Origin of the sequence: Dyella sp. SG562, assembly GCF_011759495.1 — a bacterium.
Classification (GTDB): Bacteria; Pseudomonadota; Gammaproteobacteria; order Xanthomonadales; family Rhodanobacteraceae; genus Dyella_D; species Dyella_D marensis.
Window position 1 is genome coordinate 1 of record NZ_JAAOYS010000006.1, and the last position, 115,343, is coordinate 115,343.

The 115,343-nt window shown below is 66.2% G+C and carries 54 protein-coding genes; 33 read left to right on the forward strand and 21 right to left on the reverse strand.

Features of this window, described 5'->3' with window-relative positions:
• Positions 1-305 precede the first annotated feature (305 nt).
• A complete protein-coding gene (locus FHW84_RS12700; RefSeq protein ID WP_243868092.1) occupies positions 306-1,781 on the forward strand; it encodes a recombinase family protein in 1,476 nt (491 codons plus the stop codon).
• Between the two features lie 293 nt (positions 1,782-2,074).
• Positions 2,075-3,631, forward strand: coding sequence for an SIR2 family protein (locus tag FHW84_RS12705; RefSeq protein WP_167256038.1), 1,557 nt, complete (start codon positions 2,075-2,077; stop codon positions 3,629-3,631).
• Positions 3,632-5,141: 1,510 nt separating this feature from the next.
• Here FHW84_RS12705 and FHW84_RS12715 read toward each other — a convergent pair.
• Positions 5,142-6,443, reverse strand: a complete 1,302-nt coding sequence (locus tag FHW84_RS12715) for a hypothetical protein (protein ID WP_167256042.1) — start codon at positions 6,441-6,443, stop codon at positions 5,142-5,144.
• Between the two features lie 373 nt (positions 6,444-6,816).
• Here FHW84_RS12715 and FHW84_RS12720 point away from each other — a divergent pair, with 373 nt between their 5' ends.
• The 4 genes from FHW84_RS12720 to FHW84_RS12735 are packed head-to-tail and all read left to right on the forward strand — an operon-like array spanning position 6,817 to position 10,502.
• A complete protein-coding gene (locus FHW84_RS12720) occupies positions 6,817-7,422 on the forward strand; it encodes a hypothetical protein (RefSeq protein WP_167256044.1) in 606 nt (201 codons plus the stop codon).
• On the forward strand, positions 7,412-8,740 hold the full coding sequence (locus tag FHW84_RS12725) for a 7-cyano-7-deazaguanine synthase (protein WP_167256045.1): 1,329 nt from the start codon (positions 7,412-7,414) through the stop codon (positions 8,738-8,740). The genes FHW84_RS12720 and FHW84_RS12725 overlap by 11 nt, the downstream gene beginning before the upstream one ends.
• A 29-nt stretch (positions 8,741-8,769) precedes the next feature.
• A complete protein-coding gene (locus FHW84_RS12730) occupies positions 8,770-9,960 on the forward strand; it encodes an XRE family transcriptional regulator (RefSeq protein ID WP_167256047.1) in 1,191 nt (396 codons plus the stop codon).
• Positions 9,957-10,502, forward strand: coding sequence for a hypothetical protein (locus tag FHW84_RS12735; protein WP_167256049.1), 546 nt, complete (start codon positions 9,957-9,959; stop codon positions 10,500-10,502). The genes FHW84_RS12730 and FHW84_RS12735 overlap by 4 nt, the downstream gene beginning before the upstream one ends.
• A 455-nt stretch (positions 10,503-10,957) precedes the next feature.
• Here the strand turns inward: FHW84_RS12735 and FHW84_RS12740 are convergent, their stop codons facing one another.
• Entirely contained in the window at positions 10,958-11,563 is a 606-nt protein-coding gene (locus FHW84_RS12740) for a hypothetical protein (RefSeq protein ID WP_167256051.1), read from the reverse strand.
• A 456-nt stretch (positions 11,564-12,019) separates the two neighbouring features.
• Here FHW84_RS12740 and FHW84_RS12745 point away from each other — a divergent pair, with 456 nt between their 5' ends.
• The 3 genes from FHW84_RS12745 (at position 12,020) to FHW84_RS12755 (ending at position 13,681) form a co-directional block, all read left to right on the forward strand.
• Positions 12,020-12,226 (forward strand): hypothetical protein, encoded by a 207-nt coding sequence (locus FHW84_RS12745; RefSeq protein ID WP_167256053.1) that lies wholly within the window; start codon positions 12,020-12,022, stop codon positions 12,224-12,226.
• A gap of 10 nt (positions 12,227-12,236) precedes the next feature.
• Complete coding sequence (locus FHW84_RS12750; RefSeq protein ID WP_167256055.1) at positions 12,237-12,836, forward strand: hypothetical protein; 600 nt, start codon at positions 12,237-12,239, stop codon at positions 12,834-12,836.
• A gap of 509 nt (positions 12,837-13,345) precedes the next feature.
• Complete coding sequence (locus tag FHW84_RS12755) at positions 13,346-13,681, forward strand: hypothetical protein (protein ID WP_243868093.1); 336 nt, start codon at positions 13,346-13,348, stop codon at positions 13,679-13,681.
• Between the two features lie 19 nt (positions 13,682-13,700).
• Here FHW84_RS12755 and FHW84_RS12760 read toward each other — a convergent pair whose 3' ends face one another.
• Positions 13,701-15,296, reverse strand: coding sequence for an MASE1 domain-containing protein (locus FHW84_RS12760; protein WP_279589737.1), 1,596 nt, complete (start codon positions 15,294-15,296; stop codon positions 13,701-13,703).
• A gap of 195 nt (positions 15,297-15,491) precedes the next feature.
• On the opposite strand from FHW84_RS12760, the gene FHW84_RS12765 reads away from it, so the two are divergent.
• From FHW84_RS12765 to FHW84_RS12785, 5 genes are all read left to right on the forward strand, one after another.
• Positions 15,492-15,965: a hypothetical protein gene (locus FHW84_RS12765; protein ID WP_167256059.1), complete on the forward strand. Its 474-nt coding sequence runs from the start codon at positions 15,492-15,494 to the stop codon at positions 15,963-15,965.
• A gap of 216 nt (positions 15,966-16,181) precedes the next feature.
• Entirely contained in the window at positions 16,182-17,960 is a 1,779-nt protein-coding gene (locus tag FHW84_RS12770; protein WP_167256061.1) for a DUF6531 domain-containing protein, read from the forward strand.
• On the forward strand, positions 17,927-20,572 hold the full coding sequence (locus tag FHW84_RS12775) for an RHS repeat protein (protein ID WP_167256063.1): 2,646 nt from the start codon (positions 17,927-17,929) through the stop codon (positions 20,570-20,572). Before FHW84_RS12770 ends, FHW84_RS12775 begins: the two co-directional genes overlap by 34 nt.
• Positions 20,573-20,585: 13 nt before the next feature.
• Positions 20,586-20,939 carry a hypothetical protein gene (locus tag FHW84_RS12780; protein ID WP_167256065.1) on the forward strand — a complete coding sequence of 118 codons (354 nt, stop codon included), beginning with the start codon at positions 20,586-20,588 and terminating at the stop codon, positions 20,937-20,939.
• A gap of 13 nt (positions 20,940-20,952) precedes the next feature.
• Positions 20,953-21,309, forward strand: a complete 357-nt coding sequence (locus tag FHW84_RS12785; RefSeq protein ID WP_167256067.1) for a hypothetical protein — start codon at positions 20,953-20,955, stop codon at positions 21,307-21,309.
• A 661-nt stretch (positions 21,310-21,970) separates the two neighbouring features.
• On the opposite strand, the gene FHW84_RS12790 is transcribed toward FHW84_RS12785, so the two are convergent.
• From FHW84_RS12790 to FHW84_RS12810, 5 genes are all read right to left on the reverse strand, one after another.
• Positions 21,971-23,776 carry a bifunctional sulfate adenylyltransferase/adenylylsulfate kinase gene (locus tag FHW84_RS12790; protein WP_167256069.1) on the reverse strand — a complete coding sequence of 602 codons (1,806 nt, stop codon included), beginning with the start codon at positions 23,774-23,776 and terminating at the stop codon, positions 21,971-21,973.
• Between the two features lie 66 nt (positions 23,777-23,842).
• Positions 23,843-36,268, reverse strand: coding sequence for an autotransporter-associated beta strand repeat-containing protein (locus tag FHW84_RS12795; protein WP_167256071.1), 12,426 nt, complete (start codon positions 36,266-36,268; stop codon positions 23,843-23,845).
• A 39-nt stretch (positions 36,269-36,307) separates the two neighbouring features.
• Positions 36,308-36,688 carry a hypothetical protein gene (locus tag FHW84_RS12800; RefSeq protein WP_167256073.1) on the reverse strand — a complete coding sequence of 127 codons (381 nt, stop codon included), beginning with the start codon at positions 36,686-36,688 and terminating at the stop codon, positions 36,308-36,310.
• A gap of 146 nt (positions 36,689-36,834) precedes the next feature.
• Complete coding sequence (locus FHW84_RS12805; protein WP_243868094.1) at positions 36,835-37,722, reverse strand: sulfotransferase; 888 nt, start codon at positions 37,720-37,722, stop codon at positions 36,835-36,837.
• The gene (locus tag FHW84_RS12810; protein WP_167256075.1) at positions 37,719-38,345 is read right to left on the reverse strand and encodes a response regulator transcription factor; all 627 of its coding nucleotides are present in this window, start codon (positions 38,343-38,345) and stop codon (positions 37,719-37,721) included. The genes FHW84_RS12805 and FHW84_RS12810 overlap by 4 nt, the downstream gene beginning before the upstream one ends.
• Positions 38,346-38,865: 520 nt before the next feature.
• Here FHW84_RS12810 and FHW84_RS12815 point away from each other — a divergent pair.
• Together FHW84_RS12815 and FHW84_RS12820 are read left to right on the forward strand one after the other, a co-directional pair.
• Positions 38,866-41,532 (forward strand): LuxR C-terminal-related transcriptional regulator, encoded by a 2,667-nt coding sequence (locus tag FHW84_RS12815; RefSeq protein WP_167256077.1) that lies wholly within the window; start codon positions 38,866-38,868, stop codon positions 41,530-41,532.
• 1,143 nt (positions 41,533-42,675) lie between these two features.
• Positions 42,676-42,930, forward strand: a complete 255-nt coding sequence (locus FHW84_RS12820) for a hypothetical protein (RefSeq protein ID WP_167256079.1) — start codon at positions 42,676-42,678, stop codon at positions 42,928-42,930.
• A gap of 326 nt (positions 42,931-43,256) precedes the next feature.
• Here the strand turns inward: FHW84_RS12820 and FHW84_RS12825 are convergent, their stop codons facing one another.
• The 9 genes from FHW84_RS12825 to FHW84_RS12865 all read right to left on the reverse strand — a co-directional run bounded on the left by FHW84_RS12825 (position 43,257) and on the right by FHW84_RS12865 (position 54,733).
• Positions 43,257-43,715 carry a hypothetical protein gene (locus tag FHW84_RS12825; RefSeq protein WP_167256081.1) on the reverse strand — a complete coding sequence of 153 codons (459 nt, stop codon included), beginning with the start codon at positions 43,713-43,715 and terminating at the stop codon, positions 43,257-43,259.
• A gap of 165 nt (positions 43,716-43,880) precedes the next feature.
• Positions 43,881-44,702: a uroporphyrinogen-III synthase gene (locus FHW84_RS12830; protein WP_167256083.1), complete on the reverse strand. Its 822-nt coding sequence runs from the start codon at positions 44,700-44,702 to the stop codon at positions 43,881-43,883.
• Positions 44,702-46,132 carry a siroheme synthase CysG gene (cysG, locus tag FHW84_RS12835; protein ID WP_167256085.1) on the reverse strand — a complete coding sequence of 477 codons (1,431 nt, stop codon included), beginning with the start codon at positions 46,130-46,132 and terminating at the stop codon, positions 44,702-44,704. Before cysG ends, FHW84_RS12830 begins: the two co-directional genes overlap by 1 nt.
• Before the next feature lie 31 nt (positions 46,133-46,163).
• Complete coding sequence (locus tag FHW84_RS12840) at positions 46,164-48,875, reverse strand: nitrate reductase (protein ID WP_167256087.1); 2,712 nt, start codon at positions 48,873-48,875, stop codon at positions 46,164-46,166.
• Complete coding sequence (gene nirD, locus FHW84_RS12845) at positions 48,872-49,213, reverse strand: nitrite reductase small subunit NirD (RefSeq protein WP_167256089.1); 342 nt, start codon at positions 49,211-49,213, stop codon at positions 48,872-48,874. Before nirD ends, FHW84_RS12840 begins: the two co-directional genes overlap by 4 nt.
• Before the next feature lie 4 nt (positions 49,214-49,217).
• Complete coding sequence (gene nirB, locus FHW84_RS12850) at positions 49,218-51,785, reverse strand: nitrite reductase large subunit NirB (RefSeq protein ID WP_167256091.1); 2,568 nt, start codon at positions 51,783-51,785, stop codon at positions 49,218-49,220.
• A 10-nt stretch (positions 51,786-51,795) separates the two neighbouring features.
• Positions 51,796-53,130 carry an MFS transporter gene (locus tag FHW84_RS12855; protein ID WP_167256093.1) on the reverse strand — a complete coding sequence of 445 codons (1,335 nt, stop codon included), beginning with the start codon at positions 53,128-53,130 and terminating at the stop codon, positions 51,796-51,798.
• A 285-nt stretch (positions 53,131-53,415) separates the two neighbouring features.
• Positions 53,416-54,327, reverse strand: a complete 912-nt coding sequence (locus tag FHW84_RS12860; protein WP_167256095.1) for a hypothetical protein — start codon at positions 54,325-54,327, stop codon at positions 53,416-53,418.
• A 1-nt stretch (position 54,328) separates the two neighbouring features.
• Positions 54,329-54,733 (reverse strand): hypothetical protein, encoded by a 405-nt coding sequence (locus tag FHW84_RS12865; RefSeq protein ID WP_167256097.1) that lies wholly within the window; start codon positions 54,731-54,733, stop codon positions 54,329-54,331.
• 376 nt (positions 54,734-55,109) lie between these two features.
• On the opposite strand from FHW84_RS12865, the gene FHW84_RS12870 reads away from it, so the two are divergent.
• From FHW84_RS12870 to FHW84_RS12885, 4 genes are all read left to right on the forward strand, one after another.
• Positions 55,110-55,955 carry an efflux RND transporter periplasmic adaptor subunit gene (locus FHW84_RS12870; RefSeq protein WP_167256099.1) on the forward strand — a complete coding sequence of 282 codons (846 nt, stop codon included), beginning with the start codon at positions 55,110-55,112 and terminating at the stop codon, positions 55,953-55,955.
• A gap of 123 nt (positions 55,956-56,078) precedes the next feature.
• Positions 56,079-94,490, forward strand: a complete 38,412-nt coding sequence (locus FHW84_RS12875; protein WP_167256101.1) for an Ig-like domain-containing protein — start codon at positions 56,079-56,081, stop codon at positions 94,488-94,490.
• A 125-nt stretch (positions 94,491-94,615) separates the two neighbouring features.
• The gene (locus FHW84_RS12880) at positions 94,616-95,140 is read left to right on the forward strand and encodes a hypothetical protein (protein WP_167256103.1); all 525 of its coding nucleotides are present in this window, start codon (positions 94,616-94,618) and stop codon (positions 95,138-95,140) included.
• Positions 95,141-95,157: 17 nt separating this feature from the next.
• Entirely contained in the window at positions 95,158-95,793 is a 636-nt protein-coding gene (locus FHW84_RS12885) for a hypothetical protein (protein WP_167256105.1), read from the forward strand.
• 39 nt (positions 95,794-95,832) lie between these two features.
• Here the strand turns inward: FHW84_RS12885 and bamE are convergent, their stop codons facing one another.
• Positions 95,833-96,150, reverse strand: a complete 318-nt coding sequence (gene bamE, locus FHW84_RS12890; RefSeq protein WP_167256107.1) for an outer membrane protein assembly factor BamE — start codon at positions 96,148-96,150, stop codon at positions 95,833-95,835.
• Between the two features lie 567 nt (positions 96,151-96,717).
• Here bamE and FHW84_RS12895 point away from each other — a divergent pair.
• Genes FHW84_RS12895 through FHW84_RS12910 form a run of 4 tightly spaced genes read left to right on the forward strand, consistent with a single transcriptional unit; the run spans position 96,718 to position 104,091 of the window.
• Positions 96,718-98,118 (forward strand): TolC family protein, encoded by a 1,401-nt coding sequence (locus tag FHW84_RS12895; protein ID WP_167256109.1) that lies wholly within the window; start codon positions 96,718-96,720, stop codon positions 98,116-98,118.
• A complete protein-coding gene (locus tag FHW84_RS12900; RefSeq protein WP_167256111.1) occupies positions 98,115-99,962 on the forward strand; it encodes an HlyD family efflux transporter periplasmic adaptor subunit in 1,848 nt (615 codons plus the stop codon). The genes FHW84_RS12895 and FHW84_RS12900 overlap by 4 nt, the downstream gene beginning before the upstream one ends.
• Positions 99,963-99,965: 3 nt before the next feature.
• On the forward strand, positions 99,966-102,110 hold the full coding sequence (locus tag FHW84_RS12905; protein ID WP_167256113.1) for a peptidase M50: 2,145 nt from the start codon (positions 99,966-99,968) through the stop codon (positions 102,108-102,110).
• Positions 102,103-104,091, forward strand: a complete 1,989-nt coding sequence (locus FHW84_RS12910) for a DEAD/DEAH box helicase (RefSeq protein ID WP_167256115.1) — start codon at positions 102,103-102,105, stop codon at positions 104,089-104,091. Before FHW84_RS12905 ends, FHW84_RS12910 begins: the two co-directional genes overlap by 8 nt.
• Positions 104,092-104,165: 74 nt before the next feature.
• Here the strand turns inward: FHW84_RS12910 and FHW84_RS12915 are convergent, their stop codons facing one another.
• Entirely contained in the window at positions 104,166-105,080 is a 915-nt protein-coding gene (locus tag FHW84_RS12915; protein WP_167256117.1) for a LysR substrate-binding domain-containing protein, read from the reverse strand.
• A 120-nt stretch (positions 105,081-105,200) separates the two neighbouring features.
• Here FHW84_RS12915 and mdcA point away from each other — a divergent pair, with 120 nt between their 5' ends.
• From mdcA to mdcH, 9 genes are read left to right on the forward strand one after another with little or no spacing between them, the layout of a single operon-like run.
• Positions 105,201-106,853, forward strand: a complete 1,653-nt coding sequence (mdcA, locus tag FHW84_RS12920) for a malonate decarboxylase subunit alpha (protein ID WP_167256119.1) — start codon at positions 105,201-105,203, stop codon at positions 106,851-106,853.
• Complete coding sequence (locus FHW84_RS12925; protein ID WP_167256121.1) at positions 106,853-107,713, forward strand: triphosphoribosyl-dephospho-CoA synthase; 861 nt, start codon at positions 106,853-106,855, stop codon at positions 107,711-107,713. Before mdcA ends, FHW84_RS12925 begins: the two co-directional genes overlap by 1 nt.
• A gap of 11 nt (positions 107,714-107,724) precedes the next feature.
• The gene (locus FHW84_RS12930) at positions 107,725-108,027 is read left to right on the forward strand and encodes a malonate decarboxylase subunit delta (RefSeq protein ID WP_167256123.1); all 303 of its coding nucleotides are present in this window, start codon (positions 107,725-107,727) and stop codon (positions 108,025-108,027) included.
• Between the two features lie 3 nt (positions 108,028-108,030).
• On the forward strand, positions 108,031-108,882 hold the full coding sequence (locus FHW84_RS12935; protein ID WP_167256125.1) for a biotin-independent malonate decarboxylase subunit beta: 852 nt from the start codon (positions 108,031-108,033) through the stop codon (positions 108,880-108,882).
• Positions 108,879-109,688: a biotin-independent malonate decarboxylase subunit gamma gene (mdcE, locus tag FHW84_RS12940; RefSeq protein WP_167256126.1), complete on the forward strand. Its 810-nt coding sequence runs from the start codon at positions 108,879-108,881 to the stop codon at positions 109,686-109,688. The genes FHW84_RS12935 and mdcE overlap by 4 nt, the downstream gene beginning before the upstream one ends.
• Before the next feature lie 46 nt (positions 109,689-109,734).
• Positions 109,735-110,133, forward strand: a complete 399-nt coding sequence (gene madL, locus FHW84_RS12945; protein ID WP_167256128.1) for a malonate transporter subunit MadL — start codon at positions 109,735-109,737, stop codon at positions 110,131-110,133.
• 10 nt (positions 110,134-110,143) lie between these two features.
• Positions 110,144-110,908 (forward strand): malonate transporter subunit MadM, encoded by a 765-nt coding sequence (madM, locus tag FHW84_RS12950; RefSeq protein ID WP_167256130.1) that lies wholly within the window; start codon positions 110,144-110,146, stop codon positions 110,906-110,908.
• A gap of 4 nt (positions 110,909-110,912) precedes the next feature.
• On the forward strand, positions 110,913-111,587 hold the full coding sequence (locus tag FHW84_RS12955) for a malonate decarboxylase holo-ACP synthase (RefSeq protein ID WP_208399775.1): 675 nt from the start codon (positions 110,913-110,915) through the stop codon (positions 111,585-111,587).
• Positions 111,584-112,507 carry a malonate decarboxylase subunit epsilon gene (mdcH, locus tag FHW84_RS12960; RefSeq protein WP_167256132.1) on the forward strand — a complete coding sequence of 308 codons (924 nt, stop codon included), beginning with the start codon at positions 111,584-111,586 and terminating at the stop codon, positions 112,505-112,507. Before FHW84_RS12955 ends, mdcH begins: the two co-directional genes overlap by 4 nt.
• A 90-nt stretch (positions 112,508-112,597) precedes the next feature.
• Here the strand turns inward: mdcH and FHW84_RS12965 are convergent, their stop codons facing one another.
• Both FHW84_RS12965 and FHW84_RS12970 read right to left on the reverse strand, forming a co-directional pair.
• Positions 112,598-114,346 carry a M4 family metallopeptidase gene (locus FHW84_RS12965; protein WP_243868095.1) on the reverse strand — a complete coding sequence of 583 codons (1,749 nt, stop codon included), beginning with the start codon at positions 114,344-114,346 and terminating at the stop codon, positions 112,598-112,600.
• A gap of 547 nt (positions 114,347-114,893) precedes the next feature.
• On the reverse strand, positions 114,894-115,295 hold the full coding sequence (locus FHW84_RS12970; RefSeq protein ID WP_167256136.1) for a hypothetical protein: 402 nt from the start codon (positions 115,293-115,295) through the stop codon (positions 114,894-114,896).
• Between the last annotated feature and the right edge of the window lie 48 nt (positions 115,296-115,343).

Sequence of the window (115,343 nt, forward strand, 5' to 3'; positions counted from 1 at the left end):
AAAAGCCCGGCCAGCCCTCACGGACCCTCAGCAGCTTTGCTGCTGAGGGCGCCAAGCAGGGTGCCCTTTCTTCTTGGTTACTTCTTCTTTGGGCAACCAAATGAGATCACATATAGACTTCGCAGCTTGCTCAGGGATCGATGCTTCACGTGGATACAAACATCAAGGTCTATAGCTACTTACGCTTCAGTGACGCTCGCCAGTCCACCGGCAGCAGTGCCGACCGCCAGACCGAGTATGCGGCCACTTGGGCCTAGACGCGGCAGCTGCAGCTCGATGCATCGCTCTCCCTCCGTGATGAAGGATTGAGCGCCTACCACCAGCGCCATGTGAAACAGGGGGCCTTGGGCACCTTCCTTAGCGCGGTGGACGAGGGCCGCATTGGCGCCGGGTCCGTGCTGGTCGTGGAGGGCCTGGACCGCTTGAGTCGCGCCGAACCGCTCCAGGCCCAGGCACAACTGGCTCAAATCATCAATGCCGGCATCACCGTGGTGACCGCCAGCGATGGCCGGGAATACAACCGGGAGGGACTCAAAGCCAACCCCATGGATCTGGTCCATAGCCTGCTGGTGATGATCCGAGCTCATGAGGAAAGCGATACCAAGAGCAAGCGGGTCAAAGCGGCCATTCGACGTCAATGCGAGCAATGGCTCGACGGCACTTACCGCGGCCGTATCCGCAATGGCCGGGATCCCCAGTGGCTGGCTTGGCAGGCGGGTGGCTGGCAGCTGATCCCGGAACGGGTCGAAGCCGTCCGTATGGCCACCGACCTGTTCCGGGCCGGGCATGGGGCGGTGGCCATCGTGGATCGTCTCAATGCGACCGGGCTGTCGGTCTCGACTAAGGGGAGCCGGGCAACCCATCTCTATAAGCTGTTTCGCCTGCCCGCCCTGCGGGGCACGAAAACCCTGACGGTCGATGGGGTCGATTACGCCCTGCCCGACTACTACCCGGCTCTGCTGAGTCCCGAGGCATTCGACGAACTGCAGGGCCAAATCCGACAGCCAGGCCGGCGCAAGGGTAAAGGCGAACTGCCCGGCATCATTACTGGCCTACGCCGCACCCATTGCGGGTACTGCGGGTCGGCCATGGTGGCCCAGAACCTCATGAGTCGAAAAAAAGACGATGACGGCCGGCTCCATGACACCTACCGTCGCCTCTCCTGCGGGTCCGGGCAGGCGTACCGCCGTTGCCCGGTGGGTGGCAGCACGAGCATTGCCCCGATCGAGCGGGCGCTGTTGGACTTCTGTTCGGACCAGATTAACTTGGATGCCCTACTGGATCGCGGCGCCATAGACCCACCCGCCCGCCAGAAGCTCGCCACCGCCAAGGCACGCGTCGCCGACGTAGAGGCGCAACTCAAGCGCTTGACCGACGCCTTGCTGCAGGACGACGGTGCAGCGCCTGCAATCATCCTGCGTAAGGTCCGCGAACTGGAGGATGAAGGGGAGCGGCTGCGGCGAGAGGTGGCTGACGCCGACGCGGAATGGGCGGCCATATCTCGGAAGGTGCCCACGACCGCCGACGCTTGGCGTGAGCTGGTGATCGGGGTGAAAAGCCAAGATTACGATGCACGTCTCAAAGCTCGGCAATTGGTCGCCGACACCTTTGCCCGCATTGTGGTGTATCGCGTGGGTGTCGAGCCTGGCGAAAATGCCGGCTCTGCGTTGGATCTGGTTCTGGTACCGCACGGCGGTCACCCGCGGGCACTGCGCGTTCACCGCAAGACAGGGCAATGGCTTGGCGCAGAAGAGGTAAGTACCCAAGCCTTAGGTGTCTGACCCATATAGTTTCTGCGTCGCGAAATGAATCCGGTTCGAGATCTGTTAACCGTCTACGAAAGCGGGGGCGTACCACTGGCTCAATAAGAAAGCCAGACAAGGGGTCAGACGGCGCGATACCCGAAACGGGACTTTTGTAAGGCTATTATGCGCTAAGTGCCACTGGACCAGACTCGAATGCACCCCGGACCAGGGGCGCTTCACCAAGGGAGGATAACCACGACACCGGAAGATGCCGCCAAGGAAAAAGCTTTGCGTAAATCGCTGTTGCTATCCACCGAAGGAGAGCTTCATTGAGCATCGAAAAAGGACTTACCGAGATACTACGGACCGGGCAGGCCGGGCCCTTTTTATTCGTGGGCTCAGGGTTCTCTAGGCGATATGTCGGTCTAGAGGACTGGAAGGGTCTCTTGTCACGCTTTTGTGTGGCCGGCAGGCCCTTTGAGTACTACCTCTCATCAGCTGATGGGGACTATCCCAAGGCGGCCTCGCTGCTGGCCGAAGCATTTAACGAACACTGGTGGTCCGCCCCTGAGTATGCAGACGCTGTGTCTCGTGATAAGGGAAAGATGTCCGGCATTACATCGGCGCTTCGTCTCGAAATCTCTCGCTACCTGTCGACCCTCGACCAAAAAAAAGCGAAGGCCTCCGAATATGCCGAGGAAATCGAACTGCTGGCAGGCCTTAACGTCGACGGTGTCATCACAACAAACTGGGACCTTTTGCTCGAACAAATTTTCCCCGACTATCGAGTGTTCATAGGACAAGAAGAGCTGCTCTTCTCCAATCCACAGCAAATTGGTGAGATTTACAAAATCCATGGATGCTCGACAGCCCCCTCTTCCCTGGTGTTGACAAGCGATGACTACAAAACGTTCCAAGAACGCAACGCCTATCTCGCAGCAAAGCTCATCACAATTTTTGTCGAGCACCCAATAGTTTTTCTAGGCTACTCGATATCGGACGAAAACATTCTCGGTCTTCTTCGCGCCATCTCTTTGTGCATTGGCAAGGAGAATGTGGAGAAACTTCGCCGGAACCTCATCTTTGTCCAGCGCTTGGAATCGGGAGATTCTGCCGGCATTTCGGATACCTACCTGACAATTGACGGAGTACAGATTCCGCTGGTGCTCGTGAGATCCGATGATTTCAAGCCGGTCTACTCTGCGCTCGGGGCCGTCAGGAGGAAAATCCCAGCCCGCGTCCTTCGATATTGCAAAGAGCAACTGTACTCTTTGGTGAAGTCTGCCGAACCTGAGAAGAAGCTTTGCGTAATCGACTATGAGGAGGTCGAGAAAAATGCAGAGGTCGAGTTTCTCGTCGGCGTTGGCGTCACGGAACTGGCAGGGAAAGGCATTGGAGAGGTTGGTTACGGCCGTATCGAAGCCATCGACCTGTTCAGCGACCTGCTCCATGACGGCAAGAAATTCGACCCCAAGCAAATCCTGGAAAACGTCATCCAGCCGGTCGGCAAGAGCACTAAAAACATTCCCGTATTTAAATATTTGGCTGAAACTGGAATCGTTGACCTCAAGGCCTATCGCAAGTCAGGCCTTCCGCTCGACAAGTGGGTCCTTAGACCCCTCGAAGATTTCAGAGTCAAAAGTTACGCCGCTGGTTTTTTTAAGCGACGTCACATGTCACTCCAAGAGCTCATCGACTCCTGCACCGCCGAAAGTGCATCCCTCTATATTCCATGGATGTCAGTGGACAAGATAGACCTCGATGTCCTGCTGGACTTCCTGCGGAAGAATGAAGCAAAGATGGACTACAAGACTTCGCCCTACGCGAGCAATTTTCGAAAAGTCGCAACCCTGTATGACCGACTCAAATGGGGATGGAAGGCCTGACTGACTTTTCTCCAGACATTTCGCCGGCGTCTAGAGCGCTCTGTCGGACCCAAAATCCTTTCGAATGGCCGGTCGAACAATCGATCTGCTTGGCGACGCCCCGCCTGTGGACCGGGCTCACCTGACGATGCACAACCACCGCAGCTAGCCAAGACCTCCGGTTGTTTTGGGGTCATATTTAGAACGGCCAACTCACCTCCGCCAGTTCACGCCTACGACTTTCGCCATAGACAGCGTCTACGGAAGATGCGTATTCGACAAGCCCCTCCACATGGTGTCGGAGACCAATGACGGAGCTGAACCCTCGGCGCTCAGCATGGCGAGCCGGACCGACGTCTGCTTTCCTTAGATAATGCAGGTGCTGTCGGAGCCGTGCCTTGAACTCCCGCGTGAGATGGGGGGTGTTCCGGTCGACCAGTAGACCTAGCACGACCTTTCTTGCGCCTGGGGGAGACACCGTTGTCTTCATTGTTTGAGGTCGCAGCCCAAACTTTCGAAGGCCGGCGTACACCTCTGATATAACCCCCGCACAATCTTTGCGAGAGAAATCCCCCGACGTGGAAAAACAAAGGTCATCTGCATAGCGGCTGTATGTGAGTCTGTATTTTCTTGCCACTTCGGCCAGACACTCGTCGAGCGCAATGGATGCGAGGTTGGCCAACATCGGGCTGGTCGGTGCGCCTTGAGGGAGACCTCCCTTGCGCCAGCACTGATAGCTCTCGATTTTTGGCCACCTGTGGGCCTGCGTGTGCCAGTAAGGCGAAGGAAGCTGCCTCAGAGCACTCCGAACCCTTGTTGATAGGCGTGCCATTTCGAAACTGAGTAGGGGCTGATAGCCCAACCGTCGAAATGCCCGATATGCCGAAACCTCCGTAATCGATTCAAAGAAGTTCATCACGTCAATCTTGATGAGCCATCTTGCATCGCAGTGCAAAGCAGCAGCCTTGAGGGGCGACGACCTCTTTGCATACGCGGTGCTCGTTTCGTGAGGGTAACCATTGCTCAATATTTCTTGAGCAATCCACCGCTGCACCCTCATAAGGAAGGGAACCGGCGCGGAGATTAAGCGGAACCGCACCCGGCCCTTGAGTGGCCGCTTTCTTATACGGAAACTCCGGTAGAACTGGAAGTCATGCCGCTCGACTACTGCGCGCAGAAAACTGTACGGAACACCGCATCGCACGGCAAGATGATTGAGCGAAAAGAGGATTGGCACATGGCGATTTACTGCCCTGATGCTCTTCGCCGTGAGGTTTGCATTCGCAAGGACCCGGGGGGCGATGCCCGCCTCAGTGCCTTGCTTTTGATAGAGCTGAGGGAGCCAGTCTTCCATCTACTTTGACACCCGTAGGGTGAGACAGGTCACGCGATGGAGGAAGGCTTTCGCTCCGGTCGCTCGCGACCATTGCGTGACCTGCCTGAGCATCATGCGAGAGCTATTACAGGAGGCAACAGAGTCTGCGCCCCACCAGCATGGAAGACATGCGCTGGCGCCACCGAAGTGGCTGAACTAAACAGAAGGAACTGGCCCCCTCAGCGCACTTGGATAGTACGCCGTTTCCGGCGTTTTTTGCACGGGCTCTTCAGAAGAAACTTTCTTAGAGCGAAGACTGTCGAGTTGTCTTCGGCCGGCATCGGTGAGCCTGCCACGTCCGTCCAGCCACCCGTGAGAGACGGCCTTGTCTGTCGAGGTCACCACCTCCGAAATGGTAAGCCCCGTCATTTCGGCAATGGCCGTAGCGTTGCCTGGATTTCGCCCCGACGCCGCGAGCGTCAAAATCAGCGCTCCAGCGGGTCCGGCAAGCCGAAAAAAGAGCATGCTTCGGGAAAGACGCTCCTGACGCATCGACTGTAAACGGTCTTGAACACCTCCGACATCGAGCTGGGAGACAAAGGCCTCCCGTGTTCCCGAAGTCACCCTCCCCTTGAACAAGGGTATCCATGTCCCGCTTTCCCGCCAAAACATTGTGGGGACATTGTTCGGAGCACCATGCGCGAACGCAATCAGAGCGCCTGTCCCCCCGAAACCCAGGGCAGCACGAGCGGCACCTCGCTGGTCGAATTTTGATGAGCGACTAGCCGGCGCATATCGTGCGCAAAGGTCCATCGCCAAGTGGAAGCGGCTTCGACTGAAACTTCCCTCAATCGTCGGGCAGCGGACAGCAAGCTCAATGGATGGAAGTGCCGGGTGTTCCTCGACCAATTTGCGCCCCCGTTCCGTCGCGGCATAGGCAATGACGGAAAAGGATATGCCGAATTTGCGTCTATTCGACCACCAACTGCGCACCGAAGCGACCTTCCACGCTGCGGTAAGGTTTTCGCAGATTCTTTTTCCGCTCCCTATACAGTCGGTGACAAAAACGATTCTTCGTATTTTGTGACGACGAATGGAATCAGGGCCAGGGTGATTGAACGCCAAGGTTGGGTTGCTACGACACACCTCTGTGACAAGCTGGCCCACAACGCCCTCGCTCCCAGTCTCCAAGCTGTCGGGCCGGGCTGACATTGCCGGATACTTTCCTGTAGCGCGCCTCGGACTTCCCTCCGGTTGCGAGAATAAGGGAAGCACTTCACCGCGCTGCGAGCCGAACGGTTCCTCCCTCGGCACTTCGCGCTCGACGTAAAGAGCCACCGGCTTTCCGTCTTCAATCAACTTAGTCATCATCCTTTGAAGCTCTTCCGCAAATGCGTCGCGCGATACGAGCCGCATTTTCCTGAGCATTTCCGTGGCCAGAGGCTGGTCTTTGGCTTCGAACTGTGACAACCAAGCCTTGGTGGGCTCAGACGAGATGAACTTGGCGTTACCAGCCATGCCGTTCCCCTTCGACAGCGACAGCTTGAGTGTAGGAGATGGCCAAGCGCAAAGCAGGTGTGCGACGCATCATGCCATTGCATACCTGCTCTCAACTTTTCGGCGCCTCGGCAGTCGCGGAGCGTTGCACATTCAACGCTGCCCCATCGTCACTCCATGACGGCAGGACCCTCAATTGCACCAACTTGATGCAAATTACTCCCGCGCGCCTATCTATAGCGAATCTAGCTTGGCACTCGCAGCCACCAACGGGGCAGTGGCTCCCGGTGAAGCATCAGCACCAGCCCATTCTTTACATTTTTACCAATTACTCGATGAACAATTTGACATTTCCCTGGGTCGGCCTGTAGCCTATTTCCCATAGGAGGCAGTCATGGCCGAGAACGAGTCCCTGGACTTCGGGCATCGAAATCGCTGGTTCCGTAGCCGAAAGATCCTTCAGGATCCCCTAAGCACGTTAGATCAATTCATCCATAACGCGGCGGAAGACTGCCGGGAAGCTGTGCGTCGGCTGCCGCTGGCACTGCGCAAAGGGCCCGCACTCCTTGCACTTGTGAAGGCGCTGGAAACTGGCTCGATCGTGGCTTTACAAGAGGTCGTGGCCACCTTTACCGAAAAGCGCATTGCTAGCATCACCCTATCGGCCCTGCGATCCAGTCCTTCGGCCGATGCCAAAGACCTGGCAGGGGCGGCAGCAGAGAGCATCATCTCCACGCTAATTGATCAGATCACGGCCAGAGCGAAACGAGAACAGCGGTTTTGCTCCGTTTCGGAACAGGCCGAGTTACGGAAGAGCCTAAGGCAAGAGTTCTCCGTCAACATACCGGCGCTGAGCGACACCCTTGAAACGTCTCTGCGCGGTGATCCAGTTCGTCGGATCAGAAAGCCCTTTCCATCTGTCCGCATGGCGCCAAAGGATGTAGCACGCATGTCCTTGATCATTTCCCCACCGCAAGCGGATCAGCCCCATGCGCGCTGACCCTTCCTCCATCCAGGTGCAGTACGACGCAGGTCGCGTTTCACTGACGGGTGCCATCGAACAGGACGTCGTGATTACCACGCAGAGAATGCTTCACCAGCTCATGGAGACGGCTACCCCACGTGCGGTCGACTTGATCTCCATTGCAACAGGCACCTACGCCATCGATCGCGTGATTCTGCGAACTGACAACGATCATCAGAACGAGTGTGGACTACGCACGCTGCGGATAAAATTCGAGGTTTGGGATCATGCATTCTGGTCTCAAGCTGCTGTCAAGGAACTCCTGACTGATGTCCTCTGGCATCTAACTGGAGATACGTGGCTACTGTCGTTCTCTCAGCGGCCCCATCCCTACCAGACGACGACTCATCAGGGATTGCTGCAATTAGGAGAGCCTCACCCGACCCGAGTAGCTCTTTACAGCGGCGGACTGGATTCAGCAGCTGGCTTGGCCAATCGATTGATCGATGACAATGATACTTTTATGTTGCTGACAGTAGGGCATCAATCTTCCATTCGCTCCAACAGCATCGAACAAGTGGGTTTGCTGTCGAGGATACTCAATACCACTGCGCCCCACCACGCTTCCTTCATGGTCAAGCTCATCGGAGGTGTGGCAGGAAACATGAAGTACCAGGAGAAGTCGCAGCGCGCGCGAGGATTTCTGTTCTATGCGACGGCCGCGACCCTCGCGGACGCCTGCGGCGTAGACAATATTGAAGTCTTCGAGAACGGTGTGGGTGCGATTAACCTTCCACTATGTGAAGGCGGACTGGTCGACGGACTGTCTACTCGAGGTGCCCAGCCCGGCATTCTGAAAAAGATCAGCCAACTGGTTGGCCTGGCGCTCGATCGGGCGGTCTGCCTATCCCTCCCTTTTCTGCATTCAACAAAGGCGGAGATGCTGGCCCCACTGAAGGGAAAGCGCCTCATGATCGATTGGCTGACGCGATCTCGGTCGTGCATTCACTCTTCGCTTCGCATATCCGGGAAGCGGCATTGCGGGCACTGTGCCGCCTGCATCGAACGTCGGCAGGCCTTCCATGCTGCTGGGATCGTCGATGACCCACGAGATTATGTCGTTGATTTGTTCAACAGCGGCATGCCGAAGGAACTCGACTACCTCTTGACGTATCTGGAGAATGCCCGCGCCTGGGCAGCGCACCACCCCTCCGTCAGGAGCCGACTGGAGCGTCATCGCATCCTGTCAAACATGACGCACCTGCCGCTGAGCTCCATGGAGGACCTCATGATGAGGCATGCCCTCGAAACCCTAAACACATACGGGCACTTTGAAGTTCGTGAAGCCGCATAGCGGCTCACAACTCGCCACTTGGATCTTCTATGAAATCCCTAGTTGAACGCCTCATTTCGGCCCGAAAGGCCGCAGGCATCTCCCAAGCCATTGCTGCCGAACACCTGAACATCAGCCGCCCCACTTTTATTGCCATCGAGAAAGGAACGCGAGAGGTCAAACCCAATGAGCTAAAAGCGCTGGCCCTGCTGTACAACATCTCCCTCAATCGATTGATGCGCCAGCATGCACCTCCCACCCAAGTCGCCCCCCACCTGCGTGCTGTCGTTGAACGCGAAGGCGAGGATGCCGGGCTTGAAGCTGCTGTGGCTAAGTTGGTGGAGTTCGTAGACGACTACATGTTTCTCCTGGACAAGGTTCAAGGGCACGCGATGCCCACCCCTCCTCCTCAGCCCGCACGTACTCCACTACCTGTAGAACGTTTTGCCGAAGATCAAGCTAGCGAACAACGTCGCCGTCTTGGCTTCGGCGATCGAGAACCTATCGGTTCGTTACGCAAGACGCTGGACGAAATCGGCGTACACGTATTCATCGATGGATTGGATTCAAAGTTGGCCGGCTTGTATGCCTATGTGGAGAACTTCGGCTATTGCATTCTTGTCAACCGTAAGCATCCACAAGCCCGCAGGCGATGGACCATTGCCCATGAGTTTGGGCATTTTCTCTTCGACCGAGATCGCCGAGGCGTTGACTATGTCGAGCCCATGCAACGGAAGCCTGAGAACGAGCGTTTCGCCGATGCATTTGCAATGCACTTTCTTATGCCGGGCGAAGGCATCAAGCGGCGTTTCCATGACACGTACCAACAAAAGGGTGATGTCAACGTCGGCGATGTCCTGCGGATCGCCGATTACTATGGCGTGTCGCTTATGGCCATGATCCTACGCTTAGAGTCCCTGGGACTAGTCCGGCGGAACAGTTGGAATGATATCCAAGCCTCAGGCGCCAATATCCGAGACATTCGCACCGAGGCTGGTATCGAAATTCAAGAGGACAAAGAGTCCGTCGAAATCTTTCCGGAGCGATACCTCATGCTTGCAATTGAGGCATGGTCATCGCAGAAGACTACGACAAGCCAGTTCGCCAAGTTGATTCGGAAATCCATCATAGAGGCAAGGGATTTTGCTTTCGCAAGGTTGCAGCAGACCGAGGACAACCAATCTGTGATCAAGTTGAGTCTGGGTGAATCCCTGCTTTATCGGGGACAGCCAAACGCATGACGCATTACTGCTTGGACGCCTGTTCCATTATCAACCTATTTTGCGGATGGGAAGGTATACAGGAACTCCATACCTTCGGTGCATCGTGGTCAACGACCACGACTGCGTTGCGGGAATTTAAAGAGGTCAGGGTCCGGCAGGCCGATGGCACCATCATTCGCAGCCCGATTGAGCATCCTCTTCTTCTTCAACAGTATCCGCTGGCCATTCTCTCCGACCTCAGTGATAACGAGCTTGATACGGCTACAAATCTGAGTATTGAAATTGACGACGGCGAAGCCGAGTGCCTAGCTGTTGCATTACACCGCAATCTGGTCTTCGTCTCAGATGACGCCCTGGCCATCGCAGCGGCCGAAAGTCGAGGTGCTCAAACGGTTTCATCGTTGGACTTGATCAGTCAATGGGCCGACCTTGAGCCTCGCCGACCGGCATTGCTGTTTGGAATTCTGGAGCGCATTGAACTCCTCGCACGCTATGTACCGCCCCGAAGCCACCCGAGGCGTGGCTGGTGGGAAAAAGTTCGACACGCGCGCCCAGGATAGCTCCGGTATGCCTTGGTTATTGCATCGCGGGGGGCGCCCAATGACGTTGCCCGTTCCGTCACTGCAGGTGTACTGATCGCAGTAATGCCCCCTTAGCCGACATCCGCCGGCTTCGCCCGGAAACGTCTCTGTGGCGATATCTACGGCGGACCCCATGGCCTATGTCGATGCCGGCGCCAATGGCGTCTTCGTTACCGGCTTACGGCTTCCACTCCATGGAGGCACCAGGTCGACCCTGACCTATTTCCAGACGCACTCCTGCCCATTCGATAGAAAGTGACGGCACCGTCAGCTGCGACGAAGACACCTGGCGGGAGGTGAATGCGGTCATCCATGCCATCCGCAGAAGCTGTTTTCGCTGGTACCTTCGATGGTCAGATGACCTCGACCGGTCCGTCGCCTTCCAGGCAGCACTGAAACGGTCTGGCACAGCTTTTCAGATCGAGTACCACATCCTACTGACCGACAATGCGTATATGTACTGATTGACCACTCCCTAAGCGTCGCCGTAAGTACTGCGTCCCTGGCTTTTGCTCGACGACGTTTTGAATGGTGGTACTTGTAACGCTCAATTTTGCCGAGTCGATCGATTTCCAATCCCACATGATCGAAACGAAGAATGAGTAGTCCTGGCCCCGAGTACTGAATATTTGCGGGTCCGCTTCAGATACCCGCACATGAAGATCAAAACCCCTACGTAGACGCGGCTGCTCTCGGAGATACCCTGCAAGTTCCGCCATATCTAACGGCTGACCATCTGTAGGTGCGTCCTCTTTGGGATAAATCTCTTCGATAGCCTTCCCGGCATACGAACTCGCGGCGATGTCCTGAAACTGGATCTCCACCTCGTCCGATGCGGAGAGTTCGCGATTATGCACCCAAATCAAGTGCTTAGTTTCTCCGGGGTCGCCGTAGTAGCCACCAGTCACGTCAAGAATGGCGATTTCCGGCGAAATCACATCGCCTTGAATCCGCACCGAAAGAATATTGAAATTCTCCGAGGACACGGCAGCGGCGACCACATTGTTGATCCGTATGACAAGGCCTGGGTGCAGTTTCATTGACCCTACTTCCGTATTTTAAACGACTATAGCTTGCGGTTGAGACCATGTCCTAAGAAGCGTCGCGCAGCTTGTCGGATGCCCTAGCTCCGTCGCGCTCCGACGGCCGGATAGTGACCCGAGGTGGGCGCAAAGTCCTAAGGCACGTAAGACGCAGGAAGCCCTTCATGCTGGTCACGTATGTCCATTGTGGTGCTCGGCTCGAGTTCGTTGGCATGAGCGAGATCCGCGGATAGGACCATGGCAAGTGCGAAAGTGATGCGGGTTATTTCCATCGACGCGTCCTTGCTCGTCAGTAGTGGGAACTCCCTCGACAAGCACAGCGGCGTCCGCTGACCGAGGACTTTCGTTTTTTTCGCGTCCACGACGACCTTCGCGGACTTCCACCCGGGTGCGGGATGCCCCGCTCCCTGCCCCGATACGGGTGGGAGAAACGCTGACGGCAGGAGTAACACCATGAAAGACGACTGCATCACCACCCCTCTATACCGCGCCATCGATCAGGTGGACGCCATCGACACCTTGGGCGCTAGCCTGGCGGTAGGCCTTCATGCTGGCGTGGTCACTCACGAACACGTCCAGACGCTTATAACCGTGATGGCTAGACAAATACGAGGGCATTTGGAGGAGCTGAGGGTCGCGATCGATGGTCTTTCCTTATAACGAGGTCCGTGTGGACATCACTCAACTGGCTTTTACCTACAAGCAGCATCCCTTGCGTGCTCGGCTGATAGACGCGGTCGCCTGGTATGACCTAACCGATCTATGCACCTTACTCGGCCGAGCGTCACTCGAGGACGCGACCGCCTTCGTGGCCTCCGCCCATCCCCAGCGCTTGTGCTGGCTGGCCGGAGACGCAGATAGCTCCCCATGGGTCGACGACGACGGGCTGTGGTCAATCGTGAGTTTGGCGGGCTACCGCTTCACCGACGATCTGGCCCAATGGCTGCACCTGGTAGTAGCGCCAGAGATTCGCCACGCCATGTACGAGCAGGCCCCGAATGGAAATACTCCCGAAGTGCGCGAGTTGTGGCATGTGATTGATCAGCTTCTTGACATCGGCTTAGTTAGGGACCATGGCTGCGGCACGGAGAGACTAGCCATCAATCTTGCCGAAACAATGCTTGCGGCACTCCGTCGCGGTCTTCCATTACCTAGCAAGGCAAGGCTGAATCGCCTTCTTGCGCAGTCCAACACGCCGGCATACCTCGGACGCATGCGCATAACCCATAGCCAGCGCCAGACTCTTTGCCTGATCTTTGAACGAGTTTGACTGGAGTTCGGTCCAGGCCCAGGGGACTCTTTCCAACCCTGCATCAATCCGCATCAATACTCGCCCTAGAGGAATCCCCCTCCACGCCAAGTAGATCCTAGCTCGGCGCCGTTACATCTACTGCGTCAAAAGAGAAGGGAGAAGTGCGCAGGCGAGGAGGGGGGACGACCGCGCGCGCCAGGGTCGAACCAACCCGGTTGGTCAATTACTGACCAGGCCTGCGTCCCTGGTAGACGGACTCCTACGGGCCGCGCGCCCGCACTCCCTCCGACAAGGCTCGCGCCCTTCCGGTGCGTCTATGGAGGGCTGCTCATGCCACTTTCACACCCGGGTGCTAGATTTCCGCATCGATAGAACGGTCGATTTCATCAACGCAAAAAGGGTCGCGTTATATGCACCTGCTGTCACGCGCAGTTTTCGGAGTCGGGCTCGCTGTCGGCCTTTGTGGCACAGCTGTGGCCGCATCACCCAGCACTGGGCTTGGCCAGTCTTGGCCCAATGCGCCCGATGTGAGCACGAACCCTAATTTCCACGTCTATGTCTTCGACTTCGGTGGGATTCGATACATCCAGGTCAACGACATCAATGGGAACGTTCTCGGCAGCGTCGGCAGCGCCGGCGGTACCTTCCTTACCCTTCCCATTGGGCGGTACGCGAACCTAGTCGATACCCCCTCGCAACCTGCAACCCTTCCTGCAGCCACGCAGCCGGCCGCCGCGCCCAAACCGATTTACGATGACGGCACCACGGCTATCACCGTTACACCGCTTTCTAACGGCGCCATGCAGCTCCGCGCCGCCGACACCTGTGGTGACCCTGTCACTTGCAATATCAAGGTGCAATGAATGGATGCGCCAACCCCGCTCAGGGGTGGGGTTGGCCAGGATGCTGTAGGGAAATGAGCAGCCGTCGCCCGAGGGGCAACGGCCGATCTCGCGTAACGCCTCGATACGTGGCCGCGCGATCTTCGATAGCCCGCCGCCCCAGACCGCTGGAAAGCAGCCGAAGCCATGGCAGCAGCCGATCCCAGCCAATGTGCGCCGCGCGCTCGGGATCACCGATGGTCTGCACCAGTACCGTCATGCGTTGCGGATCGCGCGCACTGCAACGCACTTTGACCAATACCTCACAGACGTTCCTCAGGGCACAGGCATCGCTAACGGCATCGCAGATGAGCCGATAAGCCACAAGGTGCATTGCCGGGTGAAACATGCTGGCTGGTCCTCGCACATCACACGAGAAGGCCATCCCCGCTGCTTCGAGATATCTGGCCAAAGCACCCTGCGACAGCATCCCTGGTAGCCCTCTATCGCGGTACATCAGCGGATGCATAGCATCGCTTAGAAGCAAGAGCTCCCCCTTCGCTGACTCCGCAAGCCGCCGATAGTAGCGATCTTCGTTCACCGGCAGGTAGTTGCAGACGCGAGCGAAAAGATGGTTGAACATGGCATCAAACGCTTCGCGCGTGCGCTCAAGAGAGGCCGCGGCGCCACGTAGCTGCGATTCACCCAACTCCATATTTCGCTGCGCAAGCGCCATTGCGATGCGCGAGTCCACGCGCTCTTTCTCCGCCCGTCGATGGAGCCCTGCCACGTGCTCGCCAACAAGCAGCATGGTGGCGATAGCCAAGGCCACCAGCGTCTCGGCCTGCAGTGTGGTCGCATCGACCTTTGCCGGCATCAACAACATAGTCCCAACGCTAGCAAGCGTGCCAGCAAATGCAGCCCCCTTCCAGCCATGCCGAAGGGCCAAGAATACGACCGGGAGAAACATGGCCATCTGCGCGACAGGTCGATTCTGTGCGTCACGGAAGCCAGCCCACCCAACGAACAGCATCACAGGAATGGCCAAGAACGCCGTCTCGAACAGGAGTCGACTGTCTACCACCTTGTGTAGCCAAGAGCGCCACTTCCCCTGCGCCTCACTCACAAGCTGGGCGATAACCATCACGGAGGGGGCTACGGTCAGCACACCCAGCAAATTGCCAAGCACAAGCCGCGGCACAACCAGACCGTAGTCAAGAACATAGTTCGGTGGCAGAGGCGTTAGAAGCAACTGGCCAAGCGTGATTCCCGTCGCCATCGTGGCCACCACGAAAGCGCATAGAACCAGACCTATAACCTGGAATGTTCCCTGACGCGGGAAGAGAAGCCCTCGCTCACGGAAGATCCAAACGATAGGCATGTAATACGCGATGGTTGGCACCAGGTTTACCGTCGCCCACAAGGCTCCGTATTGCGGATAGCAATCGATGCTCACGTACGCCATGCGAACCAGGCCACCGAGAGCAAGCGCCGGCCAATACCGATATCGCGCCAGGAGAAGCACACTCAGATGAAAACCGGTAACGATGATCCAGTGGGTAAAGGTCACCTTGCTGATCAGAAATAGCATGGCGCAATACAAAGCGCCCGCCGTAACGTGCCGAATCAGGGCATCAGCCCTTGGTCCAACCCGCATCGTTCTTCCCCTTGCCAAATCCTTGTGGTGTACCACTCGAAGGCTGGGATCACACCGAGCCCAGCGTGAAACGCCTGTGAATCCTACGCGACTCTCCGAGCCGGCACAGCAGGTTTCATCGGCCTCTCCGGCGTCGCCGCTGGGAGACCTATTCGATATGCTCACGCACACGTAGACGGAACTCACAGGGAATCTATGAGCGGCATTTGGGAGAAGGTTGGTTTTGGAGTGGTATGGACGATTGTAGGGGCAGGTGCAACAGCCCTTGGGTCAAGCACCTATTTCACGGAAAGGCATAAAGGCGATACGGACGAAATCACATATCTACGTGGCCGGGTGCATGACCTAGAAAATAAGAATGATGAACTTCGCAAAGAAGTGGGGGACTCCAAGGCATCGAATGAAGTCGCAGGCGAACTGGTTACGTGTCACGCGCAACTGGAGGACATGAGACGTGTGCAGAACACAGCAGCGATCCAAGAAATCCGCAGGCTCGAAGAGGCCGTCACCCAGGATGAGCATCGCCTAACAAGCGGCGTTCTTTATAACTGGACCAATGGCCAGCGCAGCGATGATGAATCACCAAGTGACCGCGTATTGAAGGAACGACTGACAGCGGAACGCTCAGATCTTTCGGCGATGCGCCAAAAATTAGTGTGCGCACCGTAATTTCTTTCGAATCACTCCGCTAATTTGGCCATCTAAACCCAAGCCAAAGCGCCGCCGGTCGATTTTCACATTTCATTGACATCGCCTCCTGAGATGCTGATGCGCCGGTTCGCGGTTTGCCCGACCGGCAGCATAGGGCTTTACGGATGACGCCGCGCCGCTGACGGACCGCAGCGCGAACTTAGGATCGAGACAACAACGGCGAAGGAGACAGGGATGGCCGCTATACAGAGGTGTCATAGCCGCACGCGTCGCGTGTGGCTTTCGGTGTGGGCGCTAGCCCTCTGTTTGGGATGGGTGGGCGCGACTAGCGCCACGACCTACTACGCCATCCCGTTCTACATAAAAGACTTCGATACGAACAACAACCCCGTGCAGTATTCGTGGGGGGAAATCAGCCTAGCGCTCGATGGGACCAAGCAGTTCCTTGCAGCCCGCTACCCCGCAGGAGCAAATTGCCAGGTCGCCTCAGCCTATGAGAACGCGACACAGCAGGCGCAAGGCAACGTCGCGAAGGTCTACTACGTCTCGACGGACCCGAGCAGCTTCGTCTGCCCAAGCAACGTCATCGAAATTCAGTTCACCGCGTACGACAACAACCCGGAGAAAAACACGGGCGATTCGGGCAACTGCAACGGCGGTGATGGTGTGCAAGGCGGCGATGGCATCGTCACCTGCCCTGGCACCCCTTTGGTCTTGGACCCGATCAATCTGGCGACGGGTAATAAGTACGACCAAGAATCCGATTTCGATGCTCTGCCTTGGCTGACTTTCCGGCGCTTCTACAACAGCCAGGCCAGTGTGCGACCGGCGAGCATGGGGCCACAGTGGCGCCACTCCTTTGACCGCTCTCTGCTGTTCCAGAACACGCTCGTAGGCGGTGGCGGCACGTCCTACATCCAGCTTCTCCGGGCCGACGGTCGCAGCGAGCGCTTCATGCCTACGGCCAATGGCGGTTGGGCAGCTGACCCCAATATTCCGGACACGCTGACGGCCGACAGTACGGGCTTCACCGTCTACGTGGCCGGCCCGAATCAGTTCGAGCGCTACTCGACCTCGGGGCAATTGCAATACATCGCCGATGCCACCGGCCAGACAACGACGCTCACCTATAGCGGCGGCAAGTTGCAGACGGTGACCGATCCGTTCGGCCGAACCCTGCAGTTCGCCTATGACGGTAGCGGCTTGCTGCATACGGTGACACTTCCGGACGGCGGTGTACTGACGTACGGCTACACCAATGGAACGCTGACCTCCGTCCAGTATCCCGATAGCAAGACCAAGCAATACGTCTACAACGAATCGACCTATACCGGCGGGGCCAACTTCCCCTATGCCCTGACCGGCGTCATCGATGAAGCGGGCGTTCGCTACGACACCACGGGCTACAGCGCTACCAATGGTCGCGCGGTATCGTCGTCGCATGCCGGGGGCGCCAATGCGGGAAGCGTGACGGGCGGCAGCAGCTCATTCGCTACGATGACGTTTCCGCTCGGCGCCTCGGGCAATGTCTCTATGAAGGACGATGGCTATGGCGCCATCAAGCTGACGGGTATGTTTGCGGCCTGCAACACCGATTGGTGCAAGCAACGCTATCAGTCGATTCAGTACGACACGAACGGCTATCCCAGCCAGTACACCGACTTTACTTTCAACGTCACCAAGCTCACCTACAACACGGCGGGCCTGGAAACGCAGCGGATCGAAGGCTACAACCTGGCGTCGCTCGGACAGCAACGCACGATCAATACCACCTGGGACACGACGCTTCGCCACCCCTTGACGCGGGTCACGCTCGACAGCAACAACAATCCCATCACGCAAAGCGCCTGGGTGTACAACAACACCGGCCAAGTCACCGCTCGTTGCGAAGTTGACCCGGCTGTGACCGGCGCTGCTGCTTACACCTGCGGCAGTAACGCGCAGGCGCCTGCCGGCGTGCGTCAGTGGACCTATCGAGCGTGGACACCACCCAGTGCCCCGTCGTCGGCCTGAAGCTGACAGAGGACGGGCCGCGTACGGATGTCTCCGACATCACGCATTACAGCTACTACATGACCACGGATACGTCCGGCTGCGCTGCAGCGGGCGGTGCGTGTCATCGGGCGGGTGACCTCTACCAGGTCACCGACGCGCTCGGCCACGTGGCCACGACCTCCGCCTACGACCTGGCAGGTCGACCAACCCGCCAGGTCGATGCCAATGGCGTGATCACGGACCTGACCTATACCCCACGCGGCTGGCTCAAGACGCGCACGGTCGCCGGGGCAACGACGACGTATACCTACAAGCCGTATGGAGCCGTGGAGTCCGTCACCGATGCCGATGGCGTGACGGTCACCTACACCTATGACAGTGCCCACCGGCTAACTGATGTCACGGACGCCCAGGGCAACCACGTTCACTACACGCTGGACGCGGCGGGCAACCGTACGGACGAGGCGACCTACGCCGTTGGCAGCTCCACCCCGAGCCGCCACGTGTCCCGCACGTTCAATAACCTCGGCCAGCTCACCAAGATCATTGATGGCTTGAACAACACCATCTTTGATGCCAGTGCCAGTGGCGCCTACGATTCGAACGGCAACTTGGTGACGTCGGTCGATGCGCTGGGCGTGACCCAGACGCGGAGCTACGACGGCCTGAATCGCTACTCGGGCCTCCAAAGTAGCGCGACCGTCAATGGATCGACGGTCGTTTCATCCACTAGCTACACCTACGACGTGCTGGATAACCTTACCCAGACCCTCACGCCGGACTACAAGTACACGACCAGCGCTTACGATGGCTTGAGCAACCGGAAGACGTTAACCAGCCCCGATACCGGCACGACGTCCTCCACGTTCGATGTGGCTGGCAACGTGCTGACCCGGACGGACGCCAAGAACATCGTTGCCACATCGAGCTACGACGCGCTCAACCGCGTTCTAACGACCACGTACGTCGATACCAGCCTCAATGTCGCGTACCACTACGACGAGGCCGACAGCGTCACCGGCTGCGTAGGCTCGTATCCGGTGGGTCGTCTGACCCGGATGGTCGAAGCCAGCGTCACCACCGTGTATTGCTACGACGCCCGTGGCAACATCACGCAGAAGAGCCAGAGCCAGGGTTCAGCGACGGACGTTACGGGCTACTCGTACACCTCGGCCGATCGGCTCGCCAGCGTCGCCACGCCGAGTGGTACATCCGTCCAGTATCAGCACGACACCGTAGGTCGCATCAGCTCCATTACGGCCTTACCGCCCGGCACGACGGGCGCCGGCACCGGCAATATCGCGACCAGCATCACCTATCTGCCCTTCGGGCCCGTGGCGAGCTACACCCTAGGGAACGGCCAGACGGTGACGCGCACCTACGACCTGAACTATCAGGTGACGGACGCCACCAGTCCGGCGCTCAACCTGCACTTCGCCCGAGATGCCATGGGGCGCATCACGGCCCTGGGCAATGCGCCTGGCGCCAACCCTGCCACGGAGACCTACGGCTACGATTGGTTGTCGCGGCTTACCGGCGTGAACAACGCAGCCGGCACAAGCGTGGAGTCCTACACGTACGATGCCATCGGCAATCGCACGGGCAAGACCGGTAGCGGTCTTGCGACGGGCACGTATAGCTATTACCAGTATCCCCACAACTGGCTGAGCTATATCGGCAGTGCCGCCCGCGCGTATGACAACAACGGCAACACGACTGCCAGCTCGGTGGGTGGCGAATCGTTCGGGTTCGGCTACAACGGCCGGAATCGGATGACCATTGCGCAGCGCAATGGCAGCACCGTCGGCACCTATACCTATAACGTCCTTGGCGAGCGTATCGCTAAGGTGGCTACGCTGCCAGCGTCGCTAAGCCAGCGCTTCGCGTATGACGAGAACAGCCAACTCATCGGCGAGTACGGCGGGACCACCCGCGACTACATTTGGCTGGAAGATTTGCCGCTAGCGGTCATCGATACGCAAGCCGCAGTGAGCACCACTGATTACGTGCACGCCGATGGCCTCAACACCCCGCGAGCAGTCACCGACAACACCGGCGTGACGGTATGGCAGTGGCCATACCAATCCAATCCGTTCGGCGAGACTCAGCCCAGCTCGACCGGCGGTTACACGCTCAATCTTCGCTTCGCAGGGCAGTATTACGATACTGAGTCGCGTATCGCGTACAACGTCAATCGCCACTATGAAGCCGCGACAGGACGCTACCTGCAAAGCGACCCAGCCGGATTGACTGCCGGCCCGAGCACCTATGGCTATGCTTACCTTAGCCCGCTGACCTTCACAGACCAGCTAGGCCTCCTCCCGAAACCGCTACCTCCGGAACGTCAACGACTCCGCAATTGCAAAACTCCGGAACTGGAGCAATGCGAGGCACAATGCGCGGCAAACGGAACCACGGTGCAGAGTTGTAAAGTGAATCAAATTTGGACGACGAGAATTATCAAAGGGCCGCTATCGGGCCAGGGTTGGCATGACAGTGAAATGAGCTGCTCGTGCAACGAGCCGCCAGAGCCGTCACCCTTTGCGATACCCGACGAGGCCCCCTCGCGAAGCCGATCAGCTTCACCGGCCTGCAATTGCACAGACCCTATCGAATGCGCCACACACTAGGGAAGAGACTTTGATGCCTACTTTCGACAAACGTGAAATTGCCCGTGCCGCTGAGCCTGTTAGCAGTGATGAACTAGCTATCGGCGACACCTACTTCTCCGTCACATATGCCGATGAAGACATGAAAATCCCACTAATGGAATCCATGACGTTTATCGGAAAAAACTTAGGTGATCATGACGAGACTGAAACCCTATACTTTCAAGATGCGGAGTCATACAGAGAAGGAATTCGCCTTTCTGATGACCCCGAACCTGGAAGTTGCAACTTCTTTTTCTGCGGTCCGGACCAACTCGATGCCATATTCGACTTTGAGCGAGCCTTAGAAGAGCTAATGAGGTGCTCTCTCCGAAGAGCAGCAACCTGACTGGGTGCGATTGATGATCACTTTCGATAAGCGCGAACTTCCGTTGGCAGCGGACCCAGTCAGAATCAATGAACTGAAAATTGGCGATACATATTTCAAGATCGCCTATATCGATGAAGATATGACCATTCCGTTGATCGAATCGATCGTCTTTATCGGACTTAATTTGGATAATGATGACGAGGAGGACATCCTTTACTTCCAAGACATGGAATCCTATCGATCTGGGATTCGCCTCTCCGACACCGACCTGGATCCTGATGCCGCGATGTTTTACGCGACCCAAGCAGATGCGCTCCAGGCAACGTTCCACTTTGAAGGGGCACTCGAAGAGCTAATGAGATGCTCCATTCGCCGAAAGAATAGGTGAGTGTGAGTGGCCTAGCCGAGAGGGCGGCCATGGCCACATTCTTCGTTCATAATGCCGCGCATGCAACCGCCAACGACTAGAACGATTGGCGCACGCAAGCCGCCTTGCACCGTCAAACCTAATGACGATCACTTTTGAACAGCGCGCGTTACCCATGTATGCGCAGTACGTCAACAATGACAAGTTGGTCATTGGCGAGACCTACTTTCATGTCTCGTACGTCGATCAAGACATGCTAATACCCACGGTAAGCTCACTGGTCTTCCTCGGAAGGAATTTGGACAATGACGAAGTAAATACCCTCTACTTCCAGGACGCGGACTCCTACTTTGCGGGGTTGCGAATCACCGACAAGGAGCCCTATCCCCATAGCATGCAGCTCGAAAGTTTTCCCGAAGATAGCCCTTCGGTCTTTGAGTTCGAGTACGCACTCGAATGCCTTATGCTCTGCTCCCTTCGTCGAAAGCAGTAATGCCTTATGCTCGCCGCTCGTACCACGGCTATTGGCCGACGCGGGTAGCAAGCCTTCATGGCATCGGCGCTGACTAACCAAAGGAAAGGCGCTCTATGGATGATATAAGGCGAACTCAATTGCTCCTGCAATGAACCCTCGCGGAGACCTTGGATCGAACCCGAGAATCCAACCGCTCACCCGAGCGAATCATCCCGGCCTGACCCGACTATTTCCATCCTTCAAGTCTCGATAACAAAAAGTCATCAACCACCCCTTCTCCACGAGCGCCGCAAAAACATCTCCAGCTAGCTGCTGCGCCGGAGCCGCGCCGGCATCGACTTTCAGTGCTGGCTTCTCCGGCACTTCGTAAGGCGAGCTTACTCCCGTGAAATGAGGCAGCCGGCCCGACCTCGCTAATGCATAAAGCCCTTTGGCATCACGCGATTCGCAGACCTCGATATTCGTCGACACATGGACCTCCAGATGATTTCCATGCGCCTCGATCATTTTTCTGGCCTGCTCCCGTGCGTCCGCATAAGGCGAGACCAGTGCGCAAATGGCGATGCCGCCATGCTTTGCGATCTCGCCGGCCACATAGGCGACTCGCAATACGTTGGCCAGCCTGTCTTCGCGAGAGAAGCCAAGGCCGGCTGAAAGGTGTCTGCGCACATCGTCCCCGTCGAGGATGCTGACGGTGCGGTCCGTGTGCTCCATCAGCAAGGCGGCGAGCGCCTTGGCTATGGTGGACTTGCCTGCACCGGGCAGGCCGGTGAGCCAAACGACGATTCCTTGCCGCGCGCGCGGACGGATGGAGTCGCGCAGAATGGCGACGACCTCTGGGAAACTGAACCAGCCGGGCACCTCTTCCCCGCCGGCCAGACGCTGGCGGAATTCGGTTCCGCTGATCGCCTGAGCGACATCTCCCTCGCCTATTTCATCGGCGGTGACGTGGATACCTCGATTGGCGGCATAGACCATCTCCTGGTACGGAAGGATGTGCATCCCGAGTTCATCGGCATACGTCAGCACCAGGGCTTGGGCCTCATAGGGCCCGTAGTATGGCTTGCCGTTCGCGTCCCGGCCTGGGCCGGCATGGTCGCGTCCGACGATGAAGTGCGTGGCGCCGTAGTTCTTGCGAATGATGGCGTGCAACAGCGCTTCGCGCGGTCCGCCCATGCGCATCGCCAGCGGGAGCAGCGACAACCTGATGTTGGCGTCGCCGTAGTACGGCAGCACGGCCTGGTAGCAACGCACGCGGGTGACATGGTCCACATCGCCTGCACGAGTGCGGCCAATCGCGGGTTGCAGCAACAGCCTTGCGCCGGTCTCGGACATGGCGCGCATGGTCAGTTCGAAATGAGCGCGGTGCAGCGGATTGCGAGTCTGAAAGGCGACCACGCTGTGCCATCCGTTGGCATCGAACCATGCACGCAGACTGCGCGGCGTATCGCGCAAGGTGGCGAAATCGGCATGCGCCGGCAGCTGAATGCCGCGAATCCGGCCGCCAAGACAGACCTTCCCTGCCCTGTTGAGCACTTCCGCCGCGCCGGGATGGCCGGTGTCGAGCGTGCCGAACACGCGCAAGGCCTCGTGCCTGTTATCCGGGCGAAACACATCTTCCACCGCCATGACCGCCAGCGGCGTGCCATCGCTGTCGCGCAGGACGACTTCATGGCCCGGGTGCATGCCATCCGCCACGCCCGCGTCGACATCGAGGGTGATCGGCATCGGCCACAAGCTGCCGTCGGCCAGGCGCATGGTTTCGACCACGCTCCGGTAGTCGTCGCCGTTCATGAAACCTTGCAATGGCGAGAAGCCGCCATTGAGAAGAAGCTCGAGGTCGCAAAGCTGACGATCATCGAGCGTTATCGCGGGCAGCGCCGCGCTGCGTTTACGCAGCGCGGCGGCTTCGTCCTGCGCAAGCAGCGGTTCGACGAGTAGACCCCCATGTGGCGGATTCGGATGGGGGCGGGATAGCGCCCTATGGTCTGCCACTGTGTCCAGCTCGTTCACCCGTCCCCCTGCGCAGCACTTCTCTTCCCGATCTCCCTGCCGAGCCTCTGACCGCGGCAGCGTGCCTCACCAACGCACCCGTACACCCACGTTGGCCGACTCTTCCCGATACTTGCTGCCGCCAAGCTCGCGGCTGGCCGACAATACGCCAAACAGACTCACGCTGGTATTGAGCCTGGCTTCCACGCCTGCGTCCAGGCGCGCCGTGGTGCCAAGATCCTGGTTGGGCAACAGCATGGAGTTTCCACCCACCCCAGGCTCGACGACCTGCAGGCTGTCGGTCGCCTGATTGAGTGTCCTGAGTACGGTAAGCGTCATCCATGGCCGGATCATCGCACCGCGATCGGTGGTGAATACGCGCTCCATGCGCAAACCGGTGCTGGCCGTGCCCATCCAATGGTTCGCGAAAATCAGCTCCCGCTGGTTATTGTCGACCATGCTGTTCCAGTGCACCTGGGTGGCCGCCAGTTTGGCGAACGGCTCGAGGGTCCAGCCGCTGTCCAGACGGTAACGGTGCCCGGCTTTCGCGCTGACGGTCACGCTGCCGCCACTGAGCGATTGGGTAAAGCCATCGGGGGTGCGAATGCGCGCGCGGGCGCGCTGGCCGCTCACCACGGTGTCCAGATAGCTGCCGTCGTTCCAATAGAGGCTGCCGTACCAGCCGGCCACCGGCGTATCCAGGCGGATGCCGGCCTTGCCGATACCCGGCAGGCCGGTCGAGTTGCTTCCGGTGGTCCAGTAGTTGCCGTGCAGGTAGCCCACGAAGGCACCGATGCGGCCCGTTCCGCTGCTGTCCGAGCCCACGTAGTCGTAACCGACATACATGCCCACGTCGCTGCCGGACGTGGCGACGCCGGGATCGGCGCCCAGGTCCGTGCTGCTGGCGGTGGCCGCGACCCAGAAGCCATGGCAGTCGTCGATGAAGCGCGTATCGGCCTGCTCGGTGTCGCGCTGCTCCGGCTTGTTGCCGCACAGCGGGCGCTCGGTGCTGCGCATGCCAGCCAGGCGCTGATGCACCAGGTCGTCGTTCTGCCGCGCCATCAGCGCGCCCAACGTCGGCAGCACGGCATAGGCGGGCAGTTCGGGCAGCAGGCCGGACTGGGCCTGCAGATACCAGTTCTGGTCGCTCTGCTGGCCGAAGCTCCACGGAAACGCGCTGCCGCCCAGCCGTACCGCGCCATCAACCGTGTTCGCCGGCACGAAGCTTCCCGGCGTAGCCGGATTGTCGTGCGGGCTGGAGATCACCAGGATCGACACCTTGCCCGCACCGGAAAGCTTGCTGCCGTCGCTGCCGAAGGCGATGCGGGTCACGCCGCTGACGTCGCCGCCGACGTCCAGGCCGCCGGACTTCAGGGTTTCCGCCGATACGTCCAACTGCAAGGTGCCGTTCTTGGCGACGTAGTCACCGCTGATTGGCAGGCGGCTGCTGCCCACGTCGATCAGGCCGGCGTTCTCGATGCTACCGCCGAAGGACGCGCCGGTGCGGGCGAGCAGCTTGGAGCTGCCGTCGATCGCCAGTGTGCCGCCGCCCAGGTTCAGTGGCGCGCTCAGGCTCAGGCTGCTGGCATCGAGCAGCTCCATGCGCTCCCAGCCGCTCAGCGCGGGCAGCTTGGCGCTATCCAGCGTCAAGCCGCTGAAGCTGAGGCGATCCGTGCCGCCGCCGCCATGGAGTGCGGTGACGCCGCTGATGTCGCCGCCGACGAAGGACACGCTATCGTTGCCGGCGCCGAAGTCGAAGGCGCCGCGCACCGTGCCCATCGAAGTGAAGCTGTCGTCGCCGCTGGTGCCGCCGTACTTGCCTTCGACCTGCAGCGTCGCGCCGGCAGCCACCGTGGTGGCTTGCGCGGTGATGCTGCCGCCGGCCGTCACATCGAGCACGCCTGCGCGCACATTCACCGCGGTGAGGTCCGAGCTGGCCGGGCCATTGACGTTGAGCACGCCGGCGCCGGTCTTGCTCAGCGTCTCGAAGCCCTGCACCGCACCCAGGTCGGCGACAGTGGCGATGTCGGCGTTGAAGGTGTCGTTGCCGGCGCCCGCGGCCACCGTGCCGATGATGCGGGTGTGGTCATGGATGGTCAGCGTGTCGTCGCCGTCGCCGAGCGCCAAGCTGCCGCCGGCGGTATCGAGCGTGCCGGCCACGTCGAGCACGTCGTTGCCTGCACCAAGGTCGCCGGTGGCGCGCAGGGTGGCGCCCTCGCCCACCGTCACCGTATTGGTGCCGGCGCTGCCGCTCAGCACGGTGGCGGTAGCGCCCGCGTTCTGCACGGTGCCGTTGACGTTGAGCGTGGTGCCGTCGGCCAGGGCCACGGTGGGCGTTTCCAGTTGGCCGGCGACGGTCAGCGTGCCGCCGTTGATGGCGCTGCCGCCGGTGAAGCTCTGGCTGCCGGTAAGCGTGGCTTCGCCGGCGCTGTCCTTGCGCAGGAATTCAAAGTTGATCGTGCGCGAGGCATCGAAGCTCAGCGCGCCGGTGTTGTCGAGCACCACCGTATCGCCGAGGTTGTGGCCGCCGCCGCTGATGGTGTTGTCGAGCACCGCGCCATCTTTCAGCGTAAGCACGTCGTCGCCGCCGCACAGGTCGATGCTGCCGGAGCCTGCGACCGTGCCGGCCACGGTCATGTGGTCCGCGCTGTCGCCGCAGCCGAAGTGGCCATCCACCTTCAAGGTGGCGCTGGCCGCCACCACGGTGTCGAGCGGCCCCCCGGCGATGGCGGCCACGGTGGCACCCGTGGCGATGTTCAAGATGCCGCCGAGCACGTTGACCTGCTGCAGGTTGGTAGTGGCCGGGCCGTTGATATTGAGCACGCCCGTGCCCGTCTTGGTCACGCCCTCGAAGTTGACCAGGGCGCCGAGGTCGGCCGCCAGGTTGATGTCGTAGACGCGCGTGTCGAAGCCCGCGCCGCCGTCCACCGTGCCCTGCACCATCGTGCCGTCGTGCACTACGAAGCTGTCGTCGCCATCGCCCAGCGCGAAGACGCCGCCCGCCGTATCGAGCGTGCCGCGCACGTCGAGCACGTCATTGCCCGCGCCGAGATCACCCGTGGCAAGCGCGGTGCCGGTGATCGCGACCGTATTGACGCCGGCGCTGCCGGTAATGGCGCTCGCCGTGCCGCTGCCCGCATCGAGCGTGCCGGTGATGCTCAGCGTGGTGTCGTCGCTCATCGCGACGCCCGGCGTGTGCAGGCTGCCATTTACCAGCAGCTGGCCGCCGCCGAGCGTGGTGCCGCCGCTGAAGTTCTGGTTGCCCACCAGGGTGGCGGTGCCGCTGTTGGTCTTGTCGAGGAACTGGAAGTTGGTGACGGTGCCGTTGCCGAAGCTCAGCGCCTGCGCGTTGTCGAGCATCACCGTGTTGCCGGTGCCGTACGCACCGCCGTCGAGGGTGCCGGTAAAGCCGCTCATGTCGGCGCCGTCGCGCAGGGTCAGCACGTCGTCACCGGCGCCGAAGGCGATGCTGCCGCTGCCGCTGAGCGCGCCGGCGAGGGTCATGCTGTCGTTGCCGGCCGAACCGCTGAAGCTGCCGTCGACCTGCAGGGTCGCGCCGTTGGCCACGGTGGTCGTGACTACGCCACTGAGGTTGCCGGCCGCGCCGACGTCCAGCGTGCCGCCATCGACGTGGACCGTGGTGAAGGCCGAAGGGGCCGGGCCGGCGACGGTCAAGGTGCCCGTATTGGTCTTGCTCAGCGTCTCGAAGTCGATGGCGCCACCGAGCACGGCCTGCCCGGCCAGGTCGGCGACGAAGGTGTCGTTGCCTGCCCCGCCGCTGACCGGCGTGGCCAGGCCCGACAGGTCGGCGCCGTCCTTGATGGTGAACGTGTCGTCGCCGTCGCCGAGGTTGATCGTGCCGCTGCCGAGCACGGTGCCGGCGACGGTGAAGCTGTCCGCGCCGCTGGTCCCCAGGTAGCTGCCGCCATTGGCCAGCTCCAACGTCGCGCCGGCAAGGATGTCCGTATTGACGGCGCTGACGCTGCCTGCACCGCTCACGCGCAGCACGCCTTGGTTGACGTTGACGTCGATGAAGTTCGACGTCCCCTGGATCTCCAAGGTGCCCTGCCCGGACTTGCCCAGCGATTCAAAGCCCAGCAGGCTGCCCAGCGGCGCGGTGTGGCCGCCGCTGATGTTGACGTCCAGCGTGTCGTTGCCGGCGCCGCCGTCGATCGTGGCGCCGGCGGTATTGGTGGTGTCGAACACCTTGAAGGTGTCGTCGCCCGCGCCCAGCGAGAACACGCCGCCCTGGGTCTGCAGCGTACCGGCCACGCTGAGCACGTCGTTGCCGTCACCCAGGTCGCCGGTGGCGACCAGCAGCGCGCCGGCGGCCACGTTGACGGTGTTGACGCCGCTGCTGCCGGTGATCGCCGCGGCCGTGCCCGCGCCGCCGTCGAGCTGGCCGTCCACATTGAGCACGGTGCCATCGGCCATGGCGACCGTCGGTGTGTCGAGCTGTCCCGCCACGGTCAGCGTGCCGTTGTTGAGCAGCGTGCCGCCGGTGTAGGACTGGGTACCGGTGAGGGTCGCCTCGCCGGTGTTGTCCTTCTGCAGGATCTCGAAGTTGGCGACGCGGCCCGCATCCAGTGTCATGGCGCCGGCGTTGTTGAGCACGACCTTGTCGCCCGTGCCGGCGTCGCCGTCGATCGGCTGCGCCAGGCCGGCCAGGTTCGCGCCGTCGTTGAGGACCAGCGTGTCGTCGCCGCCGCACAGATTGATGGTGCCGCTGCCGGAGACGGTGCCCGACACGTTCATGGTGTCGTTGCCGGCGCCGCAGCCGTAGCTGCCATCCACGTTCAAAGTGGCGCCGCCGGCGACGGTGGTGGTCAGTGGGCTGCCCGCAGCGGCTTCGATGCTGGCGCCCGCGGCCACGTTCAGCGTGCCACCGAGCACCTGCACCTCCTGCAGCGCGGTGGCGCCCGGCCCGGCGACGTTGAGCGTGCCGGCGCCGGTCTTGGTCACGCCCTCGAAGTTGAGCAGCGCGCCAAGGGTCGCGACGCCGTTGATGTCGTAGGTGCGCGTATCCAGGCCGGCACCGCCATCGACGGTGCCCACCACCGTGGTGCCGTCGTGCACCACGAAGTTGTCGTTGCCGTCGCCCAGCGAGAACACGCCGCCGCCGGTATTGAGCGTGCCGGTGACGTCCAGCGTGTCGACGCCGGCGCCCAGGTCGCCGGTCGCCAGCAGAAGGCCGCCGCTGCCCACGGAGACGGTGTTGCTGCCGGCATCGCCGCTGATCAGCGTGGGCGTGCCGGTACCCGCATCGACGCTCCCGTCGACCTGGAGCGTAGTGCCGCCCGCCACGCTCACGGTGGGCGTGTGCAATGTCCCCGCCACGTTCAGCGTGCCGCCGCTGAGCGTGGCACCGCCCGTGAAGGTATGGGTTCCGGTCAGCGTGGCGGTGCCACTGTTGATCTTCTGCAGCAGCTCGAAGTTGCTCGTGCGGCTGGCGTCGAAGGTCGATGTGCCGGCCGCGTCCAGCACCAGCGTGTCGCCGGTGCCGGTGCCGCCGCTGATCGTGTTGTTGAGCACGGCGCCATCCTGCAAGGTCAGCGTGTCGTTGCCGCCGCACAGGTCGATGGTGCCGCTGCCCGAGACGGTGCCGGCCACGGTCATGCTGTCGTCGCCGGCGCTGCAGCCGTAGCTGCCGTCCACGTTGAGGGTGGCGCCCGCAGCCACGGTGGTGGTCAGCGGAATGCCGGGGCTGCCCACCACGCTGCCGGCCGCGGTCACGTTCAAGGTGCCGGTCTGCACGTTGACGGCGTTGAAGTCCGAGCTCAGCGGGCCATTGATGTTCAGTACGCCCGTGCCCGTCTTGGCCAGCGTCTCAAAGCCTTGCACCGCACCGAGGTTGGCCACCGTGTCGATATGCGTGTCGAAGGTGTCGTTGCCCGCCCCTGCGGACACGGTGCCGATGATGTTGGTGTTGTCGTGGATGGTCAGGGTGTCGTTGCCCGCGCCGAGCGCCAACGTGCCGCCGCCGGTGTTGAGCGTGCCGGCGACGTCCAGCACGTCGCTGCCGTCGCCCAGGTCGCCGCTGGCCAGCAGCGTGCCACCCGCGCCGACACTCACCGTGTTGCTGCCGGCACTGCCGGTCAGCACCGACGGGTTGCCGCCCGCCGCCTGCACGGTGCCGTCCACGTTCAAGGTCGTGCCGTCGGCCAGGCTGATGGACGGCGTGGTCAGATTGCCTTCGACATCCAGCGTGCCCTGGTTGATCGCGGTGCCGAGGGTGAAGGTCTGCGTGCCGGTCATGGTGGCCGTGCCGGTGTTCTGCTTGACCAGGTTGCCGAAGCCGGACGTCTGGTTGCCGTTGAAGCTCAGCGCGCCGGCGTTGTCCAGCACCAGCTGGTTCACGCCGGTGCCGCCATCGACGCCTACGCCGGCGAGCGTCGCGCCGTCGCGCAGGGTCAGCACATCGTTGCCGTCGCCCAAGCTGAGCGCGCTGGCGCCGGTGTCCAACGTGCCCGCCACGGTCACGGCGTCGCTGCCGTCGCCGAGGCTGCCATTGGCGCGCAGTACGCCGCCGCTGTTGATCAGGACGGTGTTGCTGCCACCGCTGCCGCTGAGCGTGGCAGGCGCCGCGCCCGCTGCCTGGACCGTGCCGTCGACATTGAGCAGCGTGTTGTCGGCCATCGTCAGGGTCGGCGTGGTCAGCGTGCCGTCCACGTCCAGCGTGCCGCCCTGCACCGCGGTGCCGGCGCTGTAGGCCTGCGCGCCGGTCAGGGTGAGCACGCCGCCGTTCTGCTTGGTCAGTTGCTCGAAGCCGCTGACGCCCGCACCGCTGAAGACGTACGGGTTGGCGTTGTCGATCACCAGCTGGTCGGTGCCGGCGCCGGCGTCCACGCCCGTGCCGGCGATCGAGGCGCCATCGTGCAAGGTCATCACGTCATTGCCGTTGCCGAGGCTCAGCGTGCCCGTGCCGGTGTTGAGCTGGCCGGTGAGATTGAGCGCATCGCTGCCGTCGCCCAGGTCGCCGCTGGCCAGCAGCGTGCCGCCGCCGTTGACGGTGATGCTCTGGTTGCCGGCGTCGCCGCTGATCGCGGCGGGCGCGGGACCGGCGGCCTGCACCGTGCCGTTGACGGTCAATGCCGAGGTGCCGGTCATGCCGATGGTCGGCGTGGTCAACCCGCCATTCACCTGCAGCGTACCGGCGCTGATCGTCGTCGCGCCGATCTGGTTGGCCGCCGAGGTCAGCACGCTGGTGCCAGAACCCACCTGAGCTAACGTGCCGGGACCGCTCAGCGTGCCGCTGAAGGTAAAGGTGTCGCTGCGATTGAGCGACAGCGTGGAGGTGGGCGAATCCACGATCACGTTGCCCGCGCCCGCGTTGCCGGTGGTGCCGCCATTACCGATCATCAGATTGCCGTTGTTGATGACGGTATTGCCGGTGTAGGTGTTGTTGCCGGTAAGGACCCAGGTGCCGCTGTCGTTCTTGGCCAGCGTGGTCTTGCCGGTGCCGTTGTCGCCGATGGCGCCACCCATCGTGTTGGCGCCGGTGTTGGTGCCGCCCAGGGCGATGGTGCGGGTCGCATTGGTGCCGAGCAGCGCGACCGCGCCGGTGTTGGTGAACTGCAGCGCGCCGGTGCCGGAGGACTCGATGTAGGTAACGCCCGTGTCCAGCGTGAACTGGCGGTCGCTGGTGTCGCCCGCGCCGGTATAGCGCAGCGTCGAGCCGTTGCCGATCACCAAGTTGGCCGCGGCGCTGGACGAGGCGCCGATGCTGCTGGCCTGCCCACCGTTGGCCATCTGGTCGACGCTGAGCACGCCGCCGTTGATGCGGGTGATGCCGGTGTAGGTGCTGTTGGCATTGGTCAGGCGCCAGGTGCCGGTGCCGGTCTTGGTTAGCGAGGTGACGCCCGCGCCGTTGTTGTCCAGTTGCGCGGCCAGCAGGTTGTAGCCGGTATTGCTGCCGGTCAGGGTCAGCGTGCGCGCGGTGTTCGCGCCGGCCAGCGTCACCGGCGCGGCGCTGGTGAATTCGACGATGCCGGTGCCCGAGGCATCCAGCGTGCCGCCGCTGGTGCCCAGGGTGAACTGGCGATCGGTGCTGCTGCCGGTGCCGACATAGCGCAGCGTGCCATTGATCGAAAGATTGGCCGGCGCGGCGCTGGAGGCGCCGATCGAGCTGTTCACGCCGCCGTTGTTCAGGCAGTTCACCGTCAGCACGCCGGCATTGATGGCGGTGCTGCCGGTATAGCTGTTGTTGCAGCCGGACAGTATCTGCGTGCCGGCACCGTTCTTGATCAGGCTGCCGGTGCCGCTGATCGCGCCGGCGTAGGTCTGGCCCAGGCCGTCCCTGATCGTCAGCGTGCCCGTGCCCATCGCGATGTTGCCGCCGGCGGCGCCGCCGCCGATCAGCGCGCCCGCGTTGGCATTGAAATTGTTCATGTCCAGCAGGGCGCCGGCGGTATTGTCCAGCCAGAAGGAATTGGTGCTGCCGAAAGCCGTGGCCGAACCCGCGCGCAGCGTGCCGCCTCTGACGCGGGTGTTGTTGGTGTAGGTGTTGTTGCCGGACAACACCAGCGTGCCGGCGTTGTCCTTGTACAACTCGCCGCCGCCGACGACCTGGCCGCTGAAACCGAGCGTGGTGCCGCTGACCACGTCGATGACGCCATAGCCGGCCAGATTGAAGCCGCGATCGATGCTGACGGTGCCGCCGGTGTAGTTCAGATTGCCGTTGGTGAAGGTCAGATTGGCCGACGCGCTGCTGGACGCACCGATGCCGCTGGCCGCGCCGCCGTTGGCCAGGCAGTTCACGGTCAGGGTCGCGCCCTGCAAGTTGGTGGCGCCGGTATAGGTGTTGTTGCAGCCGTTGAAGGTCTGGTTGCCGCCGTCGGTGCGCCAGACGCCACCGGTACCGCTGATCACGCCCGAGTAATTGCCGTTGCCGGAGACGATGCGCAGCGTGCCTGAACCGAGCGTCACGTTGCCGCCGTTGGCGCCGCCGCCGTTGAGCGGACCGATCATGTTGTTGAAGTTGTTGAGGTCCAGCAACACGCCAGCGGTATTGGCCAGGTTGGTAGGCGAACCGGTAAAGCCACCGAGCGCGTTGGCCGCGCCGGCACGCAGGATGCCGTTGTTGACGGTGTTGCCGCCGGTGTAGGTGTTGGCGCCGCTGAGCACTAGGGTGCCGGCGCCGTTCTTGGTCAGTGAGCCGGCGCCCACGATGACGCCGCTGTCGGTCAGCGTCGTGCCCGCCGCAGTCACGTCGACGATGCCGCCGCTGCTGCCCAGGGTGAAGCCGCGGTTGGTGCTGGCGGTGGCGCCGGTGTACTGCAGGCCACCGCCATTCAAGACGAGGTTGGCCGAGGCGCTGCCGCCTGCACCGATGCTGCTCGCCTGCCCGCCGTCGGCCAGGGTCGTAGCGCCGAGCAGGCCGCCGCTGACGGTGACGATGCCGGTGAAGGCATTGGCGGGATTGGCCAGGGTCAGCGTGCCGGGGCCGCTCTTGAGGAAGTTCGCACCGTCCGGGCTGCTCACCAGTCCGCTGAAGGTCAGGTTGGCGGCCGCGTTGGTCACCTGCACCCCGCTTTCGATGATGGCGCCGGACTTGGCGAAGGTGAAGCCGCGGTCGCTTGTGTCCCCGGTGCCGGTGTAGCTGAGCGTGGCGCCTTCCAGTGCCAGGTTCGACGGCGCGGCGGACGAGGCGCCAATGCCGCTGGCCACGCCGCCGTTCTTAATGCTGCTCACCGCCAGCGTGCCCTGCGCTACGCGTGTGGCGCCGGTATAGGTATTGCCGGTATTGCTCAGCGTTACCAGGCCGGTGCCGGCCTTGACGAAGCCCGTGCCCGTGCCGTTGTCGACGATCTGCGAGGCGATGGTGAAATTGCCGGTGCTGTTCTGCTGCACGGCCAGGTCACCGCCGCTGGCGCCGGTCATCATGCCGCCGGTGATCAGCTGATTGGTGTTCGCCACCGTCGGCGCCACGATGATGGTGCCGTCCACGCCCAAGGTCTGGCCGGGGCTCACCGTGACCGTGGTGGACTTGGGCACCGTGTAGCGCAGGCCCGCCAGTTGCTTGGTGCCCGTCACGGTGCCGAAGAAACCGGTGGCATCGGTGATGTACTCGTTGTTCAACCAGTTGGCGGCGTTGTCCTTGTTGGTGTAGTCCAGCGGCGCGAACGCCGTGATCTTGCCGCCCACCACCTTGGCGTAGTCGGTGCCGTTGACGGTGGCCCAGCCGCCCAGCGTCGTGTTGGTGGTGGTGATGCTGCCGCTGGTCGGCAGGTTGAAGTTGATCAGTCCGCCGGTGCGATTGATCGCCCCCAGGTTCACGGTCAGGCTGCCGCCGGTGCCGGATTTGGCGTCGATGGTGTTGTTGCTGGCGGTGACGTTGAGGCCGTTGAAGGTCTGCGTATCGCTTTCGCCCGCCGCGCCGACGATGTTGAGCCGGCCGCCGACCATATTGAGCGTGGAACTGCTGCTGACGATGTTGCTGGTCGGGCCGCCGGCGGGGCTGAAGTCCAGCGCAAGCACGCCGCCGCCGATGGTGGTGGCGCCGGTGTAGGTATTGGCGCCGGTCAGCGTCTGCGTGCTGGCACCCAGCTTGGTGAGCCCGCCGGTGCCGGTGATGTTACCGGCGTAGCTTGCCGTGGTGCCTGCGGCGGCCTGCAGAGTGAGCGTGGCGGTGCCCAGGTCCACGACGCCGCCCGTACCGGCGAGTGTGTTGAAGCTGCGGTCGAAATCGTTGAAGTCCAGCGTGCCGCCATTGACCTGCGCGGCGGTGGAGGCGCCGAAGGCGGTGGCCGTGCCGGCGCGCAGCACGCCTGAGTCGACGATGGTCGTGCCGGTATAGGTGTTGGCGCCGGTCAGCGTCCAGCTGGCGCTGCCCGCGCTGCGCAGGTTGCCGGTGCCGGAGATCACGCCCGAAATGAGATTGTCGGCGCCGGTGAAGCTGCCGCCCAGGGTGGCCGTATTGGAGATGCCGACGGTACCGCTCAGGGACAGGGCGCCGGCGCCGTTGCTGTTGAGCGAGCCGTTGGAAATGCCCCAGTTCTTGTTGGTCGATTCGCCGGCGCCGACGTAGGACAGATTGCCGCCGCTGATGGAAACCGACCCGGCGCCTAGCGACCCGGCGACGCCGGCATTGGCGATCAGCGATGCCTCGACCTTGCCGGCGCCACCGATCGACGCCGGGCCGGTGAAGGTGTTGGCGATGCCCAGCCGGACCGTACGCCCCGCGCTGGCGCTGAAGGCGATGCCGCGGGCGTCGTTGGCGCTGATGACGCCCAGCAGCTCCATGTCGGCTGACTGTGCGGCGAAACCGACGGCATGGCCTGCTGCGCCGCCGGCGGCAATGTTGCCGGTCAGCCGCAGCGTGCCGCTGCCTGCGTTGAACAAAGTCGCGGAACCCGCATACGCGCCCGGATTGATCTGCCAGTTGCGGTTGGAGCTGTTGCCGGTACCGGTGTAATAGACCTGGTTCGGTCCGAGGGACTGGCCACCGCCCGGTCCGATGACGATGGTTCCGTTGGCGACCGTGGTCGGGGCGCCGAGCGCGCTCGCCACGCCCAGGTCGGCGATCGAAGTGAAGGCGTTGTAGCTGCCGGACCAGCCCGTCTGCGTAGTGAACCGGGTCTGCCCCTGGTAGTCGTTGGCGTTGTTGGTCAGCGATACGCCGTCGGCGACGCTCAGTCCGCCGGCGCCCGTGTAGCGCACGCCGCCCACGCCGGTGCCGCCAATGCTGGCGATGCCGCCCGTGAGGTTGGCGGTGCGGCTCGACGAAATCATGCCCGTGGACGAGAACGACCGCCCGTTGGCCAGGTAGATCTGGTTGGCCGCATTGCCCAGCGCCGCGTCGCCAATCGCGCCAATGCTGAGGCTGCCACCGATGGCGTTGATGTCGCCGGTGAAGCTGTTCGCGGCATTCAGAACCAGGGCGCCGCCATTGATGGTGATGCCGCCGCCAAAGGTATTGCTTCCATTGAGCGTCAGCGTGCCGGCGCCGCCGGTGATCAATCCGCTGGTGCTGGTGATCGGCGAGGCGATGGTGGTGCTGCCGGTCGTCACCGTGATGGTGGGATTGGTGCCGCCAAGCGTCAGGCTGCCGCCGGTGAGCGAATAGCCCGTGGTCTGGAACGTGAGGTTGTGTACCGTCATCGCCCCGCCCAGCGTCACCGTGCCGGCCGTGCCGCCGAAGTACGCGTCATAGAGCGCGGCGTTGTTCCAGGCGCTGTAGGGCCCGCTGACGCCGTCGTTGTTCGGGCTCCAGAACGCGTTGGTGGTGTTCCAGGTGCCGGTGCCGCCGTAGCCGAGGCTGGTGCCATTGACATCCCAGTAGCGATCCACCGCATGCGCGGGCGCGTGCAGCGCCAGCAGGGCGGCCACGATGCTCAGGCGCAGTGGCCAGAGCGAGTGCTGGCCCGCGGACGCGAGGCGATCGGCCGTGCTGCCGGCAGCTCCAGCGCGCCGGTCAACTTGGGTGCCGGCTTTGCCGTGGCGTGTCGCCAGTTCGGATGCCACCACCCAGGTGTGCAAGGCGCGCGACCAGACGATGCGAAAAACACGATTCATGAGCCCGTTCTCCCCTATTGGCTCCCACGGATGCGCAGGTCAGTCCCGGCGCGTCTTGGCGCGTACGTCCGCGTACGCTGCAGCTCGATCGAGTACGGCAACGAGCGCCCCATGGGCGCTCCAGAATGTTTGTGCGAGCGCATCACCAGCCGGTACGTCGCCCGGCGTGCGCTCGACCGCGGCCAGTGCATCGGCGGCGCAGTCTTCGCCGATGAAGCGACAGCCCCACGCGGTGCGATGGGCCAACTCGCGCACCCGCGCCCATTCGCCGGCGATGGCCGCGTGTTCCATGCGTTGCAGATCGCTGCTGACTGCGTGATGGAACACGCACAGCACCACGCCGACCCGGCAGGCGTCGTGGCCAAGCAAGGCCGCCAACGCCGGATACGCCGGCTTCCCCTCGTGATAGATCGATTCCATCGCCCGCTCCTTGCGCTGTGGGAATCCGCCGGCCGCCGCCCTGCCTCGGATCGCCAGCTTCATGCGCAGGCTAGATTCGGCGCCCGGGTCAAGCTAGTGGGAAAACTCTTAGGGTGGTCGGTCGCCGCCAGCCTGCCCGGCGCCGGTTACACCACGCGCACGCTACGGAGGTTCGACGGCGCATGGCGCCAGAACGCATCGTTCTCGAAGCGCCGGAACAGGTCCGGGGGGAGTACCGTGGCGCGCTCCTGCGCCACCACTTGCCGGCCTACCGCATGCAAACCCGGCATGCCGGTACGCTCGTCGAATTCGCTGGCGTCGAAGTGCACGTTGTCGAAGTCGTGCCGGAACGGCGGCTCGCCGATGAAGTCGTACACCGCCGCCAGGGCCATGGCCGGATCGCGCACCAGGGTTTCGTATTGAAGCAACATCAGGTGCGACGCGTGTTCGCCGAAGAACGCATCCTTCAATGCATTGTAGGCATGGCCCACGATGCCCTCGCCCATGGCGAAGCCTTCGACGCGGTGGTAGACGGTGCCGCCGGTCTGGAAATTGGCCATGAAGGAGGGACGCAGGGCGTTCCTCTGGATCGCTCGTTCCAGGCTGTCGACGATCCAGGAGACGTGACGGACGCAGGCGATCACCTTGAACTCCGGGAAGAGCCGGTTCAATACCGGCAGCTTCGCGCACCAGGTGCGGTTCGTATCGAAAATGACCTGCGCCGTGAACTCGGTGCCGTAGTAGCTGGCGAAGAGGCCGCGCAGCACGCGCTGGCGTTGCTCGTCCGAGATGAAGGCAGCGTATTCGTTGCGATCGCTCATTTCCCCCAGCATGGCGTCGACCATGCCAGCGAGCGGGCTGCTCATATGCGCGTGAAAGCGGGGGTTCTGGCGCAGCAGGGCCGCGAGCAGCGTGGAGCCGGACCTGGGCAGGCCGGAGATGAAGTGAATCGGTTGCATCCCTGTTCCCCTTTCCTTAGCGATGGCTTGGAAGAAGCCCGGCGCGAGCGTATGACACGACGCCACGCCTGTCATTCGACCAGGAAGTCCAGCCCGTGGTGATTGAGGAATGCGCCGATCTCGGCCTTGGAACGCAGGCCGAGTTTCTTGAAGGCGTTGTACTTATGCGTCGAGACGGTCTTGTAGCTGCGCTGGCTGTCGATGGCCAGCGCCTGCATGTTCTCACCCTTGGCCAGCGCGATGATCACGTTGCGTTCGGTCTGGCTGAGACGATGCCAGGGATGATGGCGGGCTGCTTCCACGTCGATCGAAGGATCGACGAAGGTCTGGCCCGCAACCACGGCGTGGATGGCATCGATGGCCACCTGCGGCCCGCTGCATTTGGAGATGTAGGCCGTGGCCCCCTGGTCCAGCGCCGCCAGCGCTACGCAGGGGCTGGTATTGCCGGTGTAGACGATGAGCTTCGGCGAGGCGCTCGTATCGCGCACGGCCTTGAGGAGCGGAATGCCTTTGGGCGATGCCGCCATGTCCGGCTCCAGGATGAGGTAGTCGTAACAGGCTTCCTTCAGGCGCCGCAGCAGTCCGCAAGCACCCCCGGCGGTATCGATGCGGGAAATCCGCTCGCGAAATGCCGCCTGCAGCATTTCGGAAAGCGCCACAAGAATGATGGGATGAGCGTCGGCAATCAGGAACCTCATTGTTCCTCTCCCCCGAAAGACGTGCCTGCAAGGATGTGGTTCGGCGTCACCCCCATGCCCATCCGGAGCACGTGCGTCCCAGCCTGGATCGACCGCACCGATACTTGCTGCGGCGAAATCTTACGGCTGGAACATCGGGTGTCATTCTGCCCTCGGCCATGTCGGAGGTGGATCGTTTCACCCCACCCACAATGGGGGGGCTTCCCCGGAATCGGCCGCCTCAGCTGGATGTCACGCAAGGGTCGAATGTGTGCTTTTTGTGAAAGGGCGCGGCTTTGCGCGAATGCGCCATGGGGTTGGCTTCGGCATACCGTCTCGTAAATTCTTGTCGGCGCGACTTATTATCCGCTCCGGGTCGGCGAGTCCTATTGAAGCTGCCGGATAGCCCGAGAGCGGAACTATGGCCGGAGGCCATACCAAGGGGGTGATACATGGCGATTCCCGGCCAGGCGATGGGCGTGGCTCTACGGCGCTCCGCCGAAAAAAACAGACGAGGCGCGCGCCGGGTTGCTTCCGGCCAATGAGCGAGCCTGAGTTGATTCTCAAGACGACGCCGCCGCGCCTACTGCGCGGCGTAGCGAAACGTGAGCGGCTTCATGCTTTCTGGCTCTCGGCGCGCGAGCGTGCGGCTATCCTGGCGACCGCCCCCGCCGGCTTCGGCAAGACCACCGTCTTGCTGCAATGGCGCCGTCAATGGCTGGAGCAAGGCGCGCTAGTGGCGTGGCTCAGCGCCGATGTCCGGGACGAACCGTTGCGTTTTGTCCTCGCCCTGCTGCACGCCCTCGCCGGAGCTAGCGGCAAGGCGGTGTTCGGGACCCTCGCTGCCCGGTGCGAGAACAAGGCCGACCAGGACTTGGCCATGCTCACCGCGCTGCTGGGCGAGATCGCGCTGCTCGGCACCGAGACGGTGCTAATGCTCGATGATGCGGAGCGCTTTCCCGAGACGACCGTGCGCTCCTCGCTGCCCTATCTGCTGCTCAATGCGCCCGCGAACCTGCACGTGGTCATCGGGTCGAGGGCGCCGTTATCGCTTCCCCTCGCCGAGCTGGCGGCGAAGGGCGGCTTGGCGCAGCTCAAGGCTGACGACCTGCGGTTCCGCCTCGAGGAATCCATCGAGCTGCTGGATCGGCGCCTGGAACGACGGCTTAGCGTGCATCAGGCCGCCAAGCTTCACGATGCCGTGCAAGGGTGGCCGATCGGCCTGCAGTTCGCCATTTCCAGGGTCGAGTACGAAGAGGATCCGGCCGCGTCGGTGAGCAGTTTCTCGCCACGCCAGGGCGACCTGCAGCATTACTTTGTCGATGCCCTGCTCGGCGATCTGTCCGCTGACGAGTCGGACTTCCTGATACGCATCGCCATCCTCGACTATCTCCAGGCCGGATTGTGCGCGGCCGTGACCGGTCATGCGGGAGCGGAAGGTCTGCTCGACCGGCTGGCGAGGGGAACCCCGCTGATCATGAGCGGACACGAGGACTGGATACGGCTGCATCCGCTGGCCAGGGATTTTCTGCTGGAGCGTTTCGAGCGCCTGCCATGCGACGAGCAGATCGAACTGCACGTGCGCGCTTCCCGCTGGTTCGCCGAACGCGAGCGCTTCCATGAAGCGGCGCGCCACGCCATGGCGGCTGGCGATGAAACGCAGGCGCACGCCTATGCGATGCGGTCACTGGCGATGCTCGGCGCACAGGGGCGGCTGACCGAGGCGCGCGAATGGCTGGCTTGTATTCCTGGGCGTATCCTGGCGCGGGATATGTCGCTCAAGCTGGTGGCCGCCTGGGTGTTCGCGCTTGGCGATCGCAACGAAGAGGCCTTGCGCGTCGCCCTGAGGGCGGCCGCCGATCCCGCGAGTACGCCGCTGCGGCGCATGATCGCGCTGCGAGTGGCGGGCGGCGCGGCGATCTATGCGGACCGACTCGGTCTGGTGGCGGAGCTGGTGGCGCAATGGCCGCCGGTGGACCATATCGAAGACCCTCTGTACGTCGTGGCACCCTTGAACGGCAACGCCATTCTTGCGTTGCACGCGGGACGCACCGCGGAAGTGCGCGAACTCACCGCGCGCGTGGTCGCCCATGGCGAGGGTGGCTCCCTGCGTCTCGCCGCCGCGCTGGCACGAACCATTGCTGGCCTCAGCTATCTATGGGACGGCAGTGCCTATCAGGTCGAGCTGACCCTGAGCTCCGCGCTGAACATGGTCGAACGAGAAGAAGGCCGGCGCAGCACCATCGCCAGCACCTATGCCGCCGTCCTGGCCGCCGCCATGCTGCAGCGCGGCCGGACGGATACTGCGCAAGCCTTGCTCGCCGATCGGCTGGACGTGATCGAGAGCGGCTTTCCCGACATCGTGCTGACTGCCTATTACGCACTGGTCCGCATCGCGCTCGATAAGGGCGAGGAACGGCGCGCCCTGGCAGCGCTGGACAACCTCGAGGCGTTGGCTCGCCGCAGGCAATTACCACGGTTGCAGCTGCATGCTCTGGTCGAGCAGATCCGCATCCACGCGCTGAACCGGCGCACCGAAACGGTCATGCGACTACTGGCGACGCTGGACCAGCTTGCACCGGTGTTCCGGCGCAAGGCATACGTGCCTTTCCTTTCGCATTTTTTGCTGACAGCGGCGATCGCCAAGGCTTACGCGGCCCTCGGACGCCAGCATCTCGATGAGGCGGAGCGGCAGTTGAAATCTGCCGATGCGCTCGCCCATCAGCTACATCGCAACTACGACGCTCAGACGCTCAAGGTGCTGCGCGCGGTGCTCGCGCGGCAGCGTGGTGCCGCCGAATCGGCCACCCTGATGTCCGAAGCGATCAGCCTGGCCCGACTTGGCGGCAACGTCCGCCTACTGATCGATACTCACCCCGAAGCGGTGCGGATGGCCAGCGAACTTCATCCTGCCTACGCCGCTGAGCCGTCCACGCAGAATTCGGAATCGGCCGAAGCAGTGTCCCCATTTGCCCTGCCCGTAGTGCCCCTCTCGGTGCGTCAGGGTCTGCTGACCGCCAAGGAAGCCGAAATTCTTCATCTGCTCGACAAAGGCCTGTCGAATAAGCTGATCGCGCGCACGCTCGACATTAGCGGCGAAACCGTCAAATGGCATCTCAAGAACCTGTTCCAGAAATTATCGGCCGGAACCCGCAAACATGCGGTCGATCGGGCGCGGCTGCTCGGGCTAGTGAACGGGGAAGTTTGAGATTCCTGCGATTGATTTGCTGAAACAGGAGTCAATCGAGCGTGGTGGTAATCGCGACATGCGCAAGGAGCAGGAGAACGCTGACCCGGCATAGCGCCGGCAGTCCCCTGAGCCACGCAGTTACCCCCGCCGCACCCGCGCACCCTTTAGAGGTCGATTTCGACGCAGCTATCCACAACCCGCCAGAATTGGTCTGGCGCAACCTGTCGGGTATGAAATGCGAAACCGTGGCGACGCGCTTTGACGCATGCATAGACACCGTTCCGACAAGCCGAGGATCCCGCATCGGCCATCATCAATCCCGTTTCGACAGGACTTTCTGGGCTAGCCGGTGCCGCCTTTCCTGCGGGAACGTGCGGCGGCACCGGAAACAGGTAATGGAGGTAACCCGCCTTTTTTTGTCGCTCAAGTCATTGATTTTACGAAGATCAATGATTACTAAAGAAGGTGATCCGAGGTAACCCCAAAGGTAATTACTTTCTAAGTGATTGATTTTTCGTGGCCAGCCCCATCTACATGATTACCTCTTAAGAAGGTAATCCATTACTTTCTGATCACCTCATAGATTACCGTTCAGAACCGCTTTTACCACATTGATTTCACACGAAAAACCTATCTACCAAAAAGCATGATTACCTTGATTACCTTTTTCCGACGGAGTCAAACATTTTCTAGCTCATGAAAGAGCGACACACCTAGCCATCGTCATCGACGGCAATCTCCACGATCACGCAGTTGCACGCCGCCGCGGCACCGAAGGCGACACTCGTCAAAACGCAACCACCCATCGCACCCACGCGGTCAGTTGGATAGACGCTTTCTTGGAGGTGTTTGTCCCACAGCACGCCCCCTACTTATCGCCGCCTTCGCAGTCGCTTGTGTACAGACCCACTCATACACCCTGGCAAGCTTGCCCCGGTGATTTGCCGTGCCGACGATAGTGGCCTCATTCGCCGCCCATTCCGCTATGTCGCACACCCATTGTTCTGGGAGCCCCCATTCAGAACAGCCTCTTCTTGCCCGGCGTTGGGACGAGCGTAATGCTGTTTGTTATCACCATGACCGCGCTCGCAGACGTCATCGCTCCTTCCTGGTGACCTCTGCCGAAACGCTCGTATCCTCATCCCCCTTGCTGGAGCATGCATGATCGGCATCCCCTCAACCGGCAACCTGACTCAGGCTGTCCTTACCGCGGTCTGCTTCGAAGGCCTCTCTGCTGAGACCCGGCAAGGGCGGAAAGCGATGCTCGCCATCATCGACGAGAATGGAAAGGTCATCGAACGAGGCCCCGCTGTTGCCAGGGAGGCCTGGAATGTCACGCTCGCCTGCTACAAGAATTTCCTGGTAGGACAAGGACACCTTAGGGTGTTCTCCGGTCCGCCAAGCACTACAAACTGAGACACTACAAAGCGGCTTAACGGCCGCTTTTTTTTCGCCCACATGAAAAGTTTATATAGACTTGACTTTGGGCACGCAAAGAAGAAGTAACTCGCCCCGCGGCAGCGGGGCGAAACACTCGCCAACGGCGAGACACCCAACCGTCAACGCAACAACCGAGCGACAAAGTCCCCGGATTCCAGCTTTCGCTGGAATGACGAGCGAGGCCTACGCCGGGATGACGAAGTTGAGACGATGAGGCAAGACCGTTGCTCACCCCAACCCTCTCTCCCACGGGGACTACCTTCGGGTCACCCAGAGGGGAGAGGGGGTACGACGTTCGCCCCTCAGATGGAATGCCGGTAAGGCTTCCCGGACTGGCAATCCTGCACGTCCTCCTGCGTCAGCCGCGCATATGGACGCAGGCTTTCCTCCTTGGCGACCATCACGTCCTGCGTCTGGCGCATCTTCTCCAGCGAGGCGCAGAACTGCGGCGAATGCGGGATCTTCTCGGCATCGGCCTCGATGCCTTTCGATGCGCCATCGGTGCCGTGGATCATCGAGCCGAACAGCAGCCGCGGCACCGCATACCTGGTCAGGCGCGAGGCGGCATCGAACGAGATGTCGATCACTTCCAGCGAGGCTTCGCGGTAATCGAGAACGGCCGCGCGCTGATCGGCGGTCAGCGCCAGCGGCTGCTTGTCGATGGTCACGCCGCCGGTCACGTCGATATAGGCCTTCGGCACGTCCTTGTCGCCGCGCAGTTCCAGCGGCTCCTGGTGCATCTTGATACGGTCCGCTTCCATATCGCGCCTGGCCGCGCCGGAACACCCCGCAAGCACGAGCGCGGCAACGGACAGCAGGAGGAGGGGACGAACTTCCATGGCGCACTCGCATCGGCAAGCAAGGCGCAGACGATAAAGACGCGCCGCACCGCCTGCCCCGTGCCAAAGGTCGCCCTCCCCCAGAAGTCAGGGCCGCGCCAGGGCCTCGGCCAGCGCCGTGCTCAGCGGCTTCATGTAGTAGCTGTCCGCCGGCACCGCGTGGACGCGCACGCCATGCTGCGCGAGTGTGTCGGCCACCACCGGCCCGACCGCGGCCACCACGACGCGCGACAAGGCCTCCTTCGACACGTCGGCGCCGGCCAGCCGGAACAAGCGCTCCACCTGCTGGATGCTGGTGAATGCGATGGCGTCGATCTCGCCCTGGCGCATGCCTTCGAGCATGGCCAGCACGTCGGCATCGTCGGCCGCATCGGCGTAGCGGTAAGGCGCCACCGGCAATACGTGTGCGCCCGCCTCGGCGAGAAACGCCATCAGCGGCGCATTCGGCTCGGTGCCGTACAGCTGCACGCCGACCTTGCGTCCGCGCAGATCCAGCTCGCGCAAGCAGGCGATCACGCCCGGGGTCGTCGCCGGTTCCGCCACCAGGCTGGGGCGCAAGCCCAGTTCGCGCAGCACGCGGCCCGGCTTGGGGCCCCGCGCGATGATCCGCACCCGGGCCAGGCGGGCGATAAAGCGCTCGCCCCACTCCGGTGCGTGCCGATCCAGCGCATCCAGCAAGCGGCTCAATCCTTCGCCGGTAAACAGCACCAGATCGTCGCAGGCGCCGTCGTTGAAGCGGCGCAGCCAGTCCAGCACCGGCGCTGGATCCGCGGCATCGCGGATCTCCACCAGCGGACAACGCAGCACGGTGGCGCCGCGGCGTTCGAGCAGCGTGGCGAAGACGTCCAGCGCGCGCGATTCCGGCACGGCGATGCGGCGTCCCGCCAAGGCCTGTTCGGGCGCCGCCATCAAGCCACTTCCATGCACGGCAGCGCCGCGGCGGTTTCTTCCGCCACCAGCGTGCCGAACCAGCTGTGTTTGCGCGCAAACGCGGCCACCTCGCCCACGATCAGCAAGGCCGGCGTGCCCACCGCATGCTCCCTCGCCAGCCTGGGCAGATCGCGCAGCACACCCGTCACCACGCGCTGCCGCGGCAGGCTGCCGTTCTCGATCAGGGCCACCGGGGTTTCCGGATCGCGCCCCCGCGCAAGCAGGCGCGCCGTCAGCATGCCGATCCGTTCCACGCCCATATAGACGGCCAAGGTCTGGCGCGGCTGGGCCAGCATGGCGTCGCTCAAGGTTTCCGCCGCATCCTTGCCGTGCGCCGTCACCAGGCACACCGACTGCGCCAGCTCGCGATGCGTCAGCGGGATGCCCGCATAAGCCGCGCAGGCCACGGCGGCGGTGATGCCGGGCACGATCTCGCAGTCGACGCCATGTTCGCGCAGAAAGGCCAGCTCTTCGCCGCCGCGGCCGAACACGAACGGATCGCCGCCTTTCAGCCGCACCACGCGCCGCCCGGCCAGCGCGTGCGCGAGCATCAGCTCATGCGTCCGTTCCTGCGGCACCTGGCGGCCACCGCAGCGCTTACCCACGTCGATGCGCTCGGCATCGCGCCGCGCCAGTGCCAGGATGTCGTCGCCGATCAGCTGGTCGTGCAGGATCACATCGGCCTGGCCCAGCGCACGCAGCGCCGCCAAGGTCAGCAGGCCGGGATCGCCTGGGCCGGCGCCGACCAGCGCGACGGAACCACGCGGCTGCACATCCTTATCGCCACTCAAGGCATCGAGCAGCACCCGCTCCGCCTCCTCGTGGCGCGCACGCCGCAGCAGCTTCAGCACCGGGCCGTCGTGCAGCCAGCCATAGAAGCCGCGGCGCTGCGCCAGATCGCCGTAGCGCCGCGCGATGCTGCCGCGATGGCGCTGCGCCAGCGCCACCAGCGAACCCAGCGCATGATCCAGCACGCGCTCCAGCATCTCGCGCACGCGGCTGGCCAAGGCCGGCGCGGCGCCGGCGGTGGAGATCGCCACCATCAGCGGCGCGCGGTCGATCACCGCCGGCACGTGGAAGCGCGACAGCACGGCATCGTCGACCACGTTGACCAGTATCCGCCGCGCCCCCGCATCGGCCGCGATCCGCGCATTGACCGCCTTGTCGCCGGTGGCCGCCACCACCAGCCACACCTCGTCGAGCCAGCCCGGCTCGTAGTCGCCGCGCAGCCATGCCACCGCGCCGTCCTGCGCCAGGCGCGCCAGCCCGGCATCGAGCTGCGGTGCTCCCACTCGCACCAACGCACCGGCCTCGCGCAAGGCGGCCACCTTGCGCCGCGCCACCGTGCCGCCGCCCACCACCAGCACCGGCAAGCCCTGCAGATCGGCAAACAACGGATACAGCTTCATCGGTACGCCCTCCAGCCGCATCCGTGCCCGCTCATGCCGCGGTAACCGCGCGCGTCTCGGCGATCAGCCGCCGCAACTCAGGAATACAGGACCCGCAATTGCCACCCGCACGCAGCTCGGCGGTGATCTGCGCCGGCAGGTCCATATCGTTCGCGCGGATCGCCTCGAGAATGGTGTTGCGCCCCACGCCGAAGCAGGAACACACCACCGGCCCGGGATCGCCGCCACCGCCCGGCGGCTCGCCCGACAACAGGGCCAGCCGGTCGGCTTCGTCCAGCCGCTCGCGCGCGAACAGCGAGGACAGCCATTGGCGCGACGGCAGGTGCGGTTGCGCCGCAAGGAACAGGCAGGACTCGATGCGGCCATCGCGCAGGTGCACGGCGCGGTATACGCCGGTCTCGCGATCCTCGAAGGCCAGCCAGTCCGCGCCGGTTTCATCCGCCCCCAGCCAGCCCTTCGCCCAGGCATCGCAATCGGCCGGCCGCTCGCGGTGCGCCAGTTCGTAGCGCAGAAAGCGGTCGCCGCGGATCAAGGTCCAATAGCTCAGCGCCGACGCCGGCAGCGCCTGCCGCGCCAGCGCAAAGCCATACCAGCGCACCGCGAACGGCTCGACCCGCACCGGCGTGTGCTTGAACTCCGGCTCGCCGGAGACCGGATCCACCGCCGGATTCACCACCCCGCCCACGCGCGCATCCGAAGCGAATTGATCGCTCCAGTGGATCGGCACGAACACCTGCCCCGCCAGGATGCCGCCGCCATGGCGCACCCGCCCCACCATCGCCCCCCAGCGCGAACTGACCCGTGCCAGCGTGCCTTCGCGCACGCCGCAGCGCAGCGCATCGTGCGGATGCATGTCGATAAAGGGTTCGCCGATATGGCCGTTGAGCCGCGGCGAGCGCGCGGTGCGCGTCATGGTGTGCCACTGGTCGCGGATGCGGCCGGTGTTGAGCACCAGCGGATACTCGCGGTCGACGGCATGCACCGGCGGACGCGAAGCCGTGGCGACGAAACGCGCGCGGCCATGGGCATGGCTGAAGCGGCCGTCCGAAAACAGGCGCGGCGTGCCCTCGCCCGCTTCCGTCACCGGCCACTGCACCGGCGCGAGCGTGTCGTAGGCTCGCCGATCGAGCCGCGCCAAGCTCCCAAGATGCAGGCGCCTGTACGCAGCCGGCACACCATCGGCGGCAGGCTCGCGGTTGCGGAAGGTCGTGAGCTGCGCATGCTCGACGAAAATCTCGTGCGGGTTGCCGAACTCGAAACCGCGCTCGAAACCCATCCGCCGCGCCACCTCGCACACCACGCGCCAATCCGCGCGCGCCTCGCCCGGCACCGGCAGGAACGGCCGCTGCCGCGAGATGCGCCGCTCCGAACTGGTCACCGTGCCGTCCTTCTCGCCCCAGCCCAGCGCCGGCAGCAGCACGTGGGCGAAGGCATTGGTGTCGGTGCGCTCGACGATGTCCGAGCACACCACCAGCTCGCAGCGCGCCAGCGCGGCGCGCACCTTGTCCGCCTCGGGCAGGCTTACCGCCGGATTGGTCGCCATGATCCACAGCGCCTTGATCCGCCCCTCGCCCACCGCATCGAACAGCTCCACCGCCTTCAGGCCCGGCTTGTCGGCCATGCGCGGCGACTGCCAGAACGCCTGCACGATATCCCGGTGCGCCGGTTCGCCCAGCTCCATATGCGCCGCCAGCATGTTGGCCAGGCCGCCGACTTCGCGCCCACCCATCGCATTGGGCTGTCCCGTGATGGAGAACGGCCCCATGCCCGGCCGGCCGATGCGCGCGGTGGCGAGATGGCAATTGATGATGGCGTTGACCTTGTCGGTGCCGCTGCTGGACTGGTTCACGCCCTGCGAAAACAGCGTCACCACCTTCTCGTGCCGCGCGAACAGGCGATAGAATGCCACCACGTCCGCCGCCTGCAGGCCGCACTGCTGCGCCACCTGGGCCGGGTCGCCCGCCTCCGCCTCGGCGGCCGCCAGCGCCGCATCGAAGCCTTCCGTATGCGCATCGATAAACGCGGGATCGATCACGCCATGGCGGAACAGAAACGACAGCAGGCCGTTGAACAGCCGCACGTCGGTGCCCGGGCGGATCGGCAGGTGCAGATCGGCGCCTTCGCAGGTGGCGGTAAAGCGCGGATCGATCACCACCACGCGCGGACCGTCGCGGCCGTCGCGCGCCTGCGTCACGCGCTGGAACAGCACCGGATGGCACCAGGCCGTATTGGAACCGACCAGCACCACCAGCTCGGCCTGCTCCAGGTCTTCATAGCAGCCCGGCACCACGTCCTCGCCAAACGCGCGCTTGTGGCCCGCTACCGCGGAGGACATGCACAGGCGCGAGTTGGTATCGATATTGGCCGTGCCCAGATAACCCTTGGCCAGCTTGTTGACGACGTAATAGTCCTCGGTCAGCAACTGCCCGGATACGTAGAACGCCACCGCGTCCGGACCGTGCTCCGCCACCACGCGCGAGAAGCCGTCCGCCACGCGCTGGATCGCTTCATCCCAGCCCGCACGGCGCACCACGCCATCCGCCTCGCGCAGCAGCGGATGCAGCAGCCGCCCTTCCATCCCGACCGTATCGCCCAGCGCCGAACCCTTGACGCACAAACGCCCGCGATTGGACGCATGCGCCGGATCGCCCGCCACCCGCGCCGCGCCGTCCGCGTCCACACTGGCCAGCACGCCGCAACCGACGCCGCAGTAGGGACAGGTGGTGCGTACCGCTTCGCTCATGTATCGCGCCGCTCCACCTGCACGTCCTCGCCCTGCCGCCGCACCGCCCAGGTGCGCACCGCCTGCTGCGGTTGCTCCAGGCATTCGCCGGTACGCAGGTCGAAGTGCTGCTTGTGGATCGGCGACGCCACCACCACGCGCTCGCCGAGGCTGCCGACCAGCCCGCGCGACAGCACCGCCGCGCCCGAGCAGGGATCGAGATTGTCGATCGCGTAGAGCTCCTCGCCGATGCGGAATACCGCCACCTGCTCGCTGCCCACCAGGGCGCAGACGCCGGTGGACGGCACGATGTCGCCGATGGCGCAGATGGACATCCAGCCTGCCTGTTCGCTCGTCATGGCCTCACTCCGTCTCCACCACCACGGGAATGCCGCGCAATGCGCGCTTCTCCTGCACCGTCGCAGGCCGGATCTGCCCGCGCTCCGGCACGAAGGCCACGCGGTCGTCGCCGGCTTCGCTGTTGACGAAGTGGCGGAAGCGTGCGCGCACCGCGGGATCGGTCACCGCACGCTTCCACTCGCAGGCATAGGTGTCGACCACCAGGGCCATTTCGGCTTCGAGTTCCGCGGCCAGGCCCAGCTTGTCGTGCACGACCACGTCGCGCAGATAGTCCATGCCGCCTTCCAGCCCATCGCGCCACACGCTGGTGCGCTGCAGGCGGTCGGCGGTGCGGATGTAGAACATCAGGAAGCGGTCGATATAGCGAACGAGGGTGGCCGTATCCATGTCGCCCGCCAGCAGCTCGGCGTGCCGCGGCTTCATGCCGCCATTGCCGCAGACGTAGAGATTCCAGCCCTTCTCGGTGGCGATCACGCCCACGTCCTTGCTCTGCGCCTCGGCGCATTCGCGCGCGCAGCCGGACACGGCGAACTTCAGCTTGTGCGGCGAGCGCAGTCCCTTGTAGCGGTTTTCCAGGTCGATCGCGGTGCCCACCGAATCCTGCACGCCATAGCGGCACCAGGTGGAACCCACGCAGGACTTCACCGTGCGCACCGACTTGCCATAGGCATGGCCGGATTCGAAGCCCGCTTCGATCAGTTCCTCCCAGATCAGCGGCAGCTGCTCCAGCCGCGCGCCGAACAGATCCACGCGCTGGCCGCCGGTGAGCTTGGTGTACAGGCCGTACGACTTGGCGATGCGGCCAATGGCGATCAGTCCATCCGGCGTCACTTCGCCGCCGGCCATGCGCGGCACCACCGAATAGGTGCCGTCCTTCTGGATATTGGCCAGGAAGTAGTCGTTGGAATCCTGCAGCGAAGCGTGTTCCTGCTGCAGCACGAATTCGTTCCAGCACGAGGCCAGGATGCTGGCCGCCACCGGCTTGCAGATATCGCAACCCAGCCCCTGGCCATGGCGCGCCAGCAGTTCGTCGAAGCGGCGGATGCGCTCCACGCGCACCAGGTGGTACAGCTCCTGCCGCGAATACGCGAAGTGCTCGCATAGATGGCTGGTCACCGCCAGGCCCTGGCGCACCATCTCCGCCTTCATGATCTGGGTGACCAGCGGCACGCAGCCGCCGCAGGTGGTGCCGGCGCGCGTGGCCTCTTTCAAGGCGCCGATGCTGGTGGCGCCCTCGCCCACCGCCTTGCACAACTGCCCCTTGGATACGTTGTTGCACGAACACACCTGGGCCGAGGCCGGCAGCGCATCGACCGCCAGCCCCGGTTTCGCCTTGCTGTCCGACGCGGGCAGGATCAGCGATTCCGGCGCCTCCGGCAGCTCCATGCCGTTGAGCATCATCTGCAGCAAGGTGCCGTACTCGGCGGCATCGCCCACCAGCACGCCACCGAGCAGGCGCTTGCCGTCTTCCGATACCACCAGCCGCTTGTAGACCTGGCGGCGCTCGTCGCTGAACTGATAGCTGCGGCTGCCCGGCGTGGCGCCGTGCGCATCGCCGAGGCTGGCCACGTCCACGCCCATCAGTTTGAGCTTGGTCGACATGTCGGCGCCGGCGAACTCCGGCAGGTCGCGCGCTTCCTCGCGCGTCAGCAGGGCATGCAGATGCTTGGCCACCACGCGCGCCATCTCGTAGCCCGGCGCCACCAGGCCGAACACCTTGCCGCCCCATTGCGCGCATTCGCCGATGGCGTAGACGTCGCGGTCGCGCGTGCGGCAGAAGTTGTCGACCATGATGCCGCCGCGCTGGCCCACGCCCAGCTCGCATTGCCGCGCCAGTTCGTCGCGCGGGCGGATGCCGGCGGAGAACACGATCAGGTCGGTCTCCAGGGTGCTGCCGTCGGCGAACTTCATGGCGTGACGTGCGCTGGTACCGTCAATGATCTCCTGTGTGTTCTTGCCCGTATGCACCACCAGGCCGAGTTCCTCGATGGTCCGGTGCAGGATGCGCCCGCCACCGTCGTCCACCTGCACCGCCATCAGGCGCGGCGCGAATTCCACCACGTGCGTTTCCAGGCCCATGTCGCGCACGGCCTTGGCGCATTCCAGCCCCAGCAGGCCGCCGCCGACCACCACGCCACGTTTGGATTGCGCGCCCCATTCGGCCAGTTCGGCGAGGTCGTCGAGCGTGCGGTAGGTGAGGCAGCCGCGGCGGTCGTTGCCGGGGATCGGCGGCACGAACGGCGTGGACCCGGTGGCGAAGACCAGCTTGTCGTACGGAACGACGTCGCCGTCGGCGGTGGTGACCCGCTTGAAGGCGCGGTCGATGCGCGCCGCGCGCGTGGCCAGGCGCAGATGCAGGCCGGGATGATCGAAGAAGCCGGGCGCCACCAGCGACAGCTCGTCCGCGCTGCGGCCGGCGAAGTAGTCGGACAGGTGCACGCGGTCGTAGGCGGGCCGGCTTTCCTCGCACAGCACCGTGATGTCCAGGCCGGGCGTGCCCAGCGCCACCAGTTCCTCCAGCAGCTTGTGGCCGACCATGCCGTTGCCGATCACCACCAGTCTCGTCGTCATGCGCGTCGCCTCAGTCGATGGCCAGGGCCGGCGCCGGCGTATCCACCGGCCCTTGCCGCAATACCCGCTCCTCGGCCACGTGTTCGCGGCTGAAGCGCACGGCGAGCGCGCACAGCGAGCCGGCCAGCACGAAGCCGCCCAGGTACATGAAAGTGAGCTGCACCGAGCCCAGCGATTTCTGCAGGAAACCCGCCGCCACCGCGCCCACGTTGCCGCCGGCACCGACGATGCCGGCCACGCCGCCCAGCGCCTTGCGGTCAATAAAAGGCACCAGCGCATACGTCGCGCCGCAGGCCATATGAGTGAACAGGCCGAAGGCGAGCATCGCGGCCACCGCGGTGGCGGCGCCCTGCGCGCTGGAGAACCACAGCAGCCCGATGCCTTCGAAGAACATCAGCAGGCACAGCAGGCGTGCGCGCGCCGGCAGGCCGTGCCGGCGCACCAGCCGGTCGGAAGCGATGCCGCCCAGCGCTCGTGCGAACAGGGCGAGCAGGCCGAAGCCGCCGACGGCCAGCCCCGCATCGCGCAGGCTCAGCGAGAAACGATCCACGTAGTAGCTGGCGGCCACGCCATGCACGAACAGCTCGATGCCGAAGCAGCCGGCATAGGTGACGAACAGCAACCACACGCGATAGTTGCGCGCCGCCGCGCGGAACGCCGCCCAGCCGCCGGGCTTGCCGCCGTCGATGGCGATGCCGCGCGCGCGCAGCTGGCGATAGTCGCCTTGCGGGCTGTCCTGCGTGCAGCGCCAGTACAAGATGCCGACGACGACCATCAGCACGCCCGGCAGCAGCATCGCAAGACGCCACCCCAGGCCCTGCCCCACGCCCAGCGCCAGCACACCGGCCAGCACCCATGGCATCGCCGCCTGCGCCGCGCCACCGCCGGCGTTACCCCAACCGGCCGCCGCCGCATTCGCCGTGCCCACGACCTGCGGCGCGAACATCACCGAGGTGTGGTACTGCGTGATCACGAAGCTGGCGCCGATCATGCCGATCGCCAGGCGCATGACCAGCAGGGATGCGTAGTCGTGCACCAGCAGCATGCCGAACACCGGCAGCGAGCCGAGCAGCAGCAAACCGGTATACACGCGGCGCGGCCCGAAGCTGTCGCACAGCGGTCCGATCAGCAGCCGGCCGAAAATGGTGACCGCGACCGCGGCGATATTGATGTCCGCGACCTGGCCCGGACTCAGATGCAGCTCGCCGCGTATCAACGGCATCAGCGGCGCGACGGAAAACCACGCGAAGAAACACACGAAGAACGCCAGCCAGCTGAGATGGAACGCACGCATCTGCGGCGTCCGCCATTGCAGCAGCTCGATCCGAGTCGCCTTGCCCGACATGCGCTTTCCCCCGCAGAGAACGAACACGTTGTGCTGCTATGCAACACGTGTGCCATGGGAGAAAAGCGTTGGAATTGCGGTGTTTGCTGAAAAGCTGGCGGATTCAGGCGGCTATTTGTGCACCAAGTTCATTCGTGCATGGAGGGCTTGCACCAGTGCAGTGCAGCATGCACCACCGCCGTAGGTTGGGGTGAGCCGGAGGCGAACCCCAACAAGCCCGCCATGCATCGCAACGTTGGGGTTCGCCTCCGGCTCACCCCAACCTACGGCGGTAACGGCGCTATCTCAGCGTGCCCCGCCCGTCTGCGAAAAACTCAACTCCGTGCACTTCTGCGCGCGCGCCTGCTTGTCCGTATCGCTGCCCGCCGCCATCGCCGCGCCCAGGCAATTGGTATACGCGTCGGTCGCCGCCGCGCGCCCCGCGCCTTCGGCCAGGCTCTGCGCCGCGATGCCGGTGGAGAACACCTTGCCGATCGCCAGGCCCACCGCGGTCGTCCCCGCATCGCTCTTGCCGTCGAAACGTCCATACACCGACAAGGCATCCTCGCGCACCAGCCCAAGCTGCTTGGCGGCTTCCAATGCGGCGGGCCGCTTGGCGGAAGCGGCCTGCTCGGCCGCGGTGAGCGACGGGGTCAGCTGCTGGATCTTGCTGTCGATGGTCTGGTTGGTCGCCTGCGCGCTGGCCAGCTGGCCCTTGGCTTCCTGCAGCTGGCTGGCGGCCTCCTTGGTATCCAGACGCGAGGCCTTCAACTGCGTCAGCCGCGACGACGCCGCGGCAAGCTGGCTTTTCAGCGGCTCGATCGGCGTCTTCTGGCTGCTCAGTGCCTGGATCGAACCCTTGGTGGTCTCCGCTGCCTTGGCCGCATTCAGATAGTCGTTGACCTTGGCCAGGTTCGCCGCGTCCGCGCTCTGCGGTTCCAGGTCGTTGGAGTTCGAATACTTGGCGCGGACCTGCTCCAGCACGAGATCCGAGGTGCCCGCCTTGTTCGCGCCCGCCACCGATACCGGCACGTAGGCCGCATCCAGCTGGTCGTAGCCGATGCTCAGCGTCGCCCCCGACGCGCTCGCCGGATTGGACGTGACGGTGACGCCGAAACTCACCCGCGACGAATACACCAACGCCGCCTGCGGCAACGGCGCGCACGCCGCCAGCGCCAACAGGCTCAATGCCACTGCCGTCCTTGCACGAAGATCCATGTCATCCCCCTTGATGTGTGTTGACCTCACAGACGTGCTCCAACGAACCACCGCCCTTGCGCAATTGCTCCCTGATCGCTGCCGCCTCTTCGGCGCTGCGGATGATCACGATCAGCCGGCACTGGTCCGGCTCCTTGCTGCTGACCACCAGCTGCCGCGCCCAGCCCAGCGAAGTGCCGTAGGCCACCGGCACCATGCCGAAGCCCGCGGTTTCGACCAGCAGCAGGGACGCGCCCGGATCGGGCTCCAGGCGCAGCACGCCGAGCCGGTAGGACACCGTGGTCTTGCCCCCTTGCACCACGCGCACCTGGGTGCAGGCCGCCAGCGCGACGCATACGGCAGGCACGGCAAGGCGCACGGCCCAGGCCCACACCCGAAGGCGCGGGCAGTCGCGCAGCTTGAACAAGGCATTCCCCCTGATGGAATGGCCGCGGTCGAATAACACAGAAATCGATAGCCGGGCGTGAAACCGGGCCGCACGCCGCCTAGGAATATTTCTGGCCGCCGGCAGCCGGCCAAGCCGCCGAAGCGCCGCCCGCAGCTGGCCCGAAACGACAAATCCAAGCCTTTCAGGCACATCCCCGGGCGCCCGGGAAACCGCAAAAACTTACGTCGATCAGGCCCTTGCCGGCGCAGGAACGAGCCGCTAATTTTTGTGAGCGCGGACACGCTTGGACGGGTCACAGGGGGCTCGTCGGCGGCGTCCGCGACTGAAGGGGGACAAAGGAATGACTCTTACGGCTGGGCCTTCGGGCCGCCGCCGGGCATGGAACCGCCCGTGCATGGCGCGCGCTTGCGCGCCTGCGAAACGCCACCGCCATCCGCTGCCCCTGTGCGCCCTGCTGGCCTGGTCCGCGGGTTCCGCGCAGGCCGCCAATCCGCCGTCCTACGACTGCCTGATCGAGCCGACCCAGACGGTCGAGCTGGGCGCGCCGGTGAGCGGGCTGATCGACCGCGTGCTGGTCAAGCGCGGCGACCGCGTGGCGCACAACCAGGTGCTGGCGACGCTGGAATCGCATGCCGAACAGGCGGCGGCAGATCTTGCGCATTACAAGTCGCAACTTGCCGGCCCCAGCCAGCAGGCGCAGAGCAAGATCGAATTTTCCCAGCGCAAGTTCGCCCGCCGCCGCGACATGGCGGCGGAAAAACTCATGTCCAGGCAGGACAGCGACGACGCCGAGGCCGAGCTGAAACAAGCCCAGGCCGAACTGGTCACCGCCAGGGAAAACCGCGAGGTGGCGCGCCTGGAATACGTCCAGCAAAGCAGCCAGCTCGCGCTGCGCACCATCCGCAGCCCGTTCGACGGCGTGGTGGTGGACCAGATGATGTGGCCCGGCGAAATCTTCGAGCCCGGCGCCACCAAGCACGCCGTACTCAAAGTTGCGCAGCTCAATCCGCTGCGCGTGCGCGTGGTGATGCCGCTGCGCGCGTTCGGCGAACCCGCGGCCGGCATGGAGGCCAGCATCGCACCGGAGATTCCCGCCGGCAGCCATTACAGCGCGAAGGTGGCCAGCGTCGACCGCATGGTGGACGCCGCCAGCGGCACCTTCGTGGTCTTCATGGACCTGCCCAATCCCAAGCTCGACATCCCTTCGGGCGTGAAGTGCAAGGCCACCCTGGCCAAGTAAGCCAGCACCGATTCGAAACGGCGACGCCAGCGCGGCGCCGGCATGCAGCACCGCACGCACCCTATTCATCTCAACGTCGATCGGCCACCGCGCATGCGCGGCAGGGCCTGCCAAGAGGGCAACATGGAACAGTCGCACGGCAACAGCAACGGCAAGCTCAACGAAACCTCCGCCGCGGAAGCGATCGACACCGCACCTGCTTCGAACACACCGGCCATCCGCTTCGAAGCGCTGGAACCGCGCGTGCTGCTGTCCGGCGACGTCAATCCCGCCGCGCTGTCGATCAACGGCGCGCTCGATGCGCCCGGCCAGCAGAAGCAGTACCAGTTCACCGTGCAGGACACCAAGCGCGTCGTCTTCGACAGCCTGACCAACCGCTCCGATCTCAACTGGACGCTGACCGGCCCGAACGGCACCGTGGTCAACGGGCGCCAGTTCTCCGACGACGGCAACAGCAGCAGCATGCCGGCGTTCGACCTCGGCAGCGGCACCTATACGCTCACCGTGGCGGGCTCCGCCGATGCCACCGGCAGCTACGCCATGCGCATCGTGGACGCCACCGCGGCCGCCAATCTCACGCCCGGCACGGCCGTGTCCGACACCCTGGTGCAGGGCAACGAGACCAGCGTCTACCGCTTCGACGCCAGCGCCGGCCAGCAGTTCTTCTTCAAGAGCAACAGCGTCAGCGGCGGCTCCGCCTACTGGCGCCTGATCGATCCGTACGGCCGCCAGGTCGGCCCGCACTACAGCATCGGCAGCGACCCGGACACCTTCAGCGTGCCCAGCAGCGGCGAATACCTGCTGCTGGTGGAAGGCGCCTCGTACAACACCGCGCCGGTGAGCTACAGCTTTACGCTCAATCCGGTGGTGAATCCGCAGCTGCCGCTGACGCTGGACCAGGTCACCACCGCGGTAACCCAGCCCGGCCAGACCAACTACTACAGCTTCACGCTCAACGCCGACACCCAGATGGCGTTCGACGCGCTGAGCAACAATTTCAACTGGGGCCTGAGCGGCCCCAACGGCGACATCGTCGCGCCGCATAACCAGTCCGAAACCAGCAACGCCTTCGAACTGTCGGCGGGCACCTACACACTGGCGGTGCGCGGCTACAACGGCCAGGCGGGCAGCTATGCCTTCCGCATGCTCACCGATGCCTCCGCGCATACGCTGGCCGTCAACACGCCGATCAGCGGCACGCTGGACCAGCCCACCGGCTCGACCATCTACAAGGTGGCGCTGACCCAGGGCCAGAAGCTGTACCTCGGCAGCCAGTCGCCCACCGGCGGCACGGTCTACTGGCGGCTGCTCGATGCCTACGGCAACCCGGTGCAGAGCAGCTATCTGGGTTCGGGCACGGCGCCGTTCACCGTGGCCTCGACCGGCACCTACTGGCTGATGCTGGACGGCTATATCTACAACTCGCCCACCGCGGCCATCGGCTACAACTTCCAGCTCAACCAGGTGCCGGATCTCACTTCCGCGCTGAGCATCGGCACCGCGGTGAACGGCTCGATCCCGCTGGCCGGCCAGTCGGCGGTGTACTCCTTCCATCTGGCCGCGGCCACGCAGCTGGCCTTCGATTCGCTGTCCAGCCGCGGCGACATGCTGTGGTCGCTGGCCGGCCCGCGCGGCCAGGAAGTCAACAGCCGCTCGCTGAATTCCTCCGACGGCAACTCGGGGCAGAACGTACTGGCGCTGCCGGCGGGCGACTACACGCTCACCGTGCAGGGTTCCGGCGATGCCACCGGCGCGTTCGCCTTCAACCTGCTGGATCTGTCCACCGCCGCGGCGCTGGCGCAGGGCGCGCCGCTGTCCGGCACGCTGTCGCCGGGCAATAGCAGCACGGCTTATCAGTTCACCGCCGCGGCGGGCGACAGCGTCGCCGTGCACGCGGCCAGCGCCACCGGCGGCAGCGCGGTGTGGCGGATCGTCGACATGTTCGGCCGCACCATCGGCACCGGAAATCTGTCTGGCGACAGCGCGGCGGTGAGCCTGGCCAATGCGGGCAGCTACACGCTGCTGATCGAAGGCTATGTCGGCAACACCGCGCCGGTGAATTTCCAGGCTCGCCTGGACAACACCGGCAACACCGCCCCGGCGCCGCTGCCGGCAGGCGATCCGCTCACGCTCGGCAGCGTCACCGCCGGCACCTTGGCGGCGTGGAACAGCACGCAGACCTACCGCTTCACGCTCGGTGCGACGACTCAGCTGCTGCTGGATGCGCAGCAGTCCGGTAACACCTACTGGAACCTGCAAGGTCCGCGCGGCACCGAATTCAATACCTGGGTTTCCAGCGGTGACCAGATCCTCACCCTGCCCGCCGGCGACTATGCGCTGACCCTGCAGGGCGCGCCGTCCAGCGGCTACAGCGCCGGCGCCTACGCTTTCAGCGCGGTCGACCTGTCCACCCTGCCGAACCTGCAGCTGGGCCAGCAGACCATCGCCCAGCGTTCGCCGGGCAGCGCCGCCGCGGGCTACCGCGTGCAGGCCAGCGCCGGGCAGACCCTGCTACTCAACACCGACTACATCTCCGGCTACAGCCCGACCTGGCGCCTGGTCGGCCCGCAGGGACAAGTGCTGCCGGCGCAGTCCGGCGACAACATCGGCACGCTGTTCCGCGTTCCGGCCGACGGCACCTACACGCTGCTGGACCTGGGCTACTACTACGACAGCTACGCCACCGACCGCGACACCTTCACCCTCAGCGCGACGGACACCAGCACCACGCCGCTGTCGTTCAACGACGTCGCCCACGCCACGCTGGCCGGCCGCCAGTCGATCGCGCAGTACAGCTTCACCCTGGATCACGCGCAGACCGTGGTGCCGGACTTCCTCGCCGGCGCCAACGGCAATCCGTCCAACCTGCAATGGATGCTGCGCTCCACCGCCGGCACCATCGTCGGCTGGCAGTGGGCCAGCTACGACCAGGGCACCATGCAGCTGCTGCCGCCGGGGCAGTACACGCTGCTGTTCCGCAGCAGCAACGACACGCCCACCGACCTGTCCTTCCGCGTGCTCGACCGCGGCATCGCGCAGGAGCTGCAGCCCGGCACGCCGGTGCAGACCACCCTGGTCACCGACCAGACGCAGCTCTTCCGCTTCAACGCCAGCGCGGGCGACCACTTCTACCTGCAGAGCGACCCCAGCGCGCAGACCAACAATGCCGACTGGCGCATCCTGGCGCCGGGCGGCGCCGTCATCGCGTCGGGCTCGATCTACAACGGCTACGACAACGCCGACATCGCCGCGACCTATACCGGCGAGTATCTGCTGGTGGTCTCGCCCTATGTGGGCAACAGCGCGCCGAAGTCGCAGCCGCTGAACTTCACCCTGGGCCTGCGCAGCGCGCAGAACGCCGCGCTCACGCTGGGCGCCGATACCGCCGGCGCGATCACCCAGCCCGGCCAGAGCATCCAGTACAGCTTCACCCTGGACGCGCCGACCTCGGTGCTGATGAACACGCCGGTCAACAACGGCTCCTACCTGCGCTGGAGCCTCACCGGCCCGCGCGGCCCGGAAGTGTCGCAGCGCGATTTCAGCTATTCGAGCCAGAACCTGCTCGACCTGCCCGCCGGCACTTACGTGCTGACCGTGGCCTATGGCGATCTCTCCACCGGCAATTTCCATTTCAGCCTGCTCAACCAGGCCGCCATGCCCGCGCTGGCGGCCGACACGCCGACCACCGCCTCGCTGCCGGCCGCCGGGCTGCCGGCGCCGTACCGCTTCGACGTGGCCGCCGACGGCGACTTCCGCCTGGAAGGGCCGCAGGACGGCAACTACGAGCAGTGGCAGGTGCAGAACGCGCAAGGCCAGGTGATCGCCAGCGGCAACAGCAACTACGACAACGCCACGCCGTTCCACCTCGCCGCCGGCAGCTATGTGCTCAGCTGGCAGAACGCATGGAACGCCAGCACCGACGCCGCGGTGAACTTCGTGCTGCGCCACGTCGTCACCACGGTGCAGCCGCTGGTGCCGGGCACGCCGGCCACGGCCGCCATCGCCACGCCGGGCCAGCGCTACGCATACGACTTCGCGCTCGGCGCGCCGGGCGCGGTGCTGTTCCAGAGCCTAGCCCACCGCAGCGACCTCAGCTGGCAATTGCAAGGCCCGCTCGGCAACGTGGTCAGCAGCGCGGCGATGGACGGCAGCGGCGACCTGCTGCTGCAGCTGCCCGCCGCGGGCAACTACCGGCTCACCGTCATCCCCAATGGCGCGGCCACCGGCGCCTTCGCCTTCAACCTGTTCGACTTCAACGGCACGGCCGCGCTCAGCCTCGGCGCGGCGCAGACGGCGCGCATCGCACCGTCCGGCAGCAGCGTGCTGTACGCCGTGCAGGGTGCGGCCGGCGATTACCTCGCATTCCACTTCGACAGCATCGCCGGCAGCGGCGCATCCGCGCGCGTGCTCGATGCCAGCGGCAACGTGGTGCTGAACTTCGGCAACGTGGCCGCCGGCCAGGACCTGCTGTTCAAGCTGCCGCACGGCGGCCGCTACCAGCTGCAGCTGAGCGGTAATGGCGATGGCGCCGAAACCGACATCGGCTACAGCGCCGCGCTGACCACGCCTGCGCATGCCAGCCTCACGCTCGGCACCGACGTGCAAGGCCACAGCAGCGTGGCCGGCGTGCCGGACAGCTATGCCTTCGCCATCGCCGCGCCCGCCACCGTGCTGGTCGACGGCTTCGGCGACGCCGGCCAGCGCTGGAACATCCGCGCCGCCGACGGCAGCCTGGTGCAGACCGGCCACACCGGCACCGCATCCGCCTGCCTGCTCGGCCCGGGCACCTACACGCTGGAAGTGCTTGCAGACGATGCGTCGCAGCTCGGCGCCTACGGCGTGCGTATCGTCGACTTCGCCAGCGCGACCGATCTCGCCATCGGTTCGTCCAGCGTCAGCGCTGCCGACAGCCACGCCCTGGTCTACCGCCTCACCGCGGGCGTGGACCAGTCGGCGATCCAGCTCGCGGTGAGCACCGCGCAGGGCAGCGGCGCCAGCATCCGCGTGTACGACGCCGGCGGCCGGCTGGTCGCTTCCGGCAGCGGCGCGCTCGCCGCCACCACGATCGCGCAGAGCGTCGCCGCCGGCACGCAGCGCTACCTGGTGATCGATGGCGCCGCCGCCGACTACACGGTGACCTCCAGCGAAACGCAGGCGCCGCCGGCGCCGCCGCTGGCCTGGGGCGGCTCGGTCAATGGCAGCTTCAACTTCGTCGGCGACAGCGCAAGCTACCGGGTGACGATCGGCTACGCGCAGACCCTTGCCATCGCCAACCTGCTGCGCGACCTCGGTTCGCACGGCGTGCACTGGCGCCTGACGCCGGCCGGCGCTTCCAGCGAGAACCCGTGGTCCGACGAGGACGCCAGCGCCTACGCCGCGCTGCCCTATGCCGGCGACTACGTGCTGACCATCGCCGCCACCGCGGACCAGGCCAGCTACGCGTTCCAGACCGTCGACACCGCCGCCGCGGCTGCCTTGCCCACGGGCACCAGCAGCGGCCAGCTTGCCGCCGGCCAGGCGGCCCTGGTCTACCGCTACGAAGCGAACGGCTCCGGCGCGCTGCATATCGCGCTGGACGCCAGCGGCGACAGCTCGCTGGCCTGGTCGCTGTACGACCTGGGCGGCAACCTGGTCGCCGATGGCGCGGCCGGCACCGCGGTGGATACGCCTGTGCTGGGTACCGGCTCCTACCGCCTGCTGCTCGCGCGCACCGGCAATACGGATGCCGCGTTCGCGCTGCACGTCGACGCCGTGGCGCCGCCGGCCGCGCAGCCCGGCGACAGCCTCGCCGGCAGCACCGATCCGGTCACCGGCTTCGCGGTCTACCGCATCACGCTCGACCACGACATGCGCGTGCTGCTGCACAACCTCGGTTCCGACGGCGACATCCAGTGGGGCCTGACGCCGATCGGCGGCGAGCCTGCGCTGGCGTGGCTGCAGAACAACAATCCGGGTTCGCTGGATGTGGAAAACAGCGCGCCCTCGCTGCAGCAGCTCACCGGCGGCAGCTACGAGCTGTGGATCCGCAGCGACAGTCCGGGCGCGCATTACGCCCTGCAGCTGCTCGATCTGTCCGACGCGCCGGCGCTGCCGGCCGGCGGCGTGCCGGGCAGCATCGCCGGCGGCGCGGCCGCCGTGGCCTATCGCTTCACGCTGGCCGCGCCCAGCGCACTGCACCTGGCGTTCGGCGTGGCCGACGCCTCGTCGCTGCGCTGGAGCCTGTTCGACACCTACGGCAACCTGATCGCGCAGGCCGTCGACGGCAGCGACACCGACCTGGCCACCCTGCCCGGCGGCGACTACGTGCTGGTGCTGAAGGGCCAGGATCCGGAGGGCGCGGACGTCGCCTACACACTGGCGCAGAGCGCCGCCACGCTGCCGCAGATTCAGCCGGGCCAGTACGTCAACGGCACGCTGAGCGGCAATCCGGACAACCCCCAGGGTTACCGCCTCAGCCTCGATCACGCCACCAGCCTCCTGCTGAGCCGGCTGGTCGACGGCGGCAACATCCAGTACAGCATCTACTACAACGGTTACCCCTACGACGCGCAGGTCCAGGGCGACCGCTATTTCCTCCCGCCGGGCGACTACGACATCCGCGTCACCGGCAACTGGAGCGGCGAGAGCTACGCCTTCGCGCTGACCGACCTGTCGCAGGCGCCGTCGCTCGATGGCGCCGGCAGCGCGCAGGCGCAGTTCGACGCCAGCCATACCACCGCGGCCTACACCTTCACCAGCGACGGCCAGTCCGCCTACGACTTCGGCGTCGCCGGCGGCGACGAGGCTGTCGGCGTCGAGTGGGTGCTCTACGACGAAAACGGCTACGCGGTCACCTCCGGCAGCAGCGGCTTCCATCGCCAGCAGCTGTCCTCCGGCACCTACACCCTGCTCGCCTACCCCGACACCGTCGGCGGCACGGATCCGATTTCCTATACGGTCAAGGGTGCACCGGTTGCAGTACCGGTGTACGCGCTGACGCCCGGCGCCGACCAGCCGATCGTGCTGGACGAGGCAGGCAACTACCACGCCGGCTACAACTTCAGCCTGGACGCGCCAGGCCGCTTCATCGCGGTAGCTGCCAACCTGCCCAACCAAGCGATCTATTTCGACGTCGTCGACGCCACCGGCCAGATGTGGAGCAACGGCACCGTCTACCTGTCGAACGGCCAGACCACGCTGCTGCAGTTGCCGAAGGGCACTTACACGCTGCGCATGTACAGCTACGGCCCGGTCGGCACCGACAGCAGCTCGTCGCCCAGCTTCCGCCTGATCGATGTGGATGCCGCGGCGGACCTGTCGCCCGGCACCACCGCCAGCGCCGACCTGGCCGACACCTCCGGCGCGCAGGTGTGGCATTTCACCGGCCATGCGGGCGACAGCATCGGTCTGTCGCTGCAGGCCAGCAGCACCAGCATCGGTTCGCCGCAGGCGCTGTGGTACCTGTTCGCGCCGGATGGCAGCGTCATCTCCTCGGGCTGGGTCGGCACCGGCCTCGCCCAGCTCAGCCTCGATTTGTCGGCCACCGGCAACTATGCGCTGGTGCTGTCCCATGCCAACGGTCCGCTGACGATCACCGCCGGCAACACGCTCACCGGCCATATCGATCCGCCGGTGCTGCCGACCGCGCCGCTCACGCTGGGCCAGGCCAGCAGCGTCACGCTGACCAACAACGACGCGCGCGCCTACACCTTCAAGCTGGACCAGGCCGCGCTGGTCTCGGTCAACGGCTGGGCCACCAGCTGGGGCATCCAGTGGCGCCTGCTCGATGCCAACGGCCAGGTGCTGTCCGGCAACTTCCCCGGCTACGAAGGCAACTTCATGCAGCCCGAGCGGCTGGCGGCGGGCGACTACACGCTGGAGATCGACGCCTCGCTGGACGGCTCGGCGGATCTCGACTTCAGCGTCGCCACGCAAGCCCAGGCCACCGTCGCCGACGGCGCACTCGCGGCGCCGGCGGTGCTCGGCCTGTACGGCTTCAAGGTCAAGGCCGGACAGGACTACTACGTCACCGGCGCGCCCGGCAGCCAGGTGCAGCTCTACGACGCCAGCCTCAACGCGCAAGGCTCGTACTGGTTCAACGACAACACCGGCTACTACGTGGTGCACGCCGACAGCGACGGCACCTGGTACGCCGCGCTCACCAACACCTATTTGAACGACAACACGGCCACCGCGCTGCGCATCGCGGCGCCCACGCCGCTGCTGTCGGGCCAGAGCCTGGCGGATACGCTGCCGGCCGAAGGCGGCGTGAAGCTGTACAGCATCGACCTGGACCACGACCAGGTGATCAGCCTGTGGATGCCCAGCTACAGCGACGGCGTCTCCGCCGAATTCCAGCTGCCGGGCCGCAACTACCAGCTCAACAGCAACGGCTACTACACGCTGTTCCTGAGCAAGGGCCACTACGTCATCCCCGTCACCAGCCGTGGCAACGGCGGTGGCGGCGGCGAATCCTTCGCCGCGGCGATGAGCGAAGGCGCCAACCCTGGCGACGCCAGCTACACGCTGATGTTCCAGAGCTTCGCCGACGCCATCGCACTGCCGCTGGATACGCCGGCCACCGTGACGCTCAACCCCGGCCAGCTGCAGACCTACGCCTTCCAGGCGCAGGCCGGACAGCGCCTGCACTTCGTGCCGCAGCCCGGCAGCAGCGGCGACGGCGCGTGGGAGATCTTCGACGCGCAGGGCCAGAACGTGTGGAGCGACAGCTCCTCCAGCAACGACGCGCTGCCGGCCTTCGCCAGCAGCGGCACCTATTACCTGGTGTGGTCCGCCACCGGCGATGCCGCCGGTCCGGCCAGCTACGGCTTCGCGCTGGACAGCACGCAGCCGGCCGCCAACGGCACGGCGCAGCTCGGCGACACTTTGCAGGTCGACACCCAAGGTACGTCCGACACGGTCTATTACGACCTCAACGTCGCGGCGCCCACGCGCCTGCTGCTCGACGCGCTCGCCAACACCGGCGCCGGCTACGACTGGCAGCTCACCCAGAACGAGAACTACCTCGGCTGGGGCAGCTGGATGCCCGGCAATGCCGCGGTGCAAGGCATCACCCTCGCCGCCGGCAGCTACCGCCTGACCCTGCGCGCCAAGGGCGCCGATGCCAGCCACCTGTCGCTGGCGCTGCTCGACGCCGCCACCGCGGCGCCGCTGCCGCTCGATGCACCGCTCAACGACAGCATCGCCCCGGGCCAGGCCAAGGCCTACGCGTTCGACGGCAACGCGGGCGACACCTTGCACGTGGCGTCGCAGGACCACGGCACGCTCAGCGGCCAGTGGATCCTGCTCGACCCGAACGGCAGCATCGCCGCCAGCGGCGACCTCACCAGCGCCACCGACGTGGCGCTGAATGCGAACGGCCGCTACGTGCTGCTCTACCAGGCCGATGCCGGCAGCAGCACCGCGCCGGTGGCGTTCCAGTTCGAACTGAGCCACGTGCGGGTGCAGCTCGGCGACGTGCTGCGCCCCACCGGCCCGGCCACGTACAGCTTCCACCTCGACCGCGCCACCCACCTGCTGCTGGACCTGGGCTATCTCAACTACGACGGCTACCTCAACTGGCACATCGCGCGGCACGGCCAGACGCTGCTCGACAGCCAGGACGACGCCGCCCAGCCCGACGCCGCCTTCGAGCTGGAAGGCGGCGACTACCAGCTGGTCATCGACAGCATGCCGTACGGCTTCGACAACGCGCGCCTGCGCCTGCTGGACCTGGGCACCGCCACCGCGCTGACGAAAGGCGCTGCCACCACCGGCGACACCGTCGCCGGCAATGCCGAGCTGTTCCGCTTCGACGCCAACAGCGGCGACACCGTCACCCTGGACAGCAGCGACAACTTCAGCTGGACGCTGTACGACGAGTTCGGCCACTACCTGCAGCAGGTGCAGGGCGCCGGCAGCATCGCCAACCTGCCGCGCACCGGCAGCTATTACCTGGTGCGCGAGACCCAGGACGACGGCAACGCCGCCGCGCAGAACTACAGCTTCACCCTCACCACCTCGCACCTGCTGCCGGCGCTGCCGGTGGGCGGCGCCGTGCAGGGCCTGCTGCAGAACGGCAGCCTGGCTTATCAGCTGCAGGCCAGCCAGGGCACGTCGCTCCTGGTCACCATGCCGTCCGAACAGAACGTACGCATGGACGTCTACGACGGCCAGGGCACCCTGCTCTATTCCTTCGATCCGCACAGCGCCAACCGTGCGGTGATCCTGCCGGGCGCGGGCAACTACACCTTCCGCTTCGTCGATCTCAACGGCAATGCCGGCACGCGCTGGATCAACTTCAAGGCGCTGGACCTGTCCACCGTGCCCGCGCTGCTGCCGGACGTGCTGACCACCGGCACCTATACGCCGAGCAACGGCCCGCAGGTGTTCCAGCTCAACCTCGCCCAGGCCAGCGAGTTCTGGTTCGACCCGATCAACACCACCGGCCAGCAGAGCTATCTGAACTGGCACCTGGTCTCGCCCTACGGCAGCGAGGTCGCCTACGGTTCGATGTACTACCAGAGCGGCGCGCTGCCGCTGGCGGCGGGCAACTACTACCTGGTGATCGACAACCCCGGCTACGTGCCGTGGAGCTCGGTCAACTACAGCTTCGCCATCAAGGCCGGCTATACCGCGCTGCAGCCCAACACCGCCGTCAGCGGCACCGCGCCGGCCTCCGGCGTGCCGCTGCAGTACACGGTGCACCTTGACCACGACTCGGTAGTGGCGTTCGACGCCCTCAACCTGCCCAACGGCGCCTACTGGAAGCTGACCAGCGCCAGCGGCTCGCAGGTGTTCTACCAGCAGATGGGCTACACCTACTCGTACAACTACAGCTACGACTTCAATGGCCTGCTCGCCGCCGGCGACTACCTGCTGACGGTGTGGAGCAACAACAGCAGCGCCAACCCCTTCAGTTTCCGCATGCTCGACGCCGCGCATGCCACGGCGGTGACGCCCGGCACGCCGGTCAGCACCACCATGGACACCGCCGGCGGCCTGCAGCTGTACAGCTTCGACGTGGAGGCCGGCGCGCATTACTTCCTCGACGCGCTGCCGGGCCTGAGCGCCACCAGCAGCGGCTACGTGCCGACCTGGACCCTGCTCGATCCGCAGGGCCGCACCGTGTTCTACCAGCAGAGCATGGGCAACGATTACGGCAGCTGGAACGGCAGCAACTACACCTACCAGTTCAACGGCAGCGGCATCGACCTGGGCCACCTGCTGGTCGGCGGCCGCTACACCCTGGTGCTGGCCAACTCCAGCTACAACAGCGGCGGCAATGTCACGCCGAACGTTTCGTTCAACGTGGTGCGCGTGCCCGACACGCCGGTCACCGTGCTGGACACGCTCGTCGTCACCCCGGCGCCCGACCTCACCGTCACCTCGGTGAACGTGTCGCCCGCCGGCACCCTGCAGACGGGCCAGAGCGTCGACGTGCAATGGGTGGTCGCCAACCAGGGCGTGCTGCCGGCCAGCGGCAACTGGAACGACCGCATCGTCATCCGCAACGTCGCCACCGGCGTGATCCTGGCCGACATCAGCGTGCCGTACGACGCCTCCGACGCGGCCAACGGCCCGATCGGCGTGGGCGATGCGCGCACGCGCCACCAGCAGATCCGCCTGCCGGACGGCTCCTACGCCGCCGGCACCATCAGCATCACCGTGCTCACCGACGCGGACAACGTGGTCAAGGAGAGCAACAGCGCCGGCAATGCGGAAAGCAACAACGCCGCCAGCATCACCGCCACGGTGCAGCTGTCGCCGTATGCCGACCTCACCGTGCAGGACCTGAGCCTGCAGCCGTCGAGCGCGTTCCAGCCGGGCCAGAGCGTCAACGTGAGCTGGAGCGTCGGCAACCAGGGCAACGTCGCCGTGGCGCAGCCGTGGAGCGAAACGCTGGAGGTGCGCAACCTGTCCACCGGCAAGGTGGTGGCCACCGTCACCCTGCGCGACCTGCTCGACAACGGCCCGCTCGCCGCCGGCGCCACGCGCCAGCGCACGGCCAGCTTCACCTGGCCGACCGGCGTGGATGCCTCCGGCAACTTCGCCATCCGCGTGATCGCCGACAGCCTGGGCGAGATTCCCGAGGCCAATGCCAATGGCACCGGCGAGAGCAACAACGTCGCCGAGATCGACCAGGCGGTCGGCCCCGACCTGCAGGTGCAGAACCTGCAGGTGGTCAGCACCACCGTCCAGGCCGGCGGCCTGGTCACCATTACCTGGGAAGACTGGAACCAGGGCGCCAGCGCCACCGGCACCGCGTTCAACGACCGCATCACGGTCAGCCGCGTCGACAACGGCATGAGCGTGCTCGACACCAGCCTGGTGTACGACCCCACCGCGCTGGTCAACGGCCAGGTCAACGGCCCGATCGGCCCCGGCGAGCATCGCCTGCGCAGCTTCACCTTCCGCCTGCCGGACGGCCTCAAGGGCACCGGCAACTTAAGCATCACGGTCACCGCCGACCAGAACGCGGCCGGCGTGGGCGTGCTCTACGAAACCAATCTCACCCACGACGCCGAGAGCAACAACAGCGCCGCCACCGCGGTGGTCTCCGCCGCCGTGCCGTACGCGGATCTGCGCGTGGACAGCATCGCCACGCCGCCGAACGCGATCGGCGGCCAGCCGGTGACGATCAGCTGGACCGTGGCCAACCACGGCCAGGCGCCGACCGGCGATGCCTGGTCCGACGAGATCGTGCTGAGCTCCGACGCCATCATCGGCAATGCCGACGACATCGTGATCGGCACGGTGCGCCGCAACGGCGCACTGGCGGTGGGCGGCAGCTATACGCAGAGCGCCACCCTCAACCTGCCCCTGCTCAACGACGGCCACTACTACCTGGCCGTGCGCGCCGACAGCCAGGGCGAAGTGCTGGAACCGGATACGCGCGGCAACAACGCCAGCGTGGCCAAGCCGATCACGGTAGCCGCGGCGTACGCCGATCTCGGCGTGGTGTCGGTGAGCGCGCCCGCTACCGCGCTCAGCGGCGAGAACGTGCAGGTGAGCTGGACGGTGTCCAACACCGGCAATGCGCCCACCAACCTGGCGCTGTGGAACGACCGCGTGGTGCTGTCGCGCACCGGCGTGCCCTCGGCCGACGACATCGTGCTGGCCGGCTCGGTCACGCATGCCGGCGTGCTCGCCAACGGCGGCGCCACCTATACCGCCACCGCGACGCTGACCCTGCCGCGCGACCTGGTGGGCGACTACTACATCCTGGTCACCACCAACCTCAACAACACCGTCACCGAGAACGGCCACACCGGCAACAACGCCGGCGCCACCACGGTGCCGCTGCACATCACCCTGGCGCCTTCGGCCAACCTCACCGTCAGCGACGTCAGCGGCCCGGCCGCGGTGCGTCCGGGCGATGCGGTGAGCCTGAGCTATACCGCGCACAACACCGGCACCGGCGACGCCACCGGCGTGTGGCGCGACCGCGTGTATCTGGACGACGGCCAGGGCCACCAGATCGAAGTGGCCAACCAGTTCTTCACCGGCGGCCTCGCCGCCGGCGCCAGCGCGGCGCGCAGCATCGCCTTCAGCCTGCCCGCCGGCTTCACCGAGGGCACCTACACCTTCGTGGTGCGCACCGACACCGACAACACGGTGTACGAACGCGACGGCGAGAACGACAACAGCGCCTCCGCCGCCACGCCGGTGGTGGTGGCGCGTCCGGATCTCTCGGTCAGCAAGGTCATCGGCCCCACCCTGGTGCTGTCCGGCAGCAACCTGCACGTGCAGTGGACGGTGACCAACAACGGCGGCAACGCCAGCGGCAACTGGCTCGACCGCGTCTACCTGTCGCACAACGGCACGCTGACCCAGGTCGCCGAGCTGGCGCACAGCGGCCCGCTCGCCACCGGCGGCAGCTACGACGCCGCGGCCGATATCCAGCTGCCGCTGGATGCCAATGGCGACTACGAGATCGTGGTGGTCACCGACGCCGCCAGCGCCATCGATGACCACAGCCGCGCCAACAACGCCGCGCAGCAGGACCTCACCGTGCAGCTGGCGCCCTATGCCGACCTTGCGGTGAGCGCCGTGCAGGCGCCGTCCACGCTGATCGCCGACCCGGCCACCATCGACGTGAGCTGGACGGTCAGCAACAACGGCACCGGCGCGGGCAGCACGTCGCAGTGGGTGGACCGGGTGATCCTGTCCACCGACGGCGTGCTCGGCAACGGCGACGACCGCGTGATCGGCGAAGTCGCGCACAACGGCGCGCTCGCCGCGGGCGCCAGCTACAACGGCGCGCTCAGCGTGATGCTGCCGCCGGGCACCACCGGCCGCTACAAGCTGTTCGTGGTGACCGACGCCACGCACCAGGTGTTCGAGAACGGCAACACCGCCAACGACACGGCCCTGCTCGGCCACAACGTCGACGTGATGCCCAAGCCGTACGCCGATCTGCAGGTGAACTCCGTTTCCACCCAGGGCACCCCGGTCAGCGGCCAGCCGCTGACCCTGACCTGGACGGTGAGCAACCAGGGCATCGGCATCACCGACAGCTCGGAGTGGTCGGACCAGGTGTGGCTCAGCGCCAACCCGGACGGCACCGGCGTGATCGCGCAGTTCGGCAGCGCCAGCCATATCGGCCAGCTGGCGGTGAACGACAGCTACACGCGCAGCATCACCGTCACCCTGCCCAACGGCATCCAGGGCAATTACTACGTCAATGTGCGCACCGGCGGGCCGTTCGAGTTCATCTACGGCGACAACGACACCGGCCACAGCGCGGCCGTGCCGGTCACGCTGGCGCCCTCGCCCGACCTGATCGTCAACTCCGCCGGCATCGCCCCGTCCTCGCCCGACAGCCTTGCCGCGGACGGCACCAGCCTGCTCGAAGGCAGCCTGGCCGACGTGACCTGGACGGTGAGCAACCAGGGCCAGGCCGATGCGCTCGGCCCGTGGACCGACACCGTCAAGCTGGTGCCCGCCAGCGGCACCGGCGCGGCCATCGTGCTCGGCAGCTACACCTACGACCGCCCGCTCAAGGCCGGCGAAAACTACAAGCGCACCGAGCAGATCCGCCTGCCGGCGAAGATCGAAGGGCTGTACCGCCTGCAGATCACCACCAATGCCAACTTCGGCGGTGCCGGCGCGCAGGTGTACGAGTACGGCGCGGCCGCCGGCAACGACGTGCTGCTGGCCAGCAACCCGACCCCCATCGCGCTGCAGCCGCGTCCGGACCTGCAGGTGGGCGCGGTCAGCATTCCCGACCACGTCACCGCCGGCACCACCGTCGGCATCCAGTACACCGTCACCAACCTGGGCACGGTGCCCGCCAGCGGCCACTGGCGCGACAAGGTCTACCTGTCGCACGACGGCACGCTCAGCGGCGACGACCAGCTGGTCGGCACCTTCGACAACGGCAGCGCGCTGGCGCCGACCCAGAGCTATTCCAACATCACCGGCAGCATCAGCATCCCGATCCGCTTCCCGGGCGATGCCTACCTGATCGTGGTGGCCGACGCCGACAACAACGTCGACGAGTATCCCAGCGACGGCAACAACGCCAAGGCGGTGCATTTCTACATCGACCCGGTGCCGTTCTCCGACCTGGTCACCAGCGGCGTGACCGCGCCGGACCAGGCCGTGCACGGCGGCACCATCGACGTGCGCTACAAGGTCAGCAACCTCGGCAGCGCCACCACGCGCGGCCTTACCGCCGACGTCAACAGCTGGACCGACACCGTGTGGCTGGCCAAGGATCCCAAGCGTCCGGGCGCCAACAAGGGCGACGTGCTGCTGGGCTCGATGGTGCACACCGGCAATCTCGCCGTGGGCGAGGACTACCTCGGCGACATGCAGGTCGCCATCCCGGATGGCACGCTCAGCGGCCAGTACTACATCACCGTCTGGACCAACACCTACGGCACCATCCTGGAAGACACGCTGGCGTCCAACATCAACCAGGACGACGCCACCCAGATCGACAACAACGACTACAAGGGCCGCCCGATCAGCGTGCTGGGCATCACCCCGCCCGACCTGGTGGTGACCCAGGTCAACGCGCCGGCCAGCATCGACGCCGGCGGCCCGGTCAGCTTCAGCTACACCGTGCAGAACCAGGGCGACCTGTTCACCGGCGGCTGGACCGACACCATCTACGTGGCCGACAACGCGGACCTGAGCAAGGCCACCCGCATCTGGACCATCGGCAGCTACACGCAGAGCCGCACGCTCAACAACGGCGAGAAGTACACGGTCAACCAGACCGTGCAGCTGGCGCCGGACATCGTCGGCAGCTACATCATCGTCAAGACCGACGCGCTCAGCCAGGTGCGCGAACTCAACGAAGCCAACAACGCCACGCCTTTCGCCGCGGCGGTGATTCCGCACCCGGCCGACCTGCAGGTGACCGCGGTGCAGGTGCAGCCGCAGAACTACTCCGGCGAGCTGACCCCGATCAGCTGGACCGTCACCAACTTCGGCCAGTCCGTATGGCCGGGCACCGTCAGCTGGCAGGACTCGGTCTTCATCAGCACCGACCCGACCTTCATCCCCAGCCGCGCGATCGCCCTGGGCAAGTTCGAACACCAGAACACCAACGGCCTGGCCGCCGGCGCCAGCTACACCACCACCGCCAACGTGGCGCTGCCGCCGGGCACCAACGGGCGCTACTACATCTACGTCATCACCGACAGCGCGCGTCCGGACAGCTCCGGCCTGCCGCCGCGCGCCGCCGACGAACTGCTCGGCGGCGGCGAAAACACCTGGGGGCTCAACCTCTACGCCAGCTCGGTCTACGAAGGCAGCGCCAACAACAACAACGTGGGCAGCAGCCCGCTGGACATCACCTATCGCGAAGCCGACCTGCAGATCGACAGCATCCAGGTCTCCAACCCGGCGCCGAAGTCCGGCGACCAGATCACCGTCACCTGGGTGGTGACCAACCGCGGCAATCGCGCCACCCGCGTGAGCAGCTGGAACGACGGCGTGTACCTGTCCAACGACAGCTCGCTCGATCCCACCGACTACCCGCTGGTGGAAGGCTCGCTGTACAGCAACCCTGGCCGCGTGCAGCCGGTTTCCCTGCTTGACGCCAACGGCAAGCCGCGCTTCCTGCAGCCGGGCGAGTCGTACACGATGTCGGCCACGTTCCACCTGCCGCAGTCGATCAGCGGCAACTACAACGTCATCGTCAAGACCGACACCGCCACCACCAAGGACTGGTACTACAGCGAGCCCAGCTCGATCCGCGACGGCCTGGACGTGGTCACCGGCAACGGCCCGGGCGCCGTGCTGGAGTTCCAGAACGAGGGCAACAACGTTTCCTCGATCGCGCTGCCGATCACCCTGGCCACGCCGCCGGACCTGCAGGTGAGCCTGGTCAGCGCGCCGGCCTCGGTGGTGGCCGGCCAGAGCTTCAGCGTCGACTACCACGTGACCAACGCCGGCGGCGACACGCCCAGCGACCAGGGCCAGTGGAACGACCTGATCTATCTCTCGCGCGACCGCTTCCTGGACGTCAACCAGGACCGCTACCTCGGCTACCTCGGCCACAGCGGCGGCCTCGCCGCGGGCGGCGGCTACGACGGCCACTTCTCGGTGACCGCGCCGCGCGACCTGGACGGCCCGTACTACGTGTTCGTGATCACCGATCCGGCGCGCGCGTTCGGCGCCGGCCCGTACGGCCAGGTGCTGGAATTCGGCAACGACCAGAACAACGCCACCGCCGCGCCGCAGCCGATGCTGGTGCAGACGCCGCCGCCGGCGGACCTGAAGGTCACCGACGTGACCGTGCCGCCGCAGGCGCAGGTGGGCGATACCGTCACCGTCAACTACACCATCGTCAACGACTCCACCAATCCGGCCTACGGCCAGTGGACCGACGCGATCTATCTGTCGATGGACAACGTGTGGGGCCTGGACGACATCCTGCTGGGCAAAGTCACGCACAGCGGCGACCTGGCCGGCGGCGCCAGCTACAGCGGCAAGCTCACCGCGCAGCTGCCGCCGCTGAAGGACGGCCACTGGCGCATCATCGTGCGTCCGGACCTGTACAACGAGGTCTACGAAGGCGGCATCAGCTACGGCCCGAACGGCCTGGTGATGGCGCCGGGCGAGGCCAACAACCTCACCGCCTCGGCCGCCACCATCCAGACCCAGGTGCCGCCGCTGGCCATCGCCAGCCCGCTGCAGACCACGCTGTCCAGCGGCGACGTGCAGCTGTACAAGGTGACCGTCGCGGCCGGCCAGACCCTGCGCGTGATGCTCGACTCGATGGCCGCCAGCGGCGACAACGAGCTGTACATCCGCTATGGCGACATCCCGACCACCTACGCCTACGACGCGGCCTACAGCAATCCGTCCGCGGCCGACCAGCAGGCGCTGATCCCCAGCACGCTGGCCGGCGACTACTACATCCTGGTGCGCTCGCGCAGCGGCAACGCGGTGCCGGCGACCCTGCGCGCCGACCTGCTGCCGCTGTCGATCACCAGGATCACGCCGGACAACGGCGGCGTCAGCGACGACGACCACCGCTGGGTGACGCTGGACATCTACGGCTCGGCCTTCCAGGCCGGCGCGCTGGTGAAACTCAGCCGTCCAGGCGTCTATGAGGCCGAACCGGACCGCTGGCAGGTGCTGGACGCCACGCACATCCGGGCCATCTTCGACACGCGCAACTTCCCGCTGGGCCTGTACGACGTCAGCGTGATCAATCCGAACGGCCAGAGCGTCACCGAGGCGAACCGCTATCGGGTCGAGCGCGGCATCGAGGACGACGTCACCATCGGCATCGGCGGCCCGCGCAATCTCAACCCGGGCGACGGAGCGACCTACTCGGTCTCGCTGCAGAGCCTGACCAACGTCGACACCCCGTACGTGCGCTTCGACGTCGGCGCGGTGGAGATGGGCTACAACCAGTACCTGCTCGACGGCCTCAACCTGCCCTACGCGATCTTCGGCTCCAATGTCGGCGGCTCGCCGTTCGGCAACGTCAGCGGCTCGCCCGCCAACAACCAGGCCTACGGCCAGACCGGCTCCACTCTGCCGCGCACCGATATCCCGTGGGCTGCGCTGGACGGTACGCTCAACACCGCCGGCTACAACCTGGCGCCGGGCTATGCCTTCGACGTGGCCGCGCACGGCTTCGTCGGCATGAGCTTCCGCCTGCAGACCTATCCGGGCCTCACCGCCTGGATCAACCGCGACTTCGCCGGCCTGCGCGACGCGCTGTACGCCACCCATCCGGACTGGAAGGCGCAGGGCATCCTCGATGCCGGCGTCAGCGGCCTGGACAAGATTTCGCAAGGCTTGACCGCGCGCTTCCTGTCCACCGACCCCGAAGACATCATCTACAAGATCGAAGCGCTGTCCGAGTCGTTCCAGCTGAACGTGGTAGCCGCCGCCACCGCGCTCACCCGCGACGAGTTCATCGCCGAGCAGACCGCGTACGCACTGAAGCTGCGCACCGCCGTGCTGGCCGACCCCGGCGCGCCGAGCAACCTGGCCACGCTCGCCGCCGACGCCTCGCAGTGGGTGAACGGCTGGCTGGCCGCGCTGGAAAGCGCCGGCATGCTGCTGCCAGCCGACCAGGCGCCGCCGATCACCACCAATCCGCAGGTGGTCAGCCTCAACGCCACGCTCGCCGCCGGCATTCTGATGTCCAAGGGCGGCGACAGCTACCGCACCCAGGCAGACCTCCTCGGCTTCTTCGCCAAGGTGCAGCAGTGGTACGGCGATACGTCCACCTATGCCGGCGATCCGAATGCCGCCAAGGGGCCGATCGACCACTACGAAACGCGCACCGACGACGACGGCGACGAGATCGAAGTGCCGGTGCCCGCCCTGGCCGATCCGGCCGACTACGACCAGCACGCCGGCCGCACGCTGCAGTTCGAGAACTTCCAGATCTTCGTCGGCAGCCAGGCCGAGCTGGAATACCTGCGCGCGCAGGGCCTGCTCGACGACAAGTTCAATCCGCTGCCGGGCAAGAGCCTCAACCTCACGCAGTACCTGCAGCTGGTTGCGCAGCAGGCCGGCGCCACCAATGCGGCGATCAGCGTGCAGGGTCCGCAGGGCCAGGCCGTGGCCGCCGATGGCAGCGTGTACGTGCCCGCGGCCACGCCGCTGCCGTATACCTTCGCCTTCAGCAATCCGACCGGCCAGGGCGTGGGCCAGATCCGCATCGTGTCGCCGCTGGATGCGGACCTCGATCCGCGTTCGGTGCGCCTGGGCGACCTGAAGATCGGCGACATCAACATCCACATTCCCGCCGACCGCGCCAACTTCCAGGGCGACTTCGACTTCACCGGCAGCAAGGGCTACATCCTGCGCGTCAGCGCGGGCGTCGACGCCGAGACCGGCATCGCCACCTGGCTGCTGCAGGCGATCGATCCGATCACCGGCGAAGCGATGCAGGACGCCAGCCGCGGCCTGCTCGCCGGCAGCAACGCCGGCGGCTTCGTCAGCTTCACCGTGGCCGCCGCGCCGGGTGCGGCTTCCGGCGCGAAGATCGCCATGCAGGCGCGCGTGTTCTTCGACGACACGCCGCCGATCGACAGCGCCACGCTCAACGTCACGCTGGACGCCAAGGCGCCCGGCACCACGGTCGCCGTCACCTCGCTGGGCAACAACGCCCAGGGTGCGCCGACCTACGACGTGAAGTGGAACGCGCAGGACGATGCCAGCGGCATCCGCTTCGTCACGGTCTACGTCGCCACCAACGGCGGCGACTTCAAGATCTGGCAGCGCCAGGTCGCCGCGGGCACGAACGAGGCGGTGTTCACCGGCGAAGCCGGCAACCACTACGAGTTCCTCGCCGTGGCCACGGATCTGGCCGGCAACCGCGAGGCGGCTTCGGTCAGCAATGCGGTGCTGCCGGACGACGGCGCGCGCCAGCAGGTGCTCGACGGCCTGGGCGTCACCCCGGGCGTGGACCAGACCGCGCAGGTGCCGCAGGCGCCGCAGGACCGCGACTACCCGAGCAATCCGCTGTTCCAGCAGGCCACGCAGATGCTGCCGGGCGCGGTGGCCGGCGTGAATGCCGGCGATCTGAAGAACGTGCTGGCGCCGTTCGCCGTGCGCGGTTTCGCCGACGGCTTCGCCACCGGCGCGGCCGATATCGGCGCGATGGCGATGGTGCAATTGCCGGATCAGTCGATCCTGGTCAGCGCCGGCCAGCAGCGCAACGAGGTGTACCGCTACGGCAAGGACGGCGGCCACGGCACCACGCCGCTGTTCGTGCTCGACCAGCCCGTGCTCGACATGGCGGTGGACGCGTACGGCCAGCTGTGGGTGATGACCGGCAACGAACTGCTGCAGGTGGACGCCGGCAGCGGCGCCATCGTGCGCCGCATGCAGGGCCCCAGCCAGCAGCCGCTGACGCATGCGCTGGCGATCCAGCCCGGCACCGGCGACATCTATGTCTCCGACGGCGCCGGCATCGAGGTGTTCCACCCGAACCAGGCCGACCCGAACAAGGCCTGGCAGCACTTCAGCAACACCCGCGTGGGCGACCTCGCGTTCGGTCCGGACGGCCGCCTGTGGGGCGTGCGCTGGACCGGCAGCGACATCACCGCGGCGGACCCCAATGGCACCACCGACATCGTCAGCTTCCCGATGAGCGGCATCACGCTGGGCCGCGCCGAGCTGGAATACCGTATCAAGGGCGTGGTCGACAGCATCGCCTTCGGCGCACCCGGCTCGCTGCTCGACGGCATGCTGGTCGCTTCCGGCGCGCTGCCGCAGCACGTGCAGGTGGCCGGCGTAGCCGACACCACCAGCGGCTCCTCGGTGTGGACCATCGAACTGGCCACCCGCCGCGTGCTGCAGCTGGCCGGCGGAGGCACCCAGGGCGAGGCGATCCTCACCACCGCCGACGGCCGCATCCTGGTCGCCGAAACCCACCACATCGACGAGATCGCCCCGGCGCGCGCGCCGAGGGTGATCGCCACCAGCGTGCCGGACGGCGCGCTGATCCCGCTGCCGGTGGGGCAGATCGCGGTGCAGTTCGACCAGGACATGTGGCTGGGCACGGATGCGCAGTCGGCGCTGAGCGACGCGTCGAGCGTGCTCGATGCGGACAACTTCCAGCTGATCGGCGCCACCACCGTCACGCCGCACAGCGTGCGCTGGGATGCCGCTACGCACACGGCTTACCTCGATGTCTCCGGCCTGCCCGCCGGCCACTGGCAGCTCACCATCAGCGGCAATCTGCGCAGCGCCGCACAGCTGCGCATCGGGCAGGACACCGTCAGCGGCTTCACCGCGCTGCTGGACATGAGCACGCAGGTGCAGCTCACCTTCAGCAACACACGCTCCGACCAGAGCACCGGCGCGGTCAGCTACGACGTCAGCCTGAAGAACATAGGCACGGACGACCTGCATGGCCCGCTGATGCTGCTGCTCGATCCGGGGGCGTATTTCGGCATGAACATCGGTGGCGCGACGCAGGGTACGGGCGATCAGTCCGACCTGTGGGTGCTGGATCTGACCAGCGCGCTGCAGGCGCTGGGCGGCAAGCTGGCGGTAGGCGCCACGCTCGCCAACCAGACCATCAGCGTGGTGCCGGCCAGCCACTTCGGCGGCGGCCTGGCGGACCTGGCGAAGTTCAACCTGGGGCATGGTGTGTATGCGGTGCCGCAGGCGAATCTGCCGCCCAGCATGGCGATCTCCAGCAGCGGAGTGGTCGTCGCCGCCGATCCGGCCGGAGACACCGGCGACGATGCGGGCGACAACGTGGGCGATCCGTCCGGCCTGGTACCGGATCCGTCCACCGATACCTTCCAGCCGGCCATCATCGGCCAGCCGTGGAGCGCGCAGATCGAAGCCAGCGACAGCGACGGCACCTCGTTCTTCTGGCAGCTGGTGCAAGGCCCTGCCGGCCTGACGATGACGCCGCCCGACGGCTACAGCGCCAGCGCCGACGGCGTCTACCGCTCGACGGCCACGCTGAACTGGACGCCGGGCATCGGCGCCTCCGCCGACAACCTGGTGGTGCTGCGCGTGCAGGACAGCCGCGGCGGCGTCGCCCTGCGCACCTTCCACCTGCCGGTCACCGGCGGCAACCGCGCACCGGTACTCGCACCGCAGGACACGGTGAGCCTGAGCGAAGGCCAGTCGCTGACGCTGCCGCTGATCGCCGCGGACGCCGACGGCGACGCGCTCACATTCAGCATCAGCAACCTGCCACCGGGCGCTTCGTTCGATGCGCGCAACGGCACGCTCAACTGGACGCCGTCGTACAACCAGGCCGGCACGTATCACGTGATCGTCCGCGCCAGCGACGGCAGGCTCACCAGCAGCGAAGGCTTCGACATCGTCGTCAACCAGGCCTGGACCGCGCCGGTGCTCGGCGCCGTGGCGAACCAGGTGCTGCGCGAGGGCGACAGCTTCGGACTGCAGCTGCCCGGCAGCCTGCCCGGCGGCCTGCAGCTGGCCGACGGCACCAGCGCGACGCTGAGCTACAGCGCACCCAACCTGCCGGCCGGGATGACGCTCAATCGCGACACCGGCTGGCTGAGCTGGACGCCGGACTACAACCAGCACGGCAACTACGACGTGCTGGTGGTGCTGACCGCCACCTACGACCTGCCCAGCGGCGAGCAGACCGTCACCTCGGTGCAGCAGACGCTGCACTTGAACGTGCTCAATGCGAACGGCGCGCCGCGCTTCGACGGCAACCTGGGCGACGCCTGGAACATCCTCGAAGGCCAGCCGCTCAGCATCAGCGTGTTCGCATTCGATCCCGATAACCCGGGCTTCCTGCCGAAGGCGCGCCTGGGCGACGACGGCCAGTCCGCGGACCAGGGCTCCGCCGCACCCGCCAGCGTGAGCTACCAGGTGCTGGGGCTGCCGCGCGGCGCCACCTTCGACCCGGATACGCTGCAGATCAACTGGACGCCAGGCTACGACCAGAGCGGCAGCTACCAGGTCACGGTGATCGCTACCGACAACGGCGACGGCACCGGCACGCCGGCGGTCGCCCAGGTGGTGATCCCGATCGTGGTGGCCAACACCAACCGCGCCCCGGTGATCGCCCCGATCGCCAACGCCACCATCGACAAGGGCGGCTCGCTGGACATTCCGGTGGACATCGTCGACGTCGACGGCGACCCGATCACCGTGGCGATCAACGGCCTGCCGCGCTTCGCCACCTACACCCAGAATCCGTCCAGCGACAACGGCCACGTGACGGGCACCATCCACCTAGCCCCGGGCGACAACGACCGCGGCGACTACACCATCACCGTCGCCGCGCACGACAACGGCAATGGCGATCCGAATCGCGTGATGGCGCAGGCCGTCAGCTTCGTGGTCACCGCGCGCGCCGTCACCGAGCCGCCGGTGTTCAACCTGCCGCAGCAGATCGTAGCGGTGGCCGGCCAGCCGATCAGCCTGCCCATCGCGATCAGCGACGCCGACCAGGATGCGCTGCACCTGAGCGCAAGCGGCCTGCCGCAGGGTGCGCAGTTCAGCCAGCAGGTGCAGTACGGCCAAACGCTGCTGACCTGGACGCCCACCGCCGACGACGTCGGTCCGCACGACATCGTGCTGACCGTCACCGACAGCGGCCTGCCGCCGCAGGACCAGGGCTACACCAACCCCGCCAACCCGGTGCCGAACGTGGTCAGCCACACCATCCGCATCGTGGTGCGCGCGGCCGACACGCCACCGCAGCTGCTGGGCCTGCGTCTCAACGGCAACGCCGTGGCCGACAGCGGCGACGTGACGACGCCGGTGGTGCTGAGCGCCAGCGAAGGCGCACCGCTCACGCTGGACCTGTTCGCGGGCGACGCCGACGCCGACCTGATCAACTGGACCGCCAGCGGCCTGCCGCAAGGCATGCTGCTGAACATTCCCGCCGCCAACAACGGCGGCCAGGCCACGCTGAGCTGGGCGCCGGGGATGTTCGCCGCGCAGAGCGACAACCTCAACGGCAGCAGCCCCGGCACCTACCGCTTCAGCGTCACCGGCAGCGATGGCGCGGCCAGCTTCACGCGTAACTTTGAAGTGCACGTCGCCAACGTGAACCAGGCGCCGCAGATCCTGCCGATGCCCATGCAGCTGGTGAACGAAGGCGACACGCTGTCGTTCAACCTGCGCGCGATCGACGCCGACGGCGATCCCACCCACCTGAGCCTGATCTACGACGACAGCACCCCGGCCGGCGTGGCCTTCGACAACGTCACCGGCCATTTCGAATGGACGCCGGGCTACGGCGTGGTCGACAACGCCGTGGCGGGGAACCGCAACTTCAGCTTCACCTTCAAGGTCACCGACGGCAGCCTGGTCACCACCCAGACCGTGCAGGTGCGCGTGTTCGACGTGAACCGTGCGCCGACGCTCGCCGTCAGCAGCCACGCCGTGACGGTGGGCCAGACCGTGAGCCTGCCCGTGCAGCTCGGCGGCGCCGACAACCAGCAGGGCATCTACGCCAGCGATCCGGATGGCAGCGTGCAGACGCAGGGCCTGAGCGTCAGCTTCAGGGGCCTGCCGGAAGGCGCCAGCTACGACGCGCAGACGATGCGCCTGAACTGGACGCCCGGTCCTGGCCAGGTCGGCGACTTCGTGGTCACCGCGCAGGTCAGCGACGGCCATGCCACGGTGCAGAAGACCTTCACCCTGCGCGTGGTCGCCGATGCTTCGGCCAATGCGCCCAATGTGCTGATCGACAGCGTGCCGAGCACGCCGGCCCTGCCCGGCCAGACCGTGCTGGTCACGGTGCGCGCCAGCGGCTTCAGCGCGATCACCGGCGTGCAGGTGCAGGTGCGCGGCACCGGCCTGGGCAGCGACCAGTGGCAGACCGTGACGCTGGACAGCAGCGGCCGCCTGCACCTGCAGGCGACCCACCCCGGCATCATCGAAGTGCGCGCCACCGCCACCGACGCGGATGGCTTCGTCGGCACCCGCGACAGCCAGCTGCTGATCCGCGACCCGGCCGACACGCAGGCTCCGCTGCTGAGCTGGAGCGGCCTGCTCGCCGGCGCCGATGCGACCGGCCGTCCGCTCGAGCTCACCGGCCCGGCGGCGCTCCAGGCCACGTTGCAGGACCTGCAGCTGACGGGCTACCGCCTGCAGATCGCCGCCGCCGGCAGCGACAGCTGGCAGACGCTGGGCAGCCAGTCCTTCGGCGCGGTCGATACCTCGCTGTCGGCGACGCTGGCCACCCTGGATCCGGCGCAGTTCGCCAATGGCGTGTATCGCCTGCGGCTGACCGCGTGGGACCTGGCCGGCCGCACCAGCGAGCTGGACACGCAGCTCATCGTCAACACCGAACAGAAGAGCTTCGACCAGCAACGCGCCGCCGATGTGGTGTTCCAGCTCGGCGGACACGCCGTGGCGATCGACCGCAGCGTCGCCGCGCAAGGCGGCGCCGACTTCGGCAACTGGACGCTGGACGGCTTCGACCTGCACCTGACCACCGACCAGCCGGCCACCACGTCCACCGGCGCAACCGCGGCGTGGACCGTGGGCAGCCACGTGTGGCTGCAGGTTCCGGGCAGCCTGGGCGACCCCAGCGCGCCCACGCGCTATCTCAGCTTCACCCTGGGCACCACGGGCAGCGCCTTGCCCGGCGGCCCCGGCGCACCGGTGGTGTACAGCGCCGGCTTCGGCGCCGACCAGGGCTGGCAGCTGGCGGCGGTCGACGGCGATGCGCTGCAGCGCCAGGGCACGCATCTCTACAACCAGCTCACCGGCCTGCCCTGGGTGCCCGACGGCTATGTGCTGACCGCGCCCGACGGCACCAGCTACAGCCTGGATGCCAGCGGCAAGCTCACTGGCGTGAACTTCGCCGATGGCAGGCAATGGCTGGTCTCCGATGCCGGCATCGCACTGGTCGGCGGCAGCGATGCCGACCGCGTGAGCATCGTGCGCGATGCGCAGGGCCGCATCGTACGCATCGCCGGCCCGCTCGGCGGCGCCGGCGGCCAGCGCACCATGGTCTATGCGTACGACGAGCAGAACCGCCTGGTGCTGGCCCGCGCGCTCGACAGCACCGGCCTGGGCACGCCCTACGGCTACGGCGCCGACGGCAAGCCTTATGCCGACACCGTCGCGGCCAACCTCGGCACCGCTGCCAACTGGATGGGCAATGCCAACGCCAACCAGTGGAGCGGCGACCTGCAACCCGGCCAGTCCACCTCGCTGGCCTTCCAGATCCGCGACAGCGAGCTGGCCTCCACCGTCAAGGTGCCGGGTGCCGGCGGCGCGCTGATCGTGGCGGTGAGCGTGCAGTTCGACCAGGCGCAGTCCGACCTGCAGGTGATCGGCGGCGACGTGCTCGGCCAGACCCTGCTCAACGGCGTGCGCACCTTGCTGGTGCGCGTCACCGAAGCCGGCCTGAAACTGCTGCGCCTGAGCGGCAGCGGCCATGCCACCGTGCGCGTGTCCATCGCCGGCGATCTCAACGGCGACGGCCGCATCGATGGCGCCGACAGCGCGGCCTGGACGCAGGACGCCGCCAGCGGCAACCTCGGCGGCGACCTCAACGGCGACGGCATCGTCGACCAGAGCGACCGCCAGGTGCTTTACGCCAACTACGGCTGGCGCGCCAACCTGCCGCCGGTACCGGTGGCCAATCTGCCGGCCACGGTCACGCACACCGACCTGCCGACCAGCATCGCGCTGGCCGCGGTGGCGCAGGACTACGAAGGCGACGCGCTGTTCTGGCGCGTGCTGAGCGCCACCCACGGCACGGCCACGCTGAGCAGCGACGGACGCTCGGTGATCTTCGTGCCGGAAGCCGGCTACAGCGGCCCGGCGAGCATCTTCGTCGGCGCCGACGACGGTTTCGGCAGCAGTGCGCCGATCCAGCTCAACGTGCAGGTCAGCGCGGCGCGCCTGACCGCGATCCACCTGCAGCCGGCCGGCCTGCTCGAACCGGGCCAGGCCTATGCGATCAAGGCCACGGTGGACTTCGAGGACCAGCTCGGCGTGGATGTGAGCACGGCGCTCGGCTACCTCAACCTGTCGCTGGCCGACCTGGCCGCGCTGGGCGCGACCTCGCCCGCGGCGGTGACCCTTGATGCGGCGCGCGGCCTGCTGATCTGCAACGGCTCCGGTCCTGCCCTGCTGCAGGCCAGCCACCAGGATGCCGACGGCCATGTGGTGCGCACCGAACAAGCCATCAACGTCGATTACCTGCAGGACGACAGCGGCAGCAACTCCGGCGGCGACACCGATACCGACGATGGCGACGACGCGGCGGCCGCCCCGGGCGGCCCCGCGATCCTGATCCCGGACGTCTATCCGGACACCATCTCGCTGCAGGCCGACGGCACGCGCCAGCTCAAGGTGCACGTCAGCAATCCCGATACCGGCGTGACCATCGATGCCAACCAGCCGCTGCCGCCCGGCTGCGCGCTGCTGTATCTCTCCGGTGACGACAACATCGCCACGGTCAGCGCCTCCGGCCTGATCACCGCGCAGCATCCGGGCGTGGTGACCATCAGCGTGGTCTACCTGCGCAGCGAAACCGACATCTTCGGCAACATCGTCAACCAGACCATCGGCCAGCGCGACATCGTGCTGCACGTGGACGTGGCGCAGGTGGTCGACAGCGACGCTGGCACGCCCGCGCCGCAGAGCGTGCAGGTCCACAAAGACGAAGGTGCCGTGGTGGCCGCCGCCACCGGCGAGACGGTGATGATCGGCGCGGGCGTGCTCGCGGCCGATACGGCCGTGTCGATCCAGCGCATCGACCTTGCCTCGCTGCAGGCCGCCACCGGCATGGCCGCGCCGGCGCCCTCGGTGCTGCAGGCGCTGGGTGCGTTCCACCTGGACATCGGCCAGGCCGCCAGCCAGTACCCCTTGCAGATGGCCATTCCCGTGCAGGGCAGCGGCATCGCCCAGCCGGGCGACGAAGTGCTGTTCCTGCGCCGCGGCACCGTGATGGCGCCGGACGGCACCATGCACGACACCTGGTGGCTGGTCGACAACGGCTACGTCGGCGCCGACGGCGTCGCGCGCACGGCGAGTCCGCCGTACGACGGCCTGCAGGCTTCCGGCGACTACGTGGTGTGCCGCCGCCTGCCGGGCGTGATCGGCAGCATGTTCGAGCTTGGCGTCGGCGCCGGTGACTGGGCCACGTTCGGCGGGCTGGGCGTGAGCCTGGCAGGCGGCCTGATGGGCGCGGACATCACCTCGGAGATGATCGGCATCCTCGCCAGCGCGGCCACCGGCTTCACCGCCGGCAGCTACCACTTCGGCGTGCCGCAGTTCGCCGACATCCCGCTGCCGCAGCTGGATCCGGGCCAGAACTACTCGCTCGACGTCAGCGCCCTGCTGCCGCCGGCACCGACGGTGGCGGGCAACATCGTGCTGCCGAACATCACCGACATCTCCTACGACACCGGCGCGCAGAAGCTGCACGTCGATCTCGACAACAGCAACCCGGGCGACTTCAAGGGCGACATCGTCGTGCGCGTGCTGTTCCCCGACGGCAGCCACCGCGACATCCAGACCCTGGCCGGCGACGCCAACGGCGACGTGGCCATCGACGTGCCTGCAGGCATCGCCATCGGCAGCGTGCGCTGGCAGCTGGTGCGGCGCATCCCGAACCAGAGCATGGACGGCTCCGGCAACCTCACCGGCACACCGCCGCTGGAGTACGCCGGCAACATCGCCGCGGTGGTGCTCAAACCCGACATGGGCGCCGTGCTGACCCGCACCGGCGTGCAGTTCATCCAGGAGAACCACGTCGTCGGCGAAACCAACCTGCTGGACATGCTGGGCACGCCGAACGATTTCGACGGCACCTACCTGACCGGCACCAAGGTCAACCCGATCGCCTTCTCCGGTGACCTCAGCCGCTGCTACGTGGGCGGCAACGGGGTGATCTACGTGATCGACATGGTCAGCTTCCGCCTGATCGACACCATCAGCACCGGCGACGGCAAGAACATCACCAGCCTGGTGGCGGTCGGCAACGTGCTGATCGTCGGCGAAGGCAACGGCTATGGCGTCGGGGCCGGCAACAACCGCCTGCTCGCCATGGACATCGACCCGGGCAGCCATTCGTACAACGTGCCGGTTTCGATCAAGGGCACCGGCATCGAGGACTCCACCTACGGCGTCACCGGCATGGCGCTGGGCGCGGACAAGAAGACCCTGGTGGTGGCCGTGCCGCGCAATCCCAACAGCGTGATGCTGGGCAATCCGAGCAAGCGCGGCGACGTGCTGATCCTCGACCTGAGCAAGCTGGACTTCGCCACCGGCGAGATCGCCGCGCCGGTCGTCGCCCTGCTTCCCGGCGACGGCTTGAGCGGCAAGGCGCCGCAGATCGTCTCGGCCACGCCGGACCCGGACCGCTACCTGGTCTCCAACGTGGCCGACTACGACCGCGGCCTGTCCACCCTCACGCTCACCCGCGACGCGGACGGCAACGTGGTCAGCGCGACCATGTCGGCCATCGACATGTCGCAGCCCACCAATGCAATCCAGATCGACCGCACCAACATCCAGCGCGCGCAGAGCGCAGTGCTGGTCGAGCAGGACGGCGTGGAGTACGCGATCGTCGCGGACGACAACTACAACTTCAACGACCCGTACTGGAAGGCGATGTTCGAGGCGCCGGACTTCCTGTTCCCGCCGTTCGGCCCGCCGATCGCCGTGGGCGGCAGCGCCAGCGCGAAAAAGGTGGCGGTCGGCGGCAAGCTCGGCATCGTCAAGGACCCCTTCGGCAAGCTCGGCACGCCGCAGTACCTGGGCGCGACCCTGCCGCTGGACGGCTACGGCATCATCAACCTCACTGTGTCCGAGGACGGCCGCGTGCTGGTGGGCCAGCTCAAGGGCGGCTTCGGCACGGTCGACCAGAACCAGCAGAACCCGAACCAGAACGCCGCATGGAACGTGGCGGAACTGATCCAGGCCGCGCTGGCGATGCCCGACGGCCAGGGCGACAGCAAGCACATTCCGCTCCCGGGCGATGCCCAGCAGCAGATCCCGCCGCCCTCGGGCGGCTCGGCCAGCGCGCCGGCCGGCGCCTGGTTCGACGATGGCCCGCTGCACGTTTCCACCTCCGGCGACATGGGCGACGTCATCCAGGTCGACGTGCGCGACCTGGTGGCGAGGCAGTTGCTGATCAGCGCGGGCACACTGGCGGCCAACCTGCTCAACCTGCCGTTCACCAGCCTGCCGCCAGCCGCGCAGGCCGCGGTCACCGCGCAGATGGCCAAGCTCGGCGGCTTCGACCTGTTGCCGAACGAAGCGCAGACCTTCTCGGTGCCCGCCTCCGGCACCAACAGCAAGGCGCTGAACTTGATCACCCAGGCCGGCCCCAAGAAGAAGGGTTCGCTGGCGACGCTGGACGTGGTGTCGCGCGACGCCAACGGCCAGCCGGTCTCGTTCAAGGACCAGGGCACGCTGTTCCTGGTGCCGAACCTGACCCAGGCCGACGAGGATGCACTGCGTGCCGGCCATACGGTGGGCGCCAAGAGCATCGACGACCTCGCCGTGATCTTCTACGTGGAAGTCACCGGCGCCGACGGCAAGGTCACCAAGGAACAGCGCAGCGTGGTGCTGAAGGTCACCGCCAACGACTACACCAAGGCCTCCGGCACGGTGCTGTTCGGCGACCGCCCCGCGTCCGATCCGGGCTATAGCGCGATCCACCTGAGCGGCGCGGTGGGCATCGGCCAGAAGAACGACATCGTCGACGTCTACCGCATCGAGCAGCGCCTGAAGTACCTGGGCTATCCGGCGCTGGGCCTGACCACCGCGAGCGCGGACGCGCTGCAGGACTTCAAGGTCGACGGCAAGTTCGGCGAAGCCGAAGCACGCGCGCTGTCGCTGTTCGAGGAGGTCACCGCCGGCACCGCCAGCTCCTTCTCGTACTCGAAGAACGCCTCCATCAACAACGGCGCCGCGCTCGATTGGCTCAACGCCTACAACGCGCCGCACTGGATGCAGTTCTTCGCCAGGAGCGGCGACGGCTACGCGCAGACCAATGCCGACCTGCCCAACTGGAGGAACCTGCAGACCGATGCCGGCGGCGCCGTATTCGGCACCAGCTGGCTGTTCGACCTGATGGTCGCCTCGTCGCGCGCATCGGTGGGCGCCAAGGGCAACCAGCCGCTGCTGTTCGACGGTTCGGAACAGGCCAACCTGGTGACCGTCACGGTCGGCAAGAAGAACAACACCAGCACCAACCATCTGGGCGCCAACTTCAAGCTCGGCGTCGACAACCAGTACATCTCCGACAAGAAGACCTTCACCGAGACCGACAAGGACAAGAGCAACCAGACCATGGTGGCTGGCAACGACAAGGCCATCGATCTGACCGCCGCCCTGGTTACCTTGAAGACCACACCGGGTTTCGACCTGGCCGCCTTTACCGGCAATACCTGGAGCTACGGCAATGCAGCGGCGCTCACGGCGCTGCTGCCCAAGGTCAACAACACCAAGGGTGCCGACAACGAACAGGCTGCGCTAAGCGACTTCCTGTCGGTATACGGCACGACCCAGAACGAAGGCGCGGCCGGAGCCGGCAACCATGACGGCTCATGGGAGGAATTGAGCGGCTTGATCCACAACGGCAATGCCAGCCAGGCGGTGTCGTCGCTGTTCGGCGACGGCACGCAAGGCGGCGGCCTGATCAATGCGTCCAACGTAGGCCTGGGCGGCCTGGGCTGGTCGTGGCCGCTCACCGCCGAATCGCTGGCCCATGCGTTCAACCACTCGGTGGACAGCATGACGCCGTGGGTGAGCTCCATGAACAAGATGCTGACGGAGTTCCAGATCAATACGCCGGACCGGGCCGCTGCGTTCTTCGCCCAGGTCACGGCGGAGAGCGCCGGGCTGAGCCTGCTCATCGAAGATCCTGGTTACTCGGTGAGCTTTATCCTCAAAGCCTGGGGCAAGTACTTCCAGTACAGCGCGGCCAATGCAGCGGAATGCCCTAATCAGCCGGTGATTCCACCCAACGCCACCACCGCGCAGAAGGACGCGGCGATCAAAGCTGCCGAGCAGAAGAACATCGAGTACTTCAAGGCCCACCACACCGCCGATCCGCTGGACCTGCTCGACTGGGTCTATTCGACCGATAAGGGCAACGGCACATCCAAAGGCACCTATGCGCAGCAGACGGGACGCTTGTATCGAGGCCGCGGCGCGACCCAGCTGACCGGCTGGACTAACTATCACAACTTCGCCCTGTACATGCAGGCCAATCATCCGGATATCGCAAAGGCCCCGGGTGGCGGCGACTTCGTCACCGACTTCATGAAGGATCCGGGCAAGTACATGAACCTCGACTCGGAGAGTGGACGGTTCTTCCTGCTAGCGGCCGGCGGCTGGCATTGGGATGTGAACCATGTAAATGCGATCGCCGATCGCGGTGCCAGCGCCATCAACGACGTCACGCTGGCGATCAACCCTGGCTTTGCCGGCAACGCGGCCAAGCTTACCGAGCGCGCAACCATCTACGCCGCTGTCCGCAAGGCCATCTTCGAAGGCGGCAATTCGTACAGCAACATGCGCCTGCTGCTCGGCAAGCTGGGCATCACGACCAAGGTCAGCCAAGGCGGACAGAGCGACTTCACCATCCACCTGCGCCGCCCCGCGTCCGCACCGACGGCGATTGCTCCACGCCGCGACACCGCCGCCGCGCCGGCCGATGCGCCGAACGGCCCGGTGCAGTCCACCAGCACGCAAGCCGTGGGCACGTGGACCAGCAGCCAGGCCAGCACGGGCTCCACGCTGGACACGCTGGTGCAGCAGGCCGCCGCGGCGACCACCGTCGCCAGCCTCGATGCCGGCGCGCTGGGCGAGGAACAGGGCACGGCGATCGCGCTGGACGACGACGGCAACGGCTATGGCTGGTACATGGGTTCGATCGACGGCGCGGACGATTTCCTGCCGACGGCTGACCCCAATGTATGGATCGCCAAGGCCGGCAGCGCCGCCGACGGCAAGATGGACATGCTCAGCGTGCTGCTGCACGAATACGGCCACCTGCTCGGCTTCGAGCACAGCCCGGACGGCCGCGATTTCATGAACGCGACCCTGCAGCCGGGCGTACGCCGGCTGCCGACCCAGGCCGAACTGGCCGCCATGCTGCAACTGGCGGCGCAGTTGAAGTCAGCGCCAGCGAGTGCATCGAACGACAGCCACTACGACGTGGTCGTAGCGCCGTCCGGTTCGACGCCGTCCGCTTCGGCCACGCCGGCGGCGAACGCCGCCGGTCCCGCCCAGGCCTTGTCGGGCACGCTCGATGTCAACAACGGCTGGAGCAGCACGGGCAACGTCGCCATCGCCAACGGCACCGCGACCCTGGGCGAAAGCACCGGCACGCAGACGCGCATCAGCCAGAGCTTTATCGTCACGGCCGACGAGCAGTTCCTGCACTTCACCGTCAGCGGCGTGCAGCTGCAGAACCCGGGCGACATGCCCGAGGACGCCTTCGAAGCCGCCCTGCTCGATGCCACCACGGGCGCCTCGCTCGGCGGTGCGATCGGCCTGAGCGGTACCGCCTCGATGCTCAACCTGCAGGGCGACGGCAGCTCGTACCTCGGCCAGGGCGTCAGCTACGTCACCAACGCCGACGGCAGCCGCACCTACCTGGTCGACCTGCGTGGCATTGCCGCCGGCACCGCGGTGAACCTGTCGTTCGACCTGCTTGGCTTCGGCCCGGCGGGCAGCCACGTCACCGTCAGCGACGTGGCCCTGATGGGCCTGCCGCAGGCCAACGATGACCTGGTGCAAGGCCAGGAAGACAGCAGCGTCAACGTCAATGTGCTCGGCAACGACGTCAACGCCGCCGGCGCCACGCCCACCGTGGTCACCGGCCCGGCGCACGGCAAGCTCACCTTCAACGCCGACGGCAGCTTCACCTACGTGCCCGACGCGCTGTACTACGGCAACGACAGCTTCACCTACCTGCTCGACAACGGTAAGGCGCAGTCCAACCTCGCCACGGTCAACCTCGCCATCGCGCACGTGAACCATGCGCCAGGTGCGAACGACCTGACGGTGACGCTGCAGGAGGACGGCACGGCGATCGTCGACCTGCGTCCGTTGAGCTCGGACGTGGATGGCGACGCCCTCACCTACCGCATCGTCAACCAGCCGCAGCACGGCTCGCTGACGCAGAACGCCGACGGCACCTACACCTACACGCCGGGCGCGCTGTTCTACGGCGACGACAGCTTCACCTACGTCGCCAACGATGGCACCGCGGATTCGCCGGTGGCCACCGTCAGCCTGGTGGTGATCCACGTCAACCACGCGCCGATCGCCATCAACGCGCAGGTGCATACGCCGGAGGAACAGGCCTACAGCGGCCAGGTGCTGAGCTACGGCACCGACGTCGACGGCGATCCGCTCACCGCGGTGCTGGTCAGCGGCCCGCAGCACGGCAGCCTGCAGTTCAACGCCGACGGCAGCTTCACCTACACGCCGGACGCGCTGTACCGCGGTACCGACAGCTTTAGCTACCAGCTGAGCGACGGGCAGCTGAGCTCGGCGGTGGCGACGCTGACCTTCACCATGGATCCGGTGAACCACGCGCCGACCGTTGCCGACCTCAACGCCGTCGTGGCCGAGGAAGGCCTGCTGACGATCGATCCGCGCAGCGGCGCCAGCGACGTCGACGGCGATGCATTGAGCACGGTGATCGTCAGCGGCCCGCAGCACGGGACCCTTACCCGCCTGGCCGACGGCAGCTACCAGTACGTGCCGGATGCGCTGTACCGCGGCGACGACAGCTTCAGCTACAAGGTGAACGACGGCATGGTGGATTCGAACGTCGCCACGGTGAAGATCACCGTGACGCCGATCAACCACGCGCCGACCGCCGCCAATGCCGATGCCACCTTGCCGGAGGACGGCCGCCTGACGCTGGATCCGCGCAGCGATGCCAGCGACGTCGACGGCGATGCGCTCACCGCCGTCGTCGTCAGCGGCCCGACCCATGGCACGCTCACGCAGAACGCCGACGGCAGCTTCACCTACGTGCCGGACGCGCTGTACCGCGGCAGCGACAGCTTCAGCTACAAGGTCAACGACGGCAGCGCCGATTCCAACGTCGCCACCATCACCTTGACCGTGACGCCGGTGAACCATGCGCCCACGGCCCAGGACGGCAGCGCCACGGTGGCCGAGGACGGCGCCATCGTGCTCGACCCGCGCGGCAACGCCAGGGATGTCGACGGCGATCCGCTGTCGGTGGTGATCGTCAGCGGTCCGGTGCACGGCGCGCTGGTGCGCAATGCCGATGGCAGCTTCACCTACACCCCGGCCGCGTACTACGCCGGCGGCGACAGCTTCACCTACCAGGTGAACGACGGCACGGCCGATTCCAACGTGGCCACCATCGTGCTGACGGTGACGCCGGTGAATCACGCGCCGGTGGCGGTGAACGACACCGCCGCCACCGAACAGGGCGTGCCGGTGACCATCGACGTGCTGGCCAACGACAGCGACATCGACAACAGCACGGGCGTCAACGCCGGTTCCGGCCGCGCCGCCAACGCCGGCCTCACCGCGCGCATCGTCAGCCAGCCGGCCAACGGCACGCTTACCGTGAATGCGGATGGCACGCTGACCTACAAGCCGAACGCGGCCTTCAGCGGCACCGACAGCTTCAGCTATGTCGCCAACGATGGCGTGGTCGATTCGGCGCTTGCCTCGGTAACGATCACGGTGCGCGCCACCAACCATGCACCGGTCGCCAACGACGACACGTTCAACGGCAAGCAGGGCCAGCCGCTGAACTTCAACCCGCTGTCCAACGACACCGACGCCGATGGCGATGCGCTGTCGCTGGTGCTGGTGTCCGGCCCCGCGCACGGCACACTGACGCGCAATGCGGACGGCAGCCTGAGCTATGTCTCCAGCGGCAGCTGGACCGGCACCGACACGCTCACCTACCAGGCCAGCGACGGCAAGTCGCTGTCCAACGTGGCGACGGTGCGGCTGGTGGTGGCTTCCGCCAACCAGGCGCCGGTGGCGGCCAACGATACGGCACGCGTGCACAACAACCAGACCGCCAACATCCGGGTGCTTGCCAACGACACGGATGCGGACGGCGACGCGCTGAGCTCGCGCATGGTGGCGGGACCGAAGCACGGTACCGTGGTGCACAACGCCGACGGCAGCTTCAGCTACACCGCTGACTGCGGCTACACCGGCACCGACACGTTCACCTACGTGGCCAACGACGGCAAGGCCGATTCCAACCTTGCCACCGTCACCATCACGGTGCTCGGCCCGAACCTGCCGCCGCTGGCCTTCGACGACGGCGCCTGGGTCAACGAGAACGGAGCGGTGAAGATCGATCCGGTCGCCAACGACTGGGACATCAACGGCGACCCGCTCACCGCGCGCATCCTGTGCGGCCCCAGCCACGGCAGCCTGGCGCTCAACGCCGACGGCACCTACACCTACACGCCGGATGCGAACTGGTACGGCCTGGACGGCTTCACCTACGCCGCCAACGACGGCCAGTTCGATTCCAACCCGGCGATGGTGTGGATCCACGTGGCGCACGTGAACCAGGCACCGGTGGCCAACAACGATGCCGTGACCGCCCGCGCGGGCCAGGCCACGCGCATCGACGTACTGGCCAACGACAGCGACGTGGATGGTGACAGCCTGCATGCCACGCTCACCGCCACGCCGAAGCACGGCACGCTGACGCGTAACTGGGACGGCAGCTTCAGCTATACCGCGCAGGCGGCCTTCGTCGGCACCGATACGTTCGTGTACGTGGCCGACGACGGCCAGCTGAAGTCGGCTCCGGCCACCGTGACCATCACGGTGCTGGCGCCGAACCATGCGCCGGTGGCGCGCGACGACCAGGCCACGACGAACGCCGGCACGCCGGTGCGCATCGACCTGCTCGCCAACGACAGCGATGCCGACGGCGACAAGCTCGCCGCCCGCATCGTCTGCGGCCCCTGCCACGGCACGCTCAGCCTCAACCCGGACGGCAGCTACACCTACACGCCGAACAAGGGCTGGTACGGCACCGACAGCTTCAGCTACCGCGACAGCGACGGCACGGCCGACTCCAACACCGCCATGGTGTGCATCACGGTGGCGCCGGTGAACCACGCGCCCACCGCGCGCAACGCCAGCTTCCAGGTGCAGAAGGACGGCAGCGTGTGCATCGACTTCGGCTGCCTGATCGGCGACGTGGACGGCGACTGCCTGACGCTCACCCTGGGCAAGGCCGCGCACGGCACGCTGACGCGCAACTACGACGGCACCTACACGTACCGCCCGGCGCATGGCTATACCGGCACCGACGGCTTCGCGTACACGGTGAGCGACGGCAGGCTCAGCGCCACGGCGACGGTGAGCCTCAATGTGGTGGCCAATGGCGGTTGCTGGAACGGGCAAAGCGTGATGGTCGCCGCAAGTGCGCAAACCTACGGATGGTCGGCCGGCACCGGCGGCTATATCGTGGTCCTGCGCAGCGCCGCCGACAGCAGCGCGGCCCCGTCCATCGACTGGCAGGGCGACGCCAGCGCGGCGATCGGCAGCTCGGAGAACGTCGGCAGTGCCTGGTGGAACACCCTGGTGGCCGATCCGCTGCTGCCGCCGGACGATCTGGCGGCGCAGAGCGGCTTGTCGGTGAAGCGGGTGAACTGAGCGGCACAGGGGCGGGTCCAGGCCCGCCCCTGCGGCATCACTAAAGGAGAGGCCTCAGGGCCATGAAAACGGAACGCGTTTTTTGCTCAAGGACCCTGGCGCTGTGGGTGCTTGCCGCCGGAGCCATGCCCCATGCTCAGGCCCAGTCGTACTTCGGCAGCCCGGTGGAAGGCACCTTGTGCCATGCCGGCGAGACCGTGATGTTCGCCTGCCCTTCGGGACAGAAGCAGATCGCCGTGTGCGCGGCCGCCACCGGCGGCTCGCCGTTCGGCACGCTGCATTACCGCTTTGGCAGCAGCAGCAACACGGAGCTGGAGTTCCCCGCCCGGCTCATGCCCCCGCGCGAATTTGCCGGCGGCAACAGCCTCGGCGACGGTGGACGGGGAACCCTGGTCTACCTGCGCCTGAATAATGGGGACACCAGCTATACGGTGTACGCGGAGGCGGTCAATCCTACCTATCAGGGCACCGATGCCAGCGAGCGCAGCGGCGTCATCGTCGAAAGGCATGGCAAGCTGCTCGCCACGCGCAAGTGCGATGCGCAGGCGCGCACCTATTCGGGCATGCTGCTGGACCCGAAGTTCCTGGGCGACGCGGTGCCGCTGGACCCGAAAGTGCCGCCCGGCTTTCCCACTTACAAGCAGCCTTGAACCGCGGGGAAAACCTCATGACACCGGATCGCCGTTTTTCGCTGTATACCCTCGCGATCGCCTGCCTGTGTGCAGCAGGCTCGCCGGACGTCCACGCGCAATCCTCTTCCGACGGCCCCACCCAGGGCAGCCTCTGCCCCGCCGACCAGACCACGCTGTTCGCCTGCTCCTCCGGCCAGAAGCAGATCGCCGTCTGCGGCAAGCCCGGCAACGACACCTACGACGAGCTGCGCTACCGCTACGGCACCGAGCGCAACCTGGAAGCGGATTTCCCCAACGAACGCGAACCGGTGCCGCCGCGGCTGTTCGCCAGCGGCAACCAGGCGAGCAATGGCGCCGGCGGCACGCTCACCTACCTGCGCTTGAGCGATGGCCGTTCCACCTTCACCGTGTTCTCGGAGACCAGCTCGCCCGCGCCGGGCGCGGCCGGCTACGAAAGCAGCGGCGTGCTGGTCGACAACCACGGCCATACGGAAACGCACCTGTGCGATGGGCAGACGCCCGCCCAGGCGGGAGGCCTGTCGGATCGGAAACTGATCGGCAAGGCGGTGCCGCGGGATGATCGCGTGCCGGAAGGTTTTCCCACCTATCAGGCAACGCCTCAGGCAGCAGACCAGGCGGCGCCTGAGACACCGGCGCAACCGTCGTCCTGAGCAAACGCGGTGCGGCGATGCCCCTGCATCGCCGCGCGCTTACGACTCCGGCGGCACGATCACCACATTGTGCAGCCCTTCGCGCCGAGCCAGCCCCGGCCCGAACTGCACCACGTGCCCTTCCTTCATCACCACGGTGTAGTCGGTGTGCGTCACCGACATGCGCGAGCGGTGGCGCGCCAGATAGGTGTAGACCTCGAAATCGCCCATCGTGCTCAAGGCGTCCGGACGGCCCAGGGTGGCGACCACCTGGTCGCGGCTGTTGCCCGGATCGAGCGCGGTGATTTTCTGGCCGGTGGTGTGGCAGCCGGCCAGCAAGGCGGCCGCCAGTACGGCCGCTCCCATGATGCGCTTCATGACTCCCCCTGAGACTGGCGCTGGATGCGCCGCGCGCTGGTGAACGAGGCGGGATGGTAGCGCAAGTTTGGATGCTTCGAAGCCTCACATCAGAGCCGTCATCCCGGCGTAGGCCGGACGAGCGCGCAGTGCGAAGAACGCCCGCAGGGCGGCCCCGAAGGGGTGAGCGAAGCGAATCATCCAGTGGCGAAAACGTTTGTCGATGCAAAAGCAGACAAGAGCAAGGCTCTTAAGCCTTTTCGCGACAACCGGATATCGCCGCTACTGGATCCCGGCCTGCGCCGGGATGACGAAATGCGAGGCGCCGCGCCACTCGCAAAACCTTGCGGAAAACCTGAACGCGCCAGCCCTTGGCACACCCCCGGGCCGATGCCAGAATGCCTGCGCTTCAGGGGGAAATCGTCGGAACTGACGCCAGAGCGCACCGTGCGGTTTCCGGTGCGTGTCCAGTCGTTGCGGTCCACGACGGACCGGCCTCTCCCTCCGGGCACTACGAAGGGATTTGAGGTGCGACGCGAAAGTCTTTACGCGAGGGAGCTGGTTCCGGTACGTCCCGGAGGATCGCCGGTGCGCCGCCGCGCCCTGCCGCTGGCGCTGCTGTGCGCCAGCCTGCTTGTGGCGATGCCGGCGCTTGCCGCCGACACCGTCACCTCGCTCGGCGAACTGTTTTCCATCGCCCACGACAGCGAACCCGGCTACCGCGCGGCCAAGGCCAGCCTCGATGCTTCGCAGGCGCGCACGCGCCAGGCCTTCGGCGCGATGCTGCCGCAGATCTCCGCCACCGCCAGCAGCAATGGCAACCGCCGCCGCTACGACACGCTGGACCGCGTCACCCACACCTTGCACGACCGCTATCACGGCGACACCGGCCAGCTCAGCCTGACCCAGCCGCTGTGGCGCCCCGCCAACACCGCCAGCCTGCATCAGGCCGAACAAGTGGAGCGGCAGAGCGAATACCAGCTCAAGGACACCGAGCAGCAGCTGTACCAGAAGCTGGCCTCCGCCTGGTTCGACCTGATGGAAGCGCGCGACGCGGTGGAGTTCACCGCCGCGCAGCGCGACGCCTTGCGCGCGCAGTGGGATATCGCGCGCCGCGCCGTGGAACTGGGCGCGCAAGGCGAACCGCAGGCCGAGGACGCGCACGCCAAGTACGAGGAAGCCGCGGCCGATGCGGAGTCGGCGCAGGCCGACCACGCCACCAAGCTGGCCGCGCTCGAACAGTGGGTAGGTCCGGCGGAAGACCTGCAGCAGCCGTATCTGGACGACCAGCTCGAACTGCCCGACCTGATCGGCAACGACATCGACAGCTGGCTGGGCCAGATCGACGCCAGCAGTCCCGCCCTGCGCGCCGCCGCGCGCGCGGTCGCCGCTGCGGAGGACGAAGTGAGCAAGCAGCGCGCCGGCCACCAGCCGACCCTGGACATGGTGGCCAGCTACGGCAACACCGACCAGAACGTCGGCAACTTTCCCGGCCAGGCCGGCTACCGCATCCGCACCTTTACCGTCGGCCTGCAGCTCAACGTGCCGATCTATTCCGGCGGCACGCAGTCGGCGAAGGTCGCCGAAGCGCTGGCCCTGCGCGACAAGGCGCGCGACGACCTGGAAGCCGCGCGGCGGCAGGCTGTCCTCAACGTGAAAACTTCCTTTCTCGCCTGGCGCGCGGGCCTGGCCAAGTCGCATGCCGCGCGCATCGCCATTGCATCGGCGCAACGCGCGCTGGCGGTGGCCGAGCGCGGCACCGACCGCGGCCTGAAGACCGAAGCCGATACGCTGGCCGCGAAACAGCAGATCGCCGCTTCCCAGCGCGACATGCGCAAGGGCCGCTACCAGCAGCTCACTGCATACATCAAGCTGCGGGCCACCCTGGGCGACCTGAGCATTGCCGATATCGACGAGCTGGATCAGTGCTTCGTGCCCGGGCGCATGAACGCTACCGCCTCGCTCAAGCCGGAGCGCGCGCCGCAATGAACGCCCTGCCCGCCACACCCGATCCTTCCGCGCCCACGCCCTTGCCGCTGGACGGCTGGACGCGCTTCATCACCGCGCGCACCTCGGCCGAATTCTGCGACGCGTGGCTGGCGGTGCTGCGCGACAAGTTCGCGGTGATCGCGCAGGCGGCGATCCTGGTCGAATCCGCGGACGGACAGAACTTCGTGCCGATCGCGGTGTTTCCGCAGGCCAACAGCGATATGGCGCGCATGGGCGAAGCGGTGCAGCGCACGCTGGCCGAACGCCGCGTGGTGGTGCAGCCCTGTGCGGAACCCGCCGGCCTGTGGCACGTGGCGGCGCCGCTGTCGGTGCACGACCGCGTGGCCGGCGCGGTGGTGCTGGAGCTGAGCGCGCACGACGAAAGCCTGCCGCTGCTGCTGCGCGAGCTGCATTGGGGCAGCGCTTGGCTCAGCAATCTGTTCGCGCGGCGCGAGCACGATGCCGCGCTCGCTTCGAGCGTGCGCTCGCTGGGCGTGCTCGAAGCCATAGCGATTGCGCTGCGCCACGAACGCTTCCAGCAGGCGCTGTTCGACCTCAGCAACGAATTGCGCCGGCGTTTCGGCGGCACGCGCGTGGCGATCGGCCTGATGCGCCATGGCGAAGTCAGGCTCACGGCCTTGTCGGAAGCGGCGACATTCGAGAAATCCTCGCCGCTGGTGCACGCCTATGCCGCCGCGATGAACGAGTGCTGCGACCTGGCCCAGCCGGTGGAAGCGGCGGCGCCCGAACGCGAGGCGCCGGACAGCTTCCGCGCGCATACCGCCCTGCTGCAGCGCACCGGCGCCGGCCGCCTGCTCTCGCTGCCGATCGCGCAGCAGGCCAGGTGCGTGGCGGTGGTGACGATCGAGCGCGAAGCGCCGACGCCGTTCGGCGAGGAAGAGCGCAAATGGATGGACACCTTCGGCGCGCTGCTGGCGCCGGTGATCGCCCAGCGCGTGGATGCGGAGCGCGGCTCGTGGCAGCGCCTGCGCGACGAAGGCCGCCATTTCCTGGCCGCCTTGCTCGGCCCGCGCTATCTGCTGTGGAAAGCCGGCGCGCTGGCCGCGGCGCTGCTGCTGGCCGTGCTGGTGTTCCTGCCGGTGCCGTACCGCGTCTCCGCCAAGACCGTCACCGAAGGCGAGATCCAGCGCGTCGCCGCCGCGCCGTTCGAAGGTTTTCTTGCCGCCAGCTTCGTGCGTGCCGGCGACACCGTCGCCAAGGGCCAGCCGCTGGCCCAGCTCGACGACCACGATCTGCGCGTGGAACGCAGCAAGTGGGCCAGCGAGCGCGATCAGTACGACAACAAGCTGCGCGAGGCAATGGCCGGGCACGACCTCACCGCCATGCAGGTGGTCGGCGCGCAGTTGCGCGAGGCGCAGGCGCAGCTGGACCTGCTGGACGACAAGCTGTCGCGGGTGAAGGTGCTGGCGCCGTACGACGGCGTGGTGGTCACCGGCGACCTGAGCCAGCAGATCGGCACGCCGCTGGAAGCCGGCAAGAAGCTGTTCGAGATCGCGCCGCTGCACAGCTACCGCATCATTCTTCAAGTGGACGAGCGCGATATCGCCCAGGTGCGCGAAGGCCAGGACGGCCAGCTGGTGATCACCGGCCTGGCCGGCGCGCCGATGCCGTTCACCGTCGCCAAGATCATGCCGGTGGCCACCGCGCAGGACGGCCGCAACTTCTACCGCGTCGAGGCGCGCCTGAAGCAGGATTCGCCGCTGCTGCTGCCGGGCATGGAAGGCGTCGGCAAGATCGGCGCGGGCCGGCGCAAGCTGGGCTGGGTGCTGCTGCATGGCCTGTTCGACTGGCTGCGGCTGAATCTATGGAGCTGGGGCCTGTAGCCCATGGCGCGCAGTCCGTTCAGTCCGTCCTGGCATAGCGTGGCGCAGCTGCGGCCGCGGCTGATGCCGTATGCCACGGTGCAGCGCGTGGTGTTCCGCGGCAAGCCCTGGTACGTGGTGCAGGACCAGACCGGCGGGCGCGTCTATCGCCTGTCCACCGCGGCGCATGCATTCATCGCGGGCATGGATGGGCGCCAGACCGTGCAGGCCTTGTGGGAGCGCGCCAACACCTCCGAATCGCGCGATGCATGCACGCAGCCGGAAGTGGTCGACCTGCTGGTGCAGTTGCATGGCGCGGATCTGCTGCAGACCGACGTGGCGCCGGATTCCGCCGAAGCACTGGACCGCCACAAGCGCAAGCGCACCGAGACCATCCGCCAGTGGCTGCTCAATCCGATGAGCGTGAAGCTGCCGCTGCTCAATCCCGACCGCTTCCTTACCCGCCTGTCGCCCTACCTCTCGTGGTGCTTCGGCCCGGTCGGCGCGCTGCTGTGGCTGGCCGTGATGCTGCCGGCCATGGTGCTGGCGGCGCAGCATTGGGGCGAGCTGACGCATAACCTTTCCGACCGCGTGCTGTCGTCGAGCAACCTGCTGGTGATGCTGGCGGTGTATCCGGTGGTGAAGCTGCTGCACGAGCTGGGGCACGGCTTTGCGGTGAAACGCTGGGGCGGCGCGGTGCGCGAGCTGGGCGTGATGTTCCTGATCTTCGCGCCGGTGCCGTACGTGGAGGCGTCGTCGTCCGCGGCGTTTCCGTCGAAGTACCGGCGCGCGCTGGTGGCGGCCGCCGGCATGCTGGTGGAGCTGTTTCTCGCCGCGCTGGCGCTCTACGTGTGGCTGGCGGCCGAACCCGGCGTGCTGCGCGCGGTGGCGTTCAACGTGATGGTGATCGGCGGCGTGTCCACCTTGCTGGTCAACGGCAACCCGCTGCTGCGCTACGACGGCTATTACATCCTGGCCGACCTGATCGAGATGCCCAACCTGGCCCAGCGCGGCACCGCCTGGTGGACCTGGTTGCTGGACCGCCATGCCTTCGGCTCCGCCGACGCGGTGAAGCCGGACGAGACGCCGGCCGAGCAGCGCTGGCTGTTCTTCTATGCACCGCTGGCGTGGTTCTACCGCACCACGGTGACGCTGTCGGTGATCTTCCTGGTGGCGGGCAAGTACTTCATCGTCGGCGCGCTGATGGCGTGCTGGAGCGCGTATGGCCTGCTGGTAGGGCCGATCCGCAAGGGGCTGAAGCATCTGCGCACCGCCGGTGCGCTGCATCGCGTGCGTGCCCGTGCCTATCGCCGCACCGCCGTCGCGGTTGGCGTCCTGCTCGCCGTGCTGCTGTTCGTGCCGGTGCCGTTGCATACGCGCGCCGAAGGCGTGGTGTGGCTGCCGGATCGCTCCATGCTGCACGCGCAGGAGAACGGCTTCTTCCATGCCTGGATGGCGGCGCCGGAGCAGGCCGTGCGGCGCGACCAGTCCGTCTACCTGATGGACAACCCGCAGCTGCAGGCGGAGCTCGCGGTCGACCGGGCCAAGCTGGACGAAGCGCAGGCGCGCTACGACGCGGATGCCTTCATCGACCCGGTGAAAGCCCAGGTCAGCGGGCGCCAGTTGGCCGAAGCGCGCGAAGTGCTCGAACGGGCGGAACTGCGCGCCGCACGCCTGATCGGCCATGCCGGCGGCGACGGCCGCCTGATCGCCGCCACGCCGCAGGACATGCCGGGCCACTACTACAAGAAGGGCGAGCTGCTCGGCTACGTGCTGGCGCCGCGCGACCTGATGGTGAGGGTGGTGGTGCAGCAGGACGATATCGACCTGGTGCACCAGCGCCTGCACGGCGTGCGCTTGCGCCTGGCCGATTCGCTGGGCGAGGAACGCGCCTCCCGCGTGGTGCGCAGCTTCCCCGGCGCGGTGGACGAATTGCCCACCGCGGCGCTGGGGCTCAACGGCGGCGGCGCCATTCCCACCAACCCGAACGACAACAACGGCGTGAAGACGCTGCAGCGCGTGTTTATCGTCGACGTCGCCCTGCCCGCCGGCATCGCACCGCCGTTCGGCGAGCGCGTGCACGTGCGTTTCGACCATGGCAGCGAATCGCTGGCGCGCCAGGGCCTGCGGCGCCTGCGGCAGGTGTTCCTGGGGCATTTCGGTGTCTGACGTGCGCGCCCTGCTGGCGGACCGCGATCTGCGGCTGGGCGATGGGCCTTATCTGGAACGGCTGGATGCCAAGCGCTCGCGCTGGGAGGACCGGCTGCGCGCGATGCTCGACAGCCTGCCGCGCTTCGACCGGCGGCGCGTGCGCGGTTTTCTGGCCGCGACGGCAGCGCGCGAGGAGGCCGCACGTGCGGCCAGCGACGAGCAGGTGCGCGAACGCCTGCGTGCCGCCGCCCACCGCATGCATCTGGAAGGCTTTACCGATGCGATCCTGCCGGAGGCATTCGCGCTGATCCGCGAAGCCTCGCGCCGCACCCTGGGAATGCGCCATCACGATGTGCAGCTGCTCGCCGGCCGCGCGCTGCTGCAAGGGCGGCTGGCGGAGATGTCCACCGGCGAAGGCAAGACCCTGGCCGCCACCCTCGCCGCCTGCGCCGCGGCCGCGACGGGCGCCGCGGTGCACGTGGTGACGGTGAACGACTATCTCGCCGAGCGCGATGCGGAACACAACCGCGCGCTGTTCGATTTCCTCGGCATGAGCGCCGGCGTGGTGCTGCAGGACATGTCGGTGGCGGACCGGCGCAAGGCCTATGCCTGCGACATCGCCTATGTATCGAACAAGGAGTTGACGTTCGACTATCTGAAGGACTGCATTGCGCTGGGGGAAATCTCGGCAACCCAGCAGCGCCTGCGCGAGCTGGCCGGCGGCGCGCGCGGGGAGCCGCCGATCCTGCGCGGCCTGCATTTCGCCATCATCGACGAGGCCGACAGCGTGCTGATCGACGAGGCCAGCACGCCGCTGATTATTTCCGAGACGCTGCCGGACGATCTCGATCCGGCGGTGTATACGCAGTCGGTGGAGCTGGCGCGGACGCTGCTCGCAGGCACGGACTACATCAAGGGCCCGCGCCGCGATATCTGGCTGACCGAAACCGGCCGGCAACGCGTGCGCGCACTGACCTCGACGTTCGGCGGCCTGTGGCGCTCGCCGCTGTGGCGCGACGAGTTCGTGCAGAAGGCTTTATCGGCCGTGCATTGCTTCACCCGCGACCAGGACTACATCCTGGCCGAGGACAAGGTGCAGATCGTCGACGAATCCACCGGCCGCGTGATGCCGGACCGCACCTGGGAGCGCGGCCTGCACCAGATGATCGAGTGCAAGGAAGGCTGCGAGATCACCGGCCAGCGGCGGACGCTGGCGCAGATCACTTATCAGCGTTTCTTCGGGCGCTATCTGCTGCTGAGCGGCATGACCGGCACCGCGCAGGAAGTGGCGCTGGAGGTGAAGCAGACCTACGGCCTGCCGGTCACGCGGATTCCCACGCACAAGCCGAGCCGGCGCCGGCGGCTGGCGGACCGCATCTGCGCCGACAGCGCGCAGCGCTGGCGCGAGGTGGCGCGGCGGGCGATCGAGCTGGCCGCGAACGGGCGCGCCGTGCTGGTGGGCACGCGATCGGTCGAGGCCTCCGAGATACTCGGGCGCCTGTTCGAGCAAGAAGGCGTCGAGCACATCGTGCTCAACGCGCGGCAGGACAAGGGCGAGGCGGAGATCGTCGGCGACGCCGGCCAGCCCGGCCGCATCACCGTCGCCACCAACATGGCCGGCCGCGGCACCGACATCAAGCTCACCAAGGAGGTCGAAGCCGGCGGCGGCCTGCATGTGATCCTCACCGAGTTCCACGAATCGGCACGGGTGGACCGGCAGCTGTTCGGGCGCAGTGCGCGCCAGGGCGATCCCGGCACGACCGAGGCGATCGTCAGCGTGGACGACGACCTGTTCAAGCGCTTCGCACCTGCTGCCGGGCGCCGCCTGATGGCGCTGCTGATCCGCGATATGCAGCACAGCGAGCGATGGTTCCGGCGCTGGGTCACCTATGTGCAGGACCGGGCCGAGCGGCATTACCGGAAGCAACGGGTGGAAACGACGCGGAGGGATGCGGAGTGGGTGCGCGCGCTCGGGTTTGTCGGAAAGACCAGGAAATAGCGCGGAACAACCAAGATTCCGGCCTTGCGCGCCAAGCCTTCATAGCAACTGCCTTAAAGGTTTGAGGCAGGGACTTACGCCCCGCCGAGCGCGGCCAGGCGCCGGCACTCTTCCGCCAACGTCACCAGGTATGGATCGCCCTCGCGCCTGCGCAGCATCAGCAAGGTGATGGTCTGCTGCGACGTATACGGCGGCACCAGCGGGATCAGCCGCACGCGTGCATTGAACGACTCCATCCGCCCCGGCAGCAGGCTGTAGCCGACGCCGCCGCTGATCAGGTTGGTCAGCGAGAAGATGTCGCCTACACGCATCGCCACCTGCGGCTGATAGCCCGCGCGCCGAAACGCCTGCTGGAAACTCGCCGCCGTGGCGAAGTCGTCTTCCAGGCAGACGAACTTCTCGTTGCGCACCTCGGCCAGATCGAGCGAATTCCGCCGCGCGTAAGGCGAATCGGCAGGCACGGCGAAGAAGATGCTGTCCTCGAACAAAGGCACGGCCAGTAGCTGGTCGTCGTCCACCGGCTCGCTGAGCGCGATCACGATGGCATCCAACCGCCCTTCCCGCAGCTGCTCCAGCAACAACCGGTTGGAGCCGAGCGTCAGGTCGATGTCCAGGGCCGAGTTGCGCAGCTTCATGCGCACCAGCAAGGGCGGCATCGTGCGCGTGGTCAGCGAATACAGCGACCCCACCTTCAGGCGCGGCGCGGACAAGCCGGCGATCTCCCGCACCCGCCGCACGCCCTCCTCCGCCTCATGCAGGGCGCGCTGCGCATGTTCGGCCAGCGCATAGGCCGTCTGCAGCGGGATCAGCTTGCGCCCGTCGAGCTTGAACAGCGGACAGCCCACCGCCTGCTCCAGCGAATGCAGCGCGCGGTGCACGCTGACCACGCTGTAGGAAAGCCGCTCCGACACCTTGGGCATGTTGCCCAGCTGCATGAAGGCCAGGAACACCTCCAGCTTCTTCAGGGTGAAGCCATCGTCGATGGCCATGCCACGCTCCCAGCCACCGGCAATCATTAGCCTGAAGCTAATGAAATTACGCTTAGCTTGATTGAAGCGCAACCGGGCGCCGCCTAGAGTCGCCCTCGCCTTTTCCGCGAGAGCCACCCGATGACGGCCCCCTCCGCAGCCACCGCGCGCTGGACCACCCGCCGCACCGAGAAGCAGCGCCGCCTCGCCGCCGTGAGCGGCCTGGCCCACGGCAACCAGCTGCCGGCCGCGCGGCTGACCGAAGCGCTGGAACGCCTGATCAGCCCCGGCGACCGCGTGGTGCTGGAAGGCAACAACCAGAAGCAGGCGGATTTTCTCTCCCGTGCATTGGCCCAGGCCGACCCGGCCAGGCTGCACGACCTGCACATGATCATTCCCAGCGTCAGCCGCGCCGAGCATCTGGACCTGTTCGAGCGCGGCATCGCGCGCAAGCTGGATTTCGCTTTCGCCGGCACGCAGAGCCTGCGCATCTCGCAATGCCTGGAAGACGGGCTGCTGGAGATCGGCGCGATCCACACGTATATCGAGCTGTACGCGCGGCTCTACGTCGATCTCTCGCCGAACGTGGTGCTGGTCGCCGCGTACAGCGCCGACCGCGAAGGCAATCTCTATACCGGCCCCAGCACCGAGGACACGCCCGCCCTGGTGGAAGCGGCCGCCTTCCGCGACGGCATCGTGATCGCCCAGGTCAACGAGATCGTCGACCAGCTGCCGCGCGTGGATATTCCCGGCTCCTGGGTGGATTTCGTGGTGCCGGCGGACAAGCCGTTCTTCATCGAGCCGCTGTTCACCCGCGACCCGCGCCTGATCACGCCGATCCAGATCCTGATGGCCATGATGGCGATCCGCGGCGTCTACGAACGCCACCAGGTGCAATCGCTCAACCACGGCATCGGCTTCAATACCGCGGCGATCGAATTGATCCTGCCCACCTACGGCGAGCGCCTGGGCCTGAAGGGCAAGATCTGCCGGCACTGGGCGCTCAATCCGCATCCCACCCTGATCCCGGCCATCGAGAGCGGCTGGGTCGACAGCGTGCATTGCTTCGGCGGCGAGCTGGGCATGGAGGCTTATGTGGCCGCGCGTCCGGATGTGTTCTTCACCGGACGCGACGGCTCGCTGCGCTCCAACCGCCTGCTGTCGCAATTGGCGGGGCAGTATGCGGTCGACCTGTTCATCGGCTCCACCTTGCAGATGGATGGGCTGGGCAATTCGTCCACCGTCACGCGCGGCCGCCTCACCGGCTTCGGCGGGGCGCCGAACATGGGCCACGATCCGCACGGCCGCCGCCATGCCACGCCGGCGTGGCTGGACCTGATCCAGGGCGACGATCCGCTGCAACGCGGCCGCAAGCTGGTGGTGCAAGTAGTGGAAACGTTCCAGGCCGGCGGCAAGCCCAGCGTGGTCGAATCGCTGGATGCGGTGGCGGTGGGGCGCGAGGCCGGCATGCCGCTGGCGCCGGTGATGATCTACGGCGACGACGTCACCCACGTGCTGACCGAAGAAGGCATCGCCTACCTCTACAGGGCCGAGTCGGTGGAGCAGCGCAAGGCAATGATCGCCGCGGTGTCCGGCGTCACGCCGATCGGCCTGCAGCGCGACCCGAAGGCCTTGGCGCAATTCCGCCGCGACGGGCTGGTCGCGCTGCCCGAGGACCTGGGCATCCATCCCGGCGAAGCCGACCGTTCGCTGCTTGCCGCGAAGAACATGGCGGAGCTGGTGGCCTGGTCCGACGGGCTGTATCAGCCGCCTGCGCGCTACCGGAGCTGGTAATGGAAACCGCCGTCCGCTCATCGGCAGCCGTCACGGAGCAGGCGCAGTTCGCCGCCTGGCTGGCCGGCCAGGTCACCGGCGCGCTGCTGGACGAAGTGATGCTTGCGCCCAAGCCGGGGCTGGTCGATCCGCGCCATCGCGGCGCGCACAGCGACATGCACTGGCAACTGCTGAGCCGCTCCGCGCATGCATTGCGCCCAGGCTTTCAGGCGATGGCGATGGCCGCGTATCGCCAACCGGCCGGCAGCGCACTGCGCGAGCGCATCGGCGCGCTGGGACGCGAAGCCGAGGCCGCGATGCTGGCCGCGACTGGCGGCATCAATACGCATCGCGGCGCGATCTGGGCACTGGGCCTGCTGGCCGTGGCCGCGGCGCAAGCGCCGGACGAGCTGACACCGGCGGCCATCGCCGCGCGCGCCGGTTCGCTCGCGCGCATGCCCGATCGCCTTGCGCCGGAACACACCGGCCACCCGGGCGAACGCGCCTGCCGCCGCTACGGTGTCGGCGGCGCACGCGGCCAGGCGCAAGCCGGCTTCCCGCACGTGCTCGGACAGGGCCTGCCGACCCTGCGCGGCGCGCGGGCGCAAGGCGCCACCGAACACGCGGCGCGGCTGGATGCCCTGCTCGCCATCATGGCCACGCTGGACGACACCTGCGTGTTGTCGCGCGGCGGGCCGGAAGCGCTGCAGGCACTGCAGGCGGGCGCCCGCCGCACGCTGACGCATGGCTGCGCCACGCTGGCCGGCCGCCGCGAACTGCGCCGCCTGGACCGCGAACTGCTGAGCCGCCACATCTCCCCCGGCGGCGCCGCCGACCTTCTTGCCGCCAGCCTGCTGCTGGACCGCATCTCCCGCGCTTAAGAGGACTGCCGATGCAAACCCTCGCCTTCACCTTCCCTGCCGCCGCACCGGCGCATGGCCGCGCGCTGGCCGGCGTGGTCGCCTCCGGCGACCTCGAAGTGCTGCTGGAACCGGCGGCCGACCGGCACATCAGCATCGAAGTCACCACCTCGGTCGAGGGCATGGAGCGCACCTGGGCGGCGCTGTTCGCACGCCTGTTCGCCGAACCGACGCGGCCGGCGGTGCGGCTGCAGATCAACGATTCCGGCGCCACGCCCGGCGTGGTGAGCCTGCGCATCGCGCAAGCCTTCGACGCACTGGCGCAGGAGCACTGAACGATGGACGCACAACGCCTGCTGGCCCGCCGCAGCTTCACCGAACTCCATGCCCGCGCACGCGCGCAGGCCTTGCTCGATCCCGGCAGCTTCCGCGAGCTGATCGATCCATTCGAACGGTTGGCGTCGCCATGGCTGCCGCGCCAAGGCATCGTCACCCAGGCCGACGATGGCCTGGTGGTGGCGCGCGGCCTCCTGGATGGCAACCCGGCCGTGGTGCTTGCCATCGAGGGCGCGTTCCAGGGCGGCAGCATGGGCGAAGTGTCCGCGGCGAAGATCGCCGGCAGCCTGGAACTGGCGGCCGAGGACAACCGCCAGGGCATCCCTACCCGCGCCGCGATCGTGTTCGAAACCGGCGGCGTGCGCCTGCAGGAAGCCAACCTCGGGCTGGCGGGCATCGCGGAAATCCAGGCCGCCATCGTCGATCTGCGCCGCTACCAGCCCGTGGCCGGCATCGTTGCCGGGCCGGTCGGCTGCTATGGCGGCATGTCGATCGCCGCCGGCTTGTGCAGCTATCTGCTGGTCACGCGCGAAGCGCGGCTCGGCCTCAACGGCCCGGCGGTGATCGAACAGGAAGCCGGCATCGCCGAGTTCGACTCGCGCGACCGCGCCACCATCTGGGGCCTGAGCGGCGGCGAGCAGCGCTATCGCAGCGGCCTGGCCGACCGCTACGTGGAAGACGATGCGGCGCAGATCCGCCAGGCCTTGCTGGCCTGCATGCGCGCGGGCCGGCCCGGGCGTTGCCGCAGCGAACGCCACGATGCGTTCCTGCCGCCGCTGTCGCAGGCCGACGGCGCCCGTCCGGCGGGGCCCGCCGAGGTCATCGCCGCGTTCGGCGAGGAGTTGCGCGCATGAATACCTCCAGCCAACGCGGCCTCGTGTGGTGGCAGGCACTGACTGGCGGCACCGAGCCACTGGCCGGCTACGCGGCTTCGCTGCGCGTGGCCGATGCAAAGCTCGGCGACGACATGGCGCGCTACATCGCGGTGGTGCCCGATCCGCACAATCCGTTCCCGCGCGCCCGCCGCGGCGAAACCGGCCTGATCGAAGGCTGGTCGCTGGCGCGGGCAGTGCGCGACGCCATCGAAGCCGACCGCGACCGCGGCCTGCGCCGGCCGATCGTCGCGGTGGTCGACACGCCCAGCCAGGCCTACGGACGCAACGAGGAAGCCTATGGCATCCACCAGGCGCTGGCCGCCGCCGCGGACGCCTATGCCACGGCACGGCTGGATGGCCATCCGGTGATCGCGCTGCTGGCCGGCAAGGCCATGTCCGGCGCCTTCCTCGCGCACGGCTATCAGGCCAACCGGCTGATTGCGTTCGACGACCCGCAGGTCATGGTGCACGCCATGGGCCGCGACGCGGCGGCGCGCATCACCCTGCGCAGCGTCGACGAACTCGACGCGCTCGCCGCGGATATCCCCCCGATGGCTTACGACATCCACAGCTATGCCTCGCTCGGCCTGCTGTGGAGGCTGCTCGCCGTCGACAACCCGGCGGCACCCGGCGCCGATGCCATCGCCAAGGTGGCGAACGTATTGCGCGAAGCGGTCGCCGATATTCGCGGCGACGCCTCCCGCGGCCTCGAAAGCCGTCTGCACGGCCCGCTGCGCAAGGCCTCGGCCGACGTGCGCGCACGCCTGCGCGCGCAATGGCGCTAGCGCATCGTCTTCCACTCATGGCGCGCCGCGGCGCGTGGAGGTGCTTGTGATCGTCTACGGAACCACCCTGCTCGCCCTGTGCTATCTGGCCGGCCTGCTGCTGGGCGAGGGGCTAGGCCGCCTGATCGGCGTGGGCACCAATGTCGGCGGCGTCGGCATCGCCATGCTGCTGCTGATCGCCGCGCGCATCTATCTGCACCGCCGCGGCGCGCTGCCCAGGGAAACCGAGGCCGGCGTCGGCTACTGGGGCGCGATGTACATCCCCGTGGTGGTGGCGATGGCCGCGCAGCAGGATGTGGTCGCCGCCTTGCGCGGCGGTCCCGTGGCCTTGATGGCCGCGCTGGGCGCGGTGCTGGTGTGCGGCGGCTGCATCGCCTTGCTCACCCGCACGGGCCGCGACGACACCTCGCTGCCCGAATCCACCACCGAACAAGCGCTGAGCTGAGGACGCACCCATGCTCGAAATGCTGGACAAGATGCTCAACAAGAACGGGCTGGTCGCGGCATTCGCGATGGTAGGGCTGGTGATGTGGGCTTCCGTGCTGCTGTCGCGCAAGCTCACTTTCGGGCGCGTGCACGGCTCGGCCATCGCGATCCTGATCGGCCTGCTGCTGGCGTACTGGGGCGGCGTGCAGACCGGCGGCCAGCACGGCCTGGCGGACCTGACCCAGTTCGCCGGCATCGGGCTGATGGGCGGCGCCATGCTGCGCGACTTCGCCATCGTCGCCACCGCCTTCGAGGTGCAGGTGGACGAGGCGCGCAAGGCGGGCCTGATCGGCGCGATCTCGCTGCTGCTCGGCACCTTGCTGCCGTTCATCGTCGGTGCGTCCATCGCGCATGCGATGGGCTATCGCGACGCGGTGAGCATGACCACGATCGGCGCCGGCGCGGTCACTTATATCGTGGGGCCGGTAACCGGTGCGGCGATCGGCGCCAGTTCCGACGTGATGGCGCTGAGCATCGCCACCGGGCTGGTCAAGGCGATCATCGTGATGGTCTTTACCCCCGTGGCGGCGCGTGCGCTGGGCTTGTCGACGCCGCGCTCGGCCATGATCTTCGGCGGCCTGGCGGGAACGGTAAGCGGCGTCAGCGCCGGCCTGGCGGCGACCGACCGGCGGCTGGTGCCGTATGGCGCGCTGATCGCCACGTTCCATACGGGCCTCGGTTGCCTGCTTGGACCGTCGGTGCTGTTCCTGGCGACCAAGGCCCTGGTGGGTTGAGCGCGTGGCCGCCGTGCCGAATCCACCGGCGGTGATGGCGGAACGGGAAGCACCGCGTCCGCACGACCTGCTGTGGGCAAGCGACACGCTCGAGGTGCTGCGCTCGCCCTCGCCGCTTCCGGGCTGGGTCGATGCGGCCTGGTTTGCGGCCGCGCCGCTGGTGGTGCGCCGCGAACGTGCGCCAGCGGGCCTGGTGCCGGTGGGCCTGCGCGGCGAGCAACGCCATCAACGGCATGCCGCTTATCTGCCGGCGAGCGCGATGACAAGGCGCACGCCGCCGGAAATCCTGGCGCGTACGCGCGCGTGGGAACCTTGGGGCGATGCCGCCGGCCATCGCTGCCGCTGCGCCCTGCGCACGCTGGCGCCGCTGCTAGACGAATTGCCCTGGGCCTGGGGCATCACCGGCGGCGTGGGCTTCGCCATGGCAAGCGGCCTGCCGGTGCTGCGCGAAAGCAGCGACCTGGATCTGCTGCTGCGCATCCCGCGGAAGCCGGATCCCGCGGCACTGCAGAAGCTGTCGCAGCATTTCGCTGCAATGCCGATGCGCGTGGATGCGCAGGTGGATACCGGCCACGGCGGTTTCGCGCTGGCCGAGTGGCTGCGCGGCGGCCCGGTGCTGCTGAAGACCGGTGATGGCCCGCGGCTGGTGGCCGATCCCTGGGGCGCGGCGGCGCCATGAGCGTCCTCTTCACCTTTCCCGGCCAGGGCGCGCAGCGGCCCGGCATGCTGCATCGCCTGCCGGATACGCCGGGCGTGCGGGAGACGCTGGATCAGGCCGCCGACGTGCTGGGCCGCTCCATCGATGCGCTGGACGACGAAGCCAGCCTGCGCTCCACCGAGGCCGTGCAGCTGTGCCTGCTGATCGCCGGTGTTGCCGCCGCGCGCCTGCTCGCCACCCTGGGGGCGCTGCCCACCATGGTGTGCGGTTTGTCGGTCGGCGCATTTCCCGCAGCCGTCACCGCGGGGGCGCTGGATTTTGCCGATGCCTTGCGCCTGGTCGCGCTGCGCGGGCGCCTGATGGAGCAGGCCTATCCGCACGGCTACGGCATGACGGCCATCGATGGCCTCGCCGCTCCCGCCTTGGAATCGCTGCTCGCCGGGCTGCGTGCGGATGGATGGCCGGTCCACCTCGCCAATATCAACAGCGACACCCAGCTGGTCATCGCCGGCAGCGACGAGGCGATGGCCATCGCCGCCGAACAGGCGCGCAAGCTGGGCGCGCGGCGCAGCCAGCGCCTGCGCGTGGCCGTGCCGTCGCATTGCGCCCTGCTCGACGCGGCTGCCGCCGCCTTCGCGCGCGCCTTCGACGGCGTACCGCTGGCGCGGCCGCGCATCGCCTGTCTCAGCGGCAACCTGGCCCGCCCGCTGTTCCGTCCCGAACACATCGCCGCCGACCTTGCCGCCAATATGGCGCGTCCGGTGCTATGGCTGGACAGCATGCGCGCGGCCTGGGAACGCGGCGCGCGGCTGGCCGTCGAAATGCCGCCGGGCCGAACGCTGACCCGCTTGGCCGGGAGCAGCTTCGACGGCCTCGCCATCGCCGTGGATGACCACCGGCTGGACAATGTCGCCGCCGCGGTGGCGGCGGCCACCTCATGAAAAAGCCGGTGGACGCATCGCGCCCACCGGCTTCGCACTCACTTCCCTGCACGATTCACCACTGCCGCAGCGGTGGTTTCGGCATGCCGGTCAGGGAGTCCAGGTTGCCTTCAGCGTCACGCCCGAGAAGGACGTATAGCCGCGGATCATCACGTAGTACGTGCCGGTCGACGGCGTGCTGAAGCTGCAGCTCTCGTTGTTGCCGTTGAGGTACGGACGGCAGTTGTAGCTGGACGTGGTCGGCGCGGAGCCGAACTTCACGTACAGGTCGCCGTCGCCGCTGCCGCCCGAGATCGCGATCTTCAGGTTGCGCGCACCCGCCGGGATCGCCACGGTATAGGCCAGCTGCGTACCCGTGGAGCCCGACAGGCCGGTGACCGGCACGCCGTTCTGCAGCGCGGTGCCGCCACCGCCGCCGCCCGAGCAGCTCACGCCCACGGCGGTGAACGCCGCGGTCACGTCGGCCTTGGTGTAGCCCTTGTCCACCGCGGCCTTCTCCACGCCGCAGGCGCCGTCCTTGTAGTCCGACGTCGCGGTCCAGTACACCGCATTGGCGCCTTCGAACACTTCGAATGCCTTGCGGGTGTTCCAGCCGCTGGTCTTGGCCAGCACGCAGAACGCCTTGTTGTAGACGCCGCTGGAGTAGTGCACGTCCAGACCGTCGTAGTAATCGGCCGCGTTGTCGATCGACGAGCCGTCCTGGGTCGGGTTGCACATATAGCGCAGCGCGCCGCTGCTGGACTTGAAGATCTCGGCGCCGACCAGGAAGTCGTTGTTGCCGTTGCGGTCGAAATACTCGGCCGCTTCGCCGGCCATGTCCGAGAACGCCTCGTTCATGCCGCCGGACTGGCCGCTGTACTCCAGGTTGGAGTGCTGTTCGGTGAAGCCGTGGCTGATCTCATGGCCGGTCACGTCCAGCGACACCAGCGGATAGAACGTGGTGGCGCCGTCGCCGAAGGTCATCGAGCTGCCGTCCCAGAAGGCATTCTCGTAGTTGCTGCCGTAATGCACCTTCATCACCAGCACCTGGTTGAGCGGCGGTGCGCCGAACCAGCTCTGGTAGAGGTCATGCACCACGCCGCCGAAGTGGTGGGCGTCGTTGATCGGTGCATAGGCGCCGTTGACGTCCGGCTCGTCGCTGTTGGAGCAGGTGAAGCTCCACAGCGTGCCGGTGCCGCTGGTGGAGTGGTTCATGTTGTAGGTCTTCACGTTCGCGTTCTGGAACGTGCAGGTGCTGCCCGACTGCGTGACATTGAGATACGGATACTGCGTACCGTTGTACTGGTACATGCCGGTCTTGGCGTTGCCGCCAGGGCCCGTGGCATTGGCATTGGTCAGGCCTTCCCACTGCTTGATCACCTGCCCGGTGTTGGCGTCGACGATGGCCGTCGGGCGCGAGGCCTTGGGGCTGTCGACCACATACGAGGTCAGGTACACCAGCCGCGCGCGGCCGCTGGCATCGGGATACACGTACAGGTCGGCGCGCTCGTTGCGCGGCGCCGTCGCGCTGGTCGGCAGGAAGCCCTTGGTGGCGCGCAGCGCCGACAAGGCCTGCGCCGTGCTCAAGCGCGGCGTGACCGAGCTCAGGTCCACCTGCACGTTCTGCAGTACGGCGCCGTCGGCGGTCAGCGAGTTGCCGGCCGCGTCCTGCTCGACCGCGATGCTGCGGCCGTAGACCGGCACGCCCTTGTAGTACTGCTGCATGCGCACCTTCTGCGTGCCTTGCACGGTCTTGACCGCACTGCCCGCGACGAAGGTGTTGTCGGCGCTCAGGCCCAGCTTCGCGGCGAGCTGATTGCCCGGCGCGGCACCCAGGCTTTGCGCCTGGAGATGCTTCATATCAGCTGCATGCACGCTGGTTACGCCGATCAGCCCCATCACGGCGAGCCACAGACATGCACGCTTTTGCCCCATCTTTGCACTATTCATTTGCGGTGTTCTCCAAAGGGTTATGAGAAACCACCGGGCAGCGCGAAACACTCCCCAAAACAGGAACGTTTGCTTGCAAATACGATTGTGAGAAGCAAGCCGTCCCCATTCCTGCCTGTCGGAAAACAGGCAAGAACCTACGCCGCACCGGCGATGCGCTTCTGTGCAAACGAGTTACCAGGAATAGCCGCCGAGCCCCTATTCGACGGCGGGGGGACGCTATCACGCGGGGCGGTCAATGAAACGTGACAATCTACGGTTTACGCAAAGAAGTGCGAACTGGGTCGTGAATCATACGAATCGGCGAGAGAACCTGCTTTTTCGATTGGAGCGATCCAAATTCTTGCGGCGGACTGGCACCGCTTATGGCGTCTTCCAGGCCGCAGTTGTCAACCGATCGCCAAGCGCCGTATCCGCATTTATGCGAGAGCCGGCGCGGTCACCAGCGCCAGGCAGATCAGACGTAACGCGCTGCTGCCATCGTCACGATCGCAATCATCAGCAGGCCGGCAGCGACGCGATGCGCGATCAGGACGCGCGCGGGCAAGACGGCATCGCCAGCTTCGGCGCGCGCCTCGCGCAAGGCGCCGCCCACCACCGCCACCTGCACGATCAGCGCTGCGAAGGCGCTCAACGCGCCGATCATCAGGCTGCGCTCCATCGGTCCGAGGGCTCCTTGATGGATCGTATGCCACAGATAGCCGCCCGTAAGAATGGCAACCGCGGCAGCTCCCATCTGCGGCCGGAACAGGCGCTTCGTTTCACTGCCGCCGGTGCGTGCCAGCGCGGCGGTGCTGCCTGCCCAGAACACGGCGGCGAGAACGTGGAGAGAGATGGCGACGACTAATACGTATGACATCGGATGGCCCCAGCGTGGCGGATTATATTGACTATACATGTTGTATAT

What these genes read in the sequence shown, in the direction of transcription:
- FHW84_RS12715 (WP_167256042.1), bottom strand. Translation starts at nt 6,443, where the DNA reads ATGGCTGGTAACGCCAAGTTCATCTCGTCTGAGCCCACCAAGGCTTGG.
- FHW84_RS12720 (WP_167256044.1), top strand. Translation starts at nt 6,817, where the DNA reads ATGGCCGAGAACGAGTCCCTGGACTTCGGGCATCGAAATCGCTGGTTC.
- FHW84_RS12725 (WP_167256045.1), top strand. Translation starts at nt 7,412, where the DNA reads ATGCGCGCTGACCCTTCCTCCATCCAGGTGCAGTACGACGCAGGTCGC.
- FHW84_RS12730 (WP_167256047.1), top strand. Translation starts at nt 8,770, where the DNA reads ATGAAATCCCTAGTTGAACGCCTCATTTCGGCCCGAAAGGCCGCAGGC.
- FHW84_RS12735 (WP_167256049.1), top strand. Translation starts at nt 9,957, where the DNA reads ATGACGCATTACTGCTTGGACGCCTGTTCCATTATCAACCTATTTTGC.
- FHW84_RS12740 (WP_167256051.1), bottom strand. Translation starts at nt 11,563, where the DNA reads ATGAAACTGCACCCAGGCCTTGTCATACGGATCAACAATGTGGTCGCC.
- FHW84_RS12745 (WP_167256053.1), top strand. Translation starts at nt 12,020, where the DNA reads ATGAAAGACGACTGCATCACCACCCCTCTATACCGCGCCATCGATCAG.
- FHW84_RS12760 (WP_279589737.1), bottom strand. Translation starts at nt 15,296, where the DNA reads ATGCGGGTTGGACCAAGGGCTGATGCCCTGATTCGGCACGTTACGGCG.
- FHW84_RS12765 (WP_167256059.1), top strand. Translation starts at nt 15,492, where the DNA reads ATGAGCGGCATTTGGGAGAAGGTTGGTTTTGGAGTGGTATGGACGATT.
- FHW84_RS12770 (WP_167256061.1), top strand. Translation starts at nt 16,182, where the DNA reads ATGGCCGCTATACAGAGGTGTCATAGCCGCACGCGTCGCGTGTGGCTT.
- FHW84_RS12780 (WP_167256065.1), top strand. Translation starts at nt 20,586, where the DNA reads ATGCCTACTTTCGACAAACGTGAAATTGCCCGTGCCGCTGAGCCTGTT.
- FHW84_RS12785 (WP_167256067.1), top strand. Translation starts at nt 20,953, where the DNA reads ATGATCACTTTCGATAAGCGCGAACTTCCGTTGGCAGCGGACCCAGTC.
- FHW84_RS12795 (WP_167256071.1), bottom strand. Translation starts at nt 36,268, where the DNA reads ATGAATCGTGTTTTTCGCATCGTCTGGTCGCGCGCCTTGCACACCTGG.
- FHW84_RS12800 (WP_167256073.1), bottom strand. Translation starts at nt 36,688, where the DNA reads ATGGAATCGATCTATCACGAGGGGAAGCCGGCGTATCCGGCGTTGGCG.
- FHW84_RS12805 (WP_243868094.1), bottom strand. Translation starts at nt 37,722, where the DNA reads ATGACAGGCGTGGCGTCGTGTCATACGCTCGCGCCGGGCTTCTTCCAA.
- FHW84_RS12810 (WP_167256075.1), bottom strand. Translation starts at nt 38,345, where the DNA reads ATGAGGTTCCTGATTGCCGACGCTCATCCCATCATTCTTGTGGCGCTT.
- FHW84_RS12815 (WP_167256077.1), top strand. Translation starts at nt 38,866, where the DNA reads ATGAGCGAGCCTGAGTTGATTCTCAAGACGACGCCGCCGCGCCTACTG.
- FHW84_RS12820 (WP_167256079.1), top strand. Translation starts at nt 42,676, where the DNA reads ATGATCGGCATCCCCTCAACCGGCAACCTGACTCAGGCTGTCCTTACC.
- FHW84_RS12825 (WP_167256081.1), bottom strand. Translation starts at nt 43,715, where the DNA reads ATGGAAGCGGACCGTATCAAGATGCACCAGGAGCCGCTGGAACTGCGC.
- FHW84_RS12830 (WP_167256083.1), bottom strand. Translation starts at nt 44,702, where the DNA reads ATGGCGGCGCCCGAACAGGCCTTGGCGGGACGCCGCATCGCCGTGCCG.
- cysG (WP_167256085.1), bottom strand. Translation starts at nt 46,132, where the DNA reads ATGAAGCTGTATCCGTTGTTTGCCGATCTGCAGGGCTTGCCGGTGCTG.
- FHW84_RS12840 (WP_167256087.1), bottom strand. Translation starts at nt 48,875, where the DNA reads ATGAGCGAAGCGGTACGCACCACCTGTCCCTACTGCGGCGTCGGTTGC.
- nirD (WP_167256089.1), bottom strand. Translation starts at nt 49,213, where the DNA reads ATGACGAGCGAACAGGCAGGCTGGATGTCCATCTGCGCCATCGGCGAC.
- nirB (WP_167256091.1), bottom strand. Translation starts at nt 51,785, where the DNA reads ATGACGACGAGACTGGTGGTGATCGGCAACGGCATGGTCGGCCACAAG.
- FHW84_RS12855 (WP_167256093.1), bottom strand. Translation starts at nt 53,130, where the DNA reads ATGTCGGGCAAGGCGACTCGGATCGAGCTGCTGCAATGGCGGACGCCG.
- FHW84_RS12860 (WP_167256095.1), bottom strand. Translation starts at nt 54,327, where the DNA reads ATGGATCTTCGTGCAAGGACGGCAGTGGCATTGAGCCTGTTGGCGCTG.
- FHW84_RS12870 (WP_167256099.1), top strand. Translation starts at nt 55,110, where the DNA reads ATGGCGCGCGCTTGCGCGCCTGCGAAACGCCACCGCCATCCGCTGCCC.
- FHW84_RS12875 (WP_167256101.1), top strand. Translation starts at nt 56,079, where the DNA reads ATGGAACAGTCGCACGGCAACAGCAACGGCAAGCTCAACGAAACCTCC.
- FHW84_RS12880 (WP_167256103.1), top strand. Translation starts at nt 94,616, where the DNA reads ATGCCCCATGCTCAGGCCCAGTCGTACTTCGGCAGCCCGGTGGAAGGC.
- FHW84_RS12885 (WP_167256105.1), top strand. Translation starts at nt 95,158, where the DNA reads ATGACACCGGATCGCCGTTTTTCGCTGTATACCCTCGCGATCGCCTGC.
- bamE (WP_167256107.1), bottom strand. Translation starts at nt 96,150, where the DNA reads ATGAAGCGCATCATGGGAGCGGCCGTACTGGCGGCCGCCTTGCTGGCC.
- FHW84_RS12900 (WP_167256111.1), top strand. Translation starts at nt 98,115, where the DNA reads ATGAACGCCCTGCCCGCCACACCCGATCCTTCCGCGCCCACGCCCTTG.
- FHW84_RS12905 (WP_167256113.1), top strand. Translation starts at nt 99,966, where the DNA reads ATGGCGCGCAGTCCGTTCAGTCCGTCCTGGCATAGCGTGGCGCAGCTG.
- FHW84_RS12915 (WP_167256117.1), bottom strand. Translation starts at nt 105,080, where the DNA reads ATGGCCATCGACGATGGCTTCACCCTGAAGAAGCTGGAGGTGTTCCTG.
- mdcA (WP_167256119.1), top strand. Translation starts at nt 105,201, where the DNA reads ATGACGGCCCCCTCCGCAGCCACCGCGCGCTGGACCACCCGCCGCACC.
- FHW84_RS12925 (WP_167256121.1), top strand. Translation starts at nt 106,853, where the DNA reads ATGGAAACCGCCGTCCGCTCATCGGCAGCCGTCACGGAGCAGGCGCAG.
- FHW84_RS12930 (WP_167256123.1), top strand. Translation starts at nt 107,725, where the DNA reads ATGCAAACCCTCGCCTTCACCTTCCCTGCCGCCGCACCGGCGCATGGC.
- FHW84_RS12935 (WP_167256125.1), top strand. Translation starts at nt 108,031, where the DNA reads ATGGACGCACAACGCCTGCTGGCCCGCCGCAGCTTCACCGAACTCCAT.
- mdcE (WP_167256126.1), top strand. Translation starts at nt 108,879, where the DNA reads ATGAATACCTCCAGCCAACGCGGCCTCGTGTGGTGGCAGGCACTGACT.
- madM (WP_167256130.1), top strand. Translation starts at nt 110,144, where the DNA reads ATGCTCGAAATGCTGGACAAGATGCTCAACAAGAACGGGCTGGTCGCG.
- mdcH (WP_167256132.1), top strand. Translation starts at nt 111,584, where the DNA reads ATGAGCGTCCTCTTCACCTTTCCCGGCCAGGGCGCGCAGCGGCCCGGC.
- FHW84_RS12965 (WP_243868095.1), bottom strand. Translation starts at nt 114,346, where the DNA reads ATGAAGCATCTCCAGGCGCAAAGCCTGGGTGCCGCGCCGGGCAATCAG.
- FHW84_RS12970 (WP_167256136.1), bottom strand. Translation starts at nt 115,295, where the DNA reads ATGTCATACGTATTAGTCGTCGCCATCTCTCTCCACGTTCTCGCCGCC.